Annotated in this window: 82 protein-coding genes (1 of these 82 cut by a window edge); 32 read left to right on the forward strand and 50 right to left on the reverse strand. The window is 41.5% G+C overall.

Going from position 1 to position 91,382, the window contains the following annotated elements; genetic code table 11:
• Window positions 1-913, reverse strand: partial view of an NAD(P)/FAD-dependent oxidoreductase gene (locus tag ABIN91_RS06345; RefSeq protein WP_348049632.1) — the 5' portion only. Its footprint begins 437 nt before the window's first position; the window shows 913 of its 1,350 coding nt (coding positions 1-913); its start codon is at window positions 911-913; the stop codon falls past the left edge of the window.
• Between the two features lie 82 nt (window positions 914-995).
• Between ABIN91_RS06345 and ABIN91_RS06350 the strand changes: the two genes are divergently transcribed.
• Window positions 996-1,538, forward strand: a complete 543-nt coding sequence (locus ABIN91_RS06350) for a hypothetical protein (RefSeq protein WP_348049634.1) — start codon at window positions 996-998, stop codon at window positions 1,536-1,538.
• Window positions 1,539-1,553: 15 nt separating this feature from the next.
• Here ABIN91_RS06350 and ABIN91_RS06355 read toward each other — a convergent pair whose 3' ends face one another.
• From ABIN91_RS06355 to ABIN91_RS06385, 7 genes are all read right to left on the reverse strand, one after another.
• On the reverse strand, window positions 1,554-2,459 hold the full coding sequence (locus ABIN91_RS06355; RefSeq protein WP_348049636.1) for an alpha/beta hydrolase: 906 nt from the start codon (window positions 2,457-2,459) through the stop codon (window positions 1,554-1,556).
• Between the two features lie 93 nt (window positions 2,460-2,552).
• Window positions 2,553-3,578, reverse strand: a complete 1,026-nt coding sequence (locus ABIN91_RS06360; protein ID WP_348049638.1) for a glycosyl hydrolase — start codon at window positions 3,576-3,578, stop codon at window positions 2,553-2,555.
• A gap of 529 nt (window positions 3,579-4,107) precedes the next feature.
• A complete protein-coding gene (locus ABIN91_RS06365; protein WP_348049640.1) occupies window positions 4,108-4,386 on the reverse strand; it encodes a hypothetical protein in 279 nt (92 codons plus the stop codon).
• 16 nt (window positions 4,387-4,402) lie between these two features.
• Window positions 4,403-4,972 (reverse strand): sigma-70 family RNA polymerase sigma factor, encoded by a 570-nt coding sequence (locus ABIN91_RS06370; RefSeq protein WP_348049642.1) that lies wholly within the window; start codon window positions 4,970-4,972, stop codon window positions 4,403-4,405.
• A gap of 69 nt (window positions 4,973-5,041) precedes the next feature.
• Entirely contained in the window at window positions 5,042-5,998 is a 957-nt protein-coding gene (locus ABIN91_RS06375) for a 3',5'-cyclic-nucleotide phosphodiesterase (protein WP_348049643.1), read from the reverse strand.
• On the reverse strand, window positions 5,998-7,044 hold the full coding sequence (locus ABIN91_RS06380) for a hypothetical protein (protein ID WP_348049645.1): 1,047 nt from the start codon (window positions 7,042-7,044) through the stop codon (window positions 5,998-6,000). The genes ABIN91_RS06375 and ABIN91_RS06380 overlap by 1 nt, the downstream gene beginning before the upstream one ends.
• Window positions 7,045-7,104: 60 nt before the next feature.
• Complete coding sequence (locus ABIN91_RS06385; protein ID WP_348049647.1) at window positions 7,105-7,965, reverse strand: hypothetical protein; 861 nt, start codon at window positions 7,963-7,965, stop codon at window positions 7,105-7,107.
• Window positions 7,966-8,103: 138 nt separating this feature from the next.
• On the opposite strand from ABIN91_RS06385, the gene ABIN91_RS06390 reads away from it, so the two are divergent.
• The gene (locus tag ABIN91_RS06390) at window positions 8,104-9,693 is read left to right on the forward strand and encodes a peptide chain release factor 3 (RefSeq protein ID WP_348049649.1); all 1,590 of its coding nucleotides are present in this window, start codon (window positions 8,104-8,106) and stop codon (window positions 9,691-9,693) included.
• A 140-nt stretch (window positions 9,694-9,833) separates the two neighbouring features.
• Here the strand turns inward: ABIN91_RS06390 and ABIN91_RS06395 are convergent, their stop codons facing one another.
• The 6 genes from ABIN91_RS06395 to ABIN91_RS06420 all read right to left on the reverse strand — a co-directional run bounded on the left by ABIN91_RS06395 (window position 9,834) and on the right by ABIN91_RS06420 (window position 14,188).
• Window positions 9,834-10,130 (reverse strand): GIY-YIG nuclease family protein, encoded by a 297-nt coding sequence (locus ABIN91_RS06395; protein ID WP_348049651.1) that lies wholly within the window; start codon window positions 10,128-10,130, stop codon window positions 9,834-9,836.
• Window positions 10,131-10,359: 229 nt separating this feature from the next.
• The gene (gene rplT, locus ABIN91_RS06400; protein ID WP_121198130.1) at window positions 10,360-10,704 is read right to left on the reverse strand and encodes a 50S ribosomal protein L20; all 345 of its coding nucleotides are present in this window, start codon (window positions 10,702-10,704) and stop codon (window positions 10,360-10,362) included.
• A 76-nt stretch (window positions 10,705-10,780) separates the two neighbouring features.
• The gene (gene rpmI, locus ABIN91_RS06405; RefSeq protein WP_348049653.1) at window positions 10,781-10,981 is read right to left on the reverse strand and encodes a 50S ribosomal protein L35; all 201 of its coding nucleotides are present in this window, start codon (window positions 10,979-10,981) and stop codon (window positions 10,781-10,783) included.
• A 166-nt stretch (window positions 10,982-11,147) separates the two neighbouring features.
• Entirely contained in the window at window positions 11,148-11,717 is a 570-nt protein-coding gene (gene infC / locus ABIN91_RS06410) for a translation initiation factor IF-3 (protein WP_348049655.1), read from the reverse strand.
• A gap of 3 nt (window positions 11,718-11,720) precedes the next feature.
• Complete coding sequence (thrS, locus tag ABIN91_RS06415) at window positions 11,721-13,646, reverse strand: threonine--tRNA ligase (protein WP_348049659.1); 1,926 nt, start codon at window positions 13,644-13,646, stop codon at window positions 11,721-11,723.
• A 170-nt stretch (window positions 13,647-13,816) separates the two neighbouring features.
• Window positions 13,817-14,188 (reverse strand): hypothetical protein, encoded by a 372-nt coding sequence (locus ABIN91_RS06420; RefSeq protein WP_348049662.1) that lies wholly within the window; start codon window positions 14,186-14,188, stop codon window positions 13,817-13,819.
• A gap of 106 nt (window positions 14,189-14,294) precedes the next feature.
• Here ABIN91_RS06420 and ABIN91_RS06425 point away from each other — a divergent pair, with 106 nt between their 5' ends.
• Together ABIN91_RS06425 and ABIN91_RS06430 are read left to right on the forward strand one after the other, a co-directional pair.
• Window positions 14,295-14,609 carry a hypothetical protein gene (locus tag ABIN91_RS06425; RefSeq protein WP_348049664.1) on the forward strand — a complete coding sequence of 105 codons (315 nt, stop codon included), beginning with the start codon at window positions 14,295-14,297 and terminating at the stop codon, window positions 14,607-14,609.
• A gap of 24 nt (window positions 14,610-14,633) precedes the next feature.
• Window positions 14,634-14,780 carry a hypothetical protein gene (locus tag ABIN91_RS06430; RefSeq protein ID WP_348049666.1) on the forward strand — a complete coding sequence of 49 codons (147 nt, stop codon included), beginning with the start codon at window positions 14,634-14,636 and terminating at the stop codon, window positions 14,778-14,780.
• Window positions 14,781-14,867: 87 nt separating this feature from the next.
• Here ABIN91_RS06430 and ABIN91_RS06435 read toward each other — a convergent pair whose 3' ends face one another.
• Entirely contained in the window at window positions 14,868-15,644 is a 777-nt protein-coding gene (locus ABIN91_RS06435) for a GLPGLI family protein (protein ID WP_348049667.1), read from the reverse strand.
• 7 nt (window positions 15,645-15,651) lie between these two features.
• Window positions 15,652-18,444: an outer membrane beta-barrel family protein gene (locus ABIN91_RS06440; RefSeq protein WP_348049669.1), complete on the reverse strand. Its 2,793-nt coding sequence runs from the start codon at window positions 18,442-18,444 to the stop codon at window positions 15,652-15,654.
• A 408-nt stretch (window positions 18,445-18,852) separates the two neighbouring features.
• Here ABIN91_RS06440 and ABIN91_RS06445 point away from each other — a divergent pair, with 408 nt between their 5' ends.
• Entirely contained in the window at window positions 18,853-19,149 is a 297-nt protein-coding gene (locus tag ABIN91_RS06445) for a DUF3175 domain-containing protein (protein WP_348049671.1), read from the forward strand.
• Between the two features lie 20 nt (window positions 19,150-19,169).
• Here the strand turns inward: ABIN91_RS06445 and ABIN91_RS06450 are convergent, their stop codons facing one another.
• From ABIN91_RS06450 to ABIN91_RS06460, 3 genes are all read right to left on the reverse strand, one after another.
• Window positions 19,170-19,439 carry a hypothetical protein gene (locus tag ABIN91_RS06450; RefSeq protein WP_348049673.1) on the reverse strand — a complete coding sequence of 90 codons (270 nt, stop codon included), beginning with the start codon at window positions 19,437-19,439 and terminating at the stop codon, window positions 19,170-19,172.
• Between the two features lie 129 nt (window positions 19,440-19,568).
• Complete coding sequence (locus ABIN91_RS06455) at window positions 19,569-20,297, reverse strand: (Fe-S)-binding protein (protein WP_348049675.1); 729 nt, start codon at window positions 20,295-20,297, stop codon at window positions 19,569-19,571.
• Between the two features lie 9 nt (window positions 20,298-20,306).
• Window positions 20,307-21,629 carry an MFS transporter gene (locus tag ABIN91_RS06460; protein WP_348049677.1) on the reverse strand — a complete coding sequence of 441 codons (1,323 nt, stop codon included), beginning with the start codon at window positions 21,627-21,629 and terminating at the stop codon, window positions 20,307-20,309.
• 162 nt (window positions 21,630-21,791) lie between these two features.
• On the opposite strand from ABIN91_RS06460, the gene ABIN91_RS06465 reads away from it, so the two are divergent.
• The 3 genes from ABIN91_RS06465 to ABIN91_RS06475 all read left to right on the forward strand — a co-directional run bounded on the left by ABIN91_RS06465 (window position 21,792) and on the right by ABIN91_RS06475 (window position 23,870).
• Window positions 21,792-22,820, forward strand: coding sequence for a N(4)-(beta-N-acetylglucosaminyl)-L-asparaginase (locus ABIN91_RS06465; RefSeq protein ID WP_348049679.1), 1,029 nt, complete (start codon window positions 21,792-21,794; stop codon window positions 22,818-22,820).
• 63 nt (window positions 22,821-22,883) lie between these two features.
• Window positions 22,884-23,633 carry a copper homeostasis protein CutC gene (locus ABIN91_RS06470; protein WP_348049681.1) on the forward strand — a complete coding sequence of 250 codons (750 nt, stop codon included), beginning with the start codon at window positions 22,884-22,886 and terminating at the stop codon, window positions 23,631-23,633.
• A 42-nt stretch (window positions 23,634-23,675) separates the two neighbouring features.
• Window positions 23,676-23,870, forward strand: coding sequence for a four helix bundle protein (locus ABIN91_RS06475; RefSeq protein ID WP_348049683.1), 195 nt, complete (start codon window positions 23,676-23,678; stop codon window positions 23,868-23,870).
• A 42-nt stretch (window positions 23,871-23,912) separates the two neighbouring features.
• On the opposite strand, the gene ABIN91_RS06480 is transcribed toward ABIN91_RS06475, so the two are convergent.
• The gene (locus ABIN91_RS06480; RefSeq protein WP_348049685.1) at window positions 23,913-26,783 is read right to left on the reverse strand and encodes a hypothetical protein; all 2,871 of its coding nucleotides are present in this window, start codon (window positions 26,781-26,783) and stop codon (window positions 23,913-23,915) included.
• A 330-nt stretch (window positions 26,784-27,113) separates the two neighbouring features.
• A complete protein-coding gene (locus ABIN91_RS06485; protein ID WP_348049687.1) occupies window positions 27,114-28,184 on the reverse strand; it encodes a fatty acid desaturase in 1,071 nt (356 codons plus the stop codon).
• A gap of 445 nt (window positions 28,185-28,629) precedes the next feature.
• Here ABIN91_RS06485 and ABIN91_RS06490 point away from each other — a divergent pair, with 445 nt between their 5' ends.
• Genes ABIN91_RS06490 through gldN form a run of 3 tightly spaced genes read left to right on the forward strand, consistent with a single transcriptional unit; the run spans window position 28,630 to window position 32,101 of the window.
• Complete coding sequence (locus ABIN91_RS06490) at window positions 28,630-29,496, forward strand: hypothetical protein (RefSeq protein WP_348049689.1); 867 nt, start codon at window positions 28,630-28,632, stop codon at window positions 29,494-29,496.
• Window positions 29,497-29,556: 60 nt separating this feature from the next.
• Window positions 29,557-30,948 (forward strand): SUMF1/EgtB/PvdO family nonheme iron enzyme, encoded by a 1,392-nt coding sequence (locus ABIN91_RS06495; protein WP_348049691.1) that lies wholly within the window; start codon window positions 29,557-29,559, stop codon window positions 30,946-30,948.
• 43 nt (window positions 30,949-30,991) lie between these two features.
• Window positions 30,992-32,101, forward strand: coding sequence for a gliding motility protein GldN (gene gldN, locus ABIN91_RS06500; protein WP_348049693.1), 1,110 nt, complete (start codon window positions 30,992-30,994; stop codon window positions 32,099-32,101).
• Between the two features lie 59 nt (window positions 32,102-32,160).
• Here gldN and ABIN91_RS06505 read toward each other — a convergent pair whose 3' ends face one another.
• Together ABIN91_RS06505 and ABIN91_RS06510 are read right to left on the reverse strand one after the other, a co-directional pair.
• Entirely contained in the window at window positions 32,161-33,417 is a 1,257-nt protein-coding gene (locus tag ABIN91_RS06505) for a sodium:proton antiporter (RefSeq protein WP_348049695.1), read from the reverse strand.
• Window positions 33,418-33,434: 17 nt separating this feature from the next.
• Window positions 33,435-34,724, reverse strand: a complete 1,290-nt coding sequence (locus ABIN91_RS06510) for an NAD(P)/FAD-dependent oxidoreductase (protein ID WP_348049697.1) — start codon at window positions 34,722-34,724, stop codon at window positions 33,435-33,437.
• Between the two features lie 197 nt (window positions 34,725-34,921).
• Between ABIN91_RS06510 and argB the strand changes: the two genes are divergently transcribed.
• From argB to ABIN91_RS06530, 4 genes are all read left to right on the forward strand, one after another.
• Window positions 34,922-35,716, forward strand: a complete 795-nt coding sequence (gene argB, locus ABIN91_RS06515; RefSeq protein ID WP_348049699.1) for an acetylglutamate kinase — start codon at window positions 34,922-34,924, stop codon at window positions 35,714-35,716.
• On the forward strand, window positions 35,713-36,528 hold the full coding sequence (gene proC / locus ABIN91_RS06520; protein ID WP_348049701.1) for a pyrroline-5-carboxylate reductase: 816 nt from the start codon (window positions 35,713-35,715) through the stop codon (window positions 36,526-36,528). Before argB ends, proC begins: the two co-directional genes overlap by 4 nt.
• A gap of 189 nt (window positions 36,529-36,717) precedes the next feature.
• A complete protein-coding gene (locus tag ABIN91_RS06525) occupies window positions 36,718-36,930 on the forward strand; it encodes a hypothetical protein (RefSeq protein WP_348049703.1) in 213 nt (70 codons plus the stop codon).
• 66 nt (window positions 36,931-36,996) lie between these two features.
• Window positions 36,997-37,587, forward strand: coding sequence for a peroxiredoxin-like family protein (locus ABIN91_RS06530; RefSeq protein ID WP_348049705.1), 591 nt, complete (start codon window positions 36,997-36,999; stop codon window positions 37,585-37,587).
• 67 nt (window positions 37,588-37,654) lie between these two features.
• Here the strand turns inward: ABIN91_RS06530 and ABIN91_RS06535 are convergent, their stop codons facing one another.
• A complete protein-coding gene (locus tag ABIN91_RS06535) occupies window positions 37,655-38,869 on the reverse strand; it encodes a proline dehydrogenase family protein (RefSeq protein ID WP_348049707.1) in 1,215 nt (404 codons plus the stop codon).
• A 69-nt stretch (window positions 38,870-38,938) separates the two neighbouring features.
• Here ABIN91_RS06535 and ABIN91_RS06540 point away from each other — a divergent pair, with 69 nt between their 5' ends.
• The 3 genes from ABIN91_RS06540 to ABIN91_RS06550 are packed head-to-tail and all read left to right on the forward strand — an operon-like array spanning window position 38,939 to window position 41,117.
• The gene (locus ABIN91_RS06540) at window positions 38,939-39,145 is read left to right on the forward strand and encodes an RNA-binding S4 domain-containing protein (protein WP_348049709.1); all 207 of its coding nucleotides are present in this window, start codon (window positions 38,939-38,941) and stop codon (window positions 39,143-39,145) included.
• 3 nt (window positions 39,146-39,148) lie between these two features.
• Window positions 39,149-40,219, forward strand: a complete 1,071-nt coding sequence (aroB, locus tag ABIN91_RS06545) for a 3-dehydroquinate synthase (RefSeq protein WP_348049711.1) — start codon at window positions 39,149-39,151, stop codon at window positions 40,217-40,219.
• Complete coding sequence (locus ABIN91_RS06550) at window positions 40,206-41,117, forward strand: sterol desaturase family protein (RefSeq protein WP_348049713.1); 912 nt, start codon at window positions 40,206-40,208, stop codon at window positions 41,115-41,117. The genes aroB and ABIN91_RS06550 overlap by 14 nt, the downstream gene beginning before the upstream one ends.
• A 118-nt stretch (window positions 41,118-41,235) precedes the next feature.
• Here ABIN91_RS06550 and ABIN91_RS06555 read toward each other — a convergent pair whose 3' ends face one another.
• The 10 genes from ABIN91_RS06555 to ABIN91_RS06600 form a co-directional block, all read right to left on the reverse strand.
• Entirely contained in the window at window positions 41,236-41,595 is a 360-nt protein-coding gene (locus ABIN91_RS06555; RefSeq protein ID WP_348049715.1) for a response regulator, read from the reverse strand.
• A 129-nt stretch (window positions 41,596-41,724) separates the two neighbouring features.
• On the reverse strand, window positions 41,725-43,731 hold the full coding sequence (locus ABIN91_RS06560) for a M1 family metallopeptidase (RefSeq protein ID WP_348049717.1): 2,007 nt from the start codon (window positions 43,729-43,731) through the stop codon (window positions 41,725-41,727).
• A gap of 105 nt (window positions 43,732-43,836) precedes the next feature.
• Window positions 43,837-44,598: a tetratricopeptide repeat protein gene (locus tag ABIN91_RS06565; RefSeq protein WP_348049719.1), complete on the reverse strand. Its 762-nt coding sequence runs from the start codon at window positions 44,596-44,598 to the stop codon at window positions 43,837-43,839.
• A 1-nt stretch (window position 44,599) separates the two neighbouring features.
• Entirely contained in the window at window positions 44,600-46,423 is a 1,824-nt protein-coding gene (locus tag ABIN91_RS06570; RefSeq protein WP_348049721.1) for a BatD family protein, read from the reverse strand.
• A gap of 185 nt (window positions 46,424-46,608) precedes the next feature.
• Window positions 46,609-47,361 (reverse strand): tetratricopeptide repeat protein, encoded by a 753-nt coding sequence (locus ABIN91_RS06575; RefSeq protein WP_348049723.1) that lies wholly within the window; start codon window positions 47,359-47,361, stop codon window positions 46,609-46,611.
• Window positions 47,358-48,407, reverse strand: coding sequence for a VWA domain-containing protein (locus ABIN91_RS06580; RefSeq protein WP_348049725.1), 1,050 nt, complete (start codon window positions 48,405-48,407; stop codon window positions 47,358-47,360). The genes ABIN91_RS06575 and ABIN91_RS06580 overlap by 4 nt, the downstream gene beginning before the upstream one ends.
• 3 nt (window positions 48,408-48,410) lie before the next feature.
• Window positions 48,411-49,418 (reverse strand): VWA domain-containing protein, encoded by a 1,008-nt coding sequence (locus tag ABIN91_RS06585; protein WP_348049727.1) that lies wholly within the window; start codon window positions 49,416-49,418, stop codon window positions 48,411-48,413.
• Window positions 49,419-49,537: 119 nt separating this feature from the next.
• Window positions 49,538-50,509: a hypothetical protein gene (locus tag ABIN91_RS06590; protein ID WP_348049729.1), complete on the reverse strand. Its 972-nt coding sequence runs from the start codon at window positions 50,507-50,509 to the stop codon at window positions 49,538-49,540.
• Window positions 50,510-51,391: a DUF58 domain-containing protein gene (locus ABIN91_RS06595; protein ID WP_348049731.1), complete on the reverse strand. Its 882-nt coding sequence runs from the start codon at window positions 51,389-51,391 to the stop codon at window positions 50,510-50,512. It lies immediately after the preceding gene.
• 159 nt (window positions 51,392-51,550) lie between these two features.
• Entirely contained in the window at window positions 51,551-52,474 is a 924-nt protein-coding gene (locus ABIN91_RS06600) for a MoxR family ATPase (RefSeq protein ID WP_348049793.1), read from the reverse strand.
• A 389-nt stretch (window positions 52,475-52,863) separates the two neighbouring features.
• Between ABIN91_RS06600 and ABIN91_RS06605 the strand changes: the two genes are divergently transcribed.
• Window positions 52,864-53,835, forward strand: coding sequence for a hypothetical protein (locus tag ABIN91_RS06605; RefSeq protein WP_348049733.1), 972 nt, complete (start codon window positions 52,864-52,866; stop codon window positions 53,833-53,835).
• Window positions 53,836-54,130: 295 nt separating this feature from the next.
• On the opposite strand, the gene ABIN91_RS06610 is transcribed toward ABIN91_RS06605, so the two are convergent.
• The gene (locus ABIN91_RS06610; RefSeq protein ID WP_348049735.1) at window positions 54,131-54,376 is read right to left on the reverse strand and encodes a hypothetical protein; all 246 of its coding nucleotides are present in this window, start codon (window positions 54,374-54,376) and stop codon (window positions 54,131-54,133) included.
• Window positions 54,377-54,518: 142 nt separating this feature from the next.
• On the opposite strand from ABIN91_RS06610, the gene ABIN91_RS06615 reads away from it, so the two are divergent.
• Entirely contained in the window at window positions 54,519-54,968 is a 450-nt protein-coding gene (locus ABIN91_RS06615) for a hypothetical protein (RefSeq protein WP_348049737.1), read from the forward strand.
• Between the two features lie 164 nt (window positions 54,969-55,132).
• Here the strand turns inward: ABIN91_RS06615 and ABIN91_RS06620 are convergent, their stop codons facing one another.
• Together ABIN91_RS06620 and ABIN91_RS06625 are read right to left on the reverse strand one after the other, a co-directional pair.
• On the reverse strand, window positions 55,133-55,570 hold the full coding sequence (locus tag ABIN91_RS06620; RefSeq protein WP_348049739.1) for a carboxypeptidase-like regulatory domain-containing protein: 438 nt from the start codon (window positions 55,568-55,570) through the stop codon (window positions 55,133-55,135).
• A gap of 25 nt (window positions 55,571-55,595) precedes the next feature.
• On the reverse strand, window positions 55,596-56,048 hold the full coding sequence (locus ABIN91_RS06625) for a hypothetical protein (protein ID WP_348049741.1): 453 nt from the start codon (window positions 56,046-56,048) through the stop codon (window positions 55,596-55,598).
• 191 nt (window positions 56,049-56,239) lie between these two features.
• On the opposite strand from ABIN91_RS06625, the gene ABIN91_RS06630 reads away from it, so the two are divergent.
• Both ABIN91_RS06630 and ABIN91_RS06635 read left to right on the forward strand, forming a co-directional pair.
• Entirely contained in the window at window positions 56,240-57,610 is a 1,371-nt protein-coding gene (locus ABIN91_RS06630; RefSeq protein WP_348049743.1) for a hypothetical protein, read from the forward strand.
• Window positions 57,611-57,813: 203 nt separating this feature from the next.
• Window positions 57,814-60,243: an AsmA-like C-terminal region-containing protein gene (locus tag ABIN91_RS06635; RefSeq protein WP_348049745.1), complete on the forward strand. Its 2,430-nt coding sequence runs from the start codon at window positions 57,814-57,816 to the stop codon at window positions 60,241-60,243.
• 97 nt (window positions 60,244-60,340) lie between these two features.
• On the opposite strand, the gene ABIN91_RS06640 is transcribed toward ABIN91_RS06635, so the two are convergent.
• From ABIN91_RS06640 to ABIN91_RS06655, 4 genes are all read right to left on the reverse strand, one after another.
• The gene (locus tag ABIN91_RS06640; RefSeq protein ID WP_348049747.1) at window positions 60,341-60,571 is read right to left on the reverse strand and encodes a hypothetical protein; all 231 of its coding nucleotides are present in this window, start codon (window positions 60,569-60,571) and stop codon (window positions 60,341-60,343) included.
• 28 nt (window positions 60,572-60,599) lie between these two features.
• Window positions 60,600-62,048 carry a hypothetical protein gene (locus tag ABIN91_RS06645; RefSeq protein ID WP_348049748.1) on the reverse strand — a complete coding sequence of 483 codons (1,449 nt, stop codon included), beginning with the start codon at window positions 62,046-62,048 and terminating at the stop codon, window positions 60,600-60,602.
• 36 nt (window positions 62,049-62,084) lie between these two features.
• Entirely contained in the window at window positions 62,085-63,914 is a 1,830-nt protein-coding gene (locus tag ABIN91_RS06650) for a hypothetical protein (protein ID WP_348049750.1), read from the reverse strand.
• Window positions 63,915-64,347: 433 nt separating this feature from the next.
• On the reverse strand, window positions 64,348-65,223 hold the full coding sequence (locus ABIN91_RS06655; RefSeq protein WP_348049752.1) for a winged helix-turn-helix domain-containing protein: 876 nt from the start codon (window positions 65,221-65,223) through the stop codon (window positions 64,348-64,350).
• A 122-nt stretch (window positions 65,224-65,345) separates the two neighbouring features.
• Between ABIN91_RS06655 and ABIN91_RS06660 the strand changes: the two genes are divergently transcribed.
• The 5 genes from ABIN91_RS06660 to ABIN91_RS06680 all read left to right on the forward strand — a co-directional run bounded on the left by ABIN91_RS06660 (window position 65,346) and on the right by ABIN91_RS06680 (window position 70,952).
• Window positions 65,346-65,981, forward strand: a complete 636-nt coding sequence (locus ABIN91_RS06660) for a YceI family protein (protein ID WP_348049754.1) — start codon at window positions 65,346-65,348, stop codon at window positions 65,979-65,981.
• A 372-nt stretch (window positions 65,982-66,353) separates the two neighbouring features.
• Window positions 66,354-67,487, forward strand: coding sequence for an alpha/beta hydrolase (locus ABIN91_RS06665; RefSeq protein WP_348049756.1), 1,134 nt, complete (start codon window positions 66,354-66,356; stop codon window positions 67,485-67,487).
• A gap of 1 nt (window position 67,488) precedes the next feature.
• A complete protein-coding gene (locus ABIN91_RS06670) occupies window positions 67,489-67,623 on the forward strand; it encodes a hypothetical protein (RefSeq protein ID WP_348049758.1) in 135 nt (44 codons plus the stop codon).
• Between the two features lie 4 nt (window positions 67,624-67,627).
• Window positions 67,628-67,780, forward strand: coding sequence for a hypothetical protein (locus ABIN91_RS06675; RefSeq protein ID WP_348049760.1), 153 nt, complete (start codon window positions 67,628-67,630; stop codon window positions 67,778-67,780).
• 313 nt (window positions 67,781-68,093) lie between these two features.
• Window positions 68,094-70,952 carry a carbohydrate-binding protein gene (locus ABIN91_RS06680; protein WP_348049762.1) on the forward strand — a complete coding sequence of 953 codons (2,859 nt, stop codon included), beginning with the start codon at window positions 68,094-68,096 and terminating at the stop codon, window positions 70,950-70,952.
• Window positions 70,953-71,262: 310 nt separating this feature from the next.
• Here the strand turns inward: ABIN91_RS06680 and ABIN91_RS06685 are convergent, their stop codons facing one another.
• The 4 genes from ABIN91_RS06685 to ABIN91_RS06700 form a co-directional block, all read right to left on the reverse strand.
• The gene (locus ABIN91_RS06685) at window positions 71,263-72,945 is read right to left on the reverse strand and encodes a DUF4957 domain-containing protein (RefSeq protein WP_348049764.1); all 1,683 of its coding nucleotides are present in this window, start codon (window positions 72,943-72,945) and stop codon (window positions 71,263-71,265) included.
• A 24-nt stretch (window positions 72,946-72,969) separates the two neighbouring features.
• The gene (locus ABIN91_RS06690; protein WP_348049766.1) at window positions 72,970-74,838 is read right to left on the reverse strand and encodes a RagB/SusD family nutrient uptake outer membrane protein; all 1,869 of its coding nucleotides are present in this window, start codon (window positions 74,836-74,838) and stop codon (window positions 72,970-72,972) included.
• A gap of 4 nt (window positions 74,839-74,842) precedes the next feature.
• Window positions 74,843-78,259 (reverse strand): TonB-dependent receptor, encoded by a 3,417-nt coding sequence (locus ABIN91_RS06695; protein ID WP_348049768.1) that lies wholly within the window; start codon window positions 78,257-78,259, stop codon window positions 74,843-74,845.
• A gap of 570 nt (window positions 78,260-78,829) precedes the next feature.
• The gene (locus tag ABIN91_RS06700; RefSeq protein ID WP_348049770.1) at window positions 78,830-79,717 is read right to left on the reverse strand and encodes a response regulator; all 888 of its coding nucleotides are present in this window, start codon (window positions 79,715-79,717) and stop codon (window positions 78,830-78,832) included.
• Window positions 79,718-79,807: 90 nt separating this feature from the next.
• Between ABIN91_RS06700 and ABIN91_RS06705 the strand changes: the two genes are divergently transcribed.
• A complete protein-coding gene (locus tag ABIN91_RS06705; RefSeq protein ID WP_348049772.1) occupies window positions 79,808-80,515 on the forward strand; it encodes an HlyD family efflux transporter periplasmic adaptor subunit in 708 nt (235 codons plus the stop codon).
• A 1,198-nt stretch (window positions 80,516-81,713) separates the two neighbouring features.
• Here the strand turns inward: ABIN91_RS06705 and ABIN91_RS06710 are convergent.
• Window positions 81,714-82,373, reverse strand: a complete 660-nt coding sequence (locus tag ABIN91_RS06710) for a TetR/AcrR family transcriptional regulator (RefSeq protein WP_348049774.1) — start codon at window positions 82,371-82,373, stop codon at window positions 81,714-81,716.
• A gap of 6 nt (window positions 82,374-82,379) precedes the next feature.
• On the reverse strand, window positions 82,380-83,651 hold the full coding sequence (locus ABIN91_RS06715; RefSeq protein ID WP_348049776.1) for an aminotransferase class I/II-fold pyridoxal phosphate-dependent enzyme: 1,272 nt from the start codon (window positions 83,649-83,651) through the stop codon (window positions 82,380-82,382).
• Between the two features lie 302 nt (window positions 83,652-83,953).
• On the opposite strand from ABIN91_RS06715, the gene ABIN91_RS06720 reads away from it, so the two are divergent.
• The 4 genes from ABIN91_RS06720 (at window position 83,954) to ABIN91_RS06735 (ending at window position 86,094) form a co-directional block, all read left to right on the forward strand.
• Window positions 83,954-84,409 carry a LuxR C-terminal-related transcriptional regulator gene (locus ABIN91_RS06720; protein WP_348049778.1) on the forward strand — a complete coding sequence of 152 codons (456 nt, stop codon included), beginning with the start codon at window positions 83,954-83,956 and terminating at the stop codon, window positions 84,407-84,409.
• 107 nt (window positions 84,410-84,516) lie between these two features.
• Window positions 84,517-85,125 carry a hypothetical protein gene (locus tag ABIN91_RS06725; RefSeq protein ID WP_348049780.1) on the forward strand — a complete coding sequence of 203 codons (609 nt, stop codon included), beginning with the start codon at window positions 84,517-84,519 and terminating at the stop codon, window positions 85,123-85,125.
• Between the two features lie 108 nt (window positions 85,126-85,233).
• Complete coding sequence (locus ABIN91_RS06730; protein ID WP_348049782.1) at window positions 85,234-85,725, forward strand: MauE/DoxX family redox-associated membrane protein; 492 nt, start codon at window positions 85,234-85,236, stop codon at window positions 85,723-85,725.
• Between the two features lie 78 nt (window positions 85,726-85,803).
• Entirely contained in the window at window positions 85,804-86,094 is a 291-nt protein-coding gene (locus tag ABIN91_RS06735; protein ID WP_348049784.1) for a hypothetical protein, read from the forward strand.
• A gap of 84 nt (window positions 86,095-86,178) precedes the next feature.
• Here the strand turns inward: ABIN91_RS06735 and ABIN91_RS06740 are convergent, their stop codons facing one another.
• The 3 genes from ABIN91_RS06740 to ABIN91_RS06750 all read right to left on the reverse strand — a co-directional run.
• On the reverse strand, window positions 86,179-86,796 hold the full coding sequence (locus ABIN91_RS06740; RefSeq protein WP_348049786.1) for a thioredoxin-like domain-containing protein: 618 nt from the start codon (window positions 86,794-86,796) through the stop codon (window positions 86,179-86,181).
• 14 nt (window positions 86,797-86,810) lie between these two features.
• Complete coding sequence (locus ABIN91_RS06745; protein WP_348049788.1) at window positions 86,811-88,139, reverse strand: RagB/SusD family nutrient uptake outer membrane protein; 1,329 nt, start codon at window positions 88,137-88,139, stop codon at window positions 86,811-86,813.
• A gap of 71 nt (window positions 88,140-88,210) precedes the next feature.
• On the reverse strand, window positions 88,211-91,382 hold a 3,172-nt coding region (locus ABIN91_RS06750), incomplete at its 5' end, for a SusC/RagA family TonB-linked outer membrane protein (protein ID WP_348049790.1).

Below are 91,382 nucleotides of genomic sequence, written 5' to 3' on the forward strand. Positions count from 1 at the left end.
CCGCTTTAGCGCCTTTTTTAATGGCCTGCTTTTCCCAAAACACCTCGTCAAATTGTAACAGCAGTTTAATTACGTTGCCCATACCCATTTGCTGTAAAGCATGTTCCCTTTCGGGGATGGGTGGCGTAAAAGCAATCGCGCCTTCATCATGCTTGTTAGCCTGTAAAACGCCCAATGGTAAAGCCATAATCACTTTTTGGGCAGTAAACTCACGCCCATCGGCAGCAATGGCTTTTACCATTCCCTGCTCCCATTGCAGCTCTTTTACTATGGTTGATAAACTAACGATGCCCCCATTTTTAACTATTTCACTTTCTAAATAGCCTATCATAGTACAATAACCACCATTAACCCGGTATTGGTGGTCGTCGTCCTCGCTTTGTAATTCTTTACGCATGGCAAAGGCGCTAAAGCGCGATGGATCGGCCGTATCGTATCCGGCTGCAAAGTTGCGCAACATGCTACAGGTTTCGGTATATTTTTTTGCCGAGAGGTACCTGGTCAAAAATTCATCCAATGTAATATCGGTTTTCAAAGCGTTCAGCTTTTTGATGATCACCTCATAATGAACCAAAAACTGTTCGGATTTGTGGAACCTACCATCCGCGTAGCGCCACATATCGCCTACAGCATCCAGCGGTTTTATTTTGGCTTCTTTTAGCAAGGCAAGCGTAACCGGTAATTTGCCATGCACAAACTCGGCACCCAGCTCGGTAGCTTGCTTAAAACCACGATTTGTAATGGTATGAATGCGGCCGCCTATTCTATCACGAGCCTCTAAAACTAAAACCTTTTTTCCTTTTCGGGATAATTGCATACCCGCCATTAAGCCGGATGCCCCCGCACCTATAATTAAGATATCTGCCTGCATTTTGTTATTACAATAATAGCCGCTTATTGTTGCAATCAACATTAAATGGTTAAATTATTAACCATACCTGATAAAACAATAGTTGTAAACCCCTGTTATATATTTCGACCTAAAAACCAAGACTATGGAAACTGATAAAACCTACACCGGCGCAACCGAAGAGCAAATATGGAAGCAAATTGCCGCCGATATTAACGACGATATTTTAGAATACCATGCCATTATACAACAGGGCCAGGCCCAGGTTTATTTAGATATTGATATTGACCTTGGCGGTGGTTTTGAAGGCGGCTATGCTACCACTACTTACCGTGCACCACTAAACAGCACTAATTTTCAATTTGCCATTCACGAAGAGCATTTTACCGACGAGATAGGCAAGTTTTTTAATATGCAGGATGTGACAATAGGTTATCCCGAACTGGACGAGCACCTGATTGTTAAAACCAACGATGTTGAAAAGGTTAAAACCCTGTTTACTGATGAACAAACCCGCAAAACTCTCACCGAGCTGGAAAACTTCGACTTAGGTATCCGCCTACACAGTGTGGAAGGCAGCGACAAAAAAGAAGCCTTTTTAGAACTCAACATTGAAGACGGCATTACCGATATTGATACTTTACGAGAACTTTACCACGCGTTTTATATGGTGTTAGTTACTATTTAGTTATCACTTTATTATTCACAACCACCCATTCTCTTTCATCCACTCGTAGCAGCGATCTATCCAATGGCCCGCGTTGTTATCCCTTCCGGCGAAACCGTGGCCACCTTTGGGGTATACATGCAGTTCGGCGGATATGCCTTTGGTTTGCAGGGCGGTATACATGTTAACACTATTGGCCACTTTAACCGTATGATCATCGCCCGCATGGGCCAAAAAGGCTGGCGGCGTATTTTTAGCCACCTGCTTATCTGCCGAATACAGATCTACCAACTGTGCCGATGGTGTTTTACCCAGTAAATTATCGCGCGATCCTTTATGCATCAGGCTATCGCTCAAGCTAATAACCGGATAAACCAGCACCATAAAAGTTGGACGCAGGTTGGTATTCTCTTTATTATCAATAACAGGTTTATCAAAGTGCGTACCTGCCGTAGCGGCCAAATGCCCCCCTGCCGAAAAACCTATAATACCAACTTTAGCCGTGTCAACACCCCACTCTTTGGCGCGCATGCGTACTATTTTAATGGCTTGCTGCGCATCCTGCAAAGGGCCTATGTTTTTATCCTTCATCCAGGCATCACTGGGCAGGCGGTATTTTAACACGAAAGTTGCTATGCCACGTTTTAAAAATTCATCGGCAATGGCCGTACCCTCGTGCGTGTATTGCAAACTGGAGTAGCCACCGCCGGGGCATATTACAACCGCCGTACCATTACCCTTTTCGGGGATGCGAACTTCGAGCGTTGGGATGGACACCTTGGTGTATGCTATACTACCCGTTTTGCCAACCGTTTTTACTTCGGTATTGGCAGTTGCTATGGAGTTAGGTATTTTACCTTCGGCATATAGCGAAATAATGGTTTGGGCCTTTAAGCTTAAAGTTGTTAAGCTAAGGAGTACGGTTATAACAAGGTTTTTCATTGAGTAATGTTGGGTTAATGGAAGATGTAATAGGTAAGATGGAAGATTGATTACCTAAAATAGGTTCATCATTCACATCTTCCATCTTACCTATCACATCTTACCTCTCTTCAAATCTACATAAACCGGTTCATTTCTGTCACAGGTAATTTTGCCATCTGCGTATTTCAATTCAACAACTTGTATCAAACTGCGGCGGGCCTCGGGCGAGTTAGCGGGTGCGGGATTAGCTTTCGACCTTCCGGGATGGGTGAAGTAGTACAAATAAGCCCTATCGTTACTTACCAGCACATAGGCATGGCCACCAATAGCCTGGTCGTCTTTACCGGTTCCGGGGAGTTCAAGCAGGCGTTCTTCCTGTCGTTTCCAGTTGAGCAAGTCGGTGCTTTGGTACACACCTAATCCTTTCCAGTTATCAACTATCATCCATTCAATCCCTTTCCATTTAAAAGCTATTGGGCCCTCGCCGGGCATATCGTGTATGGCTTTGCCTTTATCCGTCCAGTTATCCAGATCAGGGCTATCGGCATAGTAGATAGATTTATGGTCGCTTTCGTTATTGTACCACATGCGCCAGGTGCCATCGGGCAGTGTGTACACGCAGGGGTCAATTACCTTATCGGTAGCCAGTTTTATGGTTGAAATATATTTCCAGTTCAATAGGTCAGTACTGGTGAGGTGGATTATATTGCGCGGGTGCTTCCAATCGGTAAATACACCGGGCACATAGGTAAGATACATGTGGTACAAACCTTTATTCTCTATCACTTCGGGTGCCCAATGGGTGTACTCGGCTGTTGGGCGATAATTGATGTTTGCGGTATCTCTGTATTTCCAATTGGCACCATCGATACTTTCGGCGATGCCTATCCTTGTGCCATGTACCCAGGTTACACCTACCGCGTTTGCATCGCTGGCCCGACGGTTGGTGTAAAACATCCACCATTTTTTTTCCTTCTTGTTCCAGATAATGGTTGGATCGGCAGCACCATCGTAAACCGGATCACGGTATAAAGGTTTAGGAGCCAGTTTGCCTGCTGGTTTGCTTTGCGCGGATGTGTGCGTTGGTGCCAGCCACATGGCTATAATTATGACCGCTATGTATTTAAGATGATTCATTTAAGGGTTTAATTGGAGGCTTAAATATATGGATTTGAGTTTAGACTGGCTGTACTGTTAGTAATGAAGGATTGAATTATGCGACATGTTTGTGTTAGGGATAGCAGTGGAAAGCCCGGAGTGAGCCCCCTATCGGCGAATGAGGACTTGTAACGGATAGCCCGGGCCGAAGGCAACGCCCAAATCTCCAATAACTGGTTGTGCTCAAGAGCAGAGTAGAGATAGCCAACCATAACAATTTGATTACAATTATCAAATCATGACTTATAAGTCATTTTTAATATAACGCGTTTTGACTTTTGGGTACAGTTCTTGTTTAACTAATTATAAAGGAGGATAATACAATGGAAAAAGTAAATGCAAAATACAATGTAATAAAGAAGAACCCGGGAGCAGTATTAGCTTTTTTGTTTTTACTTACCGCTTTGGTATGGTCGGCAGTAACCAGTATTGTTTAAAATATTAGCTTATAATGCTTAATAACAGCTTTTTTAGGTAGAATTTATTCTATAGGCTTTAGTCTGCGGGTTTATTTGTTTAACTCCTCTTCTATTTTATCCTGCATCTGTTTTTTATACGTATCATTTAAATGATACTCTTTTGTGTCATTTACCTCGCCATTATATAGTTGCAGTATCCTATCATTTATCATTTTGCTCTGTTTTTTATACAATGCGCATACATTACAGCCCAGCAGATGAATGCGCAATTCTATTTCTTCGCGAAAAGTAATTTTGGTGAATGCCTTTTTTTCTACCAGTAGTGTAGCCTTTTTACAATTGTAGAGTATCTTTTTTAGCTCGTTCATATCATCTCCCCTCTTATTAAATCCAGTTTTTTTGTAAGCAAGCCCGCAAGTTAAGCTTGGCGCGGTGGATGATCACCCAAAAGTTTGACGAGGAAACCTTCAGCTCGGCACAAATCGTTTCTGATGCTTCATCGTCAATGTGTTTCATGGTAAAAACCGAGAGCCACAGGGGCGGCAGTTTTTGCATACAGGCTTTGAGTATCTGGTTAAACTCTTTGCTTTCCAGCGGATTATTTTGCTCTAAACCAAATTGTTTTGGCCTATGTGCTTCATTCCAATGGCCGTCGTTCACATCAAAAAAGTTTTGATCATTGGCCGCATCCGTAATATCCGACGATACTACCACCGCCGATTTTTTGCGGTACACATCAATTATCTTGTTCTTTAATATCGCGGTGAGCCAGGTGCGCTCGCTGCTTTTACCTTCAAATTTATCAGCCCGTTGCAGGGCCGCTAAAAAAGTTTCCTGCACCAGGTCTTTAGCCTGCTCCTCATCGGCAATGCGTACACGGGCAAAGGCATATAAGTAATCGGCATGGGCGCTAACCCAGTGCTGCGGTTTGAGTAAGGATGTATCTATCGGCATTATACGTTTTAACTATTTACTTAGTCGGGGTTGTTGGGCATACCTTACAAATAAAAAAAACAATCAGGCTTAAAACAGCAGTACCTTGCCCTGCTCCGGGTAAACCAGCTTCAATCCTAATGTATTACCGGCAGCTAATTGCTTTTTAATATCGGGGATATGCCCGCCGGCTGGTTTTAAATGCGTAATTACTACCGGGAAGCTTTTCATCGCTTCGGGCCCGGCCAGTTTGCTTAGGGCATCCATTTCGTGCATCAGCAACCTCGGGGTTAAGTGCCCAAATAACGCTTTATCCGGTTGCTCGTTAGGGAAAGATACCTCTATCATTATGGCCCTAAGCTGCTTCGTTTTTATTAGTTGGGCAACATCCTGCCAAAGCAGGTGCAGTTTGTCGCTTTTTTCAATTTCATCGGCACCGGTATCGCCTAAATATAAAATGAATTTATCTTTACTATGTAGCAAAAAAGCGGTGCTCTCATAGGGGTTGCCGTGGCTTAGGGGAAAAGCCTGCACAGTCATGTTGGTATTATCTACAGCTACCTCATCAGCAACAGCCATTGGTGTATAAGTGTATTTATGCAGAATAGGTTTATCACCTTCGCTGCCAAAATTGGCCCAGTTTTTCCAGGTGAAATAGTTATCGCGCAGCACATTAAGCGTATATGGCAAACCGTATATCTTTTTAGGCGCATCCTCCGGCGAGTTGATGATCATCCCCGCAAGGTGATCTAAATGGGCGTGCGAAATGAAATATCCTTTGATGTAACGCTTTAAAACGGTATCGGCCGGTACGGTAAAAACATGGTTGGCAATGGCTTTTTCAATACCTGCGTGCAAGGTGCCGGCATCTAAACATGCATAAGCATCCGAGCCGACGGGCCCTACCATATAGGCCGATAGGTTACTCTCATCGCTGCCGCCATAAACACCCAACGGCACAACCTTAAATGCTGGCTTGGTTTGGGCAAATGTTATTGTAGAATAACATAAAAGAATAGTAATAAAGCACGGTTTAAGTATACGCATCAGTTTTGTTTTTTGTAGTAATACTTGTACATGGAAAATAATACCGAAGTATTGCGATACTCAGCCCTTGAGCTTATACAACCATCGGAATTATAGGTAAAATAGGTAAGGCACTCGTAATAAGTAGTAGTAGCTGGCTTAGAGGCATCGTAGCTTTTGCCATCGGGCGTAAGCGGATAGTTGCTAATACCATTCATCTGCATCATTTTAACATTCTGATTTTTGTTGTTAAAGGTATAGGTTGCCATCAGCATGCGTTTTCCGTTGATGATGTTAAACGTTTTGATCTCATTTCCCCGTTTATCAAAGTAGCTTTCCTGATCGCTTGTCAGGGTATCATTTTTAAATATTTTGACGAACTTGATCTTACCGCTATTGGTGTAAACATACCTGTTATCAAACTTAATTACTTCTTTAACAGGCGATAGTGTATAGTATAAATTAACCTCGTGTACCAATTGATGTTTGCTGTTATATTTGCTTACCAAATTTGCTGTTTTTTTAGTGATTACATCATTGGTTTCGCTATGTACGCTAAACACTTTATTGGTGTTGCCTATATATTGGGTTATAATCTTATTACTAATACCACTTTTTCCACCAACCGTATTTACTTCGGTTACCCGGCCAAATTTGTTGTATTTATAAGTATCAGTATATACTCCACTCAAGTACTTTGAAACCCTGGAGGCTAACAAGCCTTTTTCATCATACATGTTGATAATTGACACCTCTACTCTACCTCTTTGATAATGTTCGTTTTTTATCTCCTTCCCTTTTTCATTATAATAATGCAAGGTAGAATCGTCCGCTATAGTGGTTTTTAACTGATTGCCGTTTTTGTTGTAAATAATGTGTACCGAAGGCACACTATCACCCGTTAGTTTACCATCCTTAACGGTTAATTGGTAACCATTCATTTCGGTTACTTTTAATTTTACGATACGGTCCGGATCGTAAAACTGTGCCCTGGCATTAAAACCTATCACTAACATAATGATAACTAATAAATTACGCGGATGTTGGAGTATCGCTAAACGCTTCATGCTATATAATTTTTCACTACTGATGCACGAGCCTTACATATTCCATAAACATTATCCTATTCATTTAAAATACCATTTATAATAATCAATCAGCTTATTGTTTTTGTAGGTTTCCTTTTGGGTACAAAAGCCATATTTATCATATTTGTAAATTTCGGTAACAGTTTCGTGCCTGATTAGGCCATGCCCCATTTTTTCTACAGAACGCAAATCATCTTCGTTCAGGTGGTAATGATTGGTAAATTTCAGCAAATCGCCGTTAGGGTTTAAAACGCTTTCTGCCGCGAAAGTAATTTTACCGTTATCTACACTGTAATCTTTAACTCTACCATCTTTATCATACTTTTTAACGAATATCAAGTGGCCCTCTTCATCATAAAATTCAACCACCTTTTTCATACCGGCCCCAAGCCCGGTATAGGTATACTTATAACGCTGCCGCTGAATGCTTTGACCTTTAAGTGTGGTCCAATATTCGCGCAAAACTTCATTTTTGGAGCCATATTCAAAATGGTGTTGCGTATAATCCGGATATAACGATTGCGTGTGCTGCCATCTTTTAACCGTTTCGGCCATAATCATATTGCCCCGTGCATCGTAATCAAACATCGTAATGCTTTGGTCCGATTCATCTTTAGTGGTAATGGTTTGTTTTATCAGGCGGCCTTTTGCACCGTACTCGTTACTATAGTGGTAAACATTGCTTTGCTTTAAACAGATGCCTGTTTTATAAAAACCAATACTATCCACCAAAACACTATCGCCGGGTTCAGTGGCATTGGCAAAATAATAGCAGATTATTTGTTTGATATGCCTTTTGGCGATAATACGCTGCTCCCGTATCGAAGTAAAATCGCCCTGAGCGAATAACGCAGTATGCGCAACGCAAAGAAATATAAGCAGGAATAAACTTCTTTTCATGGGCGGCAAATGCAATTATTGGTGTAAGATAGCAAGGCATTAATCAATAGCAAAATCATTTCAATATTATTATCTTTGCACCCTCGTAACGGGCAGGCACATACACGCCATCCCCCAATCGTTATACTACAATACAATATGGTTTATCCCGAAATAGAACGAAGAAAAACATTTGCCATTATTAGTCACCCCGATGCCGGTAAAACTACCCTTACCGAAAAGTTTTTGCTTTTTGGAGGTGCCATTAACACCGCGGGAGCTGTAAAACGCAACAAGGCCAACCAAAGCAATACTTCGGATTTTATGGAGATCGAGAAGCAGCGTGGGATCTCGGTTGCTACATCGGTAATGGGTTTTGAGTACAAGGATAAGCGTATTAATATATTAGATACCCCCGGTCACAAGGATTTTGCCGAGGATACCTACCGTACCCTAAGCGCTGTAGATAGCGTTATTTTGGTGGTTGATAGCGTAAAGGGAGTTGAAGAGCAAACCCAAAAACTGATGGCCGTTTGCCGGATGCGCAATACCCCGGTTATCATTTTCATTAACAAAATGGACCGTGAGGGTAAGGATACTTTTGATTTGTTAGACGAGATAGAGAAACAACTGAGCATTAGTCTGTGCCCCCTATCGTGGCCAATTGGACAAGGATATTTATTTAAAGGTGTTTATAATATATACGAGCAACAGTTAAACCTGTTCAATCCGGATAAAAATAAGGTGACCGAGGCTTTAGTTAAGGTAAAGGATTTAGATGATGAGGAACTAACCAAACACCTCACTCCAAAAGAAGTTGATGGACTAAAAGATGATTTAGAATTAATAGGCGGCGTTTACGGCGAACTGGATAAGGAAATGTACCTGGAAGGCTTGTTGGCACCTGTATTCTTCGGTAGTGCCATCAATAACTTCGGCATCCGCGAATTGCTGGATACCTTTGTAAACATTGCCCCAAGCCCTAAAAGCCGTGAAGCCGAAACCCGTGAGGTTTTAGCTACCGAAAAGCCTTTTACAGGATTTGTATTTAAGATACATGCCAACTTAGACCCAAACCACCGCGACCGCATCGCTTTTTTGCGGATAAGCTCGGGCAAGTTTGAGCGTAATAAATTTTACTACCACACCCGCCTCGGCAAAAAGCTAAAATTCAGCAATCCGATGGACTTTATGGCCAACGAAAAGAGCCTGGTTGAAGAAGCCTGGCCCGGCGATGTTGTTGGCTTATACGATAGCGGCAACTTTAAAATTGGCGATACCTTAACCGAAGGCGAGCAACTACAGTTTAAAGGCATCCCAAGCTTCTCGCCCGAAATATTTAAAGAAGTTGAGAACCGTGATCCGCTGAAAAGCAAGCAATTAGAAAAAGGCATCCAGCAACTAACCGAAGAAGGCGTAGCCCAGCTATTTATACAGCAACCCGGTAACCGAAAGATCATCGGTACGGTTGGGGAGCTTCAATTTGAGGTAATTAGCTTCCGTTTGGAGCATGAGTATGGTGCCAAAGCAGCCTTCCGCATGTTAACTTTTAAACGTTCAAGCTGGATCACATCAACCGATAAAAAGAAACTAGGCGAAATCATCCAGCGCCGGGCCCACAACATAGCCACCGATAAAGAAGGCAACCCCGTATTTTTAGCCGATAATGATTTTATGATCAACCTGGCTAAACGCGATTTCCCGGAGGTTGAATTTCATAGTACTTCGGAGTTTAAAAAAGAGAAGTGATATTGCACAGGTAAGAGGACGGATAACAGAAAACTGAAGAATTGAACTCTAAAACTGTGTCATTGCGAGGTACGAAGCAACCGCACGGAGGCAGAGCGGTTTTACAGAGCAACTATATAGCTCGTGCGAATAAAACCGCTTCAATGATACCACCCCAAACTCAAGTCATTCCAATTTGAGTTTTCTTTATTAATGAGGTCAACTTTAGCTTGGCGCGATCCCGCTTTCAATTGCTTTTCACGATCTATCGCATCATTTATCCACTGAAAATACTCAATATAAATTAATTTATTACAGGCAAACTTCTTTGTAAAGCCTGCATGAATACCTTCCTTGTGTTCCCAAACCCGTTTTGTCAGATCGCTGGTAACTCCAACATAAATTACTGTGTTGCCATTATTAGTAAGCATATAGACATAGTATTGCGAAAGCTGCATATCCCCAATAATGGCTAAAATAAATTAGCTGCAAAAGCTAACCGGGTTAACTGCTGTTGCTTTTTTCCAATGAACATAGTTTATGATGTTGCCAATCTGTATAGCAACTCGGCTTACGTGCGGTTGCTTCGTACCTCGCAATGACACAGTTTGTTAGTGTATACTTCATCCCACAAAAAAAGGCCTCTCCAAAATGGAAAGGCCTTTTCAAAAATCTATAAGCTTGAGCTTATTTTACTGAATCAACAACTGCTTTAAAAGCATCCGGGTGGTTCATTGCTAAATCGGCTAATACCTTACGGTTTAAACCATTGTTAGCTTTAGTTAATTTACCCATTAATTGTGAGTAAGATAAACCATGCTGACGTGCACCGGCGTTGATACGTTGTATCCATAAGCCTCTGAACTCTCTTTTCTTAGCTTTACGGTCGCGGTAAGCGTACTGTAAACCTTTTTCAACTGTGTTTTTAGCAACGGTATAAACCTTGCTGCGTGAACCCCAATAGCCTTTGGCTAGGTTCATGATTTTTTTCCGGCGTCTTCTCGACGCGACTGCGTTAACTGAACGTGGCATTTTTGCGTGTTTTTGGTAGTGAGTGCCTCAACTTAATGTAGGACTTGTATACTCTAATACCTGGTTAAAAAATTGATTACTTACCGATACAAAGCATACGTTTAACGTTTCCTAAGTCAGCATTAGAAACTAAGCTGGTGTGACCTAAGGCGCGTTTACGTTTTGTCGACATCTTGGTTAAGATGTGGCTTTTGTATGCGTTCTTTCTGGTAATTTTACCGGTTCCAGTAAGCCTAAAGCGCTTTTTAGCACTGGAATTGGTTTTCATTTTTGGCATAACTCTGTTTGTTAAGATTTTTAGATATGAGTTTTGAGTATTGAGATAACCGCTCTCCTTTTCCCTAACCCTTATCAATTGTTAATTATTGTATTCTACTGTTGTATTCTACTTTTAAATGTGATGCGATATCTCAATACTCATATCTAACATCTCAAATCTACACTTACTTTTTACCCGCTTTTGGCGTTAACGTAAGAAACATACGTTTACCTTCCAGCTTTGGTAATTGCTCAACCTTGCCTACATCTTCAAGCGCTTGTGCAAAACGCAGCAGCAATATTTCGCCCTGCTCTTTGTACACAATGGCACGCCCTTTAAAATGAACGTAAGCACGTACCTTTTCGCCGCTTTCCAGAAACTTCATGGCATGCTTCAACTTAAAGTCAAAATCATGATCATCGGTATTCGGGCCGAAACGGATCTCTTTAATTACAGTTTGCTTGGCATTGCTTTTAATCTCCTTCAGCTTTTTCTTTTGCTCGTAGATGAATTTGTTATAATCAACTACCTTACAAACCGGTGGAACCGCGTTGGGGGATATTTCAACCAGGTCAAGTTCCTGCTCTTCGGCTATCGCCAAAGCATCTCTTAATGAATAAACACCAACCTCTACGTTATCACCCACCAATCGAACTTCGAGTGCGCGGATGTATTGATTAATGTTGTGTTCGGCTTCTTTCTTTTTGAAAGGTGGCCTTGGACCTCTGTTAAAATTGGGTTTATTTAATGCCAAGTGTTATACTGTTATTTCTTGTTTTATTCGTTGTGTAAATTCTTCAATAGTCATACTGCCTAAGTCGCCTTCGCCATGTTTCCTTACGGATACTAAGCCTTCGGCTGCTTCTTTTTCACCTACAATAAGCATGTATGGTATCTTTTTGACTTCAGCGTCTCTGATCTTTCGACCAATCTTCTCGTCCCTAAAATCAATAAGCCCGCAAATATCCGAATCTTTTAGCGATTCTGAAAGTTTTTTTGCATAATCTTCATACTTTTCTGAGATAGGCAAAACGATGAACTGCTCTGGCGATAACCACAACGGAAAATTACCCGCACAATGCTCAATCAATACCGCAATAAAGCGCTCCATTGAGCCAAAAGGCGCACGGTGAATCATTACCGGGCGATGTTTTATGTTATCGCTGCCAGTGTATTCCAGCTCAAAACGCTCAGGTAAATTGTAATCAACCTGTATGGTTCCTAACTGCCACTTACGGCCAAGGGCATCCTTCACCATAAAATCAAGCTTCGGTCCGTAAAAAGCGGCTTCGCCTGTAACCTGTACAGTTGGCAAACCCTTTTCCGCCGCCGATTCTATGATCGCCTCTTCGGCAATAGCCCAATTTTCATCAGTTCCAATGTATTTGGCTTTGTTTTCCGGGTCACGTAAAGAAATCTGAGCGGTAAAATTGTCAAACCCTAAAGCCTTGAAAACGTATAGTACCAGATCAATAACCTTTTTAAACTCGTCCTTCACCTGGTCTGGGCGGCAAAATAAGTGGGCGTCATCCTGGGTAAAGCCACGTACGCGGGTTAAGCCGTGCAACTCGCCGCTTTGCTCGTAACGGTAAACAGTACCAAACTCGGCAAAACGCACCGGAAGATCTTTGTATGATCGTGGTTTGGTTTTATAAATTTCGCAGTGGTGTGGGCAGTTCATTGGTTTTAAAAAGAACTCCTCCCCCTCCTGCGGTGTTTTTATAGGCTGGAACGAATCGGCCCCATATTTTTCGTAGTGACCGCTGGTTACATATAAATTTTTATGGCCAATGTGCGGAGTAATTACCTGCTCATAGCCGGCTTTAACCTGCGCCTTGGTTAAAAACTGAACCAAACGTTCGCGCAAAGCGGCACCTTTTGGCAACCACAATGGCAAGCCCATACCTACCTTTTCGCTAAAAGCGAATAGCTCTAACTCCTTACCTAACTTACGGTGATCGCGTTTTTTAGCTTCTTCCAGTATGTGCAGGTATTCAGTTAGTTCGCTGGCCTTGGGGAAGGTTACGGCGTAAATACGGGTTAACTGTTTACGGCTCTCGTCGCCTCTCCAGTATGCACCGGCAACGCTCATCAGCTTTACAGCTTTAATGAACCCCGTGTTGGGGATATGCGGCCCGCGGCATAAGTCGGTAAAGTTACCTTGTGTATAAAATGTGATGGCGCCATCGGGCAGGTCTTTAATTAAGTCCAGCTTGTACTCGTCATCTTTTTCAGTAAAATATGCAGTGGCATCGGCCTTACTAACGGGCTTGCGAACAAACTCCGATTTTTGTTTAGCCAGCTCAATGATCTTGTCCTCTATCTTCTTAAACTCATCCGAAGAGAACTCCCTATCACCAAAGTCAACATCGTAATAAAAACCGGTTTCAATAGCCGGACCAATACCAAATTTGGTTCCAGGGTAAAGAGCCTCCAAAGCCTCGGCCATTAAGTGGGCGCTTGAGTGCCAGTAGGTAGCTTTGCCTTGTGTGTCGTTCCAGGTTAGTAATTTAACGGTTGAATCGGTTTCGATTGGTCGGGAAGAATCCCAAACCTGGCCATTTACTTCGGCCGCTAAAACGTTGCGGGCCAAGCCTTCAGAAATGGATAGGGCGATCTGTGCCGCGCTTACCCCTTTGTCGTACTGACGGACTGACCCATCAGGGAGTGTAATGTTAATCATCTACAAACATGATTTTTGCTGCCTTTCTATTTAATCGGTCAGCGGGTTAATAATATTACTTTTTCACAATCGCTTACAAGGCGATTTTAATTTGCTGCAAATATAAGGATTTGGTTGGAGATTTCTGTTTGAAGTAAGCTTGTAAAATCGAGATTATTAAAAATATTGAATCACATTTTACTACCATTCTTCCGCCAGGTTTTTAGCGGGATAATTTTATCGTTAGCAACATCCCAATAGCTAATGGCATAGGTTTTTGCATCAACATAAAACCAATACCGGGTACGCAGTCGTTCTCCAACATCTTCGGAAACCGACACCTTGTAAAAAGGATTCGTTTTGGTAGGATCATTATCTACTACGATAACTAATGGGCGACCACTCCTTTCAACCACATAAGTGTTAAACTTGATAACCTCGGGCAGGGTGGCAATCAGATGCATTGCTTTTTCCTCTTGTTTGGTTACTGTAGTTTTTATGGGTTGTTGTTGAGTAGCAACCGCAGGTAAAAACTGAAACAAAATGAACAGTATAATATGCATTTGACTTGAAGTGATTAAAGTTAGGGATTTGAATAATTATCTCATAAAAAAACTTAAAAGTATATTATTAAATTAGCTTTGATTATCAACCACATAAATCGTCATTATGCGTACCGTTACCAGTAAAATATTTTTATCATTTATTTGCTTAACGCTGATATTGTTCACGGCTTTTATCTCTAAACAGCAAAACCCTTTATACCAACAATTCATTGGCGAGTGGCGTAATATTTATATTAAGATAAGTATGCCCCCTGCCACTACAGCTGGTACCCCGCGGATAATGGAAGCCGACTCGACCAATTGGGAAGCCCGCCTTAAGATACATCCCATACGAACCCATTTTAATGCTGATGGCAGCTATTACTCCGAATATATTAATCTGAAAGATAGCATAACCAGAAGGCCCACCGGTACCTGAGCACTTAAAGCGGATACCATTATTATGTTACAGCTTACGCCTGATAAGAGCGAAACACGCCTACATGTAAGTATTAGCAATAAAGTGGCAACTTTTAGCGGGATGATAGATTTTACCGGTAGCGGCAAAAAGCAGGATAGTTACTACGGCAAGCAGCGTAAGTTTAAATAGTTGCTCACGATAATTATATAAAACGAAGCAGGCATCCGGATAAACCTGATGCCTGCTCAATAAATTTCTAACGTATCTGTCCCTTTGCTATAACTGGAAGGCCTTGAGGTATGGTTTTACATAGTCGCCATAATCTTTCAAGGCGGTGCTTAATGTTTTTACCAGGCTTTTCCTGTCGGTTAATTTGCCTTTTGTAGGTGGTGCCAAATCTTTTACGGGTACGGGGGTTTCGCTTACTTTGGTGGCAAACCAGGTTACGTTTTCGTGTGGCAGCGCTACTCCTAATATCATCCCTGGCAAACCATTGAACGATTCGGGGCCGCCGGTTGTGGTTATCTCATCGGTATAAAAAGCTACTACGTAGATAGAATCCAGAATAATGGCATTGGCACGGCGACATTTGTAACCGGCTACATCCCGGGTTTCGGTGGTAATTTTCCAGTTGATATGGCGGGTACTGTCTTTCACCAAAAAAAGATCGTCGAATACGGTTTTTTGCATAATTACCCTGCCTTCTTCCGTATCGCTAAAAATGGTGTTGTTTTGAACGGCCATGGGGTCGTTACCATAAAAACCATTGTTAGCAATTGTTTCCTCGGCGGGTCTAAACATTGTTTTACCATCGGCAAATGTTAATGTACTTTTATAAGTTTTAAACTGTGGCTGGGTGCGTTTGTACGAATCGTACAGGGGGGCATACCAGGCTTCATTATCTTTATTGATATTCTTTTTAATGAGCGCGAACATATTCACAGTTTTTTCAAACTCAATAGTTCCCTGGGTTGCAAAGTGCGCGTTTTGAGCTACCGATACTTTACCGGCCAGCATTAAAAAGCAAATAAGTAAGGTTAAAATATTTTTCATGATGATATTATTTTTTTGTGGGAGCAGCGCCGCCCATTTTGCTAAAATCGTAAGTAATTGAGAACATAAAGTAACGCTTGATGCTAACATAGCTGTTTTGCGTAATATAGTTACCATAAGCCGAGCGGTTGAAACCAACGTTCTGGTTAAACAAATCGTTCACGGTTGCCGATATTTTCAAATTGCTTTCTTTCAAAAACTTCTTGCTTACCGATGTATTAAAAATCACCTTCGAAAAATCATCGCTAAATGATTTGGTTGCGGCACGGTATTGATAATCGGCATCATAGTTAATTTCAAAGTTTCCCGGAAGGTAAACATTGAAATACGAGTAACCATTCATGGTAAAGCCATTATTATTGGTATTAGGCTGTAGCGATGATTGGCTCACTGTATAACCCGGCTGCCACGAAAAATAGATATCCACTTTTTTCTGGATGTATTTTGACACACCTAAGCTACCGCCATAATTATATGATTTTGTAGTATTTAACACGCTATTGGCATAATTGTAATTTACACTGGTACTTCCGTTTAAACCGAGATCAAAATTAATTCCTTTAATTTTTTGACCATAACGGGTATAAACACTCGCGTTATAAGGGTTGTTGCTGATTAAATTGGAGTATACAGATGTGGTGGTACCTTTTTTGGCATCAGTTATAACATTACTCACAATAGGGTTTGCGGTGAAAGATAAGTTACCACTAAAATAAAACGATTGCCCGCTTAATACTTTAAAGGTATTGTAATTCATATTAAAGTTGTTGCGGAACGATGGCCTCAGATCGGGGTTACCCAAAACGATATTCAATGGGTCGATATTGTTTCTGATCGGTTGGATCTGATCAATAGTTGGCTGGCTTGTATTACCGCCGTAGCGGAAATTTATTGATCTGTATTGCGTAAACCTGTACTGATAGTTCATTTGGGGCGTCCAGTTTAAAAAGCTCCTTTTAAAATGAATATTACCTATGTTATTCACCTGATCAAACTGAACATCGGTAGCCTTGGTGCCAAAATTGAATACCGTTTTAGCCGTGCGATAGTTAAACATGGCGCCCAGTTGATTGCTAAACTGATTAAAATCGTAATTGTTACTCAACGAATCAACAAGTTTATTATAAGTTCCGGTAACACCGGGGTCAAAAGATTTCCTATCGGCCGAGCTATGGTTAAAGCCTGTACCATAGTTAATGATGAGCGAAAGCGTTTTGGTAAAAGGCTCTGAGTAAGTAATATTACTGGTTAAGTTGGATCCAATGGTATTACCTGTTTTATATTGATCAATATTTGATATACTATCTAAACCGGGTTTGTAATTATAAAAAGTGGTTTTCTGCTGTAAATAGCCTGCTGTTTTGCTATCGTTATAAGCTTCGCCAACGCTCCACGAGAATGAGCGGCCAACTTTTTTAAACTTTTTATTATAAAAAATATTAGCGTTAAATATTCGCCCGTCTACATCGTTGGTTAATGATTTATTACTCTTATTAACCAATGTATCAAAATTACGGTAACTGGCCGAACCTGTAGTGCTGTTAAGTTCGCTGTGCTTTAAAGTACCATCAATTGATATTTTAAGGTTTGATAACGAATCGATCTTTAGCTGGTAAACAAAATCCATTTTTTGACGGAAGATGCTGTTGTTATACGATTGATCGGAATTACTGTTGAGTATATAACCCGGGTTATTATTTTGCGTAAGCGTAGTATTTAAGCCATTAACAGCCAGGTAACCCACTTTATAGTTAGCGTTGATATTTACCTTATCGGCATTAAATTTACCATCGTAATGCGCGCCGGCTGTGCGGGCCACAGGTATGCCCCTACCATCGTAATTACCGCCGTAAGCTTCCAGTTCATCACGAATGTATGGGCCATTGTTACCGCCATCATCATCAAACGCCAGGTTGTTTGAGCCTCCGTATTTACTGGCATCGTCCCACCCTAAACCTGTTTTACCGGTATTCGCCAGCGTACCATAAACTGCAAACTTTTGCTTGGCCCTAAATACATTTATAGCTGCCTGTCCCTGGTAAAATTTATCGCTACCTACACCTGCATCAGCTTTACCAAAGTAGCCGTTCTTTTTATCTTCTTTGAGCTTAATGTTGATGGTTTTATTTTTCACACCATCATCAATCCCGGTAAAGGTGGCCTGATCGCTCTTTTTGTCATAAAGCTGTACCTTATCAACCATATCGGCACGTATGTTTTTGGTAACCAGCGTGGGGTCGTCGCCAAAAAACTCTTCGCCATCAACCAATACCTTGCTTACGGTTTGGCCTTGCGCGGTAATTTTACCGTCTTTATCAACCTGTATACCGGGTAACTGTTTTAACAAGTCTTCAACCTTGGCATTGGGCTGCACCACAAAGCTCGATGCATTAAATTCCGTTGTATCTCCTTTTATTTTGATTGCGGCCTTGGTACCGGTAATCATAATTTCGCGCAGCAGGCGCGATTTAAGCTTCAGACTCAAGCGGCCAAAGTTTTTTTCGTGTTTAAGCGAGTCTAATTGAAATTGTTCAATGTAATCGGCATAATCCGGATAGGTTACCATTAGGATGAATTTGCCTTTGCGTAAATTATTGATAGTGAAACTACCTGTAGCCGTGGTACGGGTAAATTTAACCAGTGTTGAATCTTTAGCGTTAAGTACAGCTATGGTTGTATTGGCCAGTTTAGAGTTGGCTACGGTATCGGCAACGGAGCCTTTTATACCATAAATACTTTGAGCATGTAACGTAACCGAGCATAAAAATAGCGCGAAAAAAAGCGTTAAAGGTAGTTTCATTCAGTAAGGTTTGGTTGCGAAAGTTATAACTAAAATTTTAGTAACAATGATTTATATATGTTAAATATTGTAAAATATGTGTTAAATAAGTGTTACTTATTTAAAGATGCTTATAAGGCGTACGTTTCCATAAATAGTTACAAAAAAAGTTTATTTAATGACAGGGGAATTTATTTAACCATTTAAAACAGCTTGCCTCCTACTCTGTTATCGTTATAAACCAATAAATAGTTATGGCAACTAACAAAGGGCCCTTCGGGCGAAAATTGTAATGTCTATCCTGATAAAACAATCAAGTGTATTAGTTAATTAGTACACTACAAAAGTAATCAATAAAACTAGATGTGCAATTATTTATAAATATTTTTTTCATGGATTGCATCGGGATAAATTAGAGAAGGAAATAAAATGGCAGTTGCAAAGAAAACAACCAGAAAATGGTCGGCAAAGGTGACTAAGGAGAGCGACGCGCTTGATTTGAAGAAAGATATTTTTAAATCAAAAGACCCGGAAAAGATAGCCCGCTCGCTCAAGCGCTCGGCCGAGGCCAGCCATAGGCGAAAGGCCTCCCCTTTTCAAAGCGCTATGTCGATGCTTAATTTTTATGAGAACCGCGCAGGCCGCAACTTATCAAAAAAGCAAAAAGCACCTTTAGAAAAAGCGAAAAAAGTATTGCGTAAAATATTTGGACGTGAAGAAAATTAAGAGCCAGCCCTTAGTTTTAATTATTGTTTTTTTACGTATCCCTTAGGGTCTACATTACCTTTGGATGTGGTATCCTTTTTAAGCGAATCGTGGGTGGCTTCCTTTTCGGCTTTGCTAATACTTGCTGTATCGGTTATTGGCGGGCCACCAGCACGGTTAACACTGCTAGTATCCTGGCTACCGTTCAGTGTTTTGTTACTATGATCGCAACCTGCCATATTGATTGATAAAAAGGTTGCAAAAGCAAGCGCCGCTATTAGTTTAGTTACTTCTGTGATGGTACGTTTCATAATAGTTAATTAATGTACGTATCAATACCTATTTTGAGCAGTAATGGTTTTAACAAAAAAAACCTATCAGAATATTTATTACGCCTGGATTAATACCTTAAAATCAGAAATCGAAAATCCAGTTCCAAATTATATATTTCCCCACCCGCTTGCCAGTACATCAGCCAGGTGTACCGTTTTAATTGGCAGGTTATGTTTATCGATATAGCCTTGTAATTGCAACAAGCACGATGCATCGGTTGATATGATCCACTCGGCATCAACAGCCAGTGCATTCTCAACCTTTTGCTGCGCCATGGCGCTGGATATGGCATCAAATTTAACGGCAAACGTTCCACCGAAGCCGCAGCAGGTGGTATTGTCTTTTAGTTCAACCAGGTCAAGGCCGAGTACTTTGCTTAATAAATGGCGTGGCTCCTCCTTTATTTTGCATTCACGCAAGCCACTGCAACTATCGTGATAAACGGCGCGGCCCTCAAACTCGGCACCAAAGTAATCGCGGTTGATCACGTTCACTAAAAAATCCGACAGCTCATGGATATTAGATTGGATGTTACGGCACTTGTTATGGATCACCGTATTGGTGAACAGATCGTTATAATAGTTTTTAACCATGCCCGTGCATGATGCGGATGGCGAAACGATGTATCTGTCTTCCGAAAAATCGCCCAGCCATTTACTACCTATCTCTTTAGCCTCGTCCCAAAAGCCAGCGTTAAACGCGGGCTGCCCGCAACAGGTTTGGTTAGGATTATACTCCACCGTGCAACCTGCCTTTTCCAAAACTTTAACCGTATTAAAGGCCGTATCGGGGAACAACTGGTCGATAAAACAAGGGATAAACAGCTCGATCTTCATCTATAAATATTATTCGGCGCTAAAATCAGAATTTTTGGGAGCATTTACCTCAGCAGTTCGTAAAGAAATCAACAAAATGAATCCTATCACAAAAAAACCGCACAATACTAAGGTTGAATTACGCATGCTCCCTGTTATCTCTTCAATAAAACCAAAGCTAAACAAGCCGCCTACAATGGCCAATTTTTCGGTAACATCGTAAAAACTGAAGAATGATGCCGTATCCGGAATATCCTGAGGTAAATATTTAGAGTATGTGGAGCGCGACATGGATTGTATCCCTCCCATCACCAAACCCACAATAACTGCCACCACATAAAATTGTGTAGCCGTGGTAGTAAAGTAAGCCGCAATACAAACCGCTATCCAAATCGCTACCGTGATGAGCAAAACCTTTACGTTGCCAATTTTATCTGACAGTTTGGACATAATGGTTGCTCCTGCTATAGCTACAATTTGGATGATAAGGATGATAGATATCAGTGCCGATGTTTCCATATGCAATTCTTTAGCCGCGAATCCGGTGGCTACCAGCATAATAGTTTGCACACCCATAGAATAAAAAAAGAAGGCCGGTAAAAAACGTTTCAATAAAGGCATTTGCTTAACCTTACGCCACACATTGGCCAACTCAATAAAACCTCCCTTAATAATGTTATGCGTATGGGTTTCGGCATTGGGGCTGCCTTTGGGTAGTATGGTAAAGGGTATCATGGCAAAGCAGATCCACCATAAACCAACCAGCAAAAAAGACAACCTTGCCGGGAAGCTTGCATCGGTAATACCAAACGTTTTGGGCGATAATACAAAGGCGAAGCATATCAGTTGCAGTAAAACGCTGCCAACATAACCGAATGTAAAACCCTTTGCCGATACGCTATCCTGCATATCCAGGGTTGCAATTTCGGGTAGGTATGAGTTGTAGAATACAAAGCCGCCGCTATACCCTATCGCCGCTAAGGCGAACAAAATGATACTCATTTCGAGGGTATCGGGTGTAAAAAAATACAGTCCGCAACAGGCTACCGAACCCAGCAGGGTAAAAAACATCATGAATATCTTTTTATTGCCCCGGTAATCGGCAATGGCCGAGAGGATGGGCAGCAGCAACACCATGATCATGTATGCGGTAGCCAAAGCATAATCGCTCAAAGCGGTATTCACAAAGCTTTTGCCGAAAAAGTTCACCCGGTTTCCGTTGGCCAGATTAGCGGTAATAGCCACATAATAAGCCGGGAATATGGTTGAAGTGATCACCAGGTTATAGGCAGAATTTGCCCAATCGAACATGGCCCATGCGCGGATGGTTTTTTTGTTGTTTTTGCTTTCCATTGCTGTAGCTAAAAGTAAATAAAAATTGGGGAGTGTGAAATATTCCACCATGTACTTAGTCGATAGAAGAAATGATAATAATTTTTTATTTAAACGCAAGAAGATTTACCTTGTGGTAATATTGTACACACACTATTTTATTAGCTACTTACACATTCCCCTATGTATAACAGGCGTAAATTTATAAAAGCTTCGGCGCTTGGCGCTTCTGTATTAGCCGTATCTGCACCTGGTTTTGCTAATAATCCATTATCAAATGATAACCATGCACCCATAACCGGTAAACCCATTGTAATATCAACCTGGGATTTTGGAGTTGCTGCCAACCAGGAAGCCTGGAAAACCTTAGCAAAGGGTGGCCGCGCGCTTGATGCCGTTGAGGCTGGCGTTAAAATACCCGAGGCCGATATGCACAACCACAGCGTTGGCCGTGCGGGTTATCCTGATAGGGACGGCCACGTTACTTTGGATGCCTGCATTATGGATGAATTTGGTAATTGCGGAGCTGTAGCGGCCATAGAAAACATTGCCCACCCTATATCGGTAGCGCGCATGGTGATGGAAAAAACCCCGCACATAATGCTGGCCGGCGATGGCGCTACCCAATTTGCTATTGAGCATGGTTTTAAGAAAGAGAAACTGTTAACGTCAGAATCGGAAAAAGCATGGAAAGAATGGCTCAAAGGCAAAAAGTACAAACCCGTAATTAATACCGAAAACAAGCTTTATAAAACCGAATTGCCCGGCGGCAAAACCAACCATGATACCATTGGCATGCTGGCTATGGATGCACATGGAAACCTGAGTGGCGCCTGTACCACAAGCGGAATGGCCTGGAAATTACATGGCCGTGTAGGCGATAGCCCTATCATCGGCGCCGGTTTGTATGTTGATAACGAGATTGGCGCGGCAACATCAACCGGTGTGGGCGAAGAAGTGATACGCAACGTAGGCAGCTTTTTGGTTGTTGAATTGATGCGCCACGGCTACTCGCCACAAGATGCGTGTAAAGAGGCCATTAACCGGATCATCAAAAAGAAGCCGCAAACCGCTAAAGAGATACAGGTTGGTTTTTTGGCCATAAATAAAAAGGGTGAGTACGGCGCTTACGCGATACAAAAAGGATTTTCGTTCGCGGTATGCGATGCTAAAAAGCAAGATTTGTTAATCGATGGACCAAGCTTTTATTGAATTGATAAATATTTACTATATTTAGTACCGATTCACCTATTAAGTTACGTTCCGATCCCCCTAATGATAACACTCGAAGTTTGTGCAAACTCCGTAACATCTGCTTTGGCTGCCCAGCAAGGCGGTGCAACACGCGTTGAACTTTGCGATAATTTGCGCGAAGGTGGCACCACACCATCATGTGGACAAATAAAAATAGTACGCCAGCTACTTAGTATTGAAATGTATGTTTTAATACGACCCCGCACCGGCGATTTTATTTATAGCGATCTGGAATTTGAAGTAATGAAGCTTGACATTCAAACCTGTATTGAAAAGGGTTGCGATGGCATAGTAATAGGCATTTTAAAAACCGATGGCTCCATTGATAAAGAACGCTGCGCACAACTGGTTCAATTGGCCCGCATTGGCGGCTTAAAGGTAACCTTTCACCGGGCGTTTGATGTTTGCCGGGATTATTACGAGGCCCTTGAGGATATTATTGAAATTGGCTGCGACAGAATACTAACCAGCGGTGGTAAAAGTACTGCCATGGAAGGCGCCAATACTATTTCCAGGTTGGTAAGCCTGGCCAAAGGCCGCATAAAAATAATGCCCGGCAGCGGTGTAAACGAATACAACATTGCCGATCTGGTTCGTTACTCGGGCGCAAAGGAGTTCCATGCATCGGCCCGATCAAGGGTTGATAGTAAAATGATTTATCGCAACACCAATATTTTATTCAGCGGTTCGGGCGAGGAATATACCATGCATGTTACAGATCCAGACCGTGTTGGCCGCTTAATACAACTGGCTAATAGTGTGGTAATGTAAATTTGATGGAAGATGGAATAGGTAAGATGGAAAATGTGAACTTTGGCAACTTCCATCGGCGCTAATTACGAAGAAGCCCAGGGCGCCTCTTCAAAAAAAGATTTCAATCACAGAATTACCATAGCCTACCGTGAGGCAAGAGAATCGGTGTACTGGTTAAGAATACTAAGAGAGCTTTACGAAGATGAACTAAAAAGGGTATTTGCAAGTATTAAGCTTTCATCTCAAAACAAATAGACACAAAACACATCTTCCATCTTACCTTTTACATCTTCCCTCCTAAAATATGCTTATCGGCACCACAATCTCTACCCTATCAGCATTGCGGTTAGTGCTGAAGATGTTGGCGTTTAGCATGTGGCTGTATCTTATACCAACGCTGTAGTCGAAAAAGTTCCAGAGTTTGCCATCAAAGGTTATCTGTGCGCCGGCGGTGTTAAAGTTGTTATCTATTTTGATGTTGTAATAGGTAGGGTCATAACCGTAGCTATAATCGTAAAACAAGTTGGCCCTGATGCGGGATAGATAGGCGGCATTAATGATACCCAGATCAGGATAAGCGATAGGGAAGTGATAATCTGCCGATAGCTTACTGATCTGGTACAAATTACCCGCGCTGTAACCACGCGAGAAAGTAAAATCGTTAGAGAAATTAGCCTTATTTAACGCATCACGCTGGTGGTAGGCACCGTTAAATATCAAGCTATGGTTGGCAAATAATCCCGGAAGGAAAACCGTACCCGTAGCCAACAACTGATTGCCCTGGTAACCATTAATAGCATTTTTATAATTCAAACCCAGGTTTAAACCCAGGCTTGGGTAAATATTCTTTTTAGCCGAGCGGCCATGGCTGGTAAAGCTCAGAAAATTATTAAGGTACAATAATTCGCGACTATTTGAAGGCAGATCGTACGGAGGGTCAAAATAATTACGGCTGTAAACCAAACTGCTACCCACAGATAAACCTGCTGCCAAACGGCCTTTTGATAGCGTGAAAGGCAGTTGCACACCACCATGATATTGAATCTGATCGTAATAAACGGCACCCTTACTGCCTGATCCTTCGCGGTTAACTATATAATCGGCACCGGCAGACAGGTACGGAAACCACGCCCCGTAAATAAAATCCAACCCATACTCGCTGTACCCTTCGTTGCTGTTATAATTGTATGATAGTTCGGTTATCATGGTGTTGAGCACATTATTACCTTGCAGGGTAACCTTGTAATTGGGGCTCTCAAAATCGGGCTGTAAGGTGTGGAAGTTAAGCAGATGGAAGGCCTTATTATATTTGGTAACCTCGGGATGAGTGTTGTTTACCGATGCCAGCAGATTAACCGCGTTGCCTTTGTTTAGCGTCGTGATGTCCATATCCGGTAACGAACCGGGTATGGCGTTGCCCTCCAATGGCTCCCATTTTATTTTGCTGTTATCAGCCTGTCGAACTTCGTAGCCATAGGCGGTAAAGCTAACCCAAGCCAGTTTATTTGCCGATGCCGTTGGCTGGTAATTGCCTATATCGCCTAAAAGGGTATCGTTTTGCAGGCGGTACAATTTTTTATCCGTTAACGATAGCGCGAACAAACCATCATTCACACCCTCTGTTGCCGAAAAGTAAACCTTATCGCCGCGCACAGATGGAAAACCTATAGGTTTGATAGAGAAAGGCAGCAGATATTCGGTATTACCGGTAGCCACATCGGTTGAAGCGATAGACATGGTGCCATCCTGCTTTCGTACTGCCGAAATGATATGATCGCCATAAAACTTAGGGTAGGTATAAAACAGCTTATCCTGATTTGGCAAGGCGGTTATCAGCCTGCCATCTATACCCAAAATATGCAATTGGTTTGTACCATTGGGTAATACCTGCACAGCCACAATCCGCTTACCATCGTTACTGATGGATGGCGAAAAGTATTTGGTACTTTTGGTAACGCGGGTTTCCTGGCCGGTTTTTATATCAACCAGGGTTATCTCCGAGTAATCGCGGTAGCCCCAGCGCAGGTTAGGGCGGTATGATGCATAGATGATCTTGCCATCGTGATAATCAAAATAATTATCGATAGTGAAATTGCGCCCCTTAATTACGCGCTCTTTACCATTGGTATTGATCACAAAAACGGCAGGCTTATCATAAGTTGTTTTGGTGTAGATGATGCTGTTATCATCTACATAGGCCGGATATTCCTGGTTGGCGATAAAGTGTTGGTGAGGGTTGGAATCTTTTGCCTGTCTTACTGGCATACCAAACGCCTGGTAATTATCACTCGCTGTACCCTTTTCTGGGATGAATTTATTAAATTGCTGATAATATTGATTTAAAGCACTTCGATAAAAGTCGGCAAATTTAACACCCGAATATTTTTTTACTGCCGATTGCATTGGGTAGAAATGATATAACGATGCGGCATCATGCGTAACATTCTTCCAAAAATCCTCACCATATTTTTCTCGGCCGTAGCTTACCAGCATGTAGCCTAAGGGGTAATGATCGGGCACGTAATCTTGGTACGACCCGTTGCGGAGTTTCATGTAGCTGTAGTTTTTTCCTGCTGCCCATAAAGCACGATACCCATTAAAAAAGTAAGGTAAACGGCCACGGCCCTGGTTGGTAACATAGGTTTCGTTAAACACGGCATCACCCTCAAAAAACCAATTGGGTATGGCAATTTCGTTACCGAAGGATTGCCCGCCTTCGCCTAAAACGATTCTCAACACATGCGAAAGGCCCACATTAAAATTATTGAATTGCTGCACATGGCGGAACTCATGAACGGATAACTGATCGGCAAAGCGCAGGCTGCCTAACTCAAAAGAATTTTGGTCGGGCGTTAAATAAAACTCACTTCTGAACGGCGCCAAACCCACATAACCGTTTGATTGTGTAGTTTGGTTTTGCAGCACAATGCTTACCTGCCTTTGCTTTTGGCCAATGGTTGGCTGTATCCGATTGTACATTTGCGCTATAATGCTGGCCACACGCTGCCCTACCGAATCCATCCCGGCAGGGAAAATGATACGTGCTTCGGGTGTATTAACCTGTCGCCATTTAATTTCGGGTGGGTTACCGCCATAGTTTTGCGCCTGTGTTAAAGTGGCAGCAGTTAGCAGCAATAGCAGTATGGCAGGTTTAATCAGGTGGCGCATCAGGTTTTTATTTGATTGGTGAAAATAAGATATTTTATATGAAAATTTGATGAAGCGGCTAGCTTGTTAAAACGGGTTATTCTGATGGCCGAAGAACCGGCTATATTTTAACCCCGAATTCCCCCCTGCAAATCGCCGGGTATTAATAATACCGCTGTAACTTTTATGCGTTTTATTATTCGGATACTTCTATTTTAATCTAAACTTTTTAAACAATGGGGCAATTAAAACTAACATAATTCAACTTATAGCCGATAATGGCAACACGATCAACAAAAAAGGCTTTCAGAAAATCTGAAAGCCTTTTGTATTATTTTGTTTTTTATCTTCTTAATCAGCAACTAAAACCTCGGGGACTGATTCGACTACCATTTCCTTACTCTTTAAATATGGCTCATGATATTGTTCCATGAATTGTTTTTTGGAATCGCGGTAAAAGGTTACCCCCCCTATCATACTTAAAAACTTAATATAATACCAGGCGAAATCAACCTGGTAAGGCATAAAGCCTGTACGTGCGCTTTTGGGGAACAAATGGTGATTATTGTGCCACTCGCCGGCTACAAAACCAGGCCAAAGCTGATTGATAGACATATCATTCCGGTTATGATCCACACCGTCTTTACGTTTATCTTCACCTTTACCGTGCCCTTCGTAATTAAAGGTACGTACGCCTACTGCCCAAAAACCGGCAGCCCCAAAAATAGTACAGGCCAGGGCATGCCCGCCAATCAGGAAAAAGATACCATACCAAACCGACCAATTAATTATCCAATATAAAACTGCCATACCGGGGCTGGCTAACGAGCCCCATTTTTGATATCCTGCATAGCTATTGGTTTTAAGCCCTGTATGTTTCATTAGCTGAACCGCACGATCATAATCGGCAGCGCTCATGTTTTTGGCTATGGGCTGGTGGTTCACATCTGCTAAAAAGCAATATAAAAACCCGCCAAACGCATTGTAAGGATCGCCAGGTTGATCTGACTTGGCATGATGCACATGATGTGATATTACGTATATCTCTTCGGGGATAATTTTAAGGGTAAGATTTTGAGTTACAAAACGCCAAAAGTTATTTTTAAACTTATAAGCACCATGCGTACAATACCTGTGATACCATATGGTACCATGTGTACCCATAATTATCATGCTGTATAAAAATGCTATTAAAAGCATCCACACACTAAAAAATTTAAATATGAACAAGAAAAAAAACGGGGCCAGACATATTACTTTTAACCAACTAAAAAAACCAAGCCAGTTTTTACGATCAGAAAATACGTTTAAGCGGGAAAAAAATTCTGTCCAGATCTGTTTTGCCGTTGGTTTTATAAGGTTACCGTCATCATCTTGCCAGCCATATGCAGGCGGCTCTAATACATGGTCTAAAAATGCCATTTGGGGGGATTAAAATAGAAAATAGAATTAATTAGGGTGTAATTTTGCATTATTGGGCCAATATATGAAATTTAAATGACATTACTTTTAGCCCCTTTTTAACATGCAAGAAGTAAAAAATTGTGCTAATATTTACATGTATAATGATTGTGTTAAAACCATTATATCAAAAAAATAGCATAAATAACATTCTTGTATAAGTTAAATCCACATCTGCCTGTACTTGTATTAATATCTTACAAAGTTTAATTACGCTAATTAAACGGCAAAGTAGGCTCTTCAGTATTGATATGATTTATTAATTAATAATTAACCCACAACGGACTACGACTCCAATTATTAAAATACGATAAACATATTTAAACTGCATTTAAATTAAAATTCTTTCATAAAAAACAATACAAAAATTTTATTTGGTTATCAAAACCGTAAATAGTTTGTATTTATGAAAAATTTTATATTTTTACAAATGCAAAACTACCGGTCTATGAAAGTGAAAATTCTACCTCTTTTTAAACATAAGACATACTTATTTTCTTTTATGTTGGTTATGCTGGGAAGTATTCTTTCTTCTTTACCAGCATTCAGTCAGGTTGACTATTATTACGGGATTAATAAAAAAGGAATAAGATTGGGGATTGGAGCTGGTGCGGGCTTATTAATGTCAAATTGGAGCTCAAATCCGATATCCCCAGCAGGATTGTTATCACTTGATTATGACCTTAACCCCTATTTCAGTATTGGTTTACAAGGACAATTTGGACAGCTAAAAGGTGTTGACGCTAAAAATAAATTATATTATCAACAAACCGCAGTTACTTATTATGGTGGTAATTTAAATTTCAAAATAGCAGTAGGCCAGTTTTCTGATTTTAAATCACATAGCGCGATTCAGGATGCACTAAAAAGGATATATGTTGGCGTGGGTGTTGGCGAGGTTAATGCACAAGTGGCATTAACTAACTATACGCAAACTCCTAAACCCGGAATAGCTTCGTTAACTGATCCTAATGGAATAGCCGGAAGTTACCCTAACTATAATTTAACTCCTAGTAAAACAAAACCATCGGGTACTTCATTATATATACCTATTAGCTTTGGTACCAATATTTCGTTACGCGGTTTCGGAGGAAGTGATAAGTTTGAATTGAATCCTAACTTCCAATATAATATGGTTCAGAATGCTTATTTTGATGGGTATCAGCCAAGTACACTTGATTATACACCTGATAATGGTTTGTATTTTTATGTCCGTAAAAGTTCAAACCAAGCCTTTTTTCTAGGTTCCATAAACTTACGTTACAAATTTTAATTTAACTGTTAACGCAGATTAATTTTTAGTAAACACAAGAAATAATTATTAAAGATAAAGATGAGTTCAAATCACAAAAAAATAGCCTTATTAGCTACATCAGCTTTGTTTTTCGCGTGTAAAACGCAAAAACCTATATACGAGCTACCTGCTGATGTTAGGCCATACATAGGTAAAACAATTGCCGCTCCTCCGGGTATGGTATATGTTCCGGCGGGTACTATATTTGAAAGCACAACCATTAAAGATTCTACAAATAGCGACACCACAACCCGTAGGGTGAGTTTAAGTTCGTTCTTTATGGATGTAACCGAAGTAAGCAATAAACAATACCGCAAGTTTGTTGATTGGGTTGCTGATTCGGTTGCTGTAAGCACTTACTTAAAAAGTGATAAAAAGTATTTTTACGATGCTAAAATAAAAAGCAAGAGCAAAATTACTACTAAAGGCGCTAAAGCTGATTCTGTAGCGAGAAGGATTAACTGGAGCAATATTGACATGAATAGCAAAATTCCTTTCTGGCAGAGCAATAGCGAAAAGTTTCCGGCGTTAGTAACTATGGTGAACGGGCGCAAAACTTTAAATAAGGACATGCTTAAATTTGCTTTTACACATGTACAGGCAGGTGGCCCTAATGCAGGCAAAAGTGTAACAGATACGGTTAAAATTATGCCAAACAATAATGTTTGGCAATCAGATTTCCCAAATTCACAATCAGATTTTTTGGTAAATAATTATTTCTTAATCAAGGGTTTTGATAATTATCCGGTTGTTGGTGTAACCTGGAAACAGGCCCGTGCGTATGCAAGTTGGAGAAACATTATAAGCGGAACAAGCGATGCGGCCTTGGTAGATATGGGTTTGAGTTTTAGTTTGCCAACAGAGGCTCAATGGGAGTATGCTGCATCAGGAGGAGAGTTAAATATTGAAAACGCGACAGGCAACGTTCAAACTAAAGATCAAAACGTTGTACCATCATACATTCAACCTAAAACAAAAAAGGTGTTACCAATAGCTAACTTTAAACAAGGCGAAGGTAATTACACCCGCGATGGCGCCATACAAACAGTACCGGTAAAATCATATGCTCCTAACGTTTTTGGTTTATACAACATGGCAGGTAACGTTGCTGAGTGGGCCTTAGATGCCTATAGTCCATCGGCTTTTGAATTTGTTGAAGATCGTGATCCGGTTTTGTTATTGGATGCACCTGATGATGATGTAGATGTGATGAAACGTAAAGTTGTAAGAGGTGGTTCATGGAAAGATAACGCTACTGACCTGAATACTGCAACACGTAACTACGAAGTACAAAATGTTGCTCACTCATATATTGGTTTTAGATGCGCAATGGCAGCTCCTGACCTGATCACAGAACAAATTGGAACTAAAAAAATGCCTGTTCAAAAGAAGAGCAAAAAGCCTAACGTTCAAGCAGCTCCGGGTAAATAGTGACAAACAAATAAATTGAATAAGAATAGCAACGGTTAATAGCATGAAAAAGAAATTCATAATTGTTTTGTTTATTACATTGGCTGGCAGCCTGAGCTTAATGGCGCAATCCAAAAAGAAAAGCAGGGCAAAAACCACTAAAAAAACAACAAAACCGGTGGCTGCGGTAAAGCCTGATACAACTGCGGCCTCTTTGGCCATTTTACCTGCCAATAATAAAATTGATACCATAAAATCAGTACCGGATAGTGACGATGGTTATTTAAAAAGTATTGTAATAACCAAAGCCAGGCCATTTCAGATTTTTGAACCCAGCGAAAACAACGTTAAATTTTACCATAGGTACAAACGCGATATCAGCTTTAAAGATGCCCGTAATGCCAAGTTTAATACAACAGGCGCAACTTTAATTGAGGCTATATTGAAAGGTGTTAAGGATGGCATAATTACCCCTTATGATGCAACCGCGGTTGCCAAAATTAACCCAAATGGTGATGCTTTTACCGTGCCTTTAACTTATAACCAATTTATGGGTAAAATGGTTGATACCGCATTAGTTGATCAATTAGATAAAGACGGTAATAAAATTGGTAGCGTAAAACAATTGAACGATTTTTCGCCAGATAAGGTAGTTGGTTACCGTATTAAGGAGGATGTTTATTACGATAAACAACGCGCAAAAGTTGAAACACATATTATTGGTATTGCACCACTAATTGTATTAAAGCTATCAAATGGCGATACTGTAGGTACACAACCGGTAGTTTGGTTAAAATACAAACAGTGCCGTGAGGTTTTTGCTAAGATGGACGTATCTGATGCAGACCATAACATGTATGATGTAAGTATGGATGATATGTTTTTACAACGCCAGTTTAACTCTGTGATAGTTGAAGAATCAAATCCGAAAGGGAACCGTATTAAAGATTACATGAAAACTCCGGAAGAGCAAGCTAAAGAAGCTGTCCGTATTGAGAAAAAGCTTGCTGATTACAAGAAAAACATTTGGAACTACCAAACCAATATCACCGCGGTATCTGTACCGGATAAAACTAAGGCTCCAAAAACTAAGAAACCAGCAACAGATACTAAAAAGAAAACTACTACCCCACCGCCAGCTGATAATAATACAGGTACACCTGTAAAACCATAATAAAAGCTGACGCAGAATATTTAAAGTCCCGGATCAATGATTCGGGACTTTTTTGTTTATTAAGGTTCGGGTTCCTTTTTGTTTAAGGCCAGCCTGATCACTTTATTGAGCGTTAAACCCTGAACTATAATGGAGAAGATAACCACAAAATAACAACTGGCTATAATGAGTTCTTTATATTTAGATTCCCGTAAGGAAAGGGCCAGTGCTATAGAAATGCCGCCGCGCAAACCAGCCCATGTTAAAATGAAGATACTTTTGTAATTCAGATCGAGCGTACGTTTTAATAAAGTTACGGGTAGCCAAACGCTTAGTCCGCGGGCTATAAGAATTACCACAATGGCTAAGAGGCCGCTTCGCCAGTAATCATCAACAAAGGGTAGTTTGAGTAATTGCAAGCCTATCATCACAAAAAGGATGGTGTTCATCAGTTCATCAATCAGCTTCCAGAAGCGTTCCATAAATTGACGTGTGCGGCTTCCCTGCTCGTCGCTGGTTAAATCATGACTACCAATATAAAGTCCGGCGGTAACTACACTTAGCGGGCCCGAAAAGTGTAACAGGCTGCAAAGCACCGTTAAGCTCATTACCAAGGCGAGCGAAAGGATGATGATAGTTTGAAAATCTTCTACAGCTTTCATAAGTCGGTAAATAATGACAGCCATTATAAGGCCCAGGATCAAGCCGCCAAAAACTTCGGTACAAAATAATTGTGCTATTTTCCCAAATGGTATCTCCACTTTGCGCTGCCGTGCTATCTGCGAAAGCGTAATAAAAAGTACCAGGCCTATGCCATCGTTAAAGAGCGATTCGCCGGTGATGATGGTTTCGAGGTGCTTGGGTATCTTTGATTTTTTGAGGATAGATGAAACAGCTACCGGATCTGTTGGCGATATTAAGGCTCCAAACAGAAGGCAATAAACAAAGGGTACCTGGATATGTATCAACATGGATACTACGTAAAACAGCGCTCCAAAAATAGCTGTAGAAAGCACCACACCAATAGTGCTGAGGATAAGCACCGGCTTTATCTGGCCTTTAAGCCGATTGATATCAAAGTTAAGCGAGCCAGCAAAGAGCAGGAAACCGAGCATGGTATCAAGCAGCGTATCGCTAAGATCCATGTGGGCGGTAAGGGCATTGATAAACCTGTTAACAGATGGAATAGATTCGCCAAAAACAATGATCAGAATTGATGCTATGGTGGCAATTGTAACAATACCGATAGTACCCGAAAGTTTTAAAAAGCGAGCGTTAAGGTAGGAAAAGAAAGCGCTGATGGCTACCAATATAGTGACGACGGTGTAGGTACTCATAGGCGCTTTATTAGTTATTATTCAGTTTTCATGGTTTCGGGATCGTATTTGCGAATAATAAGGCGCGAGCCACTGTTGTTGCTGAAATAGCTGCCTATCCAGTTGATAAAAACGATGAGGCGGTTACGCGAGCTAATGAGCGATAACAGGTGAACAACTCCCCAGATGATATAGGCGAAGAAGCCTTGCAGATGTATCTTGCCTAAATCGGCAACAGCCAAATTTTTACCAATGGTGGCTAAAGAGCCTTTGTCGAAATATTTGAACGGCTCGGGTTGTTCGCCGTTGATTATTTTGATCAGATTTTTTGCCAAGTGCTTGCCTTGCTGTATAGCTGCCGGCGCTACACCGGGGTGGCCATCGGGCGTTTCGGGCGTAACCACGGCTGCAACATCGCCTATGGCGAATAAATTGATATAGCCTGCTACACGGTTAAACTCGTCGGTTTGGATACGGTTGCCCCGCACTATTACACCTTCGGGAATGCCTTTAAGCACTTTGCCTTTTACACCGGCCGCCCAAAGTACGTTGCGGGTTTGAATAGTTGTACCATCATCTATCACCAAATCGCAACCATCATAGCTTTTAACATGCACGCTGTTGGTTACAATTACATTTAATCCTATCAAATAATCTTTAGCCTTTTTTGATGCCTGTGGCGACATTACCGCCAGCACTTCAGATTTACCCTCAACCAGGTAAACCTTCATATCTTCTTTCTTCAGTTCGGGATAATCATAGGTTAAAACGTAGTTGCGCATTTCGGCTAACGCGCCCGAAAGTTCAACTCCGGTTGGCCCCCCTCCTACCACAACAAAGGTTAACAAGGCATCGCGTTCAACATCATCTTTAGCAACCAAAGCCTTTTCAATATTTTGCAGTATGAGACTGCGGATGTTAAGTGCTTCGGGAATACTCTTCATGGCCATGGTACGATGTTTTAACTCATCGTTGCCAAAGTAATTGGTATCCGATCCGGTTGCCATTACCAGGTAATCGTATTTTATTTCGCCAATATCGGTATCAATGGTGTTTTTTTCGGGATTAACCCGGTCTACCTTGGCAATGCGGAATGTGTAATTTTTTTGCCCGGTAAATATTTTGCGGATAGGAAAGGCTATAGAATCGGCTTCGATATCGCCCATGGCAACCTGGTAAAGCATGGGCTGAAAGGTATGATAATTGTTTTTATCAACCATGATAACCTCAACGGGTTTGTCTTTTAGTTTTTTGGCTAATTCTATCCCGCCAAAGCCACCGCCTATAATTACTACCCTGGGGTGATGGGTTATTTCGTTTAACTGCATAACATCAATAAAGCAAATATGCTGCCTTTGAAATAAAGGTAACAATAGCATTTATGTTTGCAGCAAATTGAAATTTAATTAATTAAATGTTGACAAAGTGGTAACAAATTGTTTTATATGTTGAATATTGTACAAATTGCATGTTACGGCTTATATTTGCATATATTAATAGTCCGTTAACCGGAAATCTAACAAGCATGAATTTACACATCATCAAAATAGGCGGAAACGTAATTGATAACTCTGAAAACCTGCACAGGTTTTTAAAGGATTTTGCGGCGCTTGATGGTTTTAAGATACTGGTTCATGGTGGCGGCAAGGTGGCTACGCAGCTATCGGCAACATTAGGTATTGAGGCTACACTGGTTGATGGGCGCCGCATCACCGATATTGAGACCCTCCGTGTGGTAACGATGGTTTATGCCGGATTGATCAACAAAAACATTGTGGCATCGTTACAGGCCGTTCAATGTAATGCTATTGGTTTAACAGGTGCCGACGGTAATTTTATATTAGCTAAAAAACGCCCGGTTAAAACCATTGATTATGGTTTTGTTGGTGATATTGATAACAACTCGATAAATCCAGGCAACCTGAAAAACTTGATGGAAGCCGGATTTATACCTGTTTTTTGCGCTTTAACGCACGATGGCGCAGGGCAGTTATTGAATACCAACGCGGATACCATAGCATCTGCTTTGGCGGTGGCTTTGTCAAACTTATACGAAACAACGCTTATTTACTGCTTTGAGAAAAAGGGTGTTTTGCAGGATATTGATGATGAGGATTCGCTGATACGGGAGATTGACCCGCAGCGCTACGAGGAGTTAAAAGAGAAGCAAATTATTGCAGGGGGTATGTTACCCAAGTTAGATAATGCTTTTACCGCTATTGCATGCGGCGTAAAAGCGGTAATTATTGGCCATGCTGATGAGTTGGGCCAGCTCAAAAACAATAAATCATTTGGAACCCGCTTAAGTACAAGGATATGAACATACAAAAAAACATCGCGATAATAGGGAGCGGAAACATTGGTTTAGCTTTAGCTAAAGGATTGGTTAAGGCCGGCATTTACCAGCCACAGCAAATTACCTTAACCCGCAGAAATATAGCGTTGCTGGATGATCTGGCCAAAATAGGTTATAAAGTTACCGACGATAATGCAAAAGCGGTAAGCAAGGCGCATATTGTTGTTTTAGCTGTATTACCACAACAATTGAATAAATTATTAGACGAGATAAAGGATAGCATTAAGCCGAAGAAGCACTTGCTGATATCGGTAATATCGGGCGTGAGCTGTGCCGATGTACGTAAGTACTTAGATATTGATGTGCCTGTTGTGCGTGCCATGCCGAACACGGCTATTGCCATTGGCGCATCAATGACCTGTATTGGCAGTGATAATGCTGATAAGGGCAGTATTGCATTGGTGAAAGAATTGTTTGATACCGTTGGTGTTACGATACCAATTAACGAAGAACTGATGACATCGGCCACGGCTTTATGCGCTTGTGGGATAGCCTTCTTTTTACGCTCTATACGTGCGGCATCTCAAGGTGGTACAGAGATTGGTTTCCACGCGCATGACGCGCTTAAAATGGCCGCGCAAACCGCTAAAGGCGCAGCCGACCTGTTGTTGCAAATGGCCAGTCACCCGGAATCGGAAATTGATAAGGTTACATCGCCAAAAGGCTGTACCATTGCCGGTTTGAACGAGATGGAGCATAATGGCTTTAGTTCGGCAATGATCAAGGGCATTAAGATGTCTGCTGAGATTGCTGGCGTTTTGTATAAGAAAGATTAGATAAGACTTGAGTATTGAGGGCTCATCTTCAATACTCAAGTTGATTAGTTTTGATTTACAGCTATCATATTTAGCGATAAAATAATTCAGAAGATTTTTCGCTCGTACTTCCTTCGAAAGATTTTTTTGATGTGTTGTAAGGTATCCCACACCTTGCCGACTAAGTTTTAAAATAAACTTAAAAACAACATGAAAAATTTATTGAAAGGCCTTGCTGCCGCATTAATCATCACTTCGTTCACTGTGTCTGTTCAAGCTCAATCAAAGATGGACTCCAAGATGGATTCTAAAATGGAGATGAAGAAAGACACATCTAAAATGAAGATGGAGAAGAAAAAGATGATGGCTAAAAAGAAAATGAGTACAAAAAAAATGAAAAAAGATACCACAAGCAAAATGTAATTGCTCAAATCTATCACGCAAAGCTATATTGCCTTGCGTGATGTTTATCCTAAACTAAAAACAATCATGAAAAAAATATTTATTTTATCCGTTGCTTTATTATTTGCACTGGCTACTTTCGCGCAAAGCGGATTGAAAGTTGGCGCCACCGCCCCACAATTTACCGCTAAGGATAACGCGGGCAAAACCTTAGACTTGAAATCACTTTTAAAAAGCCACAAAGCGGTAGTGCTGTTTTTTTACCGTGGTCAATGGTGCCCGTATTGTAACAAGCAGATCAAACAACTGCAAGATTCACTACAATTACTAACCGGCAAAGGCGCGTATGTTATTGGTGTTACGCCCGAAACCGAAGATAACATTGCTAAAACCGTTGAAAAAACAAAAGCATCATTCTCTATGGTTCAGGATAAAGACTATGCTATTATGAAGGCTTACGGTGTGAATTACACTATGGACGCAGCTATGGTTACCAAATACAAAACCTATGGCATTGATCTGGATAAAAACAACGGTAATACCGATCATGTACTACCTGTACCAGCCACCTACGTGATCAACAAAAGCGGCAAAATCACTTTTGTACAGTTTGATAAAGATTATAAAAAGAGGGCGAGTGTTGCAGAGATAATGAAGCAGAGCCCCCTAACCCCCTAAAAGGGGGAACTGACTTGCAAGCGTTTACCAGTATAACGTTCCGGAAGCCATTCAACAGCCCCCCCCTTTAGGGGGCGGGGGGGGCTGTTCTGCGTTTTTTCTCTTTCGTAATCAAGCCCAACTCACGGCTCATTTGTCCTGCAATAGCGGTATTCTCTTGCGCACGGCGGAAAAGGTAGGGTAGCACAGCTTGCACCGGTCCGTAAGGCACATATTTGGCTACGTTGTATTTAGAATCAGCAAGGTTAAAGCTCAGGTTATCGCTCATGCCTAACAATTGCGAAAAGTAGATGTGCGGGTGGTTATGGTTAACCTGGTATTGATCTAACAAATCGGCTAAAATTTGGCAGCTGTCTTCGTTGTGAGTTCCCGCTACTATGGCTAAGGTGTCAATATTGGCTACGCAATATTCTAAAGCTTTGTTATAATCATCATCAGTAGCTTGCTTGGTAGTTTGTATGGGCGATTTATAACCCATTTCCATAGCACGCCTGCGTTCCTTTTCCATATAGGCTCCGCGTACTAACTTTGCCCCTAAAATAAAACCTTCGGCAACAGCTATATCATGGTCTTCCTGTAACGATTCCAGCTTATCATGCCTATACAGTTGGTATGTGTTATAAATAATGGCCCGCTCCTTGTTAAACACATCCATCATGGTTAAGGCCAGTTCGTCAATGGTGTTTTGTATCCAGCTTTCTTCGGCATCAATCATTACAGGGATACCTAAATCATATGCTTTTTTGCATATCATGGTTACACGCTGCTCAACCTTTTTCCATTCAGCTTTTTCGGCTTCGGTCAGGTCTTGCTTCGCGTCAAGCTTTTCCAATAAACCAAAGCGGCCAACGCCGGTTATTTTAAATACCGTTAGCGGGATGCTTTTATCGCCGTTAGCGCGGTGTATGGTGCGGATAATCTCCTGGCAGGTTTCGTCAAAAACGGCTTCCTCATCTTCACCCTCTACCGAATAATCCAGTATAGTACCTACCCCGCCCTGTGCTAAATTTTTAATGGTACTATCGCACTCGGCAATGGTTTCGCCACCGCAAAATTGTTTGAATATGGTTGCCCTGATGATGCCCTTGATAGGCAGGTGCATATTGAGCGCCCAATTGGTTACCGGCGGACCGATCTTGACCAAAAAATTAATATTAATTAGCTTAAACAACCACCAGGCACGCTTTAAGGCTGCATTGCTTGTATGCCTGAAGGCTACTTCGGTATTTTCAAAAGATAGTTGCTTCCCCTCGCGGGGATCGGTGTTATTTGAGGTCAGCATACTGCAAATTTATAAAATGCGTTTTTATATAACTCATTATTGGATGAATAGTTTATTTTTGCCGTTCCTATGATCGAATTCGAATTAACCGGAGAATACATCCCGATGATACAACTGTTAAAAGCTACTAACCTGGTACAAACCGGTGGCGAAGCACAAATTGTTGTAACACAGGGCGAAGTAAAATACAATGGCCAGATTGATACCCGCAAACGCCTTAAAGTTAAGGTGGGCGATGTAGTAGAATTTCGTGGCAAAAAAATTACCGTTAAATAACAGATGAAGCAGATACAAAGCATTAGCTACCCTATATATTTTGACAGCATAGCTACGCACCTTAACCAGTTTATTGCCGATGGCAAGTACTCGCGTTTTTTTATTTTAACCGACGAGCATACCTCAAAACACTGCCTTGAATACATTACCAGCAAGGTTGACCCGGATAAATACGACCTATTAGAAATTAGCGCCGGCGAAGAAAGCAAAACCATTGATTTTTGCATAGGAATATGGAAAATGCTGATCGATTTTGATGCCGACCGTAACAGCTTATTGATCAATTTAGGTGGTGGTGTAGTTACCGATCTGGGCGGCTTCGCGGCATCAACCTACAAACGCGGTATCGATTTTATACATATCCCTACTACCCTGTTATCACAAGTTGATGCCTCTATCGGCGGTAAAACCGGTATTGATATTGATAACCTTAAAAACATTATAGGCACCTTCACACAGCCTAAAGCCGTGTTTATTGAGCATACATTTTTACAAACCTTACCAGCCCGCCAAATAAAAAGCGGCCTGGCCGAAATGTTGAAACACGGCTTAATTGCCGACGTTGCTTATTGGGAGAAATTAAAGGTGAGCAACCTGGAGTTGCCTTCAACTGAGTTGGTTTACGAATCTATCCTGATCAAAAACAAGGTAGTTATGGCCGACCCTACCGAACGCGGCTTACGTAAAATATTAAACTTTGGCCATACCATTGGCCATGCTTTAGAGAGCTACTCGCTTGATAACGATAAAAACCCACTTACCCACGGCGAAGCCATTGCTGCTGGTATGATATGCGAGGCTTGGTTATCACACCAGAAAGCAGGCTTATCTGCCGAGGCATTGCAAGAAATTACCGATACCTTTTTATCTATCTACGGTAAGTATGATGTTAAAGAAAGCTGCCACCCCATGCTACGCGGCATCATGAAGAAAGACAAAAAGAACCAAGGCGGTAAAATTAACTGCTCCCTGCTTACAAAAATTGGCGAAACACAGATTGATAATATTTGTACAGATGACGAACTTTGCGATAGTTTAAAATATTACGCATCGTTAGCATATGAACCAGCTTGAGCTGAGAGATAAGGCCGCGTTGTTTTTATTGGTAATGCTGGTTGTTTTAACCTTGGTTGAAATGACCTTAAGTTATAGCGAAAACCGCAGATATTATCAAAAGCGCGACACATTAAATAACCTTTACCTTACGGGACTGGCTTTTTGCCTTAATCTGTTGGTTAAAGGTTTTACTTTTTTTGTGCTTACTTATGTTTGGCAATACCATCTGTTCATTATCAGTAACCGTATTGTTTATTGGATAGTGCTTATTATAGCGCAGGATTTTTTGTACTGGGTACTCCATTACACGGGCCATTACTGCCGCCTGTTTTGGGCCATGCATGTAACCCACCACTCCAGCCAGCATTTTAACTTTTCGGTAGGTTTCCGCAGTACAGTATTTGAGCCTTTGTACCGGGTATTTTTCTATTTTCCGCTTGCGCTGATGGGTTTTAACGCCCTGGATATTTTGTATGCTTATTTGGTAACACAGCTTTACGGCAACCTGGTACACACCCGGTACAAGATCAGCTTACCACGATGGTACGGATACATATTTGTTACCCCGTCGCAGCACAGCGTTCACCATGCTTCAAATATTCCTTATCTGGATAAAAACATGGGGATGGTTTTTATTATCTGGGACAGAATATTCGGCACCTATCAGGATGAGAACCTGCCCGAGCCAACACGTTATGGCCTAACCCATCAACCGCAGGATATGGGCCCGGTGAATATCATTTTCCATGAGTGGAGGGCACTTATCGGGGATATGCGCAAAGCTCCCGGGTTATCCAATAAACTGAAATACCTGTTTAACTCACCCGGGTGGAGCCACGATGGAAGCAGTAAAACAGCGAGGGAGTTGCAACGTATTGAATCAGAATCAAGAAACCAGAACCAAGAATCAAGATAAACAAAATTGTGTTATTGCGAGGAATGAAGCAATCGCGAGCTGTACAGAACGAATAGGCATGTCCACTCTGTCTCCGTGCGATTGCTTCGTTCCTCGCAATGACACAGGAGTAAATAACTTATCCCTTCAGATGATCTTTTACCACATCTATCAGGTAATCAATATCAAATGGTTTGTGAATGTAGCCATCGGCTTTGCTCAGTTTGGCTAATTCTTTCAGGTTTTGTACCGATGATACCAGCAGCACAGGGATGTGATTTGTTGCAGGGTTCGCTTTTAGCTGGCCGCATAGCTGGTGTCCATAGCCATCGGCAAGCCAATCGTCTAAAAGTACTAAGTCGGGCTTGTGGGATTCAATATCATTTAAAGGTTCAGCATCTAATGACGATATCACCTCGTAGCCTTCATCCTCTAAGATATAAGCGATCATGTCTAAAATGTCATGATTGTCTTCAATTACAATTATCTTTTTGCTCATTAATTAAATAGGTCGAACGATTAAAGGTAAACTTTATTTCCCGACAATACACTATATCGTTTATATAATTTGAAATTATATTTCTTATAACTAAAATAATCCACAAGTAATATACTTGTACTTTCTGTTTTAATTCTGTTTTTTAGAATCTTTATAAGTATTGTTTTCAAGATCAACATCTGGCAGCTGGTTATCCGGATCAAGCGTGATACTGTCTATCCGTTTTGTTGAAGAGTATTTAAACTTCCATTTAAAACCACGCTGCCAAATTTCAACAGGCAGATGTATAATTTCGGTTTTACCACCATGCTGAATAATTTTAAGGCTAACCGGCATAGCCAGTTTCTCTTTATTGATCAGCGTGATCAACACACCCTTTGCGGGATCATTATCAGTATATTCAACCCGATCTATTGCCTGATCTAGTTGCCATGTTGTGTAAAACCAGCTTTTAAAAAACCAGTTCAGATCCTCGCCCGCCGCACTATTCATGGCATGGAAAAAGTCTGATGGTGTTGGGTGTTTCATGGCCCAGTTTTTAATATAGTTTTTAAAAGCGTAATCAAACCTATCGTGCCCAAGTACTTCGTTGCGCAAAATTTCTAAACCTAAATAGGTTTTATCATAATATAACACATAGCTATTTAGGTTAATGGCTTCGGGTGGCGTCATTAATGGATCTGTACATGCTAACAAGCTCTTCATAAATTTATCATCGCGGCTTAAGCGTTTGGTGCTATCGCTGTACTCGCCCTTGTTAAAATTATCAGCAGCGTAATGGTTTATAAAGGTATTAAAGCCTTCGTCCATCCACATGTACTTGCGCTCGTTCGAGCCTACGATCATCGGGAACCAGTTATGCCCAATTTCGTGTGTAACATCGCCCCAAAGCTCTTTATCTTTTATCTTATTTAAGCAAAAAATAATACCGGGATACTCCATACCTAAGGCTACCCCGGCAACATTAACCGCCGAGTTCCAGGGGTATTCAAAGTACTGGCCCGAGTAAAGTTCCATACTATTTTTCAGATACTCGGTTGAGCGGCCCCAGGCTTCGTGGGCATCTTTACCATAACTTTCAACCGGATAGGCCGACATGGCTATACCTTTCCTCCCCGAAGGGAAATTAACCTTCGCCGCATCCCAAACAAAGGCTTTTGATGCCGCCCAAGCCACATCGCGGCTGTTCTGCATTTTAAAGTGCCAGGTTTTTTGGGCGCCCATAGTGGGTACCTTACCTTGCGCTGTAGCCTCATCAGGCGTAATGATCATTACTGTTTTATCACTGCCACGAGCCGCATCCAACCGTCTGTTTTGGGTTGATGATAGTACTTGTGCCGGGTTTTGCAGCTCTCCGCTGCCCACTACCAGCATGTTTGATGGCGCAGTTATGTAATAATCAAAATCGCCGTACTCGCAGTAAAATTCACCTAAACCCATGTAAGGCAAAGTGTTCCAGCCTTCAACATCGTCGTATACGCACATGCGCGGGTACCATAGAGCTATCTCATAAACGTAACCATCCTTAAATTTTTGGCGGCCCATACGATCAGCCCCGTACAAGGGGATAGAAAAGCTATAGTTTACTTTTACCGATATTTTATCGCCTTTGGCGCCAAGCGGTGTGCTTAAACGCACCTGCATGCGGGCATCGCTAATTACCGGATTAACGGTATAAGTTTTGGTTAGATAAGTTACAGAAACCGATGTAATGTGATAACCACCCCTACTAAAACCCTTTACATCAAACCTATCGCCTGTGGTAGGTGTGGTAGCCCAACCGCGCGAACCGGGTTTAAATATATTTTGATCAAGCTGCAACCACAGGTAATCTAACTTATCCGGACTATTATTGGTGTATAATATGGTTACCTCACCGGTAATGGTGGTGTCTTTTGGGCTTTCGGTTAAAGTGGCCTTAATCTGATAATCAGCCCGGTTTTGCCAATAGCTGGGCCCCGGAGAGCCGCCTGGTGAGCGCAGATCAGAACCCGGAGTAGGCCAGTTTATGGGGCCAAAAAGTTCCTTATGGTTATACTGGGTAGAATCGGATTGCGCTTTGGCTGGTGATGAGTCAAGCAATATGAAAGCTGCTGCACTAAGCAAACAGAGTGTCGTAAATTTTAAATAATGCATTGCCAGTTGAAGGTATAATACAAAGTAACCAAAATTATAACAGATATTGAATTTTAGATACTTAGGTAGTCAAATTATTACACCGTTGATTGTAGTAATTAGTATCTATATCGCCTTCACATCCCCAACCAATATCCAGCCTTCATTACCATTAAGCAGGCGTACCCGCATCCAATTGTTACTATTTTCCAGAACATCCACTTTAGTACCCTCGTGTATCACAAAAAGGTTTTTGGAGCCTGCTCCCGGTTCGCTCTTCACATTAACAGCGTTACTAAATACAATGGCTTGCTTATGCGATGCAAAATAATGTACCTGGGTTGCGGCCAGTATAATGGTGATCAAACCGATGCTTATTAAACCCATCGCTGTAAAAAAGCTGGTGCGCTTTAAACTAACCGATTGTGAATACAGATAGGCGATAAAAACTCCGCTTCCCGCAATAAAAAACAGGATGCTTAGCCAACCCAACGTACCAACCGAAAACGCCATTACAATAGCCTCCCACCATTTGGTTAAAAAAATATCGGGCGTGGGGTCTATCTTATCCGTAGTTTTTAAGTTGCAAAGCTGGATGTTGAAATTGATATCATCATCGCCGGGGTTAATTTTATGAGCCTTTTCATAATATAAAATAGCCGATGGGATATCGCCTTGCTTGTAGTAAGCGTTACCCAAGTTAAAATAAACGGTGGCCGATTGATTGCCATTATTCAAAATACTTTGATAGGTTTTAGCGGCATCGGCATATTTGCCTTTGGCGTATTGATCGTTGCCTTTCGCGAAAAGCGTATTCACTTCATCGTTACCAAACGATGTGAATGGTAAAGCCAGCAACAGTACCAGGTATGTTATGCGCTTCATCATTTTATACATTGGTTTCAATATCGTTAATGGTTGATTTTGCTCCGTCAAACACCTGCTGTTGCGATACATGCGATACCGGTGCGAAGCGGGCCATTTCGCACAGGTCGAGCGTATCGGTCATATTTTTGATCAACGCATCGCTAACTCCTTTTAATTTTAATTCTGCAGCTATGTTTTCCTGGTTCAGATCGGCCGCCGGGATGTTGAGCTTATCGCTCAGGTAGCCGTATAAACCTTTAGATACGGCCTCGTAAAATGCTTTGGTATTGCCTGCCTGCATTTCTTTACCGGCATTAGCCATGTGTTTGGCGGCCAGTTTTGCGGCACGGCGGTTTTTCACTTTTACAATATCGCTGTTAAACTCTTCGGTGCGTTTACGGAACGCGAATGCGCCTATAAAAGCCAGCGGGCCTAATAACAGCAACAACCAATATCCGGCAGAACCGAAGAAAGCTTCGCCCTCATTATACAAATCGGGGCTTGATGATTTGATGTAGCGGATATCCTTAGCCAGCATTTTAATATCCCGCTGATCTGCCGGGGCCAGGCTGGTTACATTGCCAGCCGCATCGGTACCTTTGTTTACCTTGATAGGGAAAACCGGGGTTGTAAGCGTTACGTATTTGTTGGTTTTAGGATTAAAATACGAGAATTGCACCGGTTCAATAGTATAAGTCCCTTCGTGCCTTGGTATCATCAAATAAGCCAGCTCCCTGCTGCCAGATACCCCTTTGATGCTCTCGGTAACGGCATCGGTAATTTTAGGATCGTACTTCTCAAAATCTGTTGGCGGGTTAATGTTAACCTCTTTTAGTAATTTAATATTACCCGAACCTGTTATTTTGAGTTTATAGTTAAGCGCCTCGTTGGCTTTTAATTCACGTTTATCAACAGTACCCTCAATAGCGAATGTACCTACCGCTCCTGTAAAACTGGCGGGTTTGCCGGCCTCGGGCAAGGGTTGTACATGCACAGTTACCGGCGGACTGGCCACCTTAATTTTCACATCCTCGGTACGGCCACCAAACATTTGCTCCATCACATCGCGCGCCGGCAAGGCTTTGCGAACCACAAACGTCATCGCCAATGGGTCAATGGTTAAGTTTCCTGCCCTTTCGGGGAAAAGGATGGTTTGCTTGACCTCGGCAACATTATAACGCTGTCCGTTATAAACCTCCATTTTCCATGGGATATTCTGTTGCTGGTTTTTGTTCACATCCTGGCTCCAGAAACCATTTAGATCGGGCGCTTTATCCAGATCATTCGCCACCAGCGAAACACGGGTATAAAGCTTGTAAGTGAGCGTAATTTGCTCGCCTAAATAAACCCTGCTTTTATCAATTACGGCGCGCATGAAGATGTTCTTCTTCATATCGGCACCCGGAGCATCGGGCGGTGTGTTATCAAATGGCGATTGTGCCTGTTGCTGTTGTTGCTGACGTTGTTGTGCCTGCGGATTACCTTTTACTACCGTTATAACAATTGGCTTTGTACTCACCGGCCTGCCATTGATCACAATATAAGCCGAGCCAATGGTAAAAGTACCAACCTTATCGGCCACCAGATCATACCCGATAGATACACTTTGGGTAACCTGCCCGTTAATAGAGCTCATGCTTTGCGATTGGTTGGGCCCACCCACTACCTGGAAGCCAGCGAAGTTTGGTGGCGTAAACTTATCGCCACTGGCATTCAAGGTAAACTGCACCTCAAACACTTCGCCGGTGGCTACCTGCGTTTTGCTTACCTGGGCCACAAAACTTTGGCCCATTGCCGCCGTGGTGCAGAAAAGTAAGAGGGTCAATATGTAATGTTTGATGGTCATTTATTAGTTTAAAAGTAAGAGGGGATTAGCGTTATTTTTATTCCCTCCCCACGGGAGGGGTGCGATTGGTTGTGTTGTGGCAGGGAGGGGATATGCGACATGCTTACGTATAAACCCCTCCCTACACCCTCCCGTTGGGAGGGAATCGCACAAGGCCACCGCTTTTAATTGGCGACCTATTTATCTTACCAATCCTTCGATATCGCTACTTTGGCTCCTTTTAACTTTTTATTTTTTAATTTATCCTGTGTTTGCTTTTCCTGATTGTTGAGGGCCTCCAACATGCGCTCGGCATCATCTTTTGATACCTTGTTGGGTTGCTGCCCCTGCTGATCTTTCTTGTCCTGGTCTTTTTTATCCTGATCCTTCTTATCCTGATCTTTCTTGTCCTGGTCCTTTTTATCTTTATCCTTGTTGTCTTTGTTATCTTTATTTTGATCTTTTTTATCCTGATCTTTCTTGTCTTTGTTATCCTTATTGTCTTTTTTATCTTTCTTATCCTGATCCTTTTTATCCTGCAATTTTTTCTGGGCGTAGGCTAAGTTATAACGGGTTTGATCGTCTTTCGGGTTATTCATCAACGCCTTTTTGTATGCGTCAATGCTCTCTTCCAGCTTTTGCGATTGCAGGAGCGAATTACCCAAATTATGATAAGCCGATGCCGCTACGTTTTTATTGTTAGCCGTCTCGGCAATTTTGGTGAACTGGGTTTGAGCATCCTTAAAATTCTTTTGCCTGAACTGTGCATCGCCCATGTTAAAGTTACCCTCAACGCTCTGGTCCTTTTTAGCTACGCCATTTTTATAGGCTTCTTCAGCTTCCTTGTATTTCTTGTCCTGGTATAATTGGTTTCCTTTGCGGATATCGGCCTTCTCCTTCTGCGCGTATATCGCGGAAGCGGAAAGCACCAAAACCATCACTATAAAGTACTTTTTCATATCTCCTGCCTCTCCTTCACTTCAAATAATTTCATGCGGCTTAAGCGTAAACTTTTACGGTTCGAGATAAAAAACTCAACGATCAATAAGATGATCGCCAATGCTACCAAGATCTGGAAACGGTCTTCAAAATCTTTAAACTGTTTACTGTCGTAATCCTTACGATCCATGCGGCTCATCTGATCCATAATTATATTCAAACCGCTGCTCGCGTTGGTAGCTCGCACGTATACGCCATTACCCGCGCTGGCAATTTCTTTACCCATGTTTTCGTCAAGCTTGCTCACTACCACTTTACCGGTGCTATCGGTATGGAAACCGGCTTGCTTACCATCTTTGATGATCGGTATCGGGGCGCCCTCGGCCGAGCCTACTCCTACTACATTTACCGTTACCTTTTTATCGTAGGCATTGCTGGCGGCGGCTACGGCATCATCCTCATGGTTTTCGCCGTCGGTTATTACGATCATTGATTTCGGGGTGCCATTTTTAAAATCGAAACTCTGCATCCCCATATCAATGGCCGCGCCTATGGCCGTACCTTGTGTAGGCACCATATCCGGGTTAATGGTATTTAAAAACAGCTTGGCGGCGCTGTAATCGGTAGTGATAGGCAATTGCACATAAGCCTGACCGGCGAATACCACAATACCTATCCTATCATCGTGCATGTTATCAATCAGTTGCGATATAGCCCGCTTGGCGTTCTCCAAACGGTTGGGAGCCAAGTCTTGCGAAAGCATACTGTTGGATACATCCAGCAGTATCATAATATCGGCCCCCTTGCGTTTTACCTCTTCGAGTTTGGAGCCTATTTGCGGGTCGGCAGCGCCAATTAACAGCAATCCGTAGGCTATCACAAACAAAATAAATTTGAGCCAGGGTTTTGATAACGATACCTCGGGCATCATCAGCATCACTACTTTTTTATCGCCAAATTTGGCCAGAGCCTTCTTTTTCCAGCGGCTCACCAGTATAAAACAAATGATGAGGATGGGGATAAGCAGCAGTCCCCATAAAAATTCGATATGTGCAAAACGTATCATAGCTTAGGTTAGGGCTCCTTTAAATATTGTGTTTTTCAATGCAAATTCTAATAATAACAACACCAGCGCGATGATGGCGAAAGGCAAAAACATCTCAGTTTTTTTGCGGTACTGGGTTACATCAATCTTGGCTTTCTCCAATTGATCAATCCGGCCATAAATCCCTTTAAGCGATTCATTATTAGTAGCACGGAAGTATTGGCCACCTGTGATCTGGGCAATTTTGGTCATAGTTGGTTCGTCTATCTTTACCTCCATACGCTGGTATACCACCCCGCCATAAGGCGATGGTACCGGGTAAGGCGCTGTGCCAATGGTACCGATACCCACCGTATACACGCGGATACCAAACTGCTTGGCAATCTCCGCAGCAGTAATGGGCGGAATTGAGCCGCTGTTGTTCACACCATCCGTCAGCAAAATAATTACCTTGCTTTTAGCCTTGCTATCTTTTAAGCGGTTAACGGCGGTAGCCAATCCCATACCAATGGCGGTACCGTCTTCAATCATTCCGTTCTTAATATCCTGGTAAAGGTTGATCAAAACCGAGTGATCAATAGTTAAGGGGCATTGCGTAAAACTCTCACCACTGAAGATCACCAAACCGATACGGTCATCCGGCCGGTTCTTGATAAAATCAATCGCGATGTTTTTACCTGCTTCTAAACGGTTGGGTTTAAAATCTTCGGCCAGCATACTGCCCGATATATCAGATGCGATCACAATATCAATACCCTCGGTAGTACTATTCTGCCAGCTTAGGGAAGATTGCGGCCGAGCTAAAGCTATAATTAAAGCCACCAGCGCCAGGCATCGCAAAACAATAACACTATGCCTAAAGTACGGAAACCACGATTTTGAGTACTTGCTAAAGCCTTTTAAAGTAGGTACACTCAATGTACCCTGCTGCCTTTTGGGTTGCCAAAAATACCATACCACCATCAACGGGATGATGATGAGCAGCCAGAAAAAACCCGGTGCGGCAAATTCAATTCCTTTAAACCAGCTCATCACCCTCTCCTTTCCTAATTAGAAATGAACTTTTTGATCGGTTTGCGTAGAAACCCCTCCCTACACCCTCCCATTGGGAGGGAATCGCACGGACCCCATGCTTTTTAAAAGCTACCGCGCTACTCATCACCCTCTCCTTCTTTTTTAATGGTTGGTTTAACAGGTTCGCGCTGAGTTTTTACTACGAAATCTATCGCGTTGTTCATGCTGGACTCGTTATCGGCGGCAAGCGGTTTCTCCTTGGCAAATTTTACCAGATCGGCCATTATCAAAATCTGTTTCAGCTTGGCGCGATCAGGCTCTGCAATTTCCATGTAGCGGATACTGGCGAAGATCTCGTCCGTAGTTTGCTCGTTGGCGTGAATGTGATAACGTTTCTCCAGGTAATCACGCAAAATATCGCTTATCTCGCTATGGTATTCTTTTATCCGGTTTTGCTGCCATAGTTTTTGTTCTTGCAGGGCGTATAGCTTGTTTAAAGCAAGCACATGTGCAGGCTTCTCCGGTTCGGGCGGTGCAACGGAAATTTCTTTTTTAGGGCGCTTGCGCAGATAGTAAATAATACCCGCTATCACCAAAATGGCCAATATTGGGAAAGCTATTTTAGGCCAGTTATCGCGCAGCCATTCTTTCCACGAGTAATCTATTTTTAATGGTTCTTTGATATCAAATACGCCTTTGGTGGTGTCAACGGCTATACCTTTAACGGTTAAAACCAGCTCGGGAGTTTTAAAAATACCGCCTTTGGTTTTGATCTCGTACTGGGGTATTACATATTGTCCGCTATCGAATGAGGTTAGGGTATAGCTCCTGTCGATGGTTTCTATACTAATATCGCTTTTATCGAAACTGGTATCGGGCTTGTTTACACTTACAATGAGCAGCTTGGCTTTGATACTATCGGCCAATGTAGGGAAGTTCACGCTATCCTTAGCCGGAAACCTTACGGTGATGTGCAGCTTGGTTTGATCGCCAATTGGTAGAGTGGCTTTTTCCAGGCGCGCATCAACCTTTACGGCCTGCGCCCTTGCCTGCTGTATGCCGCCGATGGCGAAAAGTAAAACAATTAAATATTTAAAATACTGGTTCATTTATCGTCTGCTTTCCCGCTTTTTAAATAATGTCATCAATGGTTTAACGTAGTTTTCGTGGGTGCCTATGTCGCCAAAATCCACACCCGATTTTTTGAAGGCTTCTTTAATACCAGCGTTTCTGCGCAAGGCATCAGCCCTAAAGGCGCCGCGCACTTCGGGGTTGGCGGTATCTACCCATTGGATAGTGCCGCTTTCTTCGTCCCTTACGGGGATGAGGCCCATGTTGGGGAACTCTTCTTCGTGCCTGTCGTACAGCCTTAGGGCAATTATATCGTGCTTTTTGTTGGCTATCTTCAACTGATCCTCAAAGGCCGGACTAATAAAATCTGAAATAACGAAAGCCGTACTGCGCTTTTTAATGGCGCTGGTTAAATATTTTAAAGCTTCGGCAACGTTGGTGCCCTTGCTTTCGGGAGTAAAATCGATAAGTTCGCGAATGATCATCAGGATATGGCTTCGTCCCTTTTTGGGTGGGATAAACTTCTCTACTTTATCGCTGAAAAAGATAACGCCTACCTTATCGTTGTTCTGTATCGCCGAGAAGGCCAAAACGGCGCAAAGCTCGGTAGCTACATCCTGCTTTTGTTGGTTAATGGTACCAAAATTCTCGGAGCCGGAAACGTCCATCAAAATCATCAGCGTAAGCTCACGTTCCTCATCGAAAACCTTAACATAGGGGTGGTTAAAACGGGCGGTAACGTTCCAATCGATGGTGCGGATCTCGTCGCCAATCTGATACTCGCGCACCTCGCTAAAGGCCATACCGCGCCCCTTAAAGGCAGAGTGGTACTCGCCCGAAAACAGGTGATTGCTCAACCCCCGGGTTTTGATCTCTATTTTACGAACTTTTTTGAGGAGTTCTTTGGTATCTTTTGGCATTTGTTGGTTTTGTTGTTTTGCGAGGAACGAAGCAACCGCACGGAGGCATATTCGCCCTGTATAGCTGCCCGGCTTCCGTGCGGTTGCCACGCTATCGCTCGCAATGACACAGTTTTATATTTAATCTTGCTACTTGATACTAACTACTTGCTACTCCCCCTAAGGTACCTCCACCGCGTTCAATATCCCGGTTACAATATCTTCCTGGGTAATATTCTCGGCTTCGGCCTCGTAAGTTAAACCGATACGGTGGCGCAACACATCATGACAAATGGCGCGGACATCCTCCGGAATTACATAGCCCCTGCGTTTGATGAACGCGTATGCTTTGGCAGCCAGCGCCAAATTGATACTAGCCCTTGGCGATGCGCCGTAGCTGATCAAATTTTTATAGTTGCCCAGTTTATACTGATCCGGGAAACGGGTAGCGAAAACAATATCGATAATGTATTGCTCTATCTTCTCGTCCATATAAACCTCGCGCACTACTTTGCGGGCGCGGATGATATCTTCGGGTTTGATAACCGCGTTGGGCTTTAACATGCCTGTTGGCGATATATTGGCGCGAATGATGCGTTTTTCGTCCTCCTTGTTAGGATAGCCGATAACCACTTTCAGCATAAACCTATCTACCTGCGCTTCGGGCAGCGGGTAGGTTCCCTCCTGCTCGATGGGGTTTTGGGTGGCGAGCACCAAAAACGGCGTTGGCAGCGGAAAGGTATTATCGCCAATGGTTACCTGGCGTTCTTGCATGGCTTCGAGCAGGGCGCTTTGCACTTTGGCTGGCGCACGGTTGATCTCATCGGCCAATATAAAGTTGCTGAACAGCGGACCTTTGCGCACTATGAATTCTTCCTTTTTTTGGTTGTATATCATGGTGCCCAGTAAATCGGCAGGTAACAAGTCGGGTGTGAACTGGATGCGGCTAAAATCGGCCTGGATGCATTTGCTCAGGGTGTTAATGGCCAGGGTTTTTGCCAGTCCGGGTACACCTTCCAGCAGAATATGCCCGTCGGCGAGGAGGCCGATGAGCAGACGCTCCACCATATATTTTTGACCAACGATCACTTTATCCATTTCCATTTTCAGGATATCGATAAAGGCGCTTTCCTGCTGGATCATTTCGTTGAGGGCGCGAATATCGGTGCTCTGCGACGATACCACCGGCTCGGGCTGCGGAACGTATGAACTGTTGCTAATTGATTCTTCCATATCGGGATATAAATTATTTCGGTGGGCAAATTTAAGGTACCCATAATTTCACACAAGCGATATGTTAAATTAATTTGTTAAAAAGTGTTAAATGTTGGGGTTGCTGTAGTCGGAGACTACAGGCATAGTGATTCGAAGTTGAAAAACTTCGAATAGCGAGAGAATGTGAATGGCGAGAGGTGAGTTGTGAATAGGTTAGTTGAAGATAAACTACAACTATGTGATAGCCGACGCTAGTTATTATATTAATATATTTACGTATGAAAATAAAAATTCTATCAAAATTCCACTACCTTAATATTACAAATGATATAGAATTAGAGCAATTCACTATTTCTAACGATTTGAATAAACTTGCCAAAAATTTTGTAGAGCCTTTTTTCAATAATGCTATAGGCCAGATGGAATTAAATGCATTTTGCGAAGGATGTCATTTATACTATATAGGAACCGCAGAATCCTTAGGTTCAGATTTTTCCAATTTTGGAGCGGAGTGTGAAAAAATAAACCGATATATTCATCGTATGATTTCAATGCTTTGGTTAATCAAAGATAACAGTATAAATCTGGGTGCTTGTTATCTAATAGATGTTAAGAAACCCGATATAGTTTTAAATAAAAGATATATTGTATATAGCAATTCCTCAGGTAAGTATGAAAATGCAAGCGTTTCAAGCCATGAAATGGCCGAGGCTTTACAATATTATCACACAACTTTTACACCGCGGGAAAGAAAAGCCAAACCGGTACTTTCGTCAGTTCCTTTAATGCATCCAGAAATAATTCCATCCCCATTAAATTATATACACTACGATTCATTTGATAGAATTGACCGAAGTTTCATATTTCTTGATATGGCGAGGTCAAGTTCTCTACTTCCTTTAAAAATTTCTTGCTATATAGCTGTATTTGAATGTCTATTTACTATTGATGCCACAGAAGTAAGTTATAAAGTCACAGAAAGAGGAACACTATTTTTAGGTGGTGATAGGGTAAAGAAAGATAATACATACAATACTATTAAAGAGGCATACACTATCCGATCAAAATTCATGCATGGTCAAAAGTTAGGTAAAAAGTATAAAGAAATGGACAGCCTGGTTGAAGTTTCTAATAAGATTGATTCACTAACAAGAGAAATTCTTAAAAAAATAATTGTCAATCATAAAGACACCTTTTTAAAAGACGATGATGAGCTAAATATTTTTTTCAAAAATTTAATTTTCTCTTAGTTCTTTACAAGCTGTTCCGCTACTGCATATGAACGATTGTGGTTCCCCTGCTCTCCGTAGTCTATTTAATTACCTTGCTCTCCGTATCAAATCACTTTATGTAGTCGGAGACTACATGCATATTAGTTCGAAGTCAGAGACTTCGAACAGCAGCAGAGTCAGAGACTTCGAACAGCGTTTTTTTTCGAATAGCGTTCGTTTAACAACATTTTTTAAAACTTAAAAAATAAAAAGTCGCTATTCGAAGTCTCTGACTTCGAATGACTATGCCTGTAGTCTCTGACTACAGTAAAATCTACATCCACAAACAATCCACATCAATAATAGATTCTTTCTCGGCATAGTTAGCCGCGCTGGAATACACATATTCTGTAGCATCATAAACATAACCTGCACGCACCGGGTTATTATGAATGTAATCTATTTTTTGTTGAGTAAAATCGGGGCTAAATAATTCAACAAAATGGTTCTCGTGTGTCCAGATCTGATAATGCTCGTTACGGGTATGTTTTGAAGCATAGTACTTAAACTGGTGCAACATCCATTCCCCCTGCTACCTGTAGTTTACTCAATAAATCGCTTATGCTCAAACCAGAGGCCTACACAGGGCGCTTGCGATAAGAACTATAGATCTGAATATTTATACGTTATTGTTTTCAAATAATTAATCTTAGCTTTAGACTATGAAAAAGCTTACCCTGATTATTACTTTGGCAGTATCTGCATGCATAAACTGTATGTTTGTTAACGTTAGCGCAGCTAAAACTACCGCAACACGCCAATCAAGAATACAACCATTTTGTAAATTTACTTTTGTTGATCATCGCGGTCATAGTATTAAATTAAGTACAAATATATTGCATGCTACATCAAAAAGCTTAACCTTCATTTTTGAGACCGGCCAAAAACTGATAATAAGCTTTACCACTTTGCGGCCCGGCCATTTTGTTGCAGAATCGGCCCGATCTAAAGATCCAAGTATATTGTTTTTCTCGCAGCACGGCGTTCCAGTATCTATGACTGGTGCTGTTATAATTACGACTGTGAAACCGGCGATAACCGGTAATTTTAGCCATTTGGTAAGCGACGATGATGAACACATTACTTTAGTGTCCGGTACTTTTAATCTTTAAGTTATAGTGATAGCGTTATAAATTTATTGAGTTACAGCCAGCTCTCCGTAGTCTGTATCAAATCACTTTATGTAATCCCTGCAATCACAAACGTACTTTCTGATAATTAAAAACAAAAAAGCCGTCTTATTTTCAATAAGGCGGCTTTTAATATAGCATTCTTTTTAAATCCTATACATCGTTATATCTAATTCACCGGTATAATCATCGGCAACAACGGCATTGTTGGTTAACTCGTAATCGGTATTGGCATACATGTTTAAACTATAGCCTTCATCCTGGCCGGCATACCAATCGAAATAAGACTGGGAGAAATTATAGTCGGAAAATGCAACACTAACGGTGTAAGTACCGGCGGGAACGCTACCTATATGGTACACGCCATCGCTCAGGTTATTGTAGCTTGTTTGAAAATAATAATAATCATTAGTAGCATTATTAACCAGCGTAACATAATAAGTAACCGATGCTGCAAATGGCGGGTAGCTGCTTGACAACGACGTTAGGTATACTGTGTGTAATGTTTGGGCCTTAGCCTTAAAGCCAACAGACAGCGCGGCAAATAATATTGCCACCGCAAATAGTAGTTTAGTTTTTTTCATGATTTTGAATTGTTAAAGTTTGTAATTAATTAGTGAACGTATATAGTGTAAGGCCCGAATCGGGAGTAGAAATATTATAACTAACTACCACACCGGTCGCAAGTGTAGAATCTGTACCGGAGTACATGTGATGATTGTAGATCCATCCACTATTATTTACATAATAATCAAACCACTCTTCCGAAACACCCGAATTATAATAGGAAGCTGTTACTGTATAAGTACCCTCGGGGATATCGCCCAAATGGAAATAACCATCATCGCCTAAATTGTAATATTGAGTTTGAAGATAAATATCCTCATTAGTGGATTCGTTGTGCAGGGTTAAATACCAGGTGGTACTCCCTGTCCATAAAGGCACATCGTTCGAGCCGGAGTATAAACGAACCGGAACCATAGTTTGGGCCCTGGCCTTAAAGCCAAATGACAGCGCGGCAAACACTATTGCCAACGCAAGCAGCAGTTTAGTTGTTTTCATGATAATAAGTTGTTTTTTATTAGTTTATATGCCAAATATACCTGTCAGTAAAGTTGTTAAACTATGATGGATTTGCATCTCTATGTATTATATTATCTTTTAACATATAATACATTATAAATAACTACAGCATTTAATATCCGGATATTATTTATAACTTACGTACAATTTAAACCTTATCACTTTAAATCATGAAAAAATTTGGTATCCTACTATTGCTGCTTGCCGCGATGGTTAACGGCTTGTTTGCAAAGGCTAAACCTGTACAGCAGGGCAGCATCATCAGCGTGTCCGACATTCACTTTAATCCATATTTCGATCCATCGTTGGTAACTAAACTGGTGCAATCGGGTTATAAACAGTGGCCGGCTATCTTTGCTTCGTCGGCGGTAAAGCAACCTAATACTTATAATAGCGATTCTAATTTCCCACTGTTTAAATCGGCATTGGCGGCCATGAAACAGCAGAATGCCTCGCCCGCATTTATGGTGATCACCGGCGATTTTTTGTGCCACAGCTTTCAGGAAAACTTTAACACTAATGCGCCATCCTATCCCGATTCGCTAAAATCGTTCACATCAAAAACCATCCAATTTATGGCTATGATGTTTAACCAATATTTTCCGCAAACTGTTGTATTGCCGGTATTGGGCAACAACGATTCGTACTGCGGCGATTATCAGGTTGAAGCCGACGGCGCTTTTTTAAACATGTTTGCCAAAGCCTGGGCGCCTTTACAGCGCAACCATAGCGCAGCGCTTGATAAAGCCTTTATCAGCAGTTTTTCTAAGGGTGGTTATTATACTTATACCTTGCGGGATGGATCAGGCGGTAAAATGGTGATGCTGAACACGGTATTTTTCTCGGCAAAATACACCAGTTGCGGCGTGCAAACGGGTAACCCTGCCGGTACCGAACTGCAATGGCTAACAGGCGTTTTAAAACACGGGCAGCAGCAAAAAAGTAAACTCTGGCTGGCTATGCACATTCCACCGGGTATTGATGTGAACAGCACCCTGAAATATGGCAGCGTAACCAGCATGTGGGCCGATAGCTGCAATACGGCGTTCATTAGCTTACTTACCCAATATGCCCCAATTATAAAGGCAGGCCTTTGCGGCCATACTCATATGGACGATTTTAGACTGCTTTATAACAGCGCGGGTACACCAATTTCGTTTTTCCATATTACGCCGGCTGTTAGTCCGCTGTTTGATAATAACCCTGGTTTCCAATGCATCAGCTACAGCAAAGCACCATTTACACTACTTAACATTAAAACCTATTACCTTAATGTGAGCACCAGCGGCAAGCCCTGGGCTTTGGAGTACGATTATCAAAAAACTTATGGCGTAACGGGCATAAACCCGGCAAGTGTAGATGCAGTGCGCAAAAAAATATCATCAAACCCTACCTATCGCAACTATTACATTAATTATTACGATGTAAATAATCCTACCTTAAACGGCATTAACCAGCAAAACTGGATGGGCTACTGGTGCGGAACAGGTAATTTAACATCAGCCGGTTTTTCTGCCTGTTATAGTACTACAGCTAAATAATTATACAAAAATGCGGATAGCTTAAATGCCATCCGCATTTTAAATTCAAGTAAAAACGATCTACATTAGGTTCGACGCAAATTACCGATGAACAGGGCCAATTTGCGACCTTTGTTAGTTATAAGTCTATTACATGTTGTGCAATGTAAACTATAATCCAAACAAAAGCCATGTGTTTGTTATTGTAGTTTAAAACATTACTAATGCCCAATTGGTTTAAAACAACACTCAAAATAATTGCCGCGCTTGCGGTTGTGATCATTGTATTATTGCTGGGTGTGTTACTTTATATTAACAGCAATAAGGCCAAAGTACAGGCTTTGGTTACCGCCGAATTGAACAAGAACCTGGATGGCCAGATCATCATTGGTAACATGAACACTGTTTTTTTTAAAGATTTTCCGAATATCTCCCTCTCACTGCATAATGTTTTGCTTCGCGATAAGCAATGGGCCAAACACCACCATACCCTGCTGGATGCCAAAGATTTTGATGTATCGGTTAACACGGCTTCCCTGTTAAAGGGCACTGTCAGCATTAACCATGTGGATATCAGCAACGCCGCTATCGATTTCTATACCGATAGCAATGGCTACAGCAACACGGCAGTATTTAAAAAAGGCAATAAAAAGAAAACCGGTGGCAAAGACGATGCCAACAACAGCGCGACCGAGATCAGCAGGTTTAACCTGCATACCGTAAGCTTCGCGGTTAATAACCAAATGCTGAATAAGCTTTTCCATTTTGATATTAATAGTTTAGCAGGCCAAATGGCCTACCCCGATTCGGGCTGGCATGCTAAGCTGCATTTAGATGTGGATGCCAAAAGCATGGCTTTTAATACCGATAATGGCAGTTTTATTAAAGGCAAACAGGTTGAAGGCGATTTGGTTGCAGGCTATAACGAAGATAACGGAAAGATCAACATACAATCGCCAAATTTTAATATTGGTGGTACGCCGTTTAAACTGAACGCCTTGTTTGCTGTGGGTAAGGGCCAGGCTACCTTTGATATCAGGCTTGCCGCCGATGCCATTACATGGCAGGGCGCATCGGGCTTGCTGGCCGCCAACATCAGCAAAAAGCTGGCTATGTTTAATATGGATAAACCACTCGCTGTAAAGGCTACCATATCGGGTAGTTTTAAAGGTGGCGATCCGTATCTGAATGTGGAGGCTAAAGTTCGTAATACCAAACTCACCACACCCGGCGGTAATATTGACGATTGCAGTTTTGATGGTGTATTCAATAACAACTTTGTTAAAGGGCAGGGTAACAGCGATGCTAACTCCATTATTAAAATATATCACCTTACGGGGAACTACAGCCACCTGCCTTTCACCATTGATACGGGCAGTATTATTAACCTCGAAAAACCTATTGCTACGGGTAACTTCCGCTCTAAGTTTCCGTTGAGTAATTTAAATTATCTGATGGGTAAAACCACCAAATTTACCCGGGGCACTGCCGAAATGAAGTTGCGTTACAAGGCCGACATTGTAGATTACCGCCTGAATAAACCTTTTATACAAGGCTTAATAAACCTGCGCGATGCTGATGTAAGCTACCTTCCGCGCAAGCTTAATTTGACAAACACATCCATGTCACTCAACTTTACCAGTACCGATTTGATATTGAACAACATCCGCCTGCAAAGCGGCAAGAGTATTGTGATGATGGAAGGCCGGGTTAAAAACTTTTTGAATTTGTATTATGATTCGCCGGAGAAGATATTGTTGGCCTGGCAAATCAATAGTCCGCAATTGTATTTGGGTGAGTTTTTGGGTTTCCTGAATAAAGGAGGCCGGGCTGCTGCCCCAAAAAGCAGGAACAGCGGTAACATTATTGACCAGTTGAGCAACGTATTAGACCGCGCCCATGCCGAAATGCATATGCAGGTTGCCAAGCTATATTATAAAAAATTTTTAGCCACCAATGCCACTGCCGATGTGTTATTATCCGAAGATGGTGTAGTGGTAAAAAACATGAGTGTAAAACATGCGGGAGGTTCGCTCAAATTTAACGGACAAATTAACGATGGCTCGCGCACCAATAACTTTATTATGAGTGCCATTGTGAGCAATGTTGATGTGCACGAGTTTTTTTACGCCTTTGATAACTTTGGTTTAACCGATATCACATCCAACAACTTAAAAGGCATTTTATCTGCCCAAGCGCAAGTAAAAGGCGGCTTAACCAACAATGGCTCCATTGTACCCCGATCAATAAATGGTTATGTAACCCTTAACTTAAAAAATGGCGCGTTAATCAATTATAATCCGCTTAAAACGGTTGGTAAGCTGGCGTTTCCCTTTAGGGATCTGAATAATATTGTGATACCAAATTTGGATGCCAGGTTTGATTTGCATGGCGATAACATTACCATTAACCCCATGAAACTCACATCGAGCATTATCAATATAGATATTGCCGGTACATACGGTTTAACCCGCGGCACCAATATAGCCCTTGATATCCCACTAAGGAACCCTAAAAAAGACAGCACGATCACCGATAAGGATGAACTGCTCAAAAAGCGTTATAAAGGCATAGTGCTCCATATTTTAGCCAAAGATGATGAAAACGGAAAAGTAAAGATCGGCTGGAATAAGGATCATAAGAAAACGCCGTAAAAGCGAAATGCCCGGGTGCTGATCGTTTTGACTAATCAACACTCAGGGCATAATTTCGCTCGGTTTAGGTTAACCTTTGTTTTAAGGGCGGGGGATATTACAAGTTTAGAATTCTTATGATCTCTACAACAGTATCCTTTGCTTGTTTATATTTCACTATGTGAATACTATGTTGTGAACCAATAGCATGCTGCAACTCATTCAAAGTTTTAGCTTCTTTATCTGTTATTGGTTTATTTCCATTCTTTAATCTGATTTCGTTTTCGCATACGGCAAGAAATTTTTCTGCTTTTTTAATGGCTGCTGAATTGTCTTTTTTGGTTGGCATGATATTTAATTTTTAGGGTTTAAGTTAATTAGTTATACTTTGTAAATTTCCATTGCTGGCTGGAGGCTCTTGTTGATGAATCGTTTAAGCGTAACTTCATATTTCCGCCTTCATTAACAACATCAAGTGATCTGTGATTGCCCACAGCACTGGTAAGGCGGAAGTAACCAAACTCGGGCTCTATTTTCCATAACTGGCCTTTTCCATTGTTATTTCCAGTCAATGCAACCGTTGGGTTTGGGTTGAATGTAGACGGCCTCTGGATTTGATCATCTGCTATGAATGGAGGCGGGAACCCAGGTTTATCCCAGGGTTTGGAGCGCTTAGGGAAAAAATCTACCGGAGGCTTCTCATCGATAATATCCAGTGATTTCTGATCCAGATAGGTTCTGTTCATTAGTCTGAAAAATCCGTCACCTACTGATTTGATCACCCAAAGCTGACCCTTACCTTCGCTACCCGTCATCATAAGTTTGTTTTGGGCCGCATCCTTCTTATCGATAGTTAAAAACTTGTCGTTACCCAACCACTCGTTAGTGATAAAATAAACAGCATTTGGATCAAAAACAGGTTCTATTTCTCTTATCGACACATCGTTTTTCAGGGTATCACCAAATAATAATATAGCTTGTTTTAGTGAAATTAGCCCGGTTTGTGCCGGATCAAAACTGGCGATAGTTGGGTTTTGATTATTTAACTCTTCTACAATATCGCGCACATCCTCCACCTTATTAGATAGGTTGTTTAGTATGGTTTGCAATTTGATGTAAAACAGGTTAACCTCAGTAAAATAAACCAATCTTTGGCGCTGTACTTTTTCCTGGTTGTTTAATTTTAACTCCAAAAACGACAGATCATCTATTACCTTATTTTTTTGTTGAATAGTGCGGTTCAGTTCATCAACTCTTCTTTCGCATTCTCCCTGCAGGTTCCTTGATTTGGATAACTCTTGTTGAACCGCAGCCATAGTGTTATGTATATTATTGATCTGCCCTTGTACATCGTCAATCTCAAGGCTTATCAATTTCACCAACCTATCAAAACCAAGCGTCCCGATAGACATGATGATACTCCAGAATGACGTATCATTTAATTCCTTCTGCCTGTTTCTCAATTGTTGTAACCTGTTATTTCGCTCGCCTAAAGTTGATTGTAAATGGGCTATCTGGTTTGTATAACTTGGTATGGCTGCTTTTAACCCCGCAACATTGGCATACGCAACCTCCAGTTCTTTTTTAACATTGTTACGTTCTGCATAGGCTCTGCCTTGTTGTGCTATTAAATCGCTAACCTCCGCGGTTGTTTTAATTTGCAATTGTTTGGTCTCCTTTTCGGATGCCGCGGCTGCTTGTTTAAAACTGGCCACCTCGCCGGTAATTTTACTCAGGCTGTTGATAGCTGATTGCTTATCCTGTTTTTCTAGTGAAACCGCCGCTTGCTGCAAGGCTTCGATCACTAAGGTTGTACTGTTGCTCATTTTTTTAATATTATGATGGTGAAGGATGATTGTTAATTATTTTGCTGTTTCTAAACGGGCTTGTTCCTGAAGGATGTTGGAACTGTTGTTTGTTGAGTCCAATATTCTTTGATTCAGCATAATGCCCATTTTTTTTGCCAATTCCGGGGCGTTCTTTTTTGCATTTTCGATAGTTGGTGATTGTGCAAGATTTTGAACGCATTTTTTTTGAGCGTTAGAAGTGCTGATCAGGTACTCGCCAGATAAACCATTCAAAGCCACCCACTGGCAGATGTAGAATAAAAACTCCGACATGAAATGCAGATCCTGGTAATGCTCAACTCTTTCGTCCAAATCTAAACCAGTATCCGGATCAATAATATCCTGTAATGTCGCCTGGAAACCTTTTTCCGACATTTTTGAGCAATAATCGGCCATCTGTTTCCAAAATAAACTCGCGTTGGTTAGTGTTCCAACTATCTTACCCATGGCTTCAATAGCGGCATGTAACGAATTGATACTTACTTCGGCGTTGCCCTGCTCAACTTTGGAGTTTTTGATATTTTCGGCAAACTCAGCCATTGCAACTAATGATTTGCGTTTCTCGGCTTCCATGGCAAACTTCTTTTCCAGAACGGCCATCTTCTCGCTGCGGATTGACTCTTCTGCACTCGAGGCAGCGTCGGCCATTTTATCCAAACCACCCGATAACTTTTCGAGCGAGGCCGATGCGGCACCATATTCTGCCGATAGGTCTTTCGCGCTTTTTTCTACCAGCTTCATTTCACCTTGTAGTGTTTCTGTTTTACCTTTATTTTCGGCTATATCAGCGGTTATTTTAACAAGCGCCTTTTTGTGTTTATCCAAATCGGCTTTCTGTTTTTTTGTTCTGTCTCCAGCGTCAACACCTTCTATAATACTGATCTCTGTTTGGGTTTCGGTTTTCTGGGTTTCTAAGGCAGCTAACTTTGTTTTTGCTGAGTTTACCTTATCCTTTAAGCCGAGCAATTTTTTATTGGCTTTATCCGAATTTGTTTTTGCTTCATCTGCCTTAGCCTGGGCAAGCTCAATTTTTTTAGCGGTAGCTCTATCTGATGATGTTTTGGTAATAGCGCTGGCAGCTGGGTTTTTAGCAGCAGCAAATGCGCCTAAACCGGCACCTATGGCACCACATATTGCCGAAGTAATACCTAATATTAGTGATCTGTCGGCCGCTTTGTCTTCATCCCTTTGTGCTTTATCGTACATTGCCTGCAAATTGGCTACCTGGGCAACCAGTTCTTCCTGATTAACCTTTTCGGCTTTTTGCTTGGCCTCCAGCTCTCTGATCGCTTTTTCGGCAGCCAGTTTCCGGTTGTATTCAGATGTTTCTTCGATGATGGTATTAGATCTTACGGCAACCGATCTTTTCTGTAGCTCCATAAATTCGCTGGATAGCTTTTCAGAATCGGTAGCCATTACTTTTGACGATACACCGCAACGTTTTAATTTGGCAAGGGCAAGCTTCTCATTACCCGAAACCAGGAAGCGGTATGTTTGGCCTAGCTGACTGATGATGTTTTCAGTTTCAATTTTAAAAGAATTCATGGTGCCAACGCAGCGGTTACATAACAGGGCCAAAGCACCCATAATGTCATTGATCTCGGCTTGCAGTTTGCCTCCCTGTGCACCGGCCACGCCATTATAGGCAACAAAAAGCAGTTCTACAGATAGGTACAAATTGTCATTTAATTCATCCAGGTCAATTTCCAATAACAGATCTTTGCGCTGCTTTAATACAAGCGGGTCGGTGTAAGCGGGGGCCACCTGCAAATCGTAAATTATATTATTTACAGAAATTGAGGATTTAGTTTCAGTAGATTTTTTGATTTCGTTAGTTGTTGCCATAATTGTAAGGTTTAAGTGCTTGTTGAATATTATTCAGTTTGATTATAAGCAGTATAATTACTGTACAGGTTTATAATGGGTTATTTAACTGCTTATGTTATTCAAAGCTATGGTATGAGCTTGCCGCGGTTCAGGGTATAAACACTGTAATTAAAAAGCTATTTAAACCCCCATTTTAAGCTGTATATCAAGACTAATATTCAACGTATATTGGTTTTTTATTGATTTAATGCTGGAATTTATATCACAAAGGCACTAACAAGCGCGGTTATATTTTTAATGAGATTGGTGGCTGTGTAACTACACAAACATTGAGGCAAGCTGAATATCACTGAAAGTGATAGCCTCTCTAAACAGGTAAGTTTAGCAAATAGGCAATGAATAGCCCGAAACAGGTGTGCAAAGAAGTAGGTAATAAGAAAGTGGGAACTAATCAGTTATTAATGTCCAATTTATACCCTCTGCCGTGGACATTGGTTATTTGGATTGCCTTATCGTTCTCCAACTTTTTGCGGAGCTTGGATATAAACACATCTAAACTACGGCCTACAATTACGCCTTCGTCTTCCCATATTTCTTTTTGAAGCCGGGCCCTTTCAACAATCACGTTTGGTGATGTTGCAAATATTAAAAACAACTTGTTCTCTTTGGCTGTAAGCTCTATGATAGTATCATCGAAAATTAAATGCCGTTTATTGGCATCAAATAAGGTGTTGCCAATTTTTAAACTATCATTACCTATTGGTATAACAGACTGCTTTTTTCGTGTTTTGACAGAACGGGAGATCAGTAAGCCTACAAAAGCCAGCATAGGCAAACTGCCAAGCAAATAACCTTTTTGTATAGGTGTAATGCCTGATTTTTGGAATTTGACATCAATGCGATAACAACTTTTAGGTTGCTTTCTTCCCGAACAGGGTACAATATTATCCTGCTCTTTTCCTAATATGGCATAGCCGAATATCACATCTTTACCTGCACAGTTTAGTACATTAACTATATAATTGTGCGTAAGGTTATTTTGAGCCAACGAACGTTTAATGATGGTGACCAATGAATCGGACTGAAAAGTAAATTCGTTTTGAAAGGTGATCTGATACTCGTTTTCGGCTGTTTTTTTTACTGGCAACACTCTTGACGTGCTATCTCCTGAATGCAAAAGTACTTCGTGCCCTATTTTTCTGAGCATGATCTCTTGCCTGGCCATGTCGAAATCATTATTGTCAGAAATATTGAAAGCACAAAACATGGCCATCAGCAATACAGCAATTGCTCCTAAAAGGTATTTGGTTGTTGTTTTCAATATCATTGCCGATAGGTAACACCAAAGGTAACTGAATTTGCAAAAGAGATAACCGAATTTACAAAATTTACATTTTATTTTACAGACTAAAGCATTGAGCTTAAAGGGTGTGCATGTAGGTTTGCTTTATGAAAAATCAACACGCAATCTTCCGGTTTACAATTGCCTTATTATTCGCTATTAGTAGGTTTAACGGCTACGCACAACAAACCAGTGCAACACAAACCATTAATTACCAGCTTGATGTTAAGCAAAGTAAAATTTTATGGCAAGTTCCTAAAAACAAACATTATGGCTTTTTGCTTTTTAATTCGGGATCGCTTAACGCGACCGCTCCTGGCAAACCTACCGGTGGAACCTTCAGCATGAATATGAATAGTATGAGAAGTACCGATCATAAATTGCAAAAAGACAACCAGGAGATAGATGATCTTTTACGAAGTGACGGATACTTCGCAATTGCTAAATACCCAACAGCTACTATGGTTGTTTTGAATATTGCCCCAACAAATAACCCTGTACAATTTAAGGTTTCGGGCAACCTCACTATTAAAAGCAGTACAAATCCTATTTTTTTTATAGCCAACATCAAAACAGTTAATAAGGACATGCGCATAACCGCCAATTTAAAAATAGACCGCATGAAATGGCACATTACCGGCGAAACAGAACATTTTATATTTAGTATAAAGGAGAACTTACAGGATGCCTTTATAGCTGATGAGATACCTATTACACTCAACCTGGTATTTCATCAAATATGATTCTATAAATATCCTGATCATAGTTGGCACTAAACTATAATTGCGCAATATTGTTAATAAATTATGGAAGCACTTCCTTTTCGCAAAGACCAAACACCCTACTCAATTTTGGGGATTCGGAATAATAATTCTATATTCATTTTTTGTAGCAAATAGCTCAACCAATTCAAACCGTTGCTTAAAATATCTAATCTACCATAAATATGATGCCTGTTTGGCTTTGATTACACAAAGCTTAACTACAATGGTAAGGATGAAGCCTTAAATGGTGCTTATACTAGCGTTTATTTTATATGGCTTGCGCCTAACTATGGAACTATAACTAGGGTAACAAGTGGCTTGTGAGCCATTATTTATTCATAAAACACACAAATGATTAGAGTAGGATTTATCTGGTTTTTGTTTTTATTATCGCTTTTAACTGTATTTAAGGCTCCGGCTTATTACCTGTGGTTGGTATCTATCGTGGTAACCGAGTTTCCGTGGGTATTTATTGTGGTCACGCTGTTTTTACTGGTATGGGGCATGGGTGTAAACAAATATCAGTTAGCTGGCGCTATACCGGGTGTAATTGCTTTGATATTGTTTTGTACCCCTATTGTACGGGCCTATAATGTTGCCCACACTTTAAAGCCCGATTTTGAAGCTGTGTTTGGAGCGGGTAGCACCAAGGTGACCAATAAATCAATCAAAGAACCTTTCCGGTTTTTTAAAATGCTGGCAGGCATCGGCGAAAAGCTGGCATTGCCCGAAGTTTTAACTTACGATACAGAGCATAATTTAAAATTGGATTATTATCATACCAAAGCACCTGGAAAACAGCCTTGTATAGTGATTGTTCATGGCGGCTCGTGGAGCACTGGCAACAGTACCGAATTGCCGGAGTTAAATACCCATTTGTACAAGGTTGGTTATAATGTAGCTGCGGTTAATTATCGTTTAGCGCCTAAGTTTCAAAACCCGGTTCCTGTTCAGGATGTGCATACGGCTATTACTTATCTGAAAGCCCATGCCGAAGAATTAGGGATAGATACCACTAATTTCATATTACTGGGCCGCTCTGCAGGTGGGCAAATTGCTTTACTATCGGCCTATACCCTTAACGAACCGGGAGTTAAAGGCGTAATAAGCTATTACGCTCCGGCGGATATGGTTTGGGGGTATTCCATCCCATCAAACCCTTTGGTGATGGATTCGCGCAAGGTGATGAGCGATTATTTGGGCGGGGCTTATGATAACGTACCGAAGAACTATGAAGCCAGTTCGCCTATATTGGCGGTTACTAAAAACGCTATCCCAACACTACTAATTCATGGGCAGAATGATGTGCTGGTTGCTTATGAGCACAGCCGCCGCCTAAACGAAAAGCTACAGCAATTAGGCGTTAAACACTTTTTACTTACACTGCCCTGGGCAACCCACGGTTGCGATTATACCCTGAACGGACCAAGCGGCCAGTTAGCTACCTATACGGTAGACAGGTTTATTAACCAAATGACCAAATAACATGCAGAAGGCAGCAATTATTGGTACCGGTATTGCCGGTATAGGTTGCGGGCACTTTTTAAACCCAATCGCCCGCATTGCTTTATACCGAACAAGCCGTTACATAGGCGACATACCCAATACGGTTACAATTTAAGAAGATGGCCAACCTGTTTATATTAACACCGGTTTTATGGTTTAATTTTCACACTTATCCTAACCTGATTAAGCTGTTTAAAGAGATAGGCGGGCCCATTAAAAAAACGGACATGAGCTTTAGCGTGCAGCATAAAATGGCAAATACTTTCAGATAACGGTCTTCATTTCCAATTTAGATGTTGCTCCTGCGTACGGGGCATTTAAAGATAAAAAGTCGTCATTTTTGGGTGTTTTCAATCAAAAATTGAACCTCTTTAATGTTATGATGGGATATGTTTGTGCTTGCATTACGTTAGCATCCTGCGAATCTGCCTTGCTTTAACCGAATGAGTTTATGAAAATGTATATCCCCAAATTACCGGGTACTTTCCGGCATGCGATAAGCTTAGCCTGGAGTAGCGATATAGCGCAACCCCGGGTTAGAGCAGGTGTATCCAAACCTTACGATATCTTATTGCGATTTTTTTTATGAATAGATTACGAGTTTACTTTAATAAGAGCACTTATAGAATAATTTTAAGTGCATTTTTTTTAACCTCTAGCCTGGTAGCAGCCGGACAGGCCAACGAACCCGTTAACGGCACAACAGGAACGCCGCTAGGGGGTTTTGGAGCGGGAGCGATAAAATTTAACGCATCAAAGGGTACGTTTACTTTGATGACACGGCCACCGGCGGACGCCTATGATTTCAAAACTGTTCCCGGCGCTCATTTTGAGTTTTATTCTCAAAGAGGTTCAACCGTCAAATCCCAGAATGTTATGACTGCCGTAAATAAAGATGGTCATCCGGATGATGATGCTATTTGGCCGTTGCATATGGTCAATTTTGGTAAAATCAATGATGTGCAGATCAGAATGACCGGTTTTTCGCCATTGGATAACAAGGATTATAATAACATGAGCCTTCCATATGCTTTTTACGAATTTTCCGTAGAAAACCTTTCCGGCTCTCCGGTCACTGTGGGATTAGCGTTACAATGGGCTTTACCCGGAGAGCCTTTCAGTGCCCAACCGGGTGTCGGTATTTATAGTTTCAGCAGAAGTGTTTCAGTAGCAAGTAGCGCTAAATCAACCAAAGTTACCACAGGAAATATGGATGAGCCAAACTTCCTCGCGACCGGAAAATGCGATAATACCGTTAACGGGGAAGGTGGAAAAGCTGCTGCTTCAATAGAGTTGAAACCCCATGAAACGTCGGTGATTCGTTTTGTGGTTGCCTGGTATGATAACACGGACCCTGCGCTGGCGTATTATTTTAACCTGGCCAATAACGCTCAAACGGTTGGCCGGATAGGATTGAAGAATTTTGATTTGCTTAAAGAAAATGCCGTGTGCCTGGTAAACCGTTTCCGGGCTTCTAATCTCCCGTCATGGCTCAAAAACCAAACGCTTAACACATTAGCCAATCTATCCACTAATTCCATGTACAAAAAAGACGGACGTGTGGGTTTTGCCGAGGGACAATGGACCTGCTTTGGCACCATGGATCAAATGTGGCATGCCAGGCAGATTGTTGCGGAAACCGTTCCTTACTTCGCCTGGCAAGAATTACGTTACTGGGCCCGTACGCAAATGAAGAACGGGCAAATCCATCATGATTTCAATAAAATGGGTGGAAATGGTGAACGCGAAAAAAGATCGGTTCTGGTTGACTGGGACGATACCGAACATGATGATTATAGAAACATTCAAAAGTGGGTTGATTTAAACTGTGCATTTATTATTTCCACATTCGAAGTGTATCAGATAACAGGTGATAAAGCACAATTTGAATTTCTTTGGCCTTATGTAAAGAGGGCCGCACAACGGATAATTGATCAGGTTGGTTTATATGGAAACAAAGAGTTTCCATATACTTTTGATCAGTCGGAGAATTCCTATGACGCGGGAGGTGAACCCAATCCCTTCAATGCCAACCTGTCTGCGGTTGCTTATAAGGTTATGACCATATTGGCTCAGGAACAAAAGGATCTCACTTCGGTAAAACAATATCAGAGTGCATACGATCAGGTAGTGAAATCCTTCGCCAATCGTTACCTTAGCGATGAGCATTTCAAGTTGGGAAATCATTGTGAATCTTATTTTGCGGGCCAATGGCTCGCTTTCAACCTAAAGCTGGGGCAAATTTGGACTGCCGGCAACACTGATTATGTATTGAATAGGCTCGACCAGTACTATCATCCGTTATACTGGGGATTAGGTAACGAAAAAGGCACCTATGACGAATGGACGCCTTATATCCTAACCCATTATGGTGGTTTACTGCTGAATACCGACCGGGCCTTGCAATGGATGGCATTGCAGAAAGACGCTTACCAGCGACAATATCAGAATAGAGACAAAGTATTCGACCATCCGCTCAATATCTTACCGGTGGTAAAATCCGCTAAATGGACTGCTACCAATACCAGCAGCGATAAACAATACATCAGTATGCCCGGTTTGTGGCGTAACTATTATGATCTGGCCGGATATCACCGGGATATGCGGACGAAGGAGCTTTGGTTGCAACCGATTATACTTGCGGAATTAAATCATGAATTGAGGAACGCGCTGGTTTTTTCACCGGAAGGTTATGGGAGCATCAGTTGCAAAACGTATGGAGCTGCTGACCAGAATAAAATGATCAGTTTCAAATCCGATCAAAAAATTTCAGTCTCCACGTTGCACTTACGCGACGATTTTGGGAAAAATGTTAGTTTATCAATCAATGGTAAGTCTTATTCATTTACAAGGGGAGGTAGCGGGTATGCTAAAGAATTGTTAATTCAATGGAATGACAGCATCGATGAAAAAGGCATCCAAATCAAAGTTACCGGCGATCCGGGCTCTTCCCATCCTGTTCTTCCACCTGCACCAAGAGAAGTTCAAAACGATGGACGTAAAACAAGTTCGCAGCGCAACGCTTATGAAATAATAGAGGCCGAATCGGCAGAGAAGTCAGCGGGAACAACTAAAGATACAACCGGAACTGGAAGAGTATTCGTTACTTCCTGTAACAACTTTGATTACATCCAGTTTGGCAGTATCGATTTTGGCAAAGAGGGTGCTGATCAATTCCTGGCCCGGATATCGAGCGTTCAGGGCGGATCAAACATTGAGATCGTAGTGGACAATGTAGCAGGGGAGCTAATAGGTACCTGTGCTGTACCCAACACCGGCAGCTTTGATACCTGGCAGACCGTGAGTAGTTCAATTAAAAAAATTAAAGGTACCCATGATATCATTTTACGTTTTTCGGGTGCAAACTCCAATAATTTAATGAACATCGATAAAATCATCTTCAACAATAAAGATAATAACCCTCCACAGGGGTTTTCGAAATAGCATTGAAAAATACCTAACACGCCGGACATTCCTAAGCAGAGCAAACTCTGCGATTTAAACGGAATAACCCCGCACCAACAGAATCTGAAAATGAGGCGTTATATAAAAAGGCTGGATGATGAATCCGGCCTTTTTAGTTCAATCAATTGCTACATTAACGCTTAGTATCCTAATTCATGTATTCTAATTCGCGCTTTACTATCTTCCTTGTCGATAGAATAAAATCAGGTTCAATAACCCATCATAAAAAAGCCACAGACTACCCACGAATGAGTTGGTCTGTGACTTATTATCCTTACCGGAACAGGCATTAATATGCCCAACGTGGGTCGCCTATTGTGCTTCCGGAAGTGCTTGCAGTAAATATGGGGCTGGTGGAAGGCAATGCCTGCAAGCTAAATGTTTGGGTAGTTGCGGTCCAACCCAGGTTAATATTCAGGCTGCCAACCTGGTTCAAACCGGTGAGTATTAATGGTGTGCTATTTGCTCCGTTTGAATATAAATTGAAATAATTATTATTCAGGAAATCATTGGTACTACCCGATCCGGTGCTGCGGGAAGCATTGACCTGTGTTGTTCCTGCCTGCGGCGAATTTGCCAGAATGGAATTTCTTAGCGCATAACTGATCTTGTTGGTATTGGCGTCAATAAACAGGTATTTACTACCTCCGCCAAAATTATTAAACGTGCAGTAATCAACCGTAATTACAGGTACAATAGCAGATGCCGCAAGCGCGGTACCCATGTTAAACAAACCTGTACCCATATTGTAGAAGGTTGACTTAGTGATGCTGAATGAATTGAGCAGCGTTTTCTCCAGACTAATGTTATAGTAGGTGCTGGTTCCGGCTTTATCAATATTATAGATAATACAATTGTTTATGATATAAGATTTGATGGTATGCGTGTTAACCGTTGTTGCGTTATTACCCAATATCAGGCACCTGGTATAATCATGGATGATACAGTTGTCCAGTTTCACATCCGCGAAGTTAGTTGGGTCGCCAACCGCCACCAGGCCTCTTAAGTTCAAAAATTGTACACCAAACGAGGTCCCGGTATAGTTACCGTTAATTTCGACCCCGGCAAGGATCAATCCAGCGCCATTACCCGCAAGGTCTATCTCCCTTACATTTATCTTAGTATCGGCAGCATTATTTGATGTAGATCTGATAGATACACTTTTACCAGTAATGGTGAATACCGATGTACCAAGGGTATAGGTTCCGGGATTGAGTCCGATCACATCTCCGTCGGCTGCCGCATTAATCGCCCCGACCAGATCACCACCAGCTGACAACGTTTTAGTGTAGGTTACCGTATTTGGCGTGGTGAAACTCATAATTCCCCTGCTCTTAGCCCCGGCAAAAAGTTGTAAAGTATATTTTGTATTAGGGGTTAGGTTGTTTAAAAGTTTTGAGCCAGCCGCAATCTCCGTTGGCGAGATAGTAAAGGTGGTTGCAACGCTTCCATTCACCGACAAAACGATCTTATCAATATTTGTGGTATTGGCATTAACGTACCAATGTATCAATGCCGTGGTTGGGTTGATCTCGTAATCACGGATCACGCGAAGATAATTAAGCCCGTTGATCGTAAAAGATTTAGACAGGTAATAGTAACGGGATGAATCGGACCCTTTAAACGGATTTACGACCAGGCGTGCATAATATTTTTTAGCAACGGCCAGTGTAGGTTCTACCACAACAAAACCCAGGGTATCTACGGTTTTAGTCAGATCAATACTGTGAAAAGAACTATCCTGTGATATATCAACAGTATAGGTATACCGTTTTCCGCTGGACAAAACCGGTGCGGTCCAACTAAATACCGCGGAATCTTTCGCCGTTTTAACCCCAAAGGAGCCCGGCAGGAATGGGCGGTTGGTAGATGCATCGTCGACTATGCCGTCAAATGATTTAACGCACGCGCTCAGCACCAGTAACACAACTGCCAGCGGAAGCAACTTCAAATATTGTTTTATTGATTTCATACTTATCGATTATTTCATTAAGTTTTATTGAGTATATCCAAAATTCTGTTGCACTGCTCCGCGGTTTTCAATGATCACCTTTGAAGGATATGGCAGAAGTTCGCTCTTATTTGGCTGGAACTTACATACATATCCTTTACCAGGATCGTTGAGAAAGTCAGCGCCTGTTAATACCCCCGCTGTCCAGGTTCCCATTTGTTTTCGCCAGTATATCCGCGTGTAACCGCCGGGAACGGCGGTGTTAGCCGTATAGTAAGCCACATTGTTAATACCGCCGTAAATATTTTGCGTCGATTCTTCGGTTGTACAGTCCCGGTTGCCAAAAGTGCTCGGCAGGTAGTAAATATAATCAGGAGCAAATGGATATGGATTACTAGGTGTTATAGCGGCCCCTGCAGCAAGGAACGGTAGCCTGGCCCTCACGTCGTTTATCTTGGTAGTTAACAGGTTCCACCGGATCAGGTCATATTTTCGCAAACCTTCACCACCAAATTCTAATAACCTTTCTTGTGTTAAAGCGGTAAAAAAGCCGTCGTGGTCGGATGGGGTAACAGGTAGTGGATTTGAGCCATAGGCACGCTTTTGCACCAGTTGCAGCGCTTGCAAAGCAGTAATTGCGCCGGATGTTTGCAGCTCGTTGGCCACCTCCGCATACATCAGCAGCACATCGGCATATCTTACAACCGGCCAGTTAACACCATAAGTGAGCAAGGTTGAGGCCGAAGTAAAAGCGGTCCACGATTTTCTGAATTTAGCACAATTTAAAGTGGCAAGGTTATTAACGGCCTTACCTTCGCTTGCGCCTACGGTATAAGTACAAACGGTTACATCTCTTCTTGAATCTGTACCGTTCTGGAATGAATAGAAATAGGTAGGCAGCGCGTTCGGTCCGCCACCTGCTTTGCCCCAGGTTGGACTGCCGTTGTAATTAGTCCCAAAACTTCTTGCAAGGTCGCCGTCGTTAAAACCGCCCCACATCGCTATCTCGAAGATCAGTTCATGGGCATCATCGTACCGTGTGGGTGAGTGCAATGTTTTGAATACGTTTTCGAAACTCGGATTTAATTGATGCTGTCCTGATTGTATGATGTCGTTACACTCATCAAAAGCGATCTGGTAATATTTAAGATAGTCTGGTTTGCGTTCCAATAAATGAGAGGTTGTGCGGAGCGAATATCCCCCACGGGCCAGCGCAACGCGCGCACGTAAGGCTTTAATGGCAGCCTTGGTTATTCTCAGAGATCCGTAATCCGGAAGTTCGGAGCGCCAGCCAACATAGCCCGATGCCAGTTTCAGGTCGTCAAGTATCTTATCATAAGTACTGTCACGGTCTGAGTTTTTTAAAAACTGCGACGGGAGATCAGCGGAGGGTACAAACGTTGCCGGTACATCTCCCCAATTTATAATCAATTCGAAATAGAACAATGCCCTGAGTGTCAAGGCTTCGCCAAGATAACGTTGCATAAGCACCTTACTCGCCCCTGAATAAGCAGATGACAGCGGTATGTATTTACAGGCTATATTAGCACGTTCAATTCCGGCATAAAGCTGAGTGAAGGTATCGTAAAGGCTCCCCGTAAGCGGGCTTGCACCATAGTTTGAGATGGCATAGTTTTGCGTTGGATCGAAACTACTGTTACCCTGTGCAGAAAAGTCATCCGCGCCCACCGGTATAACATAAGCAAGATTACTTCCAAAGCCAGCTCTGCCGGCTGCCTTATTGTATATGCTCAGGATCTCGTTACCGGTATTATCGGTTGTGGCGAAGGTTTGCTCAATATTGAGCGCCGACGGGGATTGAAAATCCAGGAATTTTTTACAAGAGGCCATTGTAGCAACGCTTGCGATGGCTATCAGTAAATAAAGTTTTTTTAAGTTATTTATTGTTTTCATGATCTTAAAATGAAAGGTTAACACCTGCGAGTATGTAGCGGCTACGCGGGTAAGCAGAATAGTCAACACCGGGGGTCAGAGCCGTTCCTCTTGTACTTGCCTCTGGGTCAAATCCTTTATATTTTGTAAAGGTGTAAAGATTGTTAACGGTGGCGAACACCCGGAGTTTAGACAACCAACCTATCCGGGAGATGAGTTTAGACGGCATTGTGTAGCCCAGTGTCACGTTGGTTAAGCGTAGGTAGGAAGCATCTTCCACACCGTAACTTGTTGGCAGCAACGTACCCGAGCGTGGCGCAAATAGCGTGGTATTTGTATTAAGGGCCGTAAGCTGATCGTAGTTGGTGATATAATTACCCGCCTGGTCAAAATTCTTAAACCCATTCACAAATGCCGCCGGGTAGTTATTGCCATTCACCTGGTATTGGATACTTAGGGCCATATTGGTTGCGTTGTAGGTTTTATTACCATACGAGAAGTTCATAAAAACATTCATATCAAAGGCTTTGTAACGGAACTGGCTGTTAAAACCGCCAATAAACAAGGGCTGATAGTTTCCTATAACCGTTTTATCGTTGCTGGTGATCACACCGTCCCCGTCCAGGTCTTTCAGCTTGATCTTTCCCGGATAAATATTCGTCCCCAATTTGGATGTGGCATCTACTACACCTGGTTTTAAGGTCCAGGTAGGGTTGTTTGGGTGGCTTGGTAGGCTGGCCTCATAAATGGCCCGGTCAAAATCATCAACCTTGTAAAATCCATCATATACATAACCGTAAAACAAACCAACCGGCTTACCTACCTGAACGTAGTAATCTTCTTCGGTCACTCCCCATCCGGAGGACACCGCATATCCGTAAGTTGACGTTCCGCCCTGGTTTAATGACAATACAACGTTACGGTTGAAAGACATATTGAACGAAGCGCTATAAGTAAAATCCTTACTTCTAACCACGTCACCAGTCAACTGTATTTCAAGACCCTGATTGCGGGTAGAACCAATATTTTGATACTGTGTAAGATAACCGGTTTGTTGCGGGATATTTGTACTCAGCAATAAATCGTTGGTTACATTGGAGTAAACATCAACAGTAGCCGTTAAACGGGAATTGAAAAAATCGAGATCGAGACCAATATTCTTCGAAACGGTTGTTTCCCATTTTAAGTTGGGATTGGCCAGGTGATCAGAATAATAGCCGCTGGTTTGCGAATTATCAGATATTGAATAGCCTCCTGCGCTAGGACTGCTTAAGAAAGTGGTTGAATAAACGCGGTCGCCGTTAACCCTGTTGTTTCCGGCGGTTCCATAACTCAAACGTAATTTAGCAGCATTGATCCAGGAAGGGCTTAACTTTTGAAAAAACTTTTCATCCGAAACTCTCCAGGCAAACTGCGCGGATGGAAAAGTAGACCATCTGTTTTCTTCAGCGAACTTTGATGATCCATCCTTCCGTATCGACAGGTTCAGGTTATATTTGTTTTTGTAAGAGTACATAACCCTGCTGAAATAGGAAAACAACCTTTCGCCACCAACATTGGTAAAAGATGGCGCCTGAATACTCCCCGGCGGCGGGTTGGCCTGCTGTATATTGGCAAATGCGCTCTCCCAGGTTACCGATGGCGGGAAGTACTGGATATTCTGGGTAAAGTTATCATTGTCTATCTTGTTCAATTCCTGACCTAACACTATATCAAAACGGTTGGCTTTCAATGTTTTTGAAAAGGTAAACACGTTGCTATTGTTAATGGTGGTAGAATTTGATTTGCCCAGATCAACATACGGATATCCGGTGTAGAGGGCTAAGTTTGAATAATTTGATACCTTGAAGTTACTTACCCCCCTAAAATTTTTATTATCATTTTGCGTGGTATTGTACCCAATGTTTGAACGGAAGGACAAGCCCGGCAAAATATTGATACTCATAAATCCGCTGCCTACCAGGTTTTTGGATAAATTACGCGACATATCCCTTGTTGCGAATGTAGTTGGATTACTCAGGTCAATCACGGTTTCAAAATTTGAATCCGGATCATTTTGCTGTAATGTAGAGGCGGCATCATAAGGCTGGAACCGCGCGGCACCCAGAATAGATCCGTTGCTACCTTTTGAAGATGTACCCGACCCAACAACGAGTTGATTACCATACCGTACATTAACGCCTACCCGCAAGGCTTTGCTCACCTGGTTTTCAAAACGAAACGATCCGAAGATGCGATCCATTCCAGATGCGAGCATTATACCATCTTCTGAATACCGGTTGAAAATGATGCTGTATAAACTGGTTTCGTTACCACCGTTAATACTGAGGTTTTGCGTATTGGAAAGCGCGCTCCTGCCAAATACTCGTTGCTGCCAGTTCACAGCAGGTATGCTCTTGTAGATATCAAAATCGGCAGGGCTGCCATATGTTCTTACAAAACCATTATATATTGATGAATCGGCCAGGAGGTACCCATTGTAATGCATCAGATTTTGCGCGAATTGAGCCTGCACATAATCGTATGGTTTCATCATCTGCAGGTAGTTAGTTATTTTGCGTACCCCTGCATAGCTATCAAATGAAACAATGGTGCGCCCTTTTTTGCCGCTTTTTGTGGTGATGATGAATACCCCGTTTGCACCGCGTGATCCATATATGGAGGTAGATGCAACGTCTTTGAGTACGTCGATGCTTTGTATTTCGTTGGGTGAAAGAACCGTTAGAGCGTTCTCCATCGGAAATCCATCCACAATGAACAGTGGTGAATTATCCTGAGTGATAGATGTTCCTCCACGTACGGTAACATTGATGGTTGCACCGGGAGCGCCTTCTGTTGTATTAACAGCAACACCGGCCAATTTCCCGGCTAATGCTTCGGCCACAGATGAAACCGGAAAATCCTGAATATCCTTCGCGGTGATAGAAGATACAGAACCTGCTAACCGTTCTTTACTTACCGTTCCGTAACCAACGTTTACAACCACCACCTCATTGAGTGCTGTGCTGTCGTCCAAAAGGGTTACGTTAATGGTTGTTTGATTTGCAACTTTAACCTCAACAGATTTATATCCGATGAAGGAATAAACAAGGATCGCGTCGGAAGAAGGAACCCGTATTGTAAATTGACCTTTGTTATTTGTAGTTACTGCTACAGTGGCACCTTTGATCTTAACTGTGGCTCCTGGAATGGCTTCTCCTGACTTATCTTTGATGACGCCTGTTACTACAATATCTTTTTCATTAAATGATAAAACAGGTTGTTCTAAATTGGTATTGAGGTGTTTTTCCACCCCAGTGTGATTATGCTTATAAGCGAATGAGTTGGTTGATACGGAGATCAATAATATTATGGCTATAAGCAAGCTGGTTGGTCTTTGCTTATGATTCCATCCGTTACCTGATGGTGCCAAATAAAAAAACAATGGAAAATTCTTAATCATATTATGAGTTTAATGCTGGTTGTATTAAAAAAATAGAGGACTGTTCCGTTAGAAATAGTTTGATAAAGGTTATAACATAGCGATCTCCCTTCTTAGTTATTAGATTAGATTGAATAGCCTGATGCTGCCGAAGGTTATCCAGCCGCGTAGCATACTTTTTATAATTGGTTTATGAGCCGAGAACGATTTTGTAAGTTCAAGACCAGCTCAAAATAAACTAAAGGATACGCCAAAGAGGTTAAAAATCTGATCTAAAAAGGACGTGATTTAGGAAAAAAGCGGCTATATGATGATTTTTCGGGCATGATCCACTTATTTGACAAATTGTGAACTGGAATAGCAACGATTTATTAGCCGCGGTTTTGAAGATCAATGGTTGCAAGACACAATTACATCATCTGTTTATATCAGTTAGAACTGTAGTATTCTTACTTTGCAGGTGTGTGTTTTCCCACAAGACAGATAGCGTTTATCAAGGTCAAAAAAGGCAGGGTTGCAGTACCTTGCTTTAGTTGCGTGAGGCGATCGGGTTTCTGAGGCTTGTTATGTGTAAAACAGATCCACAAAACATCAATGATAGGTTTTCTCATTGATCGCAGGCTTGCTGGATTTCAGGTAGTCAGACGGTGATATATTGTATTTGGTTTTAAAACAGGTGCTAAAATATTTAGGGCTACTAAATCCTACAGTATAGGCGATTTCTGCTACATTTCCGCCGCCCGCGTCAAAGTACTGCTTTGCACGTTGCAACCGCATATCCCGCACAAATTCAACCGGAGCAATTTGAGTAAGACTTTTAAATTTTTTATAAAAGTTTGCTCGCCCCATGTTGACCATGTGAGATACCTTTTCAATATCGAAGTCTGAGTCAGCCATATTTTCACTAATGATCTGTAATACCTTTTTGAGAAATATTTCGTCTTTAGACGTCACTATTATATCACCAGGTGCCAGGTTAACTATCTTCTTATCCGCGCTCAGTTTTTGAAATATTTTTTTTCGCTGGTCAAGAATATTATTGATAGCTGCGAGTAACAGCTCATTTTTAAACGGTTTACTGAGGTAGTAATCTGCACCATAATTCAACCCGATAATTTGATGCTCAACAGCGCTACGGGCAGACATCAGCACGACGGGGATATGGCTAACATTAACATCATTTTTTAATTTATCGATAAGTTCTATCCCATCCATCTTTGGCATCATTACGTCACTCAAAACAATATCTGGCATCAACAACTTTACCATTTCCAATCCCTCTAAACCATCTGCTGCCGTTTCTACCCTATAAATTTCACTTAGTTGCATCCGAAGAAACGCCCTCATATCCAGGTTATCTTCAACCAATAACAACAGCGGTGCATTCGTTTTATTGGAATGAACGTTGATGTCCCGAAGGTTATCCACCACCGGCTCCTCATTGGCCGTTGGCCCGGGGAGCCTGATGGTATCGCCCATCTCATAGGGTCCTTCATATGGTAATATTACTATAATTCAAAGAATCTTGAATTATATCTAAAGTCCTATAAAAGGGATTCGTTATTATTTGTGAACCACTATGAATCCGAAGATGCCCTGGATAAACTAAAAGCGACTTATTACAATCTTTTACAAACGCAAAATCAAGCCATTCAAAACTATAGATTAAATAAAGCGAGGGTTGATGAGACAGAGAATCAAATACAACAATTTGAAATCATGGACCGTGAAAAACTACTGAATTTAAAATTAAGTTTAACCTCAAACTATAACGACCTTTTGGATGGAATAAATACCTGGGAGCAAAAATATACCTTTCTAAGCCCGTTTAATGGTCAGGTGCAATTCCTGAAGTTTTGGAATGAAAACCAGTATGTTCAGAATGCGGAAGAACTGTTCACGCTGATCCCCGAACAGAACCAGATTCAGGGGCAAGTTAACTTGCCATCCTTGGGCGCGGGTAAAGTAAAGCCCGGTCAGGAAGTGATCATCAAACTGGAAAATTATCCATATACCGAATATGGAAGTGTAAAGGGTAAAGTAAGGTCTATTGCACTAACACCAGGGACATTGAAATCCAAGGACCAAAGTTTAACGAACAATTATCTGGTTACTGTTGATTTAGCTAATGGTTTGAAAACCAATTATAATACGACCATTGATTTTAAATTTGAATTAAAAGGGTCAGCCGAAATTATAACGAAAGAGCGAAGATTAGGATCGAGGTTATTTGATAATTTAAAGAGCCTTATTGAAAAAGAGCCAGAGGTAAAATAAGTTTTCGATGGTTTCCTAATTCGGTAAAACTCGTTGGAATAAGGTACTTAATTGATTAAGGATAAACCTATAGAATTACCAATAGAAATGTAGTTAAAACATTAGAGTATTTACTATACACCGGGTAATAAATTAGGTTCCATCGACTCTGATGGTACTACATAATAGTTAAACAGGAATATTTTAAAAACAAATGAAATTATTAGAGCCAGTGTAACCACTATGAATAATTGCTTTGTTAATCTCAACATTTGAGTGTTATTATATACACGTTAGACTTAATCATCAAAAGTAATTAAAATCTTTTCTTTAGGCTTATGATTCTGAACCATGGTCTTCACTGTTGCAATAGATTTTTATGATTACTTTCATATCTCTCTATTTCAGCAATAACTGTTTCTTTTCACGGTAAAACACAATGCCATCTTCTTTATTGTAGATTCCTGTGTTTTCCTCATAAATTTCTGTTGCAACCCTATATAGTTTATCACAGCAATTCTATTTCAAGAGTCATCCAACAGCGAAAACCGTTCTCGAAAAATTTTATCCAGCGGGTATATCACTCCATTAAAGCACAGAAAATCTATGGTCAATCGCAAAAAAGTAAAAAGCTGTTTCAATAAAAATAATTTTCATTGAATTAAAACTAAATGCTTACCTTTAGGATGTAGCAAATGCAGTTAAAACGTATTCAAGCAAAGTGAGCTATTCGTGGAGTTCGGAGGGCTGACGCTTGTAAGATGCTAAAAATATGATAGTTAGCTGGTAGGTTCGATTCCCCTACGGGCTTGACGGTGAGAATGTTTACGTTCAAATAAACCCGGGCGCTTGAAATCCATCGTTTTATAATGAAAATGACTACGCTTATATGTCTTACCCTGACTTGGGCTATAGAATTCTTGCCCTATATCGTTATTGAGGAATAATCAATTACTTTTATCAATATAAATATTCAATAGGAACAAATTGGAATTTATTTTGGATAGTTTTTACTAATCATGATTAATGCTAGGAATATCACTGATTATTCGTTGTCAACCTTGAAATTAATTTCAAGTATACATGACACACATGCTATCATTTGGGAGCGATCACGCAAATTGTCAAACATCATCAAATTCCTGTTACCAAAAGCAATATAACCACCTGATAGTGGTTACATCATTGACACTTCGGCCTGTTGGCGATACCGGTGGTCTTATCCTATTTTATCACGTGCCGGTATTTTTAAATAAGTGTCCTTTAGAATTTGACATATCGCATTTTTTATTCGTGTCAGCCCGGTTTCTGTATTGACATCGATCTGGCAAAATAAGCTATCGTTACTTTTAGCATGTAAAACCATATAATAAACTCCTGCTACCAATAATCCAGTAACCGCTCGTAAGTCAACATCCGTGTTGTGAAAAAAAGGGTCGGCCAAATCAAAAAAATCTTTTCCTACCTTCTCTCGTTCCTCCGCGACATCAAACATCACTTGACTCCGTTCACTGATCTGCCAAAGAATCATTTTTTGCATCTCTTCATCTTTAGAAAAGTAATCGAGTTGATTGATCAGCATTTCTTCCAATATTAGCCTGGTGTCAATCCCTTTTTTTGCGGCTATTAGCTCACCTGCGTTTCCGGCGGCATCTACCCAGTAATCCTTACTTTTTATATAAATTTCAATCAGTTGATCTAAATTGTCGAAATAAAAGTAGATTAATCTTCGGTTCACACCCGCCTTTTTAGCAATGTTAGAAGCCGTAAGGCCTTTGTAGCCATATTCACGTATAACGATACCAACGGCCTCAATCAGCTTTTGCTTGGATCGCTCTTTATCGTTATTAGGCCCTTGGTATGTTTTTCTTATACTCATGACATTTTATAGGGAAATATGCAACTTTTGATTTACATAATCAAATGCGTTTAATGCTAGGTCAAGTTGTTCTTTGGTATGTGTTGCCATTAGACTTGTTCTGATCCTGGCGTTTTTTCGGGCAACGCCGGGATAAACGATCGTATTGGCATAAACGCCAGCCAACAATAATAATCGGCCTGCATGGCCCGTTTTATGGGCATCGCCAATTTTTACTGGGATAATAGCAGATTCTGTATGGCCTATGTTAAGTTTCATATCAGTCAGCCCTTTTTTAAAGTAGATTACATTGTGTAATAATTTTTCACGCCATTCAGGCTCTTCGTCTATCAAGTCCATTGCTTTTATCAATCCGGCGGCGGCTGGTGTAGAGGTGGAGGAAAATACCTGTTGCCGGGATTGAAACTTTAAAAAATTGATGATTTCCGGTGACGCAACGACAAATCCTCCGATATGTCCAAAAGCTTTACTAAGTGTACCTGTAATAATGTCAACTTGATCAAGTAGGTCGAAAACTTCGATAGCTCCACGACCGGTTTTTCCTAATACGCCAATACCATGTGCATCGTCAACCATCAGGTAAGCACCATATTGTTTGGTCAATGCCAATATTTCTCTCATTTTCGCCAAATCACCATCTTGCGAATAAACGCCGTCGATGATGACTAATTTGGTCTGATATTTACTTTGTGCTTCTTTTAAAGCCCTTTCTAAAACATCCAAATCATTATGTAGAAATATTTTTATGTTCGTGTCTTTACATCCCTCATAAACACTCGCATGAACCGCCATATCAACAATAGCGATGTCATCTTTTTTCAATAATGCCAATAAGGTGGCACTGTTGGCCGTATAGCCAGTAGTAAAGACGAGTGCCGTTTCCGGAGGCCGATTAAAGAAGGAAGATATTTTTTTCTGTAACATCTCATGGTATTCGTGGTGTCCCCCAATGAGGGGCGAAGCGCCGGCTCCCGTACCATACTTCTCTATGGCTTCAACCGTCGCTTGCTTGACCTTGGGATGCTGGGTGAAATTTAGATAGTCATTTGATACCAGGCTAACACATTTAATGGGTTCGTCGTTGAATGGTGAAGTGACCCACATTTCTGGCCCATTACCCTTTTTCGTAGTAAGAAACCGGAAATTCATTTGTTCATTATCTTTCATGTAATCTGTAAACTCTTGAAAGAAGGCTGCGCGTTCAAAAGCGTCAATACCTGAAATGTTTTCGAAATCTTTGAAAGTTGCCTTGGCGAAGTTGATATTATGTTTTGTCATTGTCTGAATAAATTTATTGATTTATGAGAGCCAATCCTGATAAAAAGAACTTCCAATAAAGTTAATTTAAATTTCTCAATGGTGTGAAATTTAAATTAACTTTGTGTATTATAATTTATATATTATTAATATGCTTATTCAGAAACTAATTCTTATAAGTCATAATTGATAAATCTCCTCCATGTAATTAAGGTCGGCCTGTCGACAATGGTTTCTATACTTTTTGATACTTGCTTATGCGCTTACTTCCTTTCCATTCCCATATTATTTCCTGGCTATTCATTGTTTTCGAATTGTTGCTTATGGCTTATCATTGGGGGCGTTATTACGCGGTTAGGCATTCCTGGAAAAAATGGCCGCCCCTGATCGTGTTATCACTGTTGTTGAGCTGGAATGTTTTTTTTGGATACAGTTGCGATTTTTTTGTGCTGGTCAATGTCAATACTATCGCGCTGATGGTTGCGGTGATCTTGATGTTGACATCCTTTTTTTACAGAAAAACGGATACCGAAGACCTACCGGATGGAGTGATAGATTTGGAACCATCGGATCGTTTTATAGAAAATTGCCGGAAATTCATGTTGTCCCCACGGGAACTGGAGGTAGTTCTGCTGAGCAGGAAGGGCCTTAAGAATAAGCGGATCGCGGAGGAGTTGTTTATTTCGGAAAGGACGGTTGAGGGCCATTTGCGGAATATCTATGATAAAGTGGGCTGTGATCGTAGTAAACTGGTGCTAATCAATAGGCTGAACGGTTAAAATAACTGCTGGTAGGGTAAGTGATTACACGTGGTTGATCGGATCAGGGGTTAGCACCTATTGCGCTTTTGCGGCTTGGGTTGCACTTTTGATTTTAGCCAATCAAAATGCAAAATACGAAATCCGGAGATTTGAATGATAGAGCCAACGAGTTGCTGGAGGTGTTAAGCCTGATGTTCCCTGTATCGCCAGGCTTCAGGGTGGATTTCAGCAAGCTTCCTGCTACGCAATATTGTAGGATTAAAGAAGTGATTTTGTTACCGCCTGCTTATGCCCGTTATGCCTGGTATAGCGTAAATGTCTGGTTGATGGCCAGTTTAATTGATGAGCAGGGTGCCGACCGGGTAGTCCGTTTCTACGGGCCCGGGCAGATCTTTACCGATCCTTTAAGTTTTTTTAAGGCGAAGCCTTCGGGTTTGAAATTGTCGGCTTTAACACCGGGATTGTTGTTATCGATGCGACGGAATGGGGTGGTTGAATTGAAGAAGTACCCGGAGACGCATGAATTGGTGACGAATATCCTCTTGCTGGAACAGCAAACTGAGGCGTGGCGATCAAGGGTGATGGGTTTGCACGACAAGGATAAATTAGCGGCTTTCGCAGAAGCTTACCCTTTGCACAAGATTCCTTCTAAATATGCGGCTTCTTTCTTGAATATGGGCACTGCTAATTATTGTCGGGAAAGAGCGGCGTATAATGCTGAAAATCGGGATTGATATTTTTCTGCCACGAAATGTAATCAATAAATGGATAAAACAAATTGTTGAGGGACAATTTGTTAAGGGGTTTTTCAGCAGAGATTTGAAATAAGCAAATATCTATACATGGAAAGTTCATTATTTATCAGCAAAAAAGATACCTATGTCGTGCTCGTTTCGGTCGCATTCATCTTGTTCTGGTTCTTTGCCGCAGGCTCTAAACTTTATGATTTTGGCGAGTGGAAACAGGAGATGGATAACCAAGTATTTTCCAGAAGGATTACTTATGGAATCATATATACTTTGCCAGCCTTAGAAATCATGATCGCTGCCTTACTTGTCCGTTCGGCGACAAGGCTGATCGGAATGATACTTACTTTCGGCTTGATGGTGATTTTTACGATCTATGTTGGGCTGGCCTTGTTGGAAGTCTATAGTCGCACTCCCTGTAACTGCGCTGGATTAATGGGGCAAAATAGCAGTTGGGCGGCCAATTTTAAACTAAACTTGTTGATTACGGCAGTTGCCGGAGCAGGTCTTATATTAACCTCTAAAAGTAAAGAAAGGAGGAAAAAGGGTATGGATACTGTGGTGTCACATGCCCCATTGACGACATGATGGGTGCACAAACCTCCCGCATCGAACGATCCCGGGTGCCGGTTGTATAATGGGATTATTACCTTAAAATCAAAAAACATGAAAACCAATACAGTAACAAAATTACCTAAGATGGCCTTTGGATTAGGCTTCGGGTTATTATTAGCCATTGTGACGATGAGTTCGTTTAAAGCCGGACATAAAGAAGTGGATTCTTACCGCTATAACCAGACAACCCAACAGGATTGGGATAGTGATATTGATCAGGCATCAAGTCATTATTCATTGGTCTCCGGGTCGTATTCCTGCGGGTCATCCTCGAAAATATGCACTTACACATTGGTAGATGGCGTATTTACACAAGATGCCGAGGGTTCATATACCCCCTGAATAGTTCATTATAATTTAAGGCTGTCGCAAGTTTGCGGCAGCCTTTTTGATGAGGAATCTTCTGACAGCATTAATGATCGACATTCATTTGGGTGTATTAGCTAAAACATCCTTAATGAAAGCAATGAGCTTCTCAGGCTCATAATCGGGTCTTGGTGGATGTGTTGAAATTACTTGTCCCGAGGGGCTAATCAGTAATAACTGGGGATAAAGGTTTTGCGGGACGTACTTTTTAACAAAATCATTATTTGCTCCACAACCACCCGTATACAGAACGATAGTGCCAGGTACTGGATAGTATTTCCCCGCCCAAGGATTGAATTTCGAGGGAACCGAATTTTTAGTGACACTGAGCATCCATTTTGTCCTGTCCTGATCGATGGAAATACTTAAAAATACAATATTCTCTTTAATAAGCTGATCATGTACGGTATGTAAACCTTTATTCGCGGTAATACATGCCCCGCATCCGGAATACCATAGATCCACTACGATAAACTTTCCTTTAAAATCAGATAGCCGGACACTTCGATTTAGGGTATCTCGGAACGCAACATTCAAAGCTTCACTACTATCTTCCTCTGCAATATTTAAATGACCTTTGATGTTTATGCGGGTCGCTTTAATGGTGGAAGACTGCAAAATAAATGAGCAAAAGCTGATTAGCAATAGGCTAATTAATAGTTTAATCTTATTTTTCATATGGAGGAAATGAGTTATCGGTTGTTTTGTTGAATGCCTGAAAGTGATAGTACATCAGGGGGGATTGGCAAGGCATAACGTGGGTCATTCGGCGGGAGTGTATAAATTTGTCCGTTTAGATTGCGGGTAAGCGTAATATTATATCCTTCTTTGTTTAAACGCCTGATGTCGTTCCAGCGCAATCCTCGCAACACCAATTCTTTTCGTCGCTCTGAAAGGATAGTGTTTAATAGGGCTGTTCCCTGTATTCCTGTAATGGGAGTAAATGCTCCGTTTTTGTATCTATTTGATAATAAGGCGTTCAAATCACTCAATGCTTTGTTATTATCATTGTTCCTTGCTTCGCACTCGGCCCTTGTCAGGTATAACTCATCCGTTGCCAGGCCATTTGAAATTACTGAACTCCCCGAATAGCCTCTTTTCCTGTTGATATAGGTTCCGTTCAAAGAAAAGTAGATCTTTTTCCTCAAATCATTTTTAACATAAGATCTATACAATATGGTGTCTATAGAATAACCTTGTGAGGTAATGACATACAAAGTGGGATTAGCGGTAGCAAGGTAACTCTGATAAATGATCTCATCATTATTCAAAGTAAACGGAACCGTGGCATTTGAGTCGACTTTATTGTAATCAATTAATTTAGGCTGTAATGAAAGGGCACTGTCCGCGTATAAACCAGCCTGTTTATAATCACGCATCGTTAAATAAATTCTTGACATGAGTCCATAACCGGCAGATTTAGAGGGGCGGTTTCCGTTTGCCTGAGCAGTTTTTAAACTGATTAACATACATGCTTGTTTGGTATCTGATACAATCTGATCATAGGTCTGTTGGAGTGTTGATCTTGTCGAAGGAGCGTTAATATCAGCGGTAAGCCTGATAGGTATGCCTAAATCGGAACCGGATGTATTACTGTCATAAGGCAAAGCGAATACCTGTGCCAGGTCAAAGAAAGACCAGGCCCGAATAAACAGCGCAGTCCCTTTGATATTATCATAGGCGATGCTGTTGGAGGCATCGCGACTAATGTTATCTAATTGTTGCAATACAACATTGGTGTAAAGCACTTGCTTATAAGGTAAATTCCAATCAGCAATTGCACCACTGCCGGCGAAAATGTCCTTTGCCCAAACATAAGCGTTGGCATCTTTCAGGAGAAATTGGTTATTCCATTCACTAAAGCTCATGTAATAATCATCGGCAGATTGTTCACCTAAAACAGGGCTTCGCTGTAGGTCAGTCGTGTTATCCAGAAGTAGCTGTAAATCAGGCAGTGTAGTCGGTACGTTTAGGTTGCTTGTTGGTTTCTTATCTAAGAAACCTTTATTACAGCTGATCATGATTGGTAAAGAGCAGATTAACAGTGCTATATGCACGTATTTGTTACTTTTCATTTGAATATGTTCTAATTTTAAAAATTAATTTTTAAACCTAAAGCGTACGTTTTCGGACTTGGGTATATCGCACTCCCGTTAGGTACATTGTCAGGATCTAAGCCGGCTTTATTTGCCTTCCAAAGTATGCCGATGTTGTTGATATAGGCATAGATCCGAACATTTGTAAACGGGAGGTGGGGGAATTGGTGTTTGCTGATGTCATAGCTCAGACTGATATCCCTTAACCTGATATGATCTCCTTTTTCGATTAGAACGCTTGAATATCTATAGACAAGGTCCCTGTTGCTGTTTGCCGGATAGATCAGGGATGGAATGTCGGTTTTGATTTCATCTCCCGGTTTTTGCCAGCGGTTGACATATTCTCCATCAGGGAAATTAATAGACCCGGTAAAGAGATCACTATAACTTATCCCCGGCCTCCTAAAGTAGTAACCAAATTTATAGGTGATATTGAGTGATATCGTGAATTGTTTCAGGGAAAAGTCGTTTCGTAAACTGCCGTAGACCGGAGGGTTTACAGGGCCCTCATATTTGAGGTTCGCCAGGTTGGTCGAATTAAAGATCGCCGTATAATTTTTTGAGACGGTATTATCCAACATGATCTGGGGGTTACCTAAAGCATCCAGCCCGGCCCAGTTCAAGCTATATAGAGAATAAAGAGGGTTACCCTCGATTGGACTGATCCCGGTGGTGATCGCGCTCCTTAAATTTGTTGGTTTCAAAAGGTATTTGGTTACCTGATCCTTTGCATAGCTAACCAAAAAGGCAGTGTTCCATCTAAAAACCCCATCAATATTCCTGGAATTAAATACCACATCGATCCCCTTTGATGCCATGTTAGCAGAATTGCCCTTAAAAGTCGTTACCCCGGTTGTGGGGTCAACATTGCTGGTGCCGATAAGATCGGCACCTGTTTTACGCCAATATTCAATAGAGCCGGTTATCCTGTTGTTTTTGCTGCTGAGATCAAGTCCGAAATTCAGGTTACGGATCTTCTCCCATCTTAATTCTGCATTGGGTGGATTATTGAGCGATGAGTATGGAACGTTATAGTAATTTGCGGAACCTACGGTTGCCGTTACTAAGGAAGACAATGTATTGTCAACATTGCCCTGGTAACCACTCGTTATCCTCAAGCGAACATATGGTAGCCAGTTAAGATGATAGAATGTTTCTTTACTGACCTCCCAACTCCCTCCGACTGACCAAAGGGGGATACCTTTTTGGTTAGTGCTGACCCCGAATAAGTTTGACTCATCTTTTCTGCCACTGGCGGATAAGATATAACGATCCCTGAAAGTATAGGCCATGTTGGCAAAATAAGATTTGAACCTATTTGTGGTGGCTAATTGGGATGCCCTGGGGTCAATTTTGGAGGTTCCGTTAGTAGGTGTTAAGGTATAATTTGTTGTATAATCAATAGCTGAACTCGATCCTAAATCACTATAACCATATAAACGATTCGTGGCGTAATCCGTATTGATATCCCGGATTTCATAACCACCTAATGCGGATAAACTATGTAGATCATTCCATTGATGTGTATAATTGATTTGCCCGCGAACGTTTTGCGAAGAAAAAATCTGAATAGTTTTATCCAAAATCCCACCTGGGGGTACGGGTCTGGTATAAATGCCCGTGGATGGATTGTATTGGGTAAACTGGTTGATGTAATCCCTCGCGTAATAACTTGCTGAACCATATAATATATTCTGAAAAGAGTTCCCCTGATCGTACTGGTATTGAACGGATGCATCCAATCCTGGCGAAACATGATAACGTAAAAGTGTGTTGACCCTGTATTCCGTTAACTTGGTGATATTATTATCCGTATTCAATTCATCGAGAGGACGGTAATTCCAATCTAATAAATTTCCATGTCCAAGCGTATCGACGTAGGGCTTCCTGTAGGAATACGGGATGCTTAAATTAGTCCCGTTCTCGTCTTTGAGCTTTAAATAGGGGTAATTGACGCCGATGCCACTTATCCCGTTATTGTCTGTCGTGTTTTTTGTAAAATAGACGGCATTCGTTAATTCCAGCTTTTTCTTTAGAAAGGTATACGTGTTAGAGCCATTAATACTGATACGGTTAAAATCATTCCGTTGCAGGCTGGTCAAGTCTTTATTAAAACCCGCACTGACATAGTAAAGGTTGTTTTCGCCCCCGCCTGAAATGTTTAGATCGTATTGCTGGTTGATTGATGATCTATAGAGATATTTTGAAATATCATCTCTGGTATCCTGTCCGGTGTAGGGATTAATTAATTTGGCTGAATCAGTCGAAGAAATCAAGTTGCTTCTTCTTTTTAAAAGGATTTCAACGACTGGTGAAAGAACCGGGTGACTGGTGCTTGTTATGGATGCGTTATAATACCCTTTGTTAAAAAGGTATTGCTCCACATCAATAAAATGCGCGGAACTAAGCTGAGGGGCATACCAAAGGTTAGGCTTTTCACCAATAGTCACACTGCTGTTGATTTCTATTTTGGCTGCCTGATTATATTTACCTTTTTTTGTAGTGATCACAATGACGCCGTTCCCTGAAAAGGCACCCCATATTGATGCCGCCGCTGCATCTTTTAAAACAGTAATTGATGCGATATCGTTTGGATTGATTGCAGATAAGTCCCCATTATAAGGAAAGTTATCGACGACGACCAATGGATTAGGATTGGCATAGATGGTGCTTCGGCCTCTAATGCTCAAGGTTGAAGGATTACTACTATTGCTGATGTTGATATTCTTATTAAAGATCAGGCCACTGGTTATCCCATCTAAACGGTCAACGATATTTGTACTGATACTTCTGTTGATTAATTTATTATCAATTTGAACAAATGATCCAGTCGCTCTTTCTTTGGGCAAAGTTTGATAACCGGTAGACACGATATTGATTTCTTGCAGGGCACCGGTATTCCTGCTAAGCCGAACTTGCAACGAAACTTTATTTTTTTGATTGAAGCTTATTTCAGCGGTTTGATAGCCGATATAGCTGATGATCAATTTGCCGGTTGAGGCTGTCGTGCTGATCATAAATTCTCCGTTTTCGTTAGTTTTCGTTTGGGGCCCATAAGGTTTGATCTTGACAGTTGCACCGGAGAGTGGCTTGGCCCCGGACATATCTGTGATTCGGCCGGTTAGTTTGGTATTGGCCTGGGCTTTGGAAGTAAATTTTAGGCAAAGC

The sequence above is a fragment of the Mucilaginibacter sp. genome (genome assembly GCF_039921305.1).
Lineage (GTDB): Bacteria > Bacteroidota > Bacteroidia > Sphingobacteriales > Sphingobacteriaceae > Mucilaginibacter.

Coding starts and splice junctions, on each gene's coding strand:
- ABIN91_RS06525 (WP_348049703.1), top strand. CDS start 36,718: ATGAAAAATTTATTGAAAGGCCTTGCTGCCGCATTAATCATCACTTCG.
- thrS (WP_348049659.1), bottom strand. CDS start 13,646: ATGATTAACATTACACTCCCTGATGGGTCAGTCCGTCAGTACGACAAA.
- argB (WP_348049699.1), top strand. CDS start 34,922: ATGAATTTACACATCATCAAAATAGGCGGAAACGTAATTGATAACTCT.
- ABIN91_RS06625 (WP_348049741.1), bottom strand. CDS start 56,048: ATGAAAACAACTAAACTGCTGCTTGCGTTGGCAATAGTGTTTGCCGCG.
- ABIN91_RS06570 (WP_348049721.1), bottom strand. CDS start 46,423: ATGACCATCAAACATTACATATTGACCCTCTTACTTTTCTGCACCACG.
- ABIN91_RS06695 (WP_348049768.1), bottom strand. CDS start 78,259: ATGATTAAGAATTTTCCATTGTTTTTTTATTTGGCACCATCAGGTAAC.
- ABIN91_RS06430 (WP_348049666.1), top strand. CDS start 14,634: ATGTTACAGCTTACGCCTGATAAGAGCGAAACACGCCTACATGTAAGT.
- ABIN91_RS06490 (WP_348049689.1), top strand. CDS start 28,630: ATGAAAAATTTTATATTTTTACAAATGCAAAACTACCGGTCTATGAAA.
- ABIN91_RS06565 (WP_348049719.1), bottom strand. CDS start 44,598: ATGATGAAGCGCATAACATACCTGGTACTGTTGCTGGCTTTACCATTC.
- rplT (WP_121198130.1), bottom strand. CDS start 10,704: ATGCCACGTTCAGTTAACGCAGTCGCGTCGAGAAGACGCCGGAAAAAA.
- ABIN91_RS06435 (WP_348049667.1), bottom strand. CDS start 15,644: ATGAAAAATATTTTAACCTTACTTATTTGCTTTTTAATGCTGGCCGGT.
- ABIN91_RS06655 (WP_348049752.1), bottom strand. CDS start 65,223: ATGATATTGAAAACAACAACCAAATACCTTTTAGGAGCAATTGCTGTA.
- ABIN91_RS06620 (WP_348049739.1), bottom strand. CDS start 55,570: ATGAAAAAAACTAAACTACTATTTGCGGTGGCAATATTATTTGCCGCG.
- ABIN91_RS06725 (WP_348049780.1), top strand. CDS start 84,517: ATGCAAAATACGAAATCCGGAGATTTGAATGATAGAGCCAACGAGTTG.
- ABIN91_RS06605 (WP_348049733.1), top strand. CDS start 52,864: ATGAAAATAAAAATTCTATCAAAATTCCACTACCTTAATATTACAAAT.
- ABIN91_RS06680 (WP_348049762.1), top strand. CDS start 68,094: ATGAATAGATTACGAGTTTACTTTAATAAGAGCACTTATAGAATAATT.
- proC (WP_348049701.1), top strand. CDS start 35,713: ATGAACATACAAAAAAACATCGCGATAATAGGGAGCGGAAACATTGGT.
- ABIN91_RS06390 (WP_348049649.1), top strand. CDS start 8,104: ATGGTTTATCCCGAAATAGAACGAAGAAAAACATTTGCCATTATTAGT.
- ABIN91_RS06640 (WP_348049747.1), bottom strand. CDS start 60,571: ATGCCAACCAAAAAAGACAATTCAGCAGCCATTAAAAAAGCAGAAAAA.
- ABIN91_RS06460 (WP_348049677.1), bottom strand. CDS start 21,629: ATGGAAAGCAAAAACAACAAAAAAACCATCCGCGCATGGGCCATGTTC.
- ABIN91_RS06560 (WP_348049717.1), bottom strand. CDS start 43,731: ATGCATTATTTAAAATTTACGACACTCTGTTTGCTTAGTGCAGCAGCT.
- ABIN91_RS06485 (WP_348049687.1), bottom strand. CDS start 28,184: ATGGCATTTTTAGACCATGTATTAGAGCCGCCTGCATATGGCTGGCAA.
- ABIN91_RS06480 (WP_348049685.1), bottom strand. CDS start 26,783: ATGCGCCACCTGATTAAACCTGCCATACTGCTATTGCTGCTAACTGCT.
- ABIN91_RS06585 (WP_348049727.1), bottom strand. CDS start 49,418: ATGAGCTGGTTTAAAGGAATTGAATTTGCCGCACCGGGTTTTTTCTGG.
- ABIN91_RS06575 (WP_348049723.1), bottom strand. CDS start 47,361: ATGAAAAAGTACTTTATAGTGATGGTTTTGGTGCTTTCCGCTTCCGCG.
- aroB (WP_348049711.1), top strand. CDS start 39,149: ATGAAGCAGATACAAAGCATTAGCTACCCTATATATTTTGACAGCATA.
- ABIN91_RS06420 (WP_348049662.1), bottom strand. CDS start 14,188: ATGCATATTATACTGTTCATTTTGTTTCAGTTTTTACCTGCGGTTGCT.
- ABIN91_RS06740 (WP_348049786.1), bottom strand. CDS start 86,796: ATGAAAAATAAGATTAAACTATTAATTAGCCTATTGCTAATCAGCTTT.
- ABIN91_RS06615 (WP_348049737.1), top strand. CDS start 54,519: ATGAAAAAGCTTACCCTGATTATTACTTTGGCAGTATCTGCATGCATA.
- ABIN91_RS06595 (WP_348049731.1), bottom strand. CDS start 51,391: ATGCCAAAAGATACCAAAGAACTCCTCAAAAAAGTTCGTAAAATAGAG.
- ABIN91_RS06505 (WP_348049695.1), bottom strand. CDS start 33,417: ATGAGTACCTACACCGTCGTCACTATATTGGTAGCCATCAGCGCTTTC.
- ABIN91_RS06630 (WP_348049743.1), top strand. CDS start 56,240: ATGAAAAAATTTGGTATCCTACTATTGCTGCTTGCCGCGATGGTTAAC.
- ABIN91_RS06350 (WP_348049634.1), top strand. CDS start 996: ATGGAAACTGATAAAACCTACACCGGCGCAACCGAAGAGCAAATATGG.
- ABIN91_RS06470 (WP_348049681.1), top strand. CDS start 22,884: ATGATAACACTCGAAGTTTGTGCAAACTCCGTAACATCTGCTTTGGCT.
- ABIN91_RS06745 (WP_348049788.1), bottom strand. CDS start 88,139: ATGATCAGCTGTAATAAAGGTTTCTTAGATAAGAAACCAACAAGCAAC.
- ABIN91_RS06370 (WP_348049642.1), bottom strand. CDS start 4,972: ATGCCGATAGATACATCCTTACTCAAACCGCAGCACTGGGTTAGCGCC.
- ABIN91_RS06535 (WP_348049707.1), bottom strand. CDS start 38,869: ATGCTGACCTCAAATAACACCGATCCCCGCGAGGGGAAGCAACTATCT.
- ABIN91_RS06670 (WP_348049758.1), top strand. CDS start 67,489: ATGCAGAAGGCAGCAATTATTGGTACCGGTATTGCCGGTATAGGTTGC.
- ABIN91_RS06635 (WP_348049745.1), top strand. CDS start 57,814: ATGCCCAATTGGTTTAAAACAACACTCAAAATAATTGCCGCGCTTGCG.
- ABIN91_RS06660 (WP_348049754.1), top strand. CDS start 65,346: ATGAAAAATCAACACGCAATCTTCCGGTTTACAATTGCCTTATTATTC.
- ABIN91_RS06700 (WP_348049770.1), bottom strand. CDS start 79,717: ATGGGCGATACCATCAGGCTCCCCGGGCCAACGGCCAATGAGGAGCCG.
- rpmI (WP_348049653.1), bottom strand. CDS start 10,981: ATGCCAAAAATGAAAACCAATTCCAGTGCTAAAAAGCGCTTTAGGCTT.
- ABIN91_RS06685 (WP_348049764.1), bottom strand. CDS start 72,945: ATGAAATCAATAAAACAATATTTGAAGTTGCTTCCGCTGGCAGTTGTG.
- ABIN91_RS06650 (WP_348049750.1), bottom strand. CDS start 63,914: ATGGCAACAACTAACGAAATCAAAAAATCTACTGAAACTAAATCCTCA.
- ABIN91_RS06540 (WP_348049709.1), top strand. CDS start 38,939: ATGATCGAATTCGAATTAACCGGAGAATACATCCCGATGATACAACTG.
- ABIN91_RS06360 (WP_348049638.1), bottom strand. CDS start 3,578: ATGAATCATCTTAAATACATAGCGGTCATAATTATAGCCATGTGGCTG.
- ABIN91_RS06550 (WP_348049713.1), top strand. CDS start 40,206: ATGAACCAGCTTGAGCTGAGAGATAAGGCCGCGTTGTTTTTATTGGTA.
- ABIN91_RS06365 (WP_348049640.1), bottom strand. CDS start 4,386: ATGAACGAGCTAAAAAAGATACTCTACAATTGTAAAAAGGCTACACTA.
- ABIN91_RS06645 (WP_348049748.1), bottom strand. CDS start 62,048: ATGAGCAACAGTACAACCTTAGTGATCGAAGCCTTGCAGCAAGCGGCG.
- ABIN91_RS06665 (WP_348049756.1), top strand. CDS start 66,354: ATGATTAGAGTAGGATTTATCTGGTTTTTGTTTTTATTATCGCTTTTA.
- ABIN91_RS06465 (WP_348049679.1), top strand. CDS start 21,792: ATGTATAACAGGCGTAAATTTATAAAAGCTTCGGCGCTTGGCGCTTCT.
- ABIN91_RS06510 (WP_348049697.1), bottom strand. CDS start 34,724: ATGCAGTTAAACGAAATAACCCATCACCCCAGGGTAGTAATTATAGGC.
- ABIN91_RS06495 (WP_348049691.1), top strand. CDS start 29,557: ATGAGTTCAAATCACAAAAAAATAGCCTTATTAGCTACATCAGCTTTG.
- ABIN91_RS06440 (WP_348049669.1), bottom strand. CDS start 18,444: ATGAAACTACCTTTAACGCTTTTTTTCGCGCTATTTTTATGCTCGGTT.
- ABIN91_RS06735 (WP_348049784.1), top strand. CDS start 85,804: ATGAAAACCAATACAGTAACAAAATTACCTAAGATGGCCTTTGGATTA.
- gldN (WP_348049693.1), top strand. CDS start 30,992: ATGAAAAAGAAATTCATAATTGTTTTGTTTATTACATTGGCTGGCAGC.
- ABIN91_RS06590 (WP_348049729.1), bottom strand. CDS start 50,509: ATGAACCAGTATTTTAAATATTTAATTGTTTTACTTTTCGCCATCGGC.
- ABIN91_RS06385 (WP_348049647.1), bottom strand. CDS start 7,965: ATGAAAAGAAGTTTATTCCTGCTTATATTTCTTTGCGTTGCGCATACT.
- ABIN91_RS06375 (WP_348049643.1), bottom strand. CDS start 5,998: ATGCGTATACTTAAACCGTGCTTTATTACTATTCTTTTATGTTATTCT.
- ABIN91_RS06425 (WP_348049664.1), top strand. CDS start 14,295: ATGCGTACCGTTACCAGTAAAATATTTTTATCATTTATTTGCTTAACG.
- ABIN91_RS06710 (WP_348049774.1), bottom strand. CDS start 82,373: ATGAGTATAAGAAAAACATACCAAGGGCCTAATAACGATAAAGAGCGA.
- ABIN91_RS06555 (WP_348049715.1), bottom strand. CDS start 41,595: ATGAGCAAAAAGATAATTGTAATTGAAGACAATCATGACATTTTAGAC.
- ABIN91_RS06450 (WP_348049673.1), bottom strand. CDS start 19,439: ATGAAACGTACCATCACAGAAGTAACTAAACTAATAGCGGCGCTTGCT.
- ABIN91_RS06380 (WP_348049645.1), bottom strand. CDS start 7,044: ATGAAGCGTTTAGCGATACTCCAACATCCGCGTAATTTATTAGTTATC.
- ABIN91_RS06675 (WP_348049760.1), top strand. CDS start 67,628: ATGGCCAACCTGTTTATATTAACACCGGTTTTATGGTTTAATTTTCAC.
- ABIN91_RS06580 (WP_348049725.1), bottom strand. CDS start 48,407: ATGATACGTTTTGCACATATCGAATTTTTATGGGGACTGCTGCTTATC.
- ABIN91_RS06610 (WP_348049735.1), bottom strand. CDS start 54,376: ATGTTGCACCAGTTTAAGTACTATGCTTCAAAACATACCCGTAACGAG.
- ABIN91_RS06600 (WP_348049793.1), bottom strand. CDS start 52,474: ATGGAAATGGATAAAGTGATCGTTGGTCAAAAATATATGGTGGAGCGT.
- ABIN91_RS06455 (WP_348049675.1), bottom strand. CDS start 20,297: ATGAAGATCGAGCTGTTTATCCCTTGTTTTATCGACCAGTTGTTCCCC.
- ABIN91_RS06715 (WP_348049776.1), bottom strand. CDS start 83,651: ATGACAAAACATAATATCAACTTCGCCAAGGCAACTTTCAAAGATTTC.
- ABIN91_RS06720 (WP_348049778.1), top strand. CDS start 83,954: ATGGCTTATCATTGGGGGCGTTATTACGCGGTTAGGCATTCCTGGAAA.
- ABIN91_RS06395 (WP_348049651.1), bottom strand. CDS start 10,130: ATGCAGCTTTCGCAATACTATGTCTATATGCTTACTAATAATGGCAAC.
- ABIN91_RS06355 (WP_348049636.1), bottom strand. CDS start 2,459: ATGAAAAACCTTGTTATAACCGTACTCCTTAGCTTAACAACTTTAAGC.
- ABIN91_RS06445 (WP_348049671.1), top strand. CDS start 18,853: ATGGCAGTTGCAAAGAAAACAACCAGAAAATGGTCGGCAAAGGTGACT.
- ABIN91_RS06730 (WP_348049782.1), top strand. CDS start 85,234: ATGGAAAGTTCATTATTTATCAGCAAAAAAGATACCTATGTCGTGCTC.
- ABIN91_RS06530 (WP_348049705.1), top strand. CDS start 36,997: ATGAAAAAAATATTTATTTTATCCGTTGCTTTATTATTTGCACTGGCT.
- ABIN91_RS06690 (WP_348049766.1), bottom strand. CDS start 74,838: ATGAAAACAATAAATAACTTAAAAAAACTTTATTTACTGATAGCCATC.